The 115,343-nt window shown below is 60.7% G+C and carries 84 protein-coding genes and 3 pseudogenes (2 of these 87 only partly in view); 50 read left to right on the forward strand and 37 right to left on the reverse strand.

All coding sequences use genetic code 11. The annotated features are described in order from the left end of the window. From AC3IUA_RS16625 to AC3IUA_RS16685, 13 genes and pseudogenes are all read left to right on the forward strand, one after another. Positions 1–149, forward strand: partial view of an alpha/beta fold hydrolase gene (locus AC3IUA_RS16625; protein ID WP_489355463.1) — the 3' end only. The gene continues 871 nt to the left of window position 1, outside the view; only the last 149 of its 1,020 coding nucleotides appear in the window; its start codon lies off the left edge, out of view; its stop codon occupies positions 147–149. A gap of 13 nt (positions 150–162) precedes the next feature. Beyond that, positions 163–264 (forward strand): annotated as a pseudogene (locus tag AC3IUA_RS16630) (D-2-hydroxyacid dehydrogenase family protein); the annotation flags it as partial. A 528-nt stretch (positions 265–792) separates the two neighbouring features. Next, the gene (gene glgA, locus AC3IUA_RS16635; RefSeq protein ID WP_489355464.1) at positions 793–2,361 is read left to right on the forward strand and encodes a glycogen synthase GlgA; all 1,569 of its coding nucleotides are present in this window, start codon (positions 793–795) and stop codon (positions 2,359–2,361) included. Between the two features lie 11 nt (positions 2,362–2,372). Then, on the forward strand, positions 2,373–4,166 hold the full coding sequence (gene treZ, locus AC3IUA_RS16640) for a malto-oligosyltrehalose trehalohydrolase (RefSeq protein ID WP_489355466.1): 1,794 nt from the start codon (positions 2,373–2,375) through the stop codon (positions 4,164–4,166). Then, positions 4,163–6,244 (forward strand): 4-alpha-glucanotransferase, encoded by a 2,082-nt coding sequence (gene malQ, locus AC3IUA_RS16645; protein WP_489355468.1) that lies wholly within the window; start codon positions 4,163–4,165, stop codon positions 6,242–6,244. Before treZ ends, malQ begins: the two co-directional genes overlap by 4 nt. Next, positions 6,241–9,024 carry a malto-oligosyltrehalose synthase gene (locus AC3IUA_RS16650; RefSeq protein WP_489355470.1) on the forward strand — a complete coding sequence of 928 codons (2,784 nt, stop codon included), beginning with the start codon at positions 6,241–6,243 and terminating at the stop codon, positions 9,022–9,024. The genes malQ and AC3IUA_RS16650 overlap by 4 nt, the downstream gene beginning before the upstream one ends. A gap of 21 nt (positions 9,025–9,045) precedes the next feature. Continuing rightward, positions 9,046–9,327, forward strand: coding sequence for a DUF2934 domain-containing protein (locus AC3IUA_RS16655; RefSeq protein WP_489355472.1), 282 nt, complete (start codon positions 9,046–9,048; stop codon positions 9,325–9,327). Positions 9,328–9,613: 286 nt separating this feature from the next. Then, complete coding sequence (gene glgX / locus AC3IUA_RS16660) at positions 9,614–11,773, forward strand: glycogen debranching protein GlgX (protein ID WP_489355474.1); 2,160 nt, start codon at positions 9,614–9,616, stop codon at positions 11,771–11,773. A 212-nt stretch (positions 11,774–11,985) separates the two neighbouring features. Then, on the forward strand, positions 11,986–12,744 hold the full coding sequence (locus AC3IUA_RS16665) for a PIG-L deacetylase family protein (RefSeq protein WP_489355475.1): 759 nt from the start codon (positions 11,986–11,988) through the stop codon (positions 12,742–12,744). A gap of 91 nt (positions 12,745–12,835) precedes the next feature. After that, positions 12,836–13,636 carry an endonuclease/exonuclease/phosphatase family protein gene (locus AC3IUA_RS16670; protein WP_489355476.1) on the forward strand — a complete coding sequence of 267 codons (801 nt, stop codon included), beginning with the start codon at positions 12,836–12,838 and terminating at the stop codon, positions 13,634–13,636. A gap of 246 nt (positions 13,637–13,882) precedes the next feature. After that, a complete protein-coding gene (locus AC3IUA_RS16675; RefSeq protein ID WP_489355477.1) occupies positions 13,883–16,432 on the forward strand; it encodes an autotransporter family protein in 2,550 nt (849 codons plus the stop codon). Between the two features lie 257 nt (positions 16,433–16,689). Next, positions 16,690–19,239 (forward strand): autotransporter family protein, encoded by a 2,550-nt coding sequence (locus AC3IUA_RS16680; protein WP_489355478.1) that lies wholly within the window; start codon positions 16,690–16,692, stop codon positions 19,237–19,239. A gap of 322 nt (positions 19,240–19,561) precedes the next feature. Continuing rightward, the gene (locus tag AC3IUA_RS16685) at positions 19,562–20,620 is read left to right on the forward strand and encodes an autotransporter domain-containing protein (protein ID WP_489355479.1); all 1,059 of its coding nucleotides are present in this window, start codon (positions 19,562–19,564) and stop codon (positions 20,618–20,620) included. 64 nt (positions 20,621–20,684) lie between these two features. On the opposite strand, the gene glgB is transcribed toward AC3IUA_RS16685, so the two are convergent. The 3 genes from glgB to AC3IUA_RS16700 form a co-directional block, all read right to left on the reverse strand. Continuing rightward, positions 20,685–22,916, reverse strand: a complete 2,232-nt coding sequence (gene glgB, locus AC3IUA_RS16690) for a 1,4-alpha-glucan branching protein GlgB (RefSeq protein ID WP_489355480.1) — start codon at positions 22,914–22,916, stop codon at positions 20,685–20,687. A gap of 2 nt (positions 22,917–22,918) precedes the next feature. Next, positions 22,919–26,275, reverse strand: a complete 3,357-nt coding sequence (treS, locus tag AC3IUA_RS16695; RefSeq protein WP_489355482.1) for a maltose alpha-D-glucosyltransferase — start codon at positions 26,273–26,275, stop codon at positions 22,919–22,921. A 74-nt stretch (positions 26,276–26,349) separates the two neighbouring features. Continuing rightward, entirely contained in the window at positions 26,350–28,347 is a 1,998-nt protein-coding gene (locus AC3IUA_RS16700; protein ID WP_489355484.1) for an alpha-1,4-glucan--maltose-1-phosphate maltosyltransferase, read from the reverse strand. A gap of 225 nt (positions 28,348–28,572) precedes the next feature. Here AC3IUA_RS16700 and AC3IUA_RS16705 point away from each other — a divergent pair, with 225 nt between their 5' ends. After that, a complete protein-coding gene (locus AC3IUA_RS16705; RefSeq protein ID WP_489355486.1) occupies positions 28,573–28,746 on the forward strand; it encodes a hypothetical protein in 174 nt (57 codons plus the stop codon). Between the two features lie 91 nt (positions 28,747–28,837). On the opposite strand, the gene AC3IUA_RS16710 is transcribed toward AC3IUA_RS16705, so the two are convergent. Further along, the gene (locus tag AC3IUA_RS16710) at positions 28,838–29,335 is read right to left on the reverse strand and encodes an MgtC/SapB family protein (protein ID WP_489355488.1); all 498 of its coding nucleotides are present in this window, start codon (positions 29,333–29,335) and stop codon (positions 28,838–28,840) included. Between the two features lie 148 nt (positions 29,336–29,483). Here AC3IUA_RS16710 and AC3IUA_RS16715 point away from each other — a divergent pair, with 148 nt between their 5' ends. The 3 genes from AC3IUA_RS16715 to mapR all read left to right on the forward strand — a co-directional run bounded on the left by AC3IUA_RS16715 (position 29,484) and on the right by mapR (position 32,960). After that, complete coding sequence (locus AC3IUA_RS16715) at positions 29,484–29,717, forward strand: DUF3203 family protein (RefSeq protein ID WP_489355490.1); 234 nt, start codon at positions 29,484–29,486, stop codon at positions 29,715–29,717. A 207-nt stretch (positions 29,718–29,924) separates the two neighbouring features. After that, the gene (gene ccoG / locus AC3IUA_RS16720; RefSeq protein ID WP_489355492.1) at positions 29,925–31,337 is read left to right on the forward strand and encodes a cytochrome c oxidase accessory protein CcoG; all 1,413 of its coding nucleotides are present in this window, start codon (positions 29,925–29,927) and stop codon (positions 31,335–31,337) included. 213 nt (positions 31,338–31,550) lie between these two features. Then, positions 31,551–32,960 carry a GntR family transcriptional regulator MpaR gene (mapR, locus tag AC3IUA_RS16725; RefSeq protein WP_489355494.1) on the forward strand — a complete coding sequence of 470 codons (1,410 nt, stop codon included), beginning with the start codon at positions 31,551–31,553 and terminating at the stop codon, positions 32,958–32,960. Positions 32,961–33,055: 95 nt separating this feature from the next. On the opposite strand, the gene AC3IUA_RS16730 is transcribed toward mapR, so the two are convergent. From AC3IUA_RS16730 to tpx, 7 genes are all read right to left on the reverse strand, one after another. Then, positions 33,056–33,802 (reverse strand): SDR family oxidoreductase, encoded by a 747-nt coding sequence (locus tag AC3IUA_RS16730; protein ID WP_489355495.1) that lies wholly within the window; start codon positions 33,800–33,802, stop codon positions 33,056–33,058. Between the two features lie 255 nt (positions 33,803–34,057). Next, positions 34,058–36,139, reverse strand: a complete 2,082-nt coding sequence (locus tag AC3IUA_RS16735) for a putative bifunctional diguanylate cyclase/phosphodiesterase (RefSeq protein WP_489355497.1) — start codon at positions 36,137–36,139, stop codon at positions 34,058–34,060. A gap of 284 nt (positions 36,140–36,423) precedes the next feature. Then, positions 36,424–37,893, reverse strand: coding sequence for an efflux transporter outer membrane subunit (locus AC3IUA_RS16740; RefSeq protein ID WP_489355499.1), 1,470 nt, complete (start codon positions 37,891–37,893; stop codon positions 36,424–36,426). Next, positions 37,890–40,997, reverse strand: a complete 3,108-nt coding sequence (locus AC3IUA_RS16745; RefSeq protein WP_489355501.1) for an efflux RND transporter permease subunit — start codon at positions 40,995–40,997, stop codon at positions 37,890–37,892. The genes AC3IUA_RS16740 and AC3IUA_RS16745 overlap by 4 nt, the downstream gene beginning before the upstream one ends. Then, positions 40,994–44,098: an MdtB/MuxB family multidrug efflux RND transporter permease subunit gene (locus AC3IUA_RS16750; protein WP_489355503.1), complete on the reverse strand. Its 3,105-nt coding sequence runs from the start codon at positions 44,096–44,098 to the stop codon at positions 40,994–40,996. The genes AC3IUA_RS16745 and AC3IUA_RS16750 overlap by 4 nt, the downstream gene beginning before the upstream one ends. Continuing rightward, a complete protein-coding gene (locus AC3IUA_RS16755; RefSeq protein ID WP_489355505.1) occupies positions 44,095–45,411 on the reverse strand; it encodes an MdtA/MuxA family multidrug efflux RND transporter periplasmic adaptor subunit in 1,317 nt (438 codons plus the stop codon). Before AC3IUA_RS16755 ends, AC3IUA_RS16750 begins: the two co-directional genes overlap by 4 nt. A gap of 174 nt (positions 45,412–45,585) precedes the next feature. Further along, positions 45,586–46,086 (reverse strand): thiol peroxidase, encoded by a 501-nt coding sequence (gene tpx / locus AC3IUA_RS16760; RefSeq protein WP_489355506.1) that lies wholly within the window; start codon positions 46,084–46,086, stop codon positions 45,586–45,588. Between the two features lie 580 nt (positions 46,087–46,666). Here tpx and AC3IUA_RS16765 point away from each other — a divergent pair. The 11 genes from AC3IUA_RS16765 (at position 46,667) to AC3IUA_RS16815 (ending at position 59,708) form a co-directional block, all read left to right on the forward strand. Further along, the gene (locus tag AC3IUA_RS16765; RefSeq protein ID WP_489355508.1) at positions 46,667–47,458 is read left to right on the forward strand and encodes a hypothetical protein; all 792 of its coding nucleotides are present in this window, start codon (positions 46,667–46,669) and stop codon (positions 47,456–47,458) included. Between the two features lie 9 nt (positions 47,459–47,467). Further along, positions 47,468–47,596, forward strand: coding sequence for a hypothetical protein (locus AC3IUA_RS16770; RefSeq protein ID WP_489355510.1), 129 nt, complete (start codon positions 47,468–47,470; stop codon positions 47,594–47,596). 168 nt (positions 47,597–47,764) lie between these two features. Next, the gene (locus tag AC3IUA_RS16775) at positions 47,765–48,748 is read left to right on the forward strand and encodes an AAA family ATPase (RefSeq protein ID WP_489355512.1); all 984 of its coding nucleotides are present in this window, start codon (positions 47,765–47,767) and stop codon (positions 48,746–48,748) included. 11 nt (positions 48,749–48,759) lie between these two features. Then, entirely contained in the window at positions 48,760–49,704 is a 945-nt protein-coding gene (locus tag AC3IUA_RS16780) for a DUF58 domain-containing protein (protein WP_489355513.1), read from the forward strand. After that, the gene (locus AC3IUA_RS16785) at positions 49,701–50,291 is read left to right on the forward strand and encodes a DUF4381 domain-containing protein (RefSeq protein ID WP_489355515.1); all 591 of its coding nucleotides are present in this window, start codon (positions 49,701–49,703) and stop codon (positions 50,289–50,291) included. The genes AC3IUA_RS16780 and AC3IUA_RS16785 overlap by 4 nt, the downstream gene beginning before the upstream one ends. Beyond that, on the forward strand, positions 50,278–51,270 hold the full coding sequence (locus AC3IUA_RS16790; protein ID WP_489355516.1) for a vWA domain-containing protein: 993 nt from the start codon (positions 50,278–50,280) through the stop codon (positions 51,268–51,270). The genes AC3IUA_RS16785 and AC3IUA_RS16790 overlap by 14 nt, the downstream gene beginning before the upstream one ends. A gap of 1 nt (position 51,271) precedes the next feature. Further along, the gene (locus AC3IUA_RS16795) at positions 51,272–52,846 is read left to right on the forward strand and encodes a VWA domain-containing protein (RefSeq protein WP_489355518.1); all 1,575 of its coding nucleotides are present in this window, start codon (positions 51,272–51,274) and stop codon (positions 52,844–52,846) included. Next, a complete protein-coding gene (locus tag AC3IUA_RS16800; RefSeq protein ID WP_489355520.1) occupies positions 52,843–54,261 on the forward strand; it encodes a BatD family protein in 1,419 nt (472 codons plus the stop codon). Before AC3IUA_RS16795 ends, AC3IUA_RS16800 begins: the two co-directional genes overlap by 4 nt. Next, on the forward strand, positions 54,258–55,286 hold the full coding sequence (locus AC3IUA_RS16805) for an HAD family hydrolase (RefSeq protein ID WP_489355522.1): 1,029 nt from the start codon (positions 54,258–54,260) through the stop codon (positions 55,284–55,286). Before AC3IUA_RS16800 ends, AC3IUA_RS16805 begins: the two co-directional genes overlap by 4 nt. Before the next feature lie 75 nt (positions 55,287–55,361). Next, on the forward strand, positions 55,362–56,948 hold the full coding sequence (locus AC3IUA_RS16810) for an arylsulfatase (protein WP_489355524.1): 1,587 nt from the start codon (positions 55,362–55,364) through the stop codon (positions 56,946–56,948). Between the two features lie 243 nt (positions 56,949–57,191). Next, entirely contained in the window at positions 57,192–59,708 is a 2,517-nt protein-coding gene (locus AC3IUA_RS16815; RefSeq protein ID WP_489355526.1) for a spermidine synthase, read from the forward strand. A 163-nt stretch (positions 59,709–59,871) separates the two neighbouring features. Here AC3IUA_RS16815 and AC3IUA_RS16820 read toward each other — a convergent pair whose 3' ends face one another. Beyond that, positions 59,872–60,543: a DUF3313 domain-containing protein gene (locus AC3IUA_RS16820; RefSeq protein WP_489355528.1), complete on the reverse strand. Its 672-nt coding sequence runs from the start codon at positions 60,541–60,543 to the stop codon at positions 59,872–59,874. 217 nt (positions 60,544–60,760) lie between these two features. On the opposite strand from AC3IUA_RS16820, the gene AC3IUA_RS16825 reads away from it, so the two are divergent. Beyond that, positions 60,761–63,115 (forward strand): tetratricopeptide repeat protein, encoded by a 2,355-nt coding sequence (locus tag AC3IUA_RS16825; protein WP_489355530.1) that lies wholly within the window; start codon positions 60,761–60,763, stop codon positions 63,113–63,115. 308 nt (positions 63,116–63,423) lie between these two features. Here AC3IUA_RS16825 and AC3IUA_RS16830 read toward each other — a convergent pair whose 3' ends face one another. From AC3IUA_RS16830 to AC3IUA_RS16850, 5 genes are all read right to left on the reverse strand, one after another. Further along, positions 63,424–63,606 carry a hypothetical protein gene (locus AC3IUA_RS16830; RefSeq protein ID WP_489355532.1) on the reverse strand — a complete coding sequence of 61 codons (183 nt, stop codon included), beginning with the start codon at positions 63,604–63,606 and terminating at the stop codon, positions 63,424–63,426. Next, positions 63,591–64,202, reverse strand: a complete 612-nt coding sequence (locus AC3IUA_RS16835; protein WP_489355534.1) for a hypothetical protein — start codon at positions 64,200–64,202, stop codon at positions 63,591–63,593. The genes AC3IUA_RS16830 and AC3IUA_RS16835 overlap by 16 nt, the downstream gene beginning before the upstream one ends. Beyond that, positions 64,199–65,665 carry a PAAR domain-containing protein gene (locus AC3IUA_RS16840; RefSeq protein WP_489355536.1) on the reverse strand — a complete coding sequence of 489 codons (1,467 nt, stop codon included), beginning with the start codon at positions 65,663–65,665 and terminating at the stop codon, positions 64,199–64,201. Before AC3IUA_RS16840 ends, AC3IUA_RS16835 begins: the two co-directional genes overlap by 4 nt. 209 nt (positions 65,666–65,874) lie before the next feature. Then, positions 65,875–66,369, reverse strand: a complete 495-nt coding sequence (locus AC3IUA_RS16845; protein ID WP_489355538.1) for a DUF934 domain-containing protein — start codon at positions 66,367–66,369, stop codon at positions 65,875–65,877. Next, positions 66,366–68,039, reverse strand: coding sequence for a nitrite/sulfite reductase (locus tag AC3IUA_RS16850; protein ID WP_489355539.1), 1,674 nt, complete (start codon positions 68,037–68,039; stop codon positions 66,366–66,368). The genes AC3IUA_RS16845 and AC3IUA_RS16850 overlap by 4 nt, the downstream gene beginning before the upstream one ends. Positions 68,040–68,308: 269 nt before the next feature. On the opposite strand from AC3IUA_RS16850, the gene ccoN reads away from it, so the two are divergent. Then, on the forward strand, positions 68,309–69,736 hold the full coding sequence (gene ccoN, locus AC3IUA_RS16855; RefSeq protein ID WP_489355541.1) for a cytochrome-c oxidase, cbb3-type subunit I: 1,428 nt from the start codon (positions 68,309–68,311) through the stop codon (positions 69,734–69,736). 59 nt (positions 69,737–69,795) lie between these two features. Next, entirely contained in the window at positions 69,796–70,017 is a 222-nt protein-coding gene (locus AC3IUA_RS16860) for a cbb3-type cytochrome c oxidase subunit 3 (RefSeq protein ID WP_489355543.1), read from the forward strand. 165 nt (positions 70,018–70,182) lie between these two features. Here the strand turns inward: AC3IUA_RS16860 and AC3IUA_RS16865 are convergent, their stop codons facing one another. Beyond that, positions 70,183–70,677, reverse strand: coding sequence for a hypothetical protein (locus AC3IUA_RS16865; protein ID WP_489355545.1), 495 nt, complete (start codon positions 70,675–70,677; stop codon positions 70,183–70,185). Between the two features lie 131 nt (positions 70,678–70,808). Here AC3IUA_RS16865 and AC3IUA_RS16870 point away from each other — a divergent pair. After that, a pseudogene (locus AC3IUA_RS16870) lies at positions 70,809–70,989 on the forward strand (hypothetical protein); the annotation flags it as partial. A gap of 1 nt (position 70,990) precedes the next feature. On the opposite strand, the gene AC3IUA_RS16875 reads toward AC3IUA_RS16870, so the two are convergent. Continuing rightward, the gene (locus tag AC3IUA_RS16875) at positions 70,991–71,512 is read right to left on the reverse strand and encodes a GNAT family N-acetyltransferase (protein ID WP_489355547.1); all 522 of its coding nucleotides are present in this window, start codon (positions 71,510–71,512) and stop codon (positions 70,991–70,993) included. 143 nt (positions 71,513–71,655) lie between these two features. Further along, positions 71,656–72,096 carry a carboxymuconolactone decarboxylase family protein gene (locus tag AC3IUA_RS16880; RefSeq protein WP_489355549.1) on the reverse strand — a complete coding sequence of 147 codons (441 nt, stop codon included), beginning with the start codon at positions 72,094–72,096 and terminating at the stop codon, positions 71,656–71,658. A 169-nt stretch (positions 72,097–72,265) separates the two neighbouring features. Here AC3IUA_RS16880 and pdxR point away from each other — a divergent pair, with 169 nt between their 5' ends. The 3 genes from pdxR to AC3IUA_RS16895 all read left to right on the forward strand — a co-directional run bounded on the left by pdxR (position 72,266) and on the right by AC3IUA_RS16895 (position 74,559). Beyond that, on the forward strand, positions 72,266–73,699 hold the full coding sequence (gene pdxR / locus AC3IUA_RS16885) for a MocR-like pyridoxine biosynthesis transcription factor PdxR (protein ID WP_489355551.1): 1,434 nt from the start codon (positions 72,266–72,268) through the stop codon (positions 73,697–73,699). 102 nt (positions 73,700–73,801) lie between these two features. Continuing rightward, on the forward strand, positions 73,802–74,083 hold the full coding sequence (locus AC3IUA_RS16890; RefSeq protein ID WP_489355553.1) for a putative quinol monooxygenase: 282 nt from the start codon (positions 73,802–73,804) through the stop codon (positions 74,081–74,083). A gap of 62 nt (positions 74,084–74,145) precedes the next feature. Next, positions 74,146–74,559 carry a cupin domain-containing protein gene (locus tag AC3IUA_RS16895; RefSeq protein ID WP_489355555.1) on the forward strand — a complete coding sequence of 138 codons (414 nt, stop codon included), beginning with the start codon at positions 74,146–74,148 and terminating at the stop codon, positions 74,557–74,559. Positions 74,560–74,664: 105 nt separating this feature from the next. Here AC3IUA_RS16895 and AC3IUA_RS16900 read toward each other — a convergent pair whose 3' ends face one another. Further along, positions 74,665–79,581, reverse strand: coding sequence for an NAD-glutamate dehydrogenase (locus AC3IUA_RS16900; protein WP_489355557.1), 4,917 nt, complete (start codon positions 79,579–79,581; stop codon positions 74,665–74,667). 502 nt (positions 79,582–80,083) lie between these two features. Here AC3IUA_RS16900 and AC3IUA_RS16905 point away from each other — a divergent pair. The 14 genes and pseudogenes from AC3IUA_RS16905 to AC3IUA_RS16970 all read left to right on the forward strand — a co-directional run bounded on the left by AC3IUA_RS16905 (position 80,084) and on the right by AC3IUA_RS16970 (position 97,894). Next, positions 80,084–80,440 (forward strand): hypothetical protein, encoded by a 357-nt coding sequence (locus tag AC3IUA_RS16905; RefSeq protein ID WP_489355559.1) that lies wholly within the window; start codon positions 80,084–80,086, stop codon positions 80,438–80,440. Positions 80,441–80,463: 23 nt separating this feature from the next. Next, a complete protein-coding gene (locus AC3IUA_RS16910) occupies positions 80,464–81,219 on the forward strand; it encodes an amidohydrolase family protein (RefSeq protein WP_489355561.1) in 756 nt (251 codons plus the stop codon). Positions 81,220–81,833: 614 nt separating this feature from the next. Continuing rightward, on the forward strand, positions 81,834–83,033 hold the full coding sequence (locus AC3IUA_RS16915) for a YcaO-like family protein (protein ID WP_489355563.1): 1,200 nt from the start codon (positions 81,834–81,836) through the stop codon (positions 83,031–83,033). 31 nt (positions 83,034–83,064) lie between these two features. After that, positions 83,065–84,771: an ATP-binding cassette domain-containing protein gene (locus AC3IUA_RS16920; protein WP_489355564.1), complete on the forward strand. Its 1,707-nt coding sequence runs from the start codon at positions 83,065–83,067 to the stop codon at positions 84,769–84,771. Then, positions 84,750–84,941, forward strand: a pseudogene (locus AC3IUA_RS16925) (amidohydrolase family protein); the annotation flags it as partial. The gene AC3IUA_RS16920 and the pseudogene AC3IUA_RS16925, both read left to right, overlap by 22 nt. Positions 84,942–85,299: 358 nt before the next feature. Further along, on the forward strand, positions 85,300–86,259 hold the full coding sequence (locus AC3IUA_RS16930; protein WP_150640839.1) for an AAA family ATPase: 960 nt from the start codon (positions 85,300–85,302) through the stop codon (positions 86,257–86,259). A gap of 5 nt (positions 86,260–86,264) precedes the next feature. Continuing rightward, complete coding sequence (locus AC3IUA_RS16935; protein WP_489355566.1) at positions 86,265–87,209, forward strand: DUF58 domain-containing protein; 945 nt, start codon at positions 86,265–86,267, stop codon at positions 87,207–87,209. Next, positions 87,206–87,700 carry a DUF4381 domain-containing protein gene (locus AC3IUA_RS16940; RefSeq protein WP_489355568.1) on the forward strand — a complete coding sequence of 165 codons (495 nt, stop codon included), beginning with the start codon at positions 87,206–87,208 and terminating at the stop codon, positions 87,698–87,700. The genes AC3IUA_RS16935 and AC3IUA_RS16940 overlap by 4 nt, the downstream gene beginning before the upstream one ends. Then, positions 87,693–88,766, forward strand: a complete 1,074-nt coding sequence (locus tag AC3IUA_RS16945) for a vWA domain-containing protein (protein ID WP_489355570.1) — start codon at positions 87,693–87,695, stop codon at positions 88,764–88,766. Before AC3IUA_RS16940 ends, AC3IUA_RS16945 begins: the two co-directional genes overlap by 8 nt. After that, entirely contained in the window at positions 88,763–90,502 is a 1,740-nt protein-coding gene (locus AC3IUA_RS16950; RefSeq protein ID WP_489355572.1) for a vWA domain-containing protein, read from the forward strand. The genes AC3IUA_RS16945 and AC3IUA_RS16950 overlap by 4 nt, the downstream gene beginning before the upstream one ends. Continuing rightward, entirely contained in the window at positions 90,499–92,136 is a 1,638-nt protein-coding gene (locus tag AC3IUA_RS16955) for a BatD family protein (protein WP_489355574.1), read from the forward strand. Before AC3IUA_RS16950 ends, AC3IUA_RS16955 begins: the two co-directional genes overlap by 4 nt. Positions 92,137–92,412: 276 nt before the next feature. Then, positions 92,413–93,657: an exonuclease SbcCD subunit D C-terminal domain-containing protein gene (locus AC3IUA_RS16960; RefSeq protein ID WP_489355576.1), complete on the forward strand. Its 1,245-nt coding sequence runs from the start codon at positions 92,413–92,415 to the stop codon at positions 93,655–93,657. Then, a complete protein-coding gene (locus tag AC3IUA_RS16965) occupies positions 93,654–97,295 on the forward strand; it encodes an AAA family ATPase (RefSeq protein WP_489355578.1) in 3,642 nt (1,213 codons plus the stop codon). Before AC3IUA_RS16960 ends, AC3IUA_RS16965 begins: the two co-directional genes overlap by 4 nt. Further along, positions 97,292–97,894 carry a glutathione S-transferase gene (locus AC3IUA_RS16970; RefSeq protein WP_489355580.1) on the forward strand — a complete coding sequence of 201 codons (603 nt, stop codon included), beginning with the start codon at positions 97,292–97,294 and terminating at the stop codon, positions 97,892–97,894. The genes AC3IUA_RS16965 and AC3IUA_RS16970 overlap by 4 nt, the downstream gene beginning before the upstream one ends. A 75-nt stretch (positions 97,895–97,969) precedes the next feature. Here the strand turns inward: AC3IUA_RS16970 and AC3IUA_RS16975 are convergent, their stop codons facing one another. The 14 genes from AC3IUA_RS16975 to AC3IUA_RS17040 form a co-directional block, all read right to left on the reverse strand. Continuing rightward, positions 97,970–98,242, reverse strand: a complete 273-nt coding sequence (locus AC3IUA_RS16975; RefSeq protein WP_489355582.1) for a hypothetical protein — start codon at positions 98,240–98,242, stop codon at positions 97,970–97,972. Next, a complete protein-coding gene (locus AC3IUA_RS16980) occupies positions 98,239–98,451 on the reverse strand; it encodes a hypothetical protein (protein ID WP_489355583.1) in 213 nt (70 codons plus the stop codon). Before AC3IUA_RS16980 ends, AC3IUA_RS16975 begins: the two co-directional genes overlap by 4 nt. A gap of 115 nt (positions 98,452–98,566) precedes the next feature. Next, positions 98,567–98,692 (reverse strand): hypothetical protein, encoded by a 126-nt coding sequence (locus AC3IUA_RS16985; protein WP_489355585.1) that lies wholly within the window; start codon positions 98,690–98,692, stop codon positions 98,567–98,569. Positions 98,693–98,901: 209 nt separating this feature from the next. Beyond that, positions 98,902–99,081 (reverse strand): hypothetical protein, encoded by a 180-nt coding sequence (locus AC3IUA_RS16990; RefSeq protein WP_489355586.1) that lies wholly within the window; start codon positions 99,079–99,081, stop codon positions 98,902–98,904. A gap of 157 nt (positions 99,082–99,238) precedes the next feature. Then, complete coding sequence (locus AC3IUA_RS16995; RefSeq protein ID WP_489355588.1) at positions 99,239–100,414, reverse strand: lactonase family protein; 1,176 nt, start codon at positions 100,412–100,414, stop codon at positions 99,239–99,241. Then, positions 100,401–100,697, reverse strand: a complete 297-nt coding sequence (locus AC3IUA_RS17000; protein WP_489355590.1) for a DUF5629 family protein — start codon at positions 100,695–100,697, stop codon at positions 100,401–100,403. The genes AC3IUA_RS16995 and AC3IUA_RS17000 overlap by 14 nt, the downstream gene beginning before the upstream one ends. Positions 100,698–100,972: 275 nt before the next feature. Next, positions 100,973–103,348: an efflux RND transporter permease subunit gene (locus AC3IUA_RS17005; RefSeq protein WP_489355592.1), complete on the reverse strand. Its 2,376-nt coding sequence runs from the start codon at positions 103,346–103,348 to the stop codon at positions 100,973–100,975. 17 nt (positions 103,349–103,365) lie between these two features. Then, on the reverse strand, positions 103,366–104,421 hold the full coding sequence (locus AC3IUA_RS17010) for a WD40/YVTN/BNR-like repeat-containing protein (RefSeq protein WP_489355594.1): 1,056 nt from the start codon (positions 104,419–104,421) through the stop codon (positions 103,366–103,368). Positions 104,422–105,807: 1,386 nt separating this feature from the next. After that, the gene (pepN, locus tag AC3IUA_RS17015) at positions 105,808–108,465 is read right to left on the reverse strand and encodes an aminopeptidase N (protein ID WP_489355596.1); all 2,658 of its coding nucleotides are present in this window, start codon (positions 108,463–108,465) and stop codon (positions 105,808–105,810) included. Between the two features lie 12 nt (positions 108,466–108,477). Next, positions 108,478–109,308 carry a DUF2797 domain-containing protein gene (locus tag AC3IUA_RS17020; RefSeq protein ID WP_489362375.1) on the reverse strand — a complete coding sequence of 277 codons (831 nt, stop codon included), beginning with the start codon at positions 109,306–109,308 and terminating at the stop codon, positions 108,478–108,480. Further along, on the reverse strand, positions 109,305–109,565 hold the full coding sequence (locus AC3IUA_RS17025) for a YeaC family protein (protein ID WP_489355598.1): 261 nt from the start codon (positions 109,563–109,565) through the stop codon (positions 109,305–109,307). Before AC3IUA_RS17025 ends, AC3IUA_RS17020 begins: the two co-directional genes overlap by 4 nt. Before the next feature lie 34 nt (positions 109,566–109,599). Continuing rightward, positions 109,600–110,472: a rhomboid family intramembrane serine protease gene (locus tag AC3IUA_RS17030; RefSeq protein ID WP_489355600.1), complete on the reverse strand. Its 873-nt coding sequence runs from the start codon at positions 110,470–110,472 to the stop codon at positions 109,600–109,602. Next, complete coding sequence (locus AC3IUA_RS17035; protein ID WP_489362377.1) at positions 110,469–111,443, reverse strand: metallophosphoesterase; 975 nt, start codon at positions 111,441–111,443, stop codon at positions 110,469–110,471. The genes AC3IUA_RS17030 and AC3IUA_RS17035 overlap by 4 nt, the downstream gene beginning before the upstream one ends. Then, a complete protein-coding gene (locus AC3IUA_RS17040; RefSeq protein ID WP_489355602.1) occupies positions 111,440–112,330 on the reverse strand; it encodes an NAD(+) kinase in 891 nt (296 codons plus the stop codon). Before AC3IUA_RS17040 ends, AC3IUA_RS17035 begins: the two co-directional genes overlap by 4 nt. Positions 112,331–112,485: 155 nt before the next feature. Between AC3IUA_RS17040 and AC3IUA_RS17045 the strand changes: the two genes are divergently transcribed. Then, on the forward strand, positions 112,486–113,436 hold the full coding sequence (locus tag AC3IUA_RS17045) for a DUF1853 family protein (RefSeq protein ID WP_489355604.1): 951 nt from the start codon (positions 112,486–112,488) through the stop codon (positions 113,434–113,436). A 242-nt stretch (positions 113,437–113,678) separates the two neighbouring features. Here the strand turns inward: AC3IUA_RS17045 and AC3IUA_RS17050 are convergent, their stop codons facing one another. Together AC3IUA_RS17050 and AC3IUA_RS17055 are read right to left on the reverse strand one after the other, a co-directional pair. Continuing rightward, positions 113,679–114,971, reverse strand: a complete 1,293-nt coding sequence (locus tag AC3IUA_RS17050) for an arsenic transporter (RefSeq protein ID WP_489355606.1) — start codon at positions 114,969–114,971, stop codon at positions 113,679–113,681. 309 nt (positions 114,972–115,280) lie between these two features. Continuing rightward, a protein-coding gene (locus tag AC3IUA_RS17055) for an NADPH-dependent FMN reductase (protein ID WP_489355608.1) crosses the window boundary here: on the reverse strand, positions 115,281–115,343 show its 3' portion. It continues 495 nt past the right edge of the window; 63 of the gene's 558 nt are visible here — the last part of the coding sequence; the start codon falls outside the window, past its right edge; it ends in the stop codon at positions 115,281–115,283.

The raw sequence follows: 115,343 nt of genomic DNA on the forward strand, positions 1-115,343 counted from the left end.
ATCATCTGCTTGGCAAAGAAGCAGCCAAACTCATCCCGCACTCGACGCTGGTGGAATTCCCAGGCCTGGGCCATGCGCCGCAGATGGAAGAACCGGCGCAATTCCACAAGGCACTGCTCGGCTGGCTCAACACTCAATCCATCCGTTAACGAGGTAGCGTCCATGGCTGTGCAGATTGCGGTTATCGATGACTGGCAGAACGTGGCCAGCCGCGTGGTGGGCTGGTCCGCCGTGGCGCCTATCGGCGAAGTCAGCTTCCTGCATTGCCGAACCTGAAATCCCTGAACTGACCAGCTTGGGGTACGCCCCCTCGCCACAGTAAGCCCCAGGCAGCTCGCACCATCATGGTGCGAAGCGGGTTTTTTCCGCGCACCTCCATCTGGCAAACCCCTCGCCTTTTCCGTACATCCACAGCAAAAAATATGCCCTGCGTCCGTGCGCCTGTAACACGGCCATGGTAGACAATCGCTGCATTGCGCACTTTGTCGGACAATTTTGCCAAACAGACCTCTCCCGCTCTAACTTCTGGCCTAGACTCAGTTTCTCGAGCAAAAACCGATCGGCCAGTTGCATAAAAAAGTCGAAACTTTCTGTCCGAGCGAAAGGTCAGGTTAAAGATAGGCCGTAATGTTTGGTGCAATCCTTGCAACGGCCAGTCCACTCTTTATTGCTTGTGCGTACTCGGAGCCAATTGCCCGGTTACGTAGCGCTTATGCGCGTGGCCACGGGAGTTGGCCAACCCTATCTCTGGTGATTCGCCAGGAACAGCTTAATAAAAAAGGGGAAAGACAGATGATCAGTGCCGCTGTAGATACCCAGGGAGAACTTTCTCATCAGCAGGTCGATGATCCGGCGCAAATTCCGGTTCTGGCCACGGGTGGCAGGACGCTGCAGCCAGCGCTCAAGCACAATCCCAATAGAAAAAAAGTTCTGTTCGTCACTTCGGAAATTGCCGACCTGGTGAAAACCGGCGGCCTGGGCGACGTCTCTGCGGCACTGCCCAGGGCCATGGCTCAACTGCATGATGTGCGCGTACTGATTCCCGGCTACCCACAGGTACTCAACAGCGAAAACCCGATCCATATCATCGGCGAGCTGGGCGGTCACGCGGCGCTGCCACCCTGCAAGATCGGACGCATGGACATGCCGGACGGCCTGGTCATCTATGTGTTGATCTGCCCTGAATTGTACGAGCGCGAAGGTACTCCCTACGGCGCCAACAACGGTCGCGACTGGCCGGACAACCACATCCGCTTCGCCCGCCTGGGCCTGGCCGCCGCCGACATCGCCGCCAACCTGGCGCAAATCCATTGGTGCCCCGACCTGGTGCATGCCCACGACTGGCCGGCCGGCCTGGCACCGGCTTATATGCACTGGCGCGGCCAGCGCACACCGACGCTGTTTACCATCCATAACCTGGCCTACCAGGGTGTGGTCAGCCTCGGCTCTTGCCCCGAGCTGGGCATTCCGACCCATGCCCTGCAACAGGACGGCATGGAGTTCTACGGTAAGATGTCATTCCTCAAGGCTGGCATGGCCTACTCGAGCCACATCACGACCGTCAGCGCGACCTACGCGCAGGAAATCACCACGCCGGCTTTCGGCTGCGGTCTCGATGGCTTCCTGGCCAGCAAGACCCAGCAAGGCCTGCTCAGCGGCATCCCCAACGGCATCGATGATAGCTGGGAATCCGCCACCGACCCGCACCTGGTCTGCCCGTTCAGCATCGGCGACTGGGAAGGCAAGGCGATCAATGCTGCCCATGTTCGTGAACTGTTCGGACTGGACGACAGCGAAGGCCCCTTGTTTGCAGTGGTCTCACGCCTGGTGTACCAAAAAGGCCTGGACCTGACCGAAGGCGTGGCCGAGTTCATCGTCGCCTCGGGTGGCCAGATCGCGATCATTGGCCGTGGCGAGCCAGAAGAAGAACAAGCCATGCGTGCCCTCGCCCTGCGCTTCCCCGGGCAAATCGGTGTGCGTATCGGCTTCAACGAAACCGACGCCCGACGCATGTTCGCCGGCAGCGATTTCCTGCTGATGCCTTCGCGATACGAGCCGTGCGGCCTGAGCCAGATGTATGCCCAGCGCTTCGGCTCATTGCCGGTGGCGCGTAACACCGGTGGCCTGGCCGACACCATCGAAAACGGCGTGACCGGTTTTCTGTTCGACGAATCCACGGTACCCAGCTATCAAGAGGCGCTGCAGCGCGCGTTCAAGGTATTTGCTTACCCCGAACTGCTCAACGCCATGCGCTGCCGGGCCATGGCCGCGCCGTTCAACTGGTGCAAGGCAGTCGAACCCTACGCCGATCTCTACGAACAATTGGTGGCTAAAGCGCTGGGTAAAACGGGCAAACAGTGAGGTCTTCATAGATGCCGTTACGGACTCTGGAAACCTGGCCCCACGGCGCAATCATGCTGGATGCAGAGCACACCCGCTTTGCCTTGTGGGCGCCAGATGCGTTTTATGTCAGTGTCGAACTGGAAGGCGGCGAATCGCTGCCGCTGTTACCCCAAGCCGACGGCTGGTTCGTCATACAGACCCGTTGCCCCGCCGGTACCCGTTACCGTTTCAATATCGATGGCGAACTGGAAGTGCCTGACCCCGCCACCCGGGCTCAGGCCGGCGACGTGAATTCCCCCTGCGTGGTGGTCGACCCTCTCGCTTACCGCTGGCAGCACAGTGCATGGCAAGGCCGTCCGTGGCATGAGGCGGTGATCTATGAGTTGCATGTCGGCGTGCTGGGGGGTTACAGCGAAGTCGAGAAACACTTGCCGCGTCTCGCCGCGCTGGGCATCACCGCGATCGAGTTGATGCCTCTCGCGCAATTCCCCGGTGACCGCAACTGGGGCTATGACGGGGTTTTCCCCTATGCGCCACAAGCCTCCTACGGTACGCCCGAACAGCTCAAGCAACTGATCGACTGCGCCCACGGCCTGGGCCTGGCAGTGATTCTCGACGTGGTCTACAACCACTTCGGCCCGGACGGCAACTACCTGCATCGCTACGCCAAGAGCTTTTTTCGCGAAGACAAGCACACCCCGTGGGGAGCGGCGATAGACTTTCGCCGCCGCGAAGTGCGGGACTTTTTCATCGACAACGCCTTGATGTGGGTTCTCGAATACCGCTTCGACGGCCTGCGCCTGGACGCGGTGCATGCCATCGATGACCCGGAATTCCTGCTGGAACTGGCACAGCGTGTGCGGCAACAGATCGACCCGTCTCGACATGTCTGGCTGACCCTGGAAAACGAGTTCAATCAGGCCAGCCTGCTGGAGCAAGGCTTCGACGCCCAATGGAACGATGACGGGCATAACGCGTTGCATGTGCTATTGACCGGCGAAACCGATGCCTACTACGCCGACTACGCCGAGCAACCCACCGAAAAGCTTGCCCGCTGCCTGAGCCAGGGCTTTGTCTACCAGGGTCATATCACCCGCCACGGCACCGCGCGCGGCGAACCCAGCGGGCACTTGCCACCCAGCGCCTTTGTGCTGTTCCTGCAGAATCACGACCAGATCGGCAACCGTGCATTGGGTGAGCGGCTGAACCACCTGGCGCCGCCGCAAGCGCTGCATGTCGCCACCGTGTTGTTGCTGCTGGCGCCGATGATCCCCTTGATGTTCATGGGCGATGAGAACGCGGTCAGCGAGCCGTTCCTGTTTTTCACCAGCCACCACGGTGAGCTGGCCGAGGCGGTTCGACAGGGCCGTCGCAATGAGTTCGCTGCCTTCAGCGCCTTCGCCGATCCGCATAAACGCGAGCAGATTCCCGACCCGAATGCTCCTGAGACGTTTCACGCTTCCCGCCCGGATCCCGCTCAAGCGACTGCCGATACCCAACGTGCGACCCAAACGCTGTACCGGCAACTGCTGGAAATCCGCCATCGGGAAATCATCCCGCGCCTGCCCGGTGCCCGGGCATTGGGCGCCAACGTCCTGGCCGAGGGTGCCCTCAACGCGCGCTGGCGGATGGGCGACGGCAGCCTGCTGCGCATTGACTTGAACCTCGGCGCACAACCGCTGGCCCATTCAGCACCGGACCTGGCACAGGTCCTTTTCGAATACCCGCAACAGGCATTCCGTCTGCTGCAGCAGGGCACCCTCGCCCCGTACAGCGCGCTCGTCACTCTGACAGCGCCGACCCTGACTGGAGAGCGCCCATGAGCGATACGCAACTGGAAATACTCGCCAGCCACGCGGGCCTGGCAGTCGACTGGATCGATGCCAATGGCCGAGCACAAAAAGTTTCTCCCGCCGTACTGCGTGCAGTCCTCATCGGGCTCGGCCACCCTGCCTCGACGTCACAGGAAATCGATGCCAGCCTGCTCGAGCTGCAACAGGTCCAACAGACCAAGCGACTGCCACCGTTGTTGACCGCGGACTTCGGCAAGGGCCTGGATCTGGCACACTACTTTGCCCCTGAAACACCTTGCGAGATTCAGCTGGAAGACGGCGCCGTTCTCAGCCTGAAACTGGATGCCGAGGCGGTCCTGCCGGGTCTGGTTCCGGTGGGTTATCAAAGCGTCAACATCGCCGGGCAACATTTCACCCTGGCCGTCGCGCCCAGCCATTGCTACAGCGTCGGCGATGCCGTCGACAGTCCGACGCCGCGGGCCTGGGGGCTGAGCGTGCAGCTGTATTCGCTCAGACGTCCGGGTGATGGCGGCTTCGGCGACACTCAGGCGCTGGAAAACCTTGCCCGGGTCGCCGGCGAACGCGGCGCCGATGCCTTGGCCATCAGCCCCTTGCACGCCATGTTCAGCAGTGATCATCAGCGTTACAGCCCCTACTCCCCCTCCAGCCGGCTGTTTCTCAACAGCCTGTATGCCGCACCCGGAGCGATACTCGGTGAGCGGGCGTTGCGCACCGCGATTGATGCCACTGGCCTGGCCGAAGAGTTGCACCACCTGGAGCGTCAGCCCCTGATCGACTGGCCGGCCGCGGCCGACGCCAAACAACGGCTGCTGCGGGCACTGTATGACGGTTTCTGCCAGGGCGAGCATCCATTGCATGAAGACTTCAGCAGCTTTCGTCACAGCGCGGGCGAAGCGCTGGAAAACCATTGCCGATTCGAGGCGCTGCAAGCCGAGCGCGCGGCCCGCGGCGAAAGCCTGGACTGGCGCGAGTGGCCAGAACAGTGGCGTGATCCACGCAGTGCGACACTGGCCGAGTTCGCCGAACAAAATGCCGGGGACATCGGTTTCTTCGCCTTCTGCCAATGGCTGATCGCCCGCTGCCTGGAACGCGCGCAAACCGCGGCGCGCAGTAGCGGCATGGGCATCGGCTTGATCGCCGATCTGGCGGTGGGCGCCGACGGCGCCGGCAGCCAGGCCTGGAGTCGCCAGGACGAATTGCTTGCGGAGCTGACTGTCGGCGCCCCCCCGGACATCCTCAACCGTACTGGCCAGGGCTGGGGCATTTCGGCGTTTAGTCCTGAAGGGCTGGTGCGCAACGGCTTTCGCGCGTTCATCGAAATGCTCCGGGCCAACTTCGCTCATGCCGGCGGGCTGCGAATCGACCATGTCATGGGCCTGCAGCGCCTTTGGGTGATCCCCCGGGGCGCACCACCGAGTGACGGCGCCTACCTGTATTACCCGGTTGACGACCTGCTGCGGCTGCTGGCGCTGGAATCATTCCGGCATCAGGCCATTGTCCTCGGCGAAGACCTCGGCACCGTGCCGGAGGGTCTGCAGGAAAAGCTCATCGCCCGCTCAATGCTCGGCATGCGCGTGCTGCTCTTCGAGCAAGACCACAACGTGCGCTTCAAATCGATTCTGGAGTGGTCGGATAACGCGCTGGCCACCACCAGCACCCATGACCTGCCAACGCTCAACGGCTGGTGGCACGGCCGCGATATCGAATGGAACGTACGCCTGGGGCACACCGATGCCCCCGCCGAAGCCCATTGGCGAGCACATCGACAACGCGAGCGTGATGGTTTGCGCCGGGTCTTGAGCCAGGATCCTCAGAATTTTCGCGAAGAGTCCCACGAAACCGACCAGATCCTCGACGCCAGCACTCGCTTCCTTGGCCACACGCGTGCGCCACTGGTGTTACTGCCACTGGAAGATGCCCTGGGCATCGACGAACAGGCCAACCTGCCCGGCACCACCGACAGCCATCCCAATTGGCGTCGACGCTTTGCCGGCGATAGCGAAACATTGCTGGATGACCCGGATGCCGCACGGCGCCTGGAAATGCTCGCCTGCGCTCGCCGGCAAGCTTTCGAGCGTGATCGATGAACGACCAGGCGCATCCGTTGCGGGCAACCGTGCGCCTGCAATTTCATCGGGGGTTCACCCTGGATGACGCGGTGCCGTTACTGCCCTATTTCGCTCGCCTGGGCATCAGCCATCTCTATGCTTCGCCGCTGCTCAGTGCCCGCAGCGGCTCCATGCACGGCTACGACGTGGTCGACCCGACCACGGTCAATCCCGAGCTCGGTGGCGAAGCGGCCTTGCGGCGCCTGGTCGACGCCCTGCGTCAACAGCACATGGGCCTGATCCTCGACGTCGTCTCCAACCACATGGCGGTGGGCGGCGCTGACAACCCCTGGTGGCTGGACTTGCTGGAGTGGGGGCGGCGCAGCCCCTACGGCGAGTTCTTCGATATTCAGTGGCATTCCCCCGACCCGTTGCTTGAAGGCCAGTTACTCCTGCCCTTTCTGGGCAGTGACTACGGCGTCGCGCTACAGGACGGGACTATCCCCCTGCGCTTCGATCCGGGAGGCGGGAGCTTTTATGTCGAGCACTACGACCACCGCTTCCCGATCTGCCCCACCGACTACGGTGAACTGCTCAAGCCCGGCGATCAGCTCGATCCCGAATCCGCACAACTGCTCAAGTCTCTGGCTGACCGTTTCAGCGCCCTTCACTACCTGTCCGACGCTCACTCCCTGGCGGTGCCGCTGCACCGGGAACTGCTCGAACTGGCCCGCCAGCCAGTGATCCAACAAGCCATCGAACACAGCCTGAGCCGTTACGATTCCCGCCAATCCGAAGGTCTCGAACGCCTGCACAACCTGCTGGAGCGGCAAAGTTATCGGCTGGCCAGCTGGCGCACCGCGGCCGACGATATCAATTGGCGGCGCTTCTTCGACATCAACGAACTCGGCGGCCTGCGGGTCGAGCGCCCGGTGGTGTTCGAAGCCACCCACGCGAAGATTTTCCAGCTGATCAGCGAAGGTCTGGTGGACGGTTTGCGCATCGACCATATCGACGGACTCGCCGATCCGCGAGGTTACTGCCGCAAATTGCGCCGACGGGTCGATGCCTTGTCGCCTTCGCGGCACTTCCCGATCTACGTCGAGAAGATCCTCGGCCTGGGTGAAACCCTGCACACCGACTGGCAGGTGGACGGCAGCACCGGCTACGAGTTCATGAACCAGGTGTCGTTGTTACAACACGATCCGCAAGGCGCCGACACCCTCGCCGAGCTATGGAGCCGACACAGCGAACGCCCTGCCGGATTCCTCCAGGAAGCGCTGCTGGCCCGTCAGCAGATCCTCAACGGCTCCCTGGCCGGGGATTTCGAAAGCGTCGCCCAGGCGTTGCTGCAGATTGCCCGCGATGACCTGATGAGTCGCGACCTGACCCTGGGGGCGATCCGCCGGGCCCTGCAGGAGTTGATCGTGCACTTCCCGGTGTACCGGACCTACGTCAGTGCGCGTGGACGGGCAGCAGAAGATAACGTGTTCTTTCAACAGGCCATGGCCGGTGCCCGCAGTACCCTGGGCGAAGCCGATTGGCCGGTGCTCGACTATCTCGAACGCTGGCTCGGCGGCCAGCCCTGGAGCGAACGTCCCGTGGGCAGGCAACGCAAGATCCTCAAGCATGCCTCGGTGCGCTTTCAGCAGTTGACGTCGCCTGCCGCCGCCAAGGCGGTGGAAGACACTGCCTTCTATCGTTCGGCGGTGCTGCTGTCGCGCAACGATGTCGGCTTCAGCAGCGAGCAGTTCAGTGCCCCGGTTGCGGACTTTCACCAGGCCTGCAGCCAGCGCTTGGCAACCTTCCCGGATAACCTGCTGGCCACGGCCACCCATGATCACAAGCGCGGTGAAGATAGCCGCGCCAGGCTGGCCGTGCTCAGCGAACGCAGCGCCTGGTATGCCGATCAGGTCGAGCAGTGGCGAGCACTGGCCGCTCCCCTGCGCAGCGATCCCATCGCGCCGTCGGCGGGCGATGAACTGATCCTCTATCAGGCCCTGCTCGGCAGTTGGCCGCTGGCGCTGCGCAGTGACGATACCCAGGCCCTGCAGGACTATGCCCAACGCCTCTGGCAATGGCAGCAAAAAGCCCTGCGCGAAGCCAAGCTGCAGAGCAGCTGGAGCGCGCCGAACGATGCTTATGAGCAGGCGACTCAGGCCTTCCTCGAGCGCGTGTTGTTGTCACCCGAAGGGCTTGAGCTACGCTCTGCCATTGGCAACGCCGCGCAATTGATTGCTCCGGCCGGCGCCTTGAACGGTTTGGCTCAAACCTTGCTGCGGCTCACGGTGCCAGGTGTCCCTGATCTGTATCAAGGCAACGAGTTCTGGGACTTCAGCCTGGTGGATCCGGACAACCGCCGTCCGGTGGATTTCAACAGTCGGCAACAGGCATTGCAGAGTGCCGCCGAGGTTTCGCAGTGGCTGGTGAACTGGCGTGACGGGCGTGTCAAACAAGCGCTGATTGCCAAGGCGCTGGCCCGCCGCGCCGAACATCCGGAGCTGTTTCGTCGGGGCCGCTACCAGGCCCTGGAAGTGCTCGGCAACCAGGCTGAACGGGTGCTGGCGTTCAGCCGCGAAATCGAAGGTCGATGGGCTGTGGTGATTGTTCCACGCCTGATATCCGGTCTGCTGAAACCTGGCGCGCCACCACGGGTGTGCGCATCGGATTGGGGCGATACCCGGGTAAAACTGCCATTTACAGCCTCCGGGCAACATTTGAAGGGACTTTTTTCAGCCTGCGCAGTCACAAACCACAAGGAGCTAATGATCAGCGCCGCGCTGGGGGACTTCCCGGTCAATCTCTTTATCCAAACTTGAGTTCAGTTCAGGAGCATAGCGATGAGTACCGACGACAAACGCGTCCGTGAGTTTGCCTATCAAATCTGGGAATCCGAAGGTAAGCCCGAAGGCCAGGAAGCCCGCCATTGGGAGATGGCGCGCAAGCTCGCCGAGGCTGAAGCCCTGGTCCCTAACAAACCACCTAAAGCCAGTACCACCAAGGCCAAATCCACAGCCAAGGCCAAAGCGCCCGCGGCTGCACCCGTAGTAACGCCGCCAGGCGAGAAAAAAGCCGCTGCCGCGAAAAAACCACGAGCACCGCGTAAGCCATCGGCGGGCTGACCTGTGTAACCCCTCGCAACAGGTGGATTGAACACACCCTGTGGCGAGGGAGCTTGCTCCCGCTCGGCTGCGAAGCAGTCGTAAACCGGTTGATGCGTTACATCTGACAGAACGCGTTTGCAGATTTTGGGGCCACTTCGCGACCCAGCGCGAGCTTGCTCCCTCGCCACAAGTGACCGCTCGACATCCGATTGTTGCCCGCCCCCCGATCGCACTCTCGCTCACTAAGGAAAAAAAGCATCGCTGATTGACCGAACGAACACGTTACTCATTTGCAGGAGCATCTATGGCCACGCCAAAAAAAGTCGCGCCAGAACCTCAGGTCGAGGTTTCGCGCATCCGTGAAGGTTTGCCCTTTCCATTGGGCGCGACATGGGATGGTCTGGGGGTCAACTTCGCTCTGTTCTCGGCCAATGCCACCAAGGTCGAACTGTGCCTGTTCGATGACGTCGGCGAAGTAGAACTCGAGCGCATCGAACTGCCTGAGTACACCGACGAAATCTTTCATGGCTACCTGCCTGACGCCCATCCCGGGCTGATTTACGGCTACCGGGTCTACGGCCCTTACGACCCGGAAAATGGCCATCGTTTCAATCACCACAAGCTGCTGATCGACCCCTACGCCAAGCAACTGGTGGGCGAGTTGAAATGGTCCGAGGCGCTGTTCGGTTTCACCATCGGCCACCCTGATGCCGACCTCAGTTTCGATGAACGGGACAGCGCGCCGTTCGTGCCCAAATGCAAGGTGATCGACCCGGCCCACACCTGGGGTCACGATCACCGCGTCAGTGTGCCGTGGGACCAGACGATCATTTATGAGACTCACGTGCGCGGCCTCACCATGCGCCATCCCTCCGTCCCCGAGGCTGTGCGCGGCACCTTCGCCGGGTTGATGGTCGATGACGTGCTGGAACATATTCGCAAGCTCGGCGTGTCGTCGGTCGAACTGTTGCCGATCCACGCCTTCGTCAATGACCAGCACCTGCTGCACAAGGGCATGACCAATTACTGGGGTTACAACAGCATCGCCTTCTTCGCCCCGGACCCGCGCTACCTGGCCAGCGGCAAGATCGCCGAGTTCAAGGAGATGGTCGCGCACCTGCACGAAGCCAATCTGGAAGTGATTCTCGACGTGGTCTACAACCACACCGCCGAAGGCAATGAACAGGGGCCGACGCTGTCCATGCGCGGCATCGACAACGCCTCCTACTATCGCCTGATGCCCGGCGACAAGCGCTTCTACATCAACGATTCCGGGACCGGCAACACCCTGGACCTGAGCCACCCCTGTGTGCTGCAAATGGTCACCGACTCGTTGCGTTACTGGGCTTCGGAAATGCACGTCGATGGTTTCCGTTTCGATCTGGCGACCATCCTCGGGCGCTACCATGAGGGTTTCGACGAACGCCACAGTTTCCTCGTTGCCTGTCGCCAGGATCCCGTGCTGCGCCAGGTGAAGATGATCGCCGAGGCATGGGACTGCGGCCCCGGAGGTTATCAGGTGGGTAACTTCCCGCCGGGCTGGGTCGAGTGGAATGATCGTTTTCGCGACACCGCACGAGCCTTCTGGAAGGGTGACGACGGCCAACTGGCAGACTTTGCCGGGCGCATGACCGCCTCTGGCGAGATGTTCAACCAGCGCGGTCGCCGCCCCTACGCCTCACTCAACTTCATCACCGCCCACGATGGCTTTACGCTGAACGATCTGGTCTCTTACAACGACAAGCACAACGAAGCCAACGACGAGAACAATGAGGACGGCACCAACAACAACCTGTCCTGGAACCACGGCGTCGAAGGCCCGACCGACGACCCGCAGATCAATGCGTTGCGCCAGCGCCAGATGCGCAACTTCTTCGCCACCCTGCTGTTTGCCCAGGGCACACCGATGCTGGTGGCCGGTGACGAGTTCGCCCGCACCCAGCACGGCAACAACAACGCGTATTGCCAGGACAGCGACACCGGCTGGGTCGACTGGGACCTTAGCGACGATGGCAAGGCCCTGCTCAAATTCGTCAAACGCCTGATCAAGTTGCGTCTGGCCTATCCGATCCTGCGGCGCGGACGTTTCCTGGTGGGCAATTACAACGAGGACATCGGCGTCAAGGACGTCACCTGGCTCACGCCCGACGCCAGCGAGATGACCACCGAACAATGGGAGGAAGGCCATGGTCGCTGCCTGGGTATGCTGCTCGACGGCCGCGCCCAGGAAACCGGGATCCGCCGCAAAGGCGCCGACGCGACCTTGCTGCTGGTGGTCAACGCCCATCACGACGTCGTCAATTTCACCTTGCCGCAAGTACCCGACGGCAGTTTCTGGACCTGTCTGGTCGACACCAACCAACCCTCGATCCGTGGCCAGGAACGTTTCGATTTCGATGACCAGTACTCAGTGACCGGACGCTCGCTGCTGTTGTTCGAACTGCAGCGTGAAGAAGAGGATTAACCACCAGCCCCAGGCCACTCTCCAAGGAAAATTTTACCGATTATTCAGTGAAAGGCGACGTAACCCGAAGTATGGGCAATACTCAGCTCGCGGCAATCCAGGGTCCGGAAAGCCGGCAAACTTCTATCTGCACCTCGTCATCGACATGCAGAGGTTGACTTCAAGCCATCATCCATATCTGGCGGCACTACCAAAACAAGGATGTGACATCGATGAAATCCGTCTCGCTCCCCGATAGCAGCTTCCCGGCACAGGTGTGGAACAGCGCACTGCAGCTGGAGAATATCCCGGTCATCAATACCAGCACGCTGGTCCCGCCAGGCGCTCGCGTCGTGGTGATCGCCCCGCATCCCGGGGACGAAGTCGTGTCCTGCGGCGGTCTGCTGCAGTTATTGACCAGCCTTGGGCATCCCCTGCAACTGATCTCGATCACCGATGGCAGTGCCAGCCACCCGGGCTCGAACCTGTGGTCGGCCAAGCGTCTGAGCGTGTTCCGCCCTCAGGAAAGTGTCGAAGCCCTGAGGCGCCTGGGATTGCCCATGCACAGCCTGAAGTGGATCCGCGGCGGCTTCACCGACAACGCGCTGGCCGAGCAGGAGCAGCAACTGACCCGGTTCATTGCGCGTTATCTACGCCCCGGCGACGTGGTTTTCAGCATCTGGCGCGAGGACGGCCATGTCGACCATGATGCGGTCGGTCGGGCCGCCGCCAGAGCGGCCGCAATGGTCGACGCGCACCTTCGGGAAATACCCCTCGGGGCCTGGCACTGGCCGGCTCGCGAGCAAGGACTGATTCCCTGGCAACGGGCGCGCAAGATACGCCTGGACAGCTGGACAGTGGCCCGCAAAAGCCATGCGACCCATGCCTATGCCAGCCAACTGGACGGCGAGCCGGCCATCGGAATTGCGCCGATGCTCTCACGGCCGGTGCTCGAGCGCTTGCGCCTGCCCTACGAGATCGTGTTCTTGTAAGCGCGGGAGGTTGATCAACGGTCCGAAACTCTGAACTGCCGGGAAAAGTATCAGTCGCATAGGTAACCGGCCTTGATTCAGAGGAGCGACCGTGACCAGCGATTCAGACAGATTCTCTGTCAGCTCGGCAGCGTTGAACACTTCCCCGGCGATTCATCGCCTGAGAGTCCTGACAGTCAATACCCACAAGGGGTTCACCGCCCTCAATCGGCGCTTTATCCTTCCGGAATTACGCGAAGCCGTTCGCAGCACCTCGGCGGATCTGGTGTTTTTGCAAGAGGTGCTGGGCGAGCACGACCGCCATGCCTCGCGCTTTGACAACTGGCCGCAACAGTCCCAGTACGAGTTCCTCGCGGACAGCATGTGGAGCGACTTCGCCTATGGCCGCAATGCGGTCTATCCGAACGGCCACCACGGCAACGCGCTATTGTCGAAATACCCGATCCGCCATCATCGCAATCTCGACGTGTCGATCACCGGCCCCGAACGTCGCGGACTGCTGCATTGTGTGCTGGAGGTGCCGGGGCATGCCGAAGTGCACGCGATCTGCGTGCATTTGAGTCTGCTGGAAAGCCACCGCCAATTGCAGCTGGCCCTGCTCGGCCAACTGTTGGAATCATTGCCCGAGAAAGCACCGGTGATCATTGCCGGCGACTTCAACGATTGGCAGCTGCAGGGCAACGCCACCCTCGCCCGGCATAACTATCTGCACGAAGCTTTCGAACGCTACCATGGGCGTCCGGCCAAGACCTATCCCGCGCGCTGGCCACTGCTGCGCCTGGACCGTATCTACCTGCGCAATGCCAGTAGCCACCAGCCGAAAATCCTCAGCCACAAACCCTGGCCCCATCTCTCCGATCACTTGCCATTGGCGGTGGAAGTGCACCTCTGAACGCTTGAATTTGGCCTGCGCTATCACGATTACAGGCTCACCACAACTGTCAGATCTGACAGTACCGTTTGTCAGTTCCCTATTCATCGGCCACTAAAAGCGACTAGTACTGAAGTTGTCTGAAGGATCAGACATTTTTCAGTCCATTAGTGCAGAACCTTCAAGTCACTCATGAGCTTTTTTGATTGTCTGCGCCATGAATTCACGCCAGGAAGCCTCAATAAAAACCAAGGATCCGGACCTATCATGAATCGTCAAAACCCGCTATTTAAGTCATTACCGACAGCTTTTGCGATCACCAGCTCATTGCTGATTCTCTACCCTGAACCGGCTCAAGCGGCCTGCACGCTCACGCCCGGAGTCGGCAATGACACCTTCACCTGTGACAGTGGCAACAGCGGCCCACTCACCGATCTGTCCGGCGACAACAGCCTGACGTTTCCCGCCACTGGAACGGGCAGCATCATCGGTAATGTCAGCTTCGGCGCCGGCAACGACCGGGTAGTGATGGATTCGGGCACGATCACCGGCACCCTCAATCAGGGTGATGGCCAGGACACCCTGCAGATCAACGCCGGGCAAATCGCCGGTGCTGTCCGCCAGGGCAGTGGCATCGATGATTTCATCATGAGCGGCGGGCGCATCCAGTCCCTGGCCCAGGGCGATGGCCTGGACACCTTCCTGATGACCGGTGGGACAATCGTCGGCGCCTTCGAGGACGGCGACATCGCGAAGATGACTGGCGGCACCATCGGCCGGGTGGATATGAAGCTCGACGACAACACCTTCGATCTGTCCGGAGGAGAGATCATTGGCAATCTGGTCACCGGCTTCGGCACCGACACGATCATCGTCTCCGGCGGCAGGATTGGCGGCAATGTCAGCGTCAGCGGTGGCGACGACAGCATCACCGTCACCGGCGGTGTCATTGACGGGGAGATTCGTGCCAGCAACGGCAACGACCGCCTGCTCTGGGAGGGCGGCGGCCTGATCAACTCGGCGATATTGATGGGCGATGGCAATGACAGCACTGTGCTGCGCAATCTCGCCGAGGCAATACTCTCCTCCACCCCCAATCTGGATGGCGGGCCAGGCAATGACACCTTGACGTTCGATAGCAGTACCTCGGGCAACCCTGCACGCTATATCCATTGGGAGACGGTCAATCTGGGTAAGGACTCGATCTTCAACCTGGCCGGGAACTTTGTCCTGGGTGACAGCGTTACCGGTGCCGGCGTTTTCAACATCGATGCCAGCAGCGCCCTGGAGGTCTCAGAAGGGAGCATCAGCCCTTTCACCAGCGGCCGACTCACCACCCTGAACAATGCCGGGGTCATCGACATGAGATCCGGCAACAGCCGTACGAGTGACAGCCTGACCGTACAGGGCAACTACGTCGGCAACAAAGGCCAACTGCGCCTGCAAAGCGTGCTCGGCGATGACCTCTCGGCCAGCGATAAACTGGTGGTCAACAACGGTAACTTGAGCGGCAACACCCGAATCAGCGTCAGCAACCTTGGCGGCCTCGGCGCACTTACCCGGCAGAACGGCATCCAGCTGGTCGAGGCTCAAGGCACCGCCGTCAGCGACGCCCAGGCATTCTCCCTCAAGGGTACGGTCACGGCCGGCGCCTATGACTACCACCTGTATAAAGGCGGGGTGACCCCCGGCACCGAGAACAGTTGGTACCTGCGCTCGGCGGTGGTGGCCCCGGCCGTGGTGACCGTGGCCAATCCGGACCCGAGCCTGCCGCCCATCAGCGTTCCCGTGGTGGCAGTGCCGGTTGCGGCCGCCGGAACCCCGGCATTGCCGGCGGCGGTTCCCGGCGCGGCGCCGATTCCCCTGTACCGCCAGGAAGTACCCGTCTGGTCGGCGCTCGTTCCGGCGGCGGCGACCCTCACTCTGACCGCGCTCGGTACCTTCCATGAGCGTCAGGGCGAGCAGCGTCTGTTGACCGAGACCGGGGCATTGGGCGCAGGCTGGGGCCGGGCCTATGGCAAGAGTCTGGACCGGACCTGGGCGGGTACGGTAACCCCGAGCCTGAAGGGTTCACTCAGCGGATTTCAGATTGGCCATGATGTGTACGGCTCACACACCTCCGGAGGACAAACCCAGCGCAGCGGTTTTTTTCTCGGACAGACCCGCCTGCGGGGTGACATCGATGGTTTCAACCAGGGCTATGAGGGACGCCGCGCGGGCAAGCTGAAGTACGAAAACTACAGCCTGGGCTTGTACTGGACCCTCACCGACCCACAAGGCCGGTACCTCGATATGGTCGCCATGGGCACTCGTCTGGACGGTCACAGCAGCTCCGAACGCGGTCTCAAAATCCGCAACCGCGGGCATGCGCTCAGCCTGTCGGCGGAAGCCGGTTACCCGATTGCGCTGCCTGGCAACTGGGTGTTCGAACCGCAGGTACAAGCCATCTATCAACAGATCTCGCTGGACAGTCAGGACGATGGCATTTCCCGGGTCTCCTTCGACTCGGACAGCGCCTGGACAGGCCGTCTGGGTGTGCGCCTCAAAGGTGCCTACGAGGTCAACGGCATGCCGGTGGAACCCTACCTGCGCAGCAACCTGTGGCAGACCTTCGACGGTACCGACACTGTCACCTTCGACAATGCCACCCGGATCACCACCGAGCAGAAAGCTTCCTCGGCGGACATCGGCATCGGCCTGGTGGTGAGTCTAACCTCCTCCGTCAGCCTGTATTCCAGCGTCGATTACAGCACCCACCTCGACAGCAATGACCTTGAAGGCTTCGCCGGCAACCTGGGTATCCGGGTCAGTTGGTAGTCCGTAGTCTGCCATGACGGCCTCAGCCTCGAAGGGAGGCTGGGTGTGCGGATGCGTTGGTGTTAGATGTGACAGCACCGTTCGTCGGCCATTTCATTCGCGAAAGATAATTTACAACTACACCTTTGAATAACTGAGGGAACAGAAATTTAACAATTCGTTAATGCAGAACGCTCAATTCGAGCGGGAGCTTTTCTGGATGTCTGCAGGGCGAACCCCTACTTCGGTCAGGCTAAAAAGCCAAGGACCCGGACACCATGAAACGCCATTTCTGCTTCCTGAAATCGATGCCGAGCGCATTCGCTGTTACCTCCTCCCTGATCATTTTTTCTCCCCTGACTGTTCACGCTGCCTGCACGTTGACGCCCGGCAGCGGTAACAATGATTTCAGCTGTGACAGTGGCAGCAGCGGCTCGCTGACCGATCTGCAAGGCAACAACAGTCTGACGTTTCCCACCAATGGTACTGGCAGCATCAATGGCGATGTGCGCTTCGGCGCCGGTACCGATCGGGTGGTGATGGACTCCGGTTCGATCAATGGTGCGCTCGATCAGGGCGATGGCCGCAACACCTTGCAGATCAGCGCCGGGCAGATTACCGGGGCCGTGCGACAGGGTAATGGCGTCGACGATTTCATCATGTCCGGTGGGCTTGTTCAGTCACTGACTCAAGGCGAAAGCCGGGATAACTTCCTGATGACCGGCGGTACGATAGTCGGCGCCTTCGAAGACGGTGATGTGGCAAAGATGACAGCAGGAACTATCGGCCGGGTCGACATGAAACTCGACAACAATTTTTTTGATCTGTCTGGCGGGCAGATCTTCGGCCATCTGGTCACCGGTCTGGGTACCGACACCCTCATCGTTTCGGGCGGCAGGATTGGCGGTAATCTCAGCGTCAGCGGTGGCGACGACCGCATCACCGTCAGCGGTGGCGAGATCGTCGGGGAGATTCGTGCGAGCGCCGGCAACGACCGTCTGGTCTGGGACAGCGGCGGCCTGATCAGGTCAGCGATATCGATGGGCGATGGCAATGACCTCGCCAGCCTGCGCAACCTCAATGAGACAACGCTCTCCTCTACCCCCAGGGTCGATGGCGGATCCGGCAACGACGCACTGACCTTTGAGCAAAGCACCTCGGCAGGCGCGGCGCGCTACATCAATTGGGAGTCGGTCAATCTGCGTAAAGACTCGATCTTCAACCTGGCCGGGAACTTTGTCCTGGGTGACAGCGTTACCGGTGCCGGCGTGTTCAATATCGACCCCAGCAGCGCCCTGGAGGTCTCTGAAGGGAGCATCAGCCCTTTCACCAGCGGCCGACTCACCACCCTGAACAATGCCGGGGTCATCGACATGCGCACTGGCAGCACCCGGGCCAACGATATCCTTACCGTACAGGGCAACTACGTGGGTGACAGCGGGCGGTTGCGCCTGCAAAGCGTGCTCGGCGATGACCTCTCGGCCAGCGATAAACTGGTGGTCAATGACGGTTCCTTGAGTGGCAGCACCCGGATCTCCATCGAAAACCTCGGCGGCACCGGTGGCCTGACTCTGCAAAACGGCATCCAGCTGGTCCAGGCCCAAGGCACCGCCGTCAGCGACAATCAGGCGTTCTACCTCAGACGTCCGGTCGCGGCCGGCGCCTATGACTACTACCTGTACAAAGGCGGGGTGACCCCCGGCACCGAGAACAGTTGGTACCTGCGCTCGGCAGTGGTGGCCCCGGCCGTGGTGACCGTGGCCAATCCGGACCCGAGCCTGCCGCCTATCAGCGTTCCCGTGGTGGCAGTGCCGGTTGCGGCCGCCGGAACCCCGGCACTGCCGACCGCGGTTCCCGGCGCGGCGCCGATTCCCTTGTACCGCCAGGAAGTACCCGTCTGGTCGGTGCTCGTTCCGGCGGCGGCGACCCTCACTCTGACCGCGCTCGGTACCTTCCATGAGCGTCAGGGCGAGCAGCGTCTGTTGACCGAGACCGGGGCATTGGGCGCAGGCTGGGGCCGGGCCTATGGCAAGAGTCTGGACCGGACCTGGGCGGGTACGGTAACCCCGAGCCTGAAGGGTTCACTCAGCGGATTTCAGGTTGGCCATGATGTGTACGGCTCACACACCTCCGGTGGACAAACCCAGCGCAGCGGTTTTTTTCTCGGACAGACCCGCCTGCGGGGTGATATCGAGGGTTTCAACCAAGGCTATGAGGGGCGTCGTGCCGGCAAGCTGGAATTCGAAAACTACAGCCTGGGCCTGTACTGGACCCTCACCGACCCACAAGGCTGGTACCTCGACACGGTCGCCATGGGCACTCACCTGGACGGTCACAGCAGCTCCGAACGCGGCCTCGAAATCCGCAACCGTGGGCACGCCTTCAGCCTGTCGGCGGAAGCCGGCTACCCGATTGCGCTGCCAGGCAACTGGGTGGTCGAACCCCAGGTGCAAGTCATCCACCAACGGATCTCGCTGGACGATCAAGACGATGGCGTTTCCCGACTGTCCTTCGATTCGGACAGTGCCTGGATCGGACGTCTGGGTGTGCGCCTCAAAGGTGCCTACGAGGTCAACGGCATGCCGGTGGAACCCTACCTGCGCAGCAACCTGTGGCAGACCTTCGACGGTACCGACACTGTCACCTTCGACAATGCCACCCGGATCACCACCGAGCAGAAAGCTTCCTCGGCGGACATCGGCATCGGCCTGGTGGTGAGTCTAACCTCCTCCGTCAGCCTGTATTCCAGCGTCGATTACAGCACCCACCTCGACAGCAATGACCTTGAAGGTCTTGCCGGCAGCCTCGGTATCCGGGTCAGCTGGTAGTCCCGTAGCCTGCTAACGAAAGCCTCTAAACCGGGGCTTGGCGGATGATCTTGCGTGCAAACAAGAACTTAGAGAAACCTTAAATATCAAATATTTGACGCTCATAAAATAACGCTACCGCCCATCATTCAATTTCTTGACGCAAGGTCTGGGGTCTTCTTAGCTTCACTTTACTACCCCCGGAAATACCATCCGGGGCAAGCCTCGAAACACCTGCGCAAGCGGGCCGGCGGGCTTCGCCTCATTGAATTCGGTCGCCCCTCACTCGGGGTAGGAGAGACGCCATAGCGTGATAAGGCATGCCATTGCAAGGTAGACCTCCATGAAAACTTCAATCACCCCACAAGAGATCAAAATCACCATTTGTGCCGTTTCGACTACGTTGTTGCTCTGTTCCTCCATGGAGGTTCAGGCAGGTAATGCCGAAGAGGAGTCGACGCCCTGGTATCGCCAGGACATTCCAGTGTTTACCTTGCCGACACCGGATTCGACGTTCATCGGACCTTACAGCTCCAACCCGCGCCTCGACACTCAGCCGCTGACCCTCAATGAAGCCGCCCCTGCCGCCTGGGAGCGGGTGTATGGTCAGGCCTCCAGGCAGGCTGAAAGCGACTTCCTCGTTTCGCAGTACTCCGACCACCTTTCCAGGGGGCCGGCGCTCTACACCCTGAAAAATGACAGCGGGCACACCCAGCGTGTCGGCCTGGTCGCAGGACAGAGCCAGTTCCAGAGCAACAGCAATGGCATGTTGACCTCACGCACCATCGCCGACCCGCGACATGACAGCCTGAACCTCGAAGGCCAGAGCCTGGGTGCCTACTGGAGCCTGACCGGCCCGCAAGGCTGGCATGTGGATTTGACCGCGAGCGGCGGCCGCGTCAATGGCTTCAGTCGCTCCGAACAAGGCGCCCGACAGGCAGCCGAGGGTAGTGCGGTGACGCTGTCGGTCGAAGGTGGATTCCCCATCGACATCAGCGAAAACTGGGTCGTTGAACCCCAGGCGCAGTTCATCAATCAACGGATCAGCCTGGACTCCCCGAATGGCGGCAATGGCAACGCCTCGTCCAGCGATTTGACGTCCTGGAGTGGTCGGGTCGGTGCGCGGTTGAAAGGTAGCTACGAAATTCGCGGGCTGCCGGTCGAACCCTATGTGCGGACCAACTTGTGGCATACGGTGCATAGCGGCGACACACTAAGCCTCGGCCAGGTCGACAAGATCAGCAGCAGCCACAAATCCTCCACTGTCGATTTGGGTCTGGGCCTGGTGGCCAGTGTCTCGCCCACAGTGAGCCTGTATGTCAGCGCCGACTACAGCAGCAGTGTCGACGACAACGATCTCAATGGTTTGATTGGCAGTCTGGGTGTGCGGATGCGTTGGTAAGGCTTTGCCACAACAAGTGGCAACCTGTGGTGAGGGGGCAACTTCCCTCACCACAATGCCGGCGTTAACCCTCGGGCCGCAGCATCAATACCCCCAACGGCGGCAGGTTCAACACCAGCGACAATTCCTCGCCATGGCTCGGCTGGTCCTCGGCCACGACACCGCCGCCATTCCCATAATTGGAACCGGCATAGGTGTCGGCATCGCTGTTGAACACTTCACTCCAGCGCCCGGCGAACGGCACACCGATCCGATAGGCCTGACGCGGCACTGGCGTGAAGTTGGCCACCACCAGCACCGGCCGCCCTTCCTTGCTCCAGCGCAACCAGGCATACACGCTGTTGATTGCATCATCACCGATCAGCCACTGGAACCCCTGCGGCGCATGGTCCTGATCGTGCAGCGCCGGCTCTTCGCGGTACAGCCGGTTCAGATCCGCCACCAGCTTCTGCACTCCCCGGTGCTCGGGATACTGCATCAGGTACCAATCCAGCTGCTGATCGTGGTTCCACTCGCGCCACTGGCCGAACTCGCAGCCCATGAACAGCAGCTTCTTGCCCGGATGCGCCCACATGAAGCTCAGGTAGGCGCGCAGGTTGGCGAATTTCTGCCAGCGATCGCCGGGCATTTTATCGATCAGCGAATGTTTGCCGTGGACCACTTCATCATGGGAGATCGGCAGGATGAACCGCTCGGACCAGGCGTACACCAGGCCGAAGCTCAACTCGTTGTGATGGTGAGCGCGATACACCGGATCCTGCTGAATGTAATGCAACGAGTCGTGCATCCAGCCCATGTTCCATTTGTAATTGAAGCCCAGGCCACCCTGCTGGGTACCCTGACTGACGCCCGGCCAGGCCGTCGACTCTTCGGCAATCATCAGCGCCCCCGGAGCCTCCAGCGCGACCACGTCGTTCAGGTGCCGGACAAAATCGATGGCTTCGAGGTTCTCGCGACCGCCGTGGCGATTGGGTACCCACTCGCCGGCTTTACGTGAATAGTCGCGGTAGAGCATCGAAGCCACTGCATCCACCCGCAGGCCATCGACATGGAAATGCTTGAGCCAGTGCAGCGCCGAGGCCAGCATGAAGCCGTGAACTTCAGTGCGTCCCAGGTTGTAGATCAAGGTATCCCAGTCCTGATGGAAACCTTCCTGAGGGTTGCCGTACTCATACAGCGCGGTCCCGTCGAATTGCGCCAGGCCATGGGTATCGGTGGGGAAATGCGCCGGGACCCAATCGAGGATCACCCCGATGTTCGCCTGGTGGCAGGCGTTGACGAAGGCGCCGAAATCCTCCGGCGAGCCGTAGCGGGCGCTCGGGGCGAATTGCGACAGTGGCTGATAACCCCAGGACCCCCCGAACGGATGCTCCATGATCGGCATCAGCTCGATATGGGTGAAGCCCAGTTCCTGTACGTAGGGGATCAAGCGCTCGGCCAGTTCATGCCAATTGTATTGACGTGAGACCTCACCGAGATCATCGACTTCGCACTGCCAGGAACCGGCATGCAATTCATAGATCGATAGCGGTGCATCCGGGCCGTGGCGCTCGCCACGAGTCTGCATCCACTCCTGGTCCTGCCAGTCGATCCGCAGTGGCGATGCGACTTTCGATGCGGTATCCGGTGGCAGCGAAGTGGCCAGCGCCACAGGGTCGGATTTGAGTGGCAGAATCCCGTTCGCGCCTAGAATTTCGTACTTGTAGGCCTCTCCTGCCTGCAGGCGCGGGATGAACAACTCCCACACCCCGGACGGATGACGCAGGCGCATCGGATGTCGACGGCCGTCCCAGACGTTGAAGTCACCGACCACCGAGACCCTTCGGGCATTCGGTGCCCACACGGCAAAACGCACGCCATCGACGCCGTCCACGGTCTTCAATTGCGCACCAAGGCACGCGCTCAGGTCGCGATGATTACCTTCGGCAAACAGATAAAGGTCCATCTCGCCGAGCAGCGGGCCGAAGCTGTAAGGGTCTTCGCTGGTCTGCTCGCCGCCCGCCCAGTTGATGCGCAATTGATAGGGCTGTGCGCGGTCGAAATGCCCGACAAACAAACCCGGCACGTCAGTCGCATCGAGGTTCCCGAGTATTTCACCGCTATCGCGGGCCAGCACCTGAACACTCAGGGCACCGGGCAGGAACCCTCGAATAAACTGCCCGCCGGCACCATCGCCATGGGGCCCCAGGATCGCAAACGGATCGCGATGCTCGGCGCGCACCAACCCATCGATATCCTTGGCGCCAGGCAGCAATGCCTCTTTCGAATGACCCTGTTCCCTGTTTGAGAAACTCATGACTACTCTCCACTGGTCTCTGTGTCGGAAAAGGGTTTGAGCCCACTCAATAACCCGTATAAACCGTGCAATGGCACCGGCAGCCAGGTGGGACGATTCTCGGCTTCATAGACGACCTCATAAGCCGCTTTCTCCAGGCCAAACAACGCCAGCGCGGCGTCCTCACCTTCGGCGTCCTGCCATGCCTGAGCAAGACTAGACGTTGCCAGCCGATATGCCTGAACAAAAGCCTCTCGCGCTTCAATGACATAGCGCTCGGTCACGCGTAGACGTGCGGCGTGGGCATGAGCCGATACGTCGACGCTCTGCGCATTCAACGCCATCGCCGCCGCGTAGTCGAACGAGCGCAACACACCACTGACATCCTTGTACGGGCTGTGCTTGCCCCGACGTTCATGCAATGCCCGCGCCGGTTCGCCTTCGAAGTCGATCAGATAGGCATCTCCCTTGATCACCAGCACCTGGCCCAGATGCAGGTCACCGTGTACACGAATGCGCAAACCGCCAATGGCCCGCTTCGCCAGCGCTTGAATGTGGCTGAGCAAAGCTTTCTTGTGTTGCAGCAAACGGCTGACCAGCAACTGATCCTCGGGCCGTAGCTCGACCTGATGCTGCTTGAGCAGCTGCAAGGCGCGCTCCAGTTGCGCGCCGATGTGCCGGGTCCACGCCTGTGCATCCTTGAGGGTACTCTGTTGCGGGCTGAAATCGGGGTTGTCGGTGGGCGCCGCCAATACCTGATGCATCTCGCCCAGACGTTGCCCCAGCATGCCGGCGAAATCCTTCAATTCGCCAAGGGCGTTGTAATGCTGTTCCTGCTCGGACATCGCTTCGGCCAATTCGTCGCGAACCGCTCGTTCAAGGTTGTTCTGCGTCCACTCCCAGGCGTCGCCCTGATTGCTCAGGTAACCCTGGGCGATCATCAGCAAGTTGTCCTCACCCTGCTCATCACGGCGGATCACCGAGCCGAGCAGCGGTGAAATATGGCTGAAACCTGCCGCGGTCAGATACGCGCCCATCTCCAGTTCCGGATGGACACCGGCACTGACTTTGCGGATCAATTTCAATACCAGGCTGTTGCCAATCACCACCGAACTGTTGGACTGCTCGGCCGACAGATAACGTACTTCAGATTCGTCGTTCAAGCCCAGCTTCGCCAGCTCGGCGGTCGGTTCGAAACGGATCTCGCCGGCGCTGGTCGGTAACACCGAATACGCCTGGATGCCCTGCAAAACCGCCCGTACAAAGCTATCGAGGCTGAAGGCATCGGTAATCAGGCCGACTTGCCGTCCGCGCCGGACCCGGGCTAATGCCAGTTGCTGCGGCAAGGCCGCACTGTACTGATCCTCGGCCAGCAAACCGAAGGGCAGTTGATAGCGGCTGGTATGGCCGTCGCTGGTGACCTCTATCTCGCTGAACAACACCGGATGCTGCGGGTCGCCAAAACGCACGCCGTAGACGATATGCACCTGCCCGATGGTCGTGTCCTTGTTGGCGAACCAACGACGCTTGGGCAACCAGGCCGGCAGCGAAGTCTGCTCCAGGGTGGTGCGCGACGGCGCTTCGAGCAATTCTTCGAGGCGCTTTTTCAGCACCAGGGTGGTGAAGTCCGGCATGCTCTGCGCCGGTTCCACATGCCAGCTGGGCATCTGGTTTTCCGCTGCCAGCACAAACCAGTAGAACCCATAGGGCGCCAGGGTCAGCAGGAAATTCAACTGGCCGATCGGAGGGAAAGCATTACCGCCGAGCATCTCTACCGGCACCATTCCAGCATACGTCGACAAGTCGAGTTCGGCGGCCTGGGCGCTGCGCGACACGTTGGCCACGCAGAGAATGATTTCATGCTTGCCGTCGGGCCCGGTGTATTCGCGGGTATACGCCAGGATCCGCCGGTTGCTCGGCGAGAGCATCCGCAACGTACCGCGACCGAAGGCTTTCGACTGCTTACGCACCGCCAGCATCCGCCGGTTCCAGTTCAGCAGCGAATGGGGATCGCCGGCCTGGGTCTCGACGTTCACCGACTGATAACCGTAGAGCGGGTCCATGATCGGCGGCAACACCAGGCTGGCCGGGTCGGCGCGGGAGAAGCCGCCGTTGCGGTCGATCGACCATTGCATCGGCGTGCGCACCCCGTCGCGGTCACCGAGGTAGATGTTATCGCCCATGCCGATTTCATCGCCGTAATACAGGGTCGGGGTGCCCGGCATCGACAGCAGCAGACTGTTGAGCAACTCGACCCGACGACGGTCGCGCTCCATCAAGGGCGCCAGGCGTCGGCGAATCCCCAGGTTGATCCGCGCCCGACGGTCGGCCGCGTAGTAATTCCACAGGTAATCACGCTCTTTGTCGGTGACCATTTCCAGGGTCAGTTCATCGTGGTTACGCAGGAAAATCGCCCACTGGCAGTTGGCCGGAATCTCCGGGGTCTGGCGCAGGATGTCGGTGATTGGAAAGCGGTCTTCCTGGGCCAGTGCCATGTACATGCGCGGCATCAAGGGAAAGTGAAAGGCCATGTGGCACTCGTCACCACTCTCCCCCTTGGAAGCACCCCCCTTGCAATCACCAAAGTACAGTTGAGTGTCTTCCGGCCATTGGTTGGCTTCGGCCAGCAGCATGCGGTCCGGGTAATTGGCATCGATCTCGGCACGGATCTGCTTGAGCACCTGATGGGTCTCGGGCAGGTTCTCGTTGTTGGTGCCGTCGCGCTCGATCAGGTAGGGAATCGCGTCCAGCCGCAAGCCGTCGATGCCCATGTCCAGCCAGTAGCGCATCACCGAGAGCACGGCTTTCATGACTTGTGGGTTATCGAAATTCAGGTCCGGCTGGTGGGAATAGAACCGGTGCCAGAAGTACTGGCCGGCCACCGGATCCCAGGTCCAGTTGGATTTTTCGGTGTCGAGAAAGATGATCCGGGTACCGTCATACTTCTGATCGTTATCGGACCAGACATAGAAGTCCCGAGCCGCCGAACCAGGCTTTGCCTTGCGTGCCCGCTGGAACCAGGGGTGCTGGTCCGAGGTATGGTTGATGACCAGCTCGGTGATGACCCGCAGCCCGCGCTTGTGGGCCTCTGCGATAAAGCGCTTGGCGTCGGCCATGGTCCCGTAATCGGCATGCACGCCACGGTATTCGGCAATGTCGTAACCATCGTCACGACGCGGTGAAGGGTAGAACGGCAGTACCCAGATGGTGTTCACACCGAGATCTGCAATGTAATCGAGTTTGGCGATCAAGCCAGGAAAGTCGCCGATCCCGTCATTGTTCGAGTCGAAAAAAGACTTGACGTGTACTTGGTAAATCACCGCATCCTTGTACCAGAGCGGATCCTTGATAAAGGCGGCTGACCTGGGTTTCTTCGCCATCTGTGACTCCTGTTGAATTCATAAAAGCGGGCGTGCCGTATGAGTTTGGGAGCCTCCGGGCAAAGCCATGTTTCTCAAGCTGCCGTTATCCGCCAGATCCCGAACGGCTGATGCCAGGGTTCGATCCGCATCCACTGGGTCTTGCCATACCAGGTCCAGCGATGGCCGCTCATCAGGTCTTCACCGCTGGTTTGTGCATCGTCAGGCAAGTCCATCTCCCACAGCGGCAATTCGAAACTCGCCTCCTGGGCGTTGAACGGATCGAGGCTGATCGCCACCAGAATGAAATTGCTGCCGTCGACGCTGCGCTTGCCGAAATACAGAATGTTGTCGTTCCACGCGTTGTAGACCTTCAGCCCCAGATGACTGTGCAACGCCGGGTTCTGCCGGCGAATGCGATTGAGCTGGGCGATCTCGGCAATGATGTTGCCCGGCGCAGTGAAGTCCCGCGGGCGGATCTGGTATTTCTCCGAATCCAGATACTCTTCCTTGCCCGGTACCGGCGCCGACTCACACAACTCGAAGCCTGAGTACATGCCCCACAGCCCCGAACCCATGGTCGCCAATGCAGCGCGGATGAGGAAACCGGCGCGCCCCGATTCATGCAGGAACCCGGGATTGATGTCCGGCGTATTGACGAAAAAATTCGGCCGGAAGCACTCACGCCATGGCGACTCGTTCAGCTCGGTGAAATAAGTCGCCAGTTCGGCCTTGGTGTTGCGCCAGGTGAAGTAGGTATAGCTCTGGGAATAACCGACCTTGCCCAATCGCGCCATCATCGCCGGCTTGGTAAAGGCCTCGGCGAGGAAGATCACCTCGGGGTACAACGCCCGCACATCGGCGATCATCCACTGCCAGAACGGGAGGGGCTTGGTGTGCGGATTGTCGACGCGGAAAATCTTCACGCCCTCCTCGATCCATCCGATGACGATATCGCGCAGTGCGAGCCAGAGACTGGGGATCGCATCGACCGCATAAAAATCGACGTTGACGATATCCTGATACTTCTTCGGCGGGTTCTCGGCGTATTTGATGCTGCCATCCGGCCGCCAGCTGAACCAGCCCGGATGCTCTTTGAGCCAAGGGTGATCCTGGGAACACTGAATGGCGAAATCCAGGGCGATTTCCAGCCCGTGGTCAGCAGCGGCGGCCACCAGCCGGCGGAAGTCTTCACGAGTGCCCAGTTCGGAGTGAATGGCTTCGTGCCCTCCCTCGGCACCGCCGATGGCATAAGGACTGCCCGGATCGTCGGGGCCGGCCGTCAGGGAGTTGTTCGGGCCCTTGCGATAGCTGCGGCCGATCGGGTGGATCGGCGGGAAATACAACACGTCGAAGCCCATATCGTGGATCATCGACAAGCGCGAGTGCACATCATTGAAGGTGCCATGACGCATTGGGTCATCGGTGATCGAGCGCGGAAACAGCTCATACCAACTGGCAAACTGCGCCAGTTCGCGCTCGACGTCCACCGCATACTCAGGGCTGATACTGAGGAACGCTCGATGATCGGCCTGGGCCATCAACTCAGCGCTGCGCTCATGCAAAAACAGTGCAACCTGCTCGGCTTCCAGCAAACCGGACAGATCATGGTGCAACGCGTGCAGTTGCTCGCTCAATGTCCCTTCAGTGCGTGAAGCCGCCTGCAGCACGTGGCTGCGCCCTTCCTGCAATTCCAGGCTGACCGGCACCCCGGCCATATGTTTCTTGCTCAACTCATAACAGAAACTGGCGAACTGATCGATCCAGGCTTCAATACGAAACCCATAAAGACCCTGTTCGGTCACCATGAACTGCCCTTCCCAGCTGTTATTGCCCAGATCGGTCATGGTCAGGCTATGCCACTGCGAATCAGCCGATCCACGCCAGCACAGCTTCACCGCCAGCTGGTCGTGGCCATCGGCGAACACCTTGCTGGTGACTACCACTGGCTGGCCCACCACCGCCTTGACGGCAAACTGGCCACCATCGATCACCGGCGCGGTGCTCTCGATCGCAATCCGTGGCAACAGCAACGCCTGCGGCAAGGGTAATTGCGGGTTGTGCTCAAGCTCTGTCGGTTGTTCAGCAATCATCGAGCATCTCTCCTTACGCCCCATGGACGCTCTTGTGCCTGGTCGAATCTCACCTGCGCTGGTGTTCTATGAATGAACACACTTAGGTTCCGAGCCAAAAGCAGGGGCAAAAGTTCATATGGATTTGCCTGCGGCATGCCTTGGGAAAAAACCGGGAGTCAAAGTCACCCCTCAACGTTCAATCGCTTTACTCCTGTCACAACAAGCAGAAACGAGGCCACATCCATGGGCATTCCTATTCCGGCTGAGACTCCTGATCCGAACATCGACGACCCGACCCTGCCACCGCCTGACCCCACACCCGACCCGACACCCGTGCCGGAGAAAGATCCAACTCCGCCGGGCACTCAGACTCCCGTGGGCGACCCGCAGAGCGAGGAGCCGCCGGTGAAGGCGTGATGCAAGCGTAGTCACGGTTCATGGCAGGCGTGCGTGAGCAAGCCACCGATTTGTGTCATCTGACTCTGATAGTCAATAACACTTGCCTGACCTATGGCTCATCCTTCTCCAGCAACTTGACCACCATTGGCATCACACCCAGTATCAGCAGCGCCAACAAGGTACTGAGTACCGCCGTCGCCTCTCGGCCCAGGCCGGCCGAGACGCCGATGGCGGCGGTCATCCACAGGCCGGCGGCGGTGGTCAGGCCTTTGACCTGGCCCTCGTCGCCTTCGGTGTTTTTCAGGATGGTCCCGGCACCGAGGAAGCCGATCCCGGCGACCACGCCCTGGATCACCCGGCTCATCGCGTCGGCCTGGGCGCCGGACATCTGTGGCACCAGCACGAACAAGGCCGCGCCCAGCGCTACCAGCATGTGGGTGCGAACGCCCGCGGCCTTGCCCTTTTGTTCGCGCTCGAAGCCGAGAATGCCGCCGAGGATGGCGGCCATCAGCAGGCGCACAGTGATTTTCGTCAGTTGTCCGGCATCGCCGATATCGGCGAACTCGGCTTGTAGCGTTACCCAAACCTCATGCCACCAGGCGTTCATGGCGCTGTCCTTCTTATTGGTCAATATGCGATGGACAGCAGCCGTGAGCAGTCGTGCGGCAAGGGACCAGTGACCATCAATCGGCTGCCCAGAACGATGGCCAGCCGCTGAAACCTAATACTCAAACCCCCGACAAAAGGACAACGCCATGACTGTGCGCATCGAAAACCAGATCTGCTTCTTCGAAACTGACGAGGTTCAGGAGCAACGCCCCGCCGCCGAGGTGACGGTCATCACCGATCCGGAAGTGGCCATGTCGGCGGTCGAGCTCAACGGCGGGCGCGTATACATCACCGAAGCAGAAGCCGACGCATTGACCGTAGCAGGTGCCGTCGACGGGCGCCGGCATTTGAAGGCCAGCGAGCGTGGTTCGGTGATTTGACTGACGTGGATCACAGACATTCGCCGGCACCCGTGCCAGACGCTGGCGCCTTGTAAGCAAAGGGTCGCCGAGGGGTGCAGCAAGTTGTCGCAGGCAGGTCCCTGGCGCGCATCTGATCCGCTTTTTATTCCAATACCTGAGTCTGTTATGCAAACAGATCGCTGGTCATAGTGTATCGGCCTGATGGAGGCTGATGAGCGAACGACCATGAGCGATAAAATCCCCGTCCGATTAGTAGAAACATTCGAGCCTTCACGTCCAAAGATGAAGGCCAAGTCCAGCGACAACCTGATCCACACCCGCAGCTTCAGCGGTTTGTTCCGCACCCTGCGGTTGGGCGGCGCAGGCTTTTTGTTCCTGGCGTTTTTCGGCACCGTGTGGCTGAACTGGGGCGGCCGTCAGGCGGTGCTCTGGGACTTGTCGGAGAGCAAGTTCCACATCTTCGGCGCGACGTTCTGGCCGCAGGATTTCATTCTGCTCTCGGCGCTGCTGATCATCTGCGCGTTCGGCCTGTTCGCCATTACCGTATTCGCAGGCCGGGTCTGGTGCGGCTACACCTGCCCTCAGAGTTCCTTCACCTGGCTATTCATGTGGTGCGAAAAAGTCACCGAAGGCGAGCGCAACCAGCGAATCAAGCTGCAAGCAGCGCCCTGGGGGCCGAACAAGCTGATGCGCCGCTCGGCCAAGCACACTCTGTGGCTGGCCATCAGCCTGCTCACCGGTTTGACCTTTGTCGGCTACTTCACGCCGATCCGGCCCCTGGCCAGCGAACTGCTGACCTTGCAGATGGGTGGCGTCAGTCTGTTCTGGGTGCTGTTCTTCACCGGCGCCACCTACATCAACGCCGGCTGGTTGCGCGAAGCGGTGTGCATGCACATGTGTCCCTATGCACGCTTTCAAAGCGTGATGTTCGACAAGGACACCCTGACCATCTCCTACGACGTGGCGCGCGGCGAAAGCCGGGGCCCGCGTAAACGCGGCGTCACCTCGGCCGAATCCGGCCTGGGCGACTGCATCGACTGTCAGTTGTGCGTGCAGGTGTGCCCGACCGGCATCGATATCCGCGACGGCTTGCAGATGGAATGCATCGGTTGCGCGGCCTGTATCGATGCCTGCGACTCGATCATGGACAAAATGGGCTATGCCCGCGGACTGGTCAGTTATACCTCGGAGCATGAACTCCAGGGAGGCAAGACCCATTGGCTGCGGCCACGGCTGATCGGCTACACGGCAGTGCTGGTGCTGATGATCGGCGCCCTGGCCCTGGCGCTGGTAGAGCGGCCGATGGTGTCCCTGGATGTGAGCAAGGACCGCGGCCTGTTCCGCGAGAACAGTCAGGGCCAGATCGAAAACATCTACAGTCTGAAGGTGATCAACAAGACCCAGCAGCGCCAGCAGTACGGCCTGGAACTGGTGGATGGCGATGGCTTCCAGTTGCAGGGCAAGACCGACCTGAGCCTGGCGCCGGGTGAGATTGTCGACGTGCCGGTGTCGGTGGCGATGACCACCGAACGGCCGAGCAGCAGCTCGCAGAGCATCAGCTTCAAGGTTGTCGACAGCGACGAGCCGGAGATCTATAGCGTGGCGAAGAGCCGGTTTGTTGCACCGATGAATCGTTGAGGCTTTAAGATTGCGAGCGCTCTTGGGGCTGTTACGTGCAAGTCAGTCAATGGTGGTGACCCGACAAAGATCGCAGCCTGCGGCAGCTCCTACGGATTTGTGTACGACCTGCGATCAATGGGGCATCGATTCGGCGTAGGAGCTGCCGCAGGCTGCGATCTTTTGGCTGCTTCGACCGCGCAAAAAACTTGAATGAACCAAACCGGGCATTAGATGAAACGCTACGAAAAATTCGCCGATGACATCGCTGAACTGATCCGCTCCGGGGTCCTCGGCCCCGGCCAGCGCGTGCCGTCGGTGCGCTACGCCAGTCAGACTTACGGGGTCAGCCCGTCCACGGTGTTCCAGGCCTACTACCTGCTGGAACGTCGCGGCCTGATCCGCGCCCGGCCGCGTTCCGGCTACTTCGTCAACACCCACGCACCGAGCCCCTTCTCGGAGCCGGTGATCAGCAGCCAGGTCAACGAGTCCACCGAAGTCGACGTCAGCGAACTGGTGTTCTCGGTCCTCGACTCGATCAAGGACCCGAGCACCGTGCCGTTCGGCTCGGCCTTCCCCAGCCCGACCCTGTTCCCGCTGCAACGTCTGGCCCGCTCTTTGGCCAGCGCCAGCCGCGAAATGGACCCGCGCATGGTGGTCACCGACATGTCGCCGGGCAACCCGCAATTGCGTCGGCAAATCGCCCTGCGCTACATGGTCGGCGGCCTGATGCTGCCGATGGAAGAGCTGCTGATCACCAATGGTGCCCTCGAGGCCCTGAACCTGTGCCTGCAAGCGGTGACCGAACCCGGTGACCTGGTGGCCATCGAAGCCCCGGCGTTCTATGCCTGCCTGCAAGTGTTGGAGCGACTGAAGCTCAAGGCCGTGGAAATCCCCGTGCACCCCAGGGACGGCATCGACCTTGGAGTCCTCGCACAAACCCTGGAACGATACCCGATCAAAGCCTGCTGGTGCATGACCAGCTTCCAGAACCCGATGGGCGCGACCATGCCCGAAGCCAAGAAGCAGGAACTGGTGGAGTTGTTGCGCAGTCATCAAGTGCCGCTGATCGAGGACGACGTCTACGCCGAACTCTATTACGGCCAACAGGCGCCGAAACCGGCCAAGGCGTTCGACACCGAAGGCCTGGTGATGCACTGTGGCTCCTTCGCCAAAAGCCTGGCTCCCGGCTACCGCATCGGCTGGGTTGCCGCCGGGCGCTATGCGCAAAAAATCGAACGGCTGAAGCTCATGACCTCACTCTGCGCCTCGATGCCGGCCCAGGCCGCTATCGCCGACTACCTGCAACACGGCGGTTACGACCGTCACCTGCGCAAACTGCGCTACGCCCTGGAAGAACAGCAAAGCGCCATGCTTGCGGCCATTGCCCGCTACTTCCCGGCCCAGACCCGCGTCAGCCAACCGGCCGGCGGCTACTTCCTGTGGCTGGAACTGCCAGAGCAGATGGACTCCTTGAAGTTGTTCCAGATGGCCCTGGCCCAAGGCATCAGCATTGCTCCAGGACCGATTTTCTCACCGACCCGACGCTTCAGGAATTGCATTCGATTGAATTACGGCAGCCCATGGAACGAGGCGGCGGAAAAGGCCATGGAGACCTTGGGGCGGATTGTGCGGTCGTTCTGAACAGCAAAAAGATCGCAGCCTGCGGCAGCTCCTGCGCCGACCGGGTAATCCCCCCGTAGGAGCTGCCGAAGGCTGCGATCCTTTGATCTTGAACCTTACCGCCCACCCCCAAGATCCACAAAAGTCCCGGTCGCATACGAGGCCTTGTCCGACAGCAGCCAGACAATCGCCTCCGCCACTTCTTCCGGGCGGCCACCACGGGCCATGGGAATGGCGGATTCAAGTTTGCTGACCCGCTCCGGGTCCCCGCTCAGTGCGTGGAAATCGGTGAAAATGAAGCCCGGACGCACCGCGTTGACACGAATGCCCTCACCCGCCACTTCTTTGGACAGGCCTATGGTGAAGCTGTCCAGCGCGCCTTTGGAGGCGGCATAGTCGACATATTCATTGGGTGAACCCAGGCGCGAGGCAACCGAGGACACGTTGACGATGCTGCCGCCCTGGCCACCGTGTTTGGGCGACATGCGCAGCAGTGCGTGCTTGGCGCAGAGAATCGGCCCCAGCACGTTGGTCCGGATGGTCTTGAGAATGCGGAATTCGGACATTTCATCGACCCGGGACTTCTGCCCGACGGTGCCCGCGTTGTTGACCAGCGCCGTGACCCGTCCCAACTCGATATCGACCCGGTGGAACAGCGCAATGACTTCGTCTTCGATACTGACATCGGCGCGCACCGCAATCGCCTGGGCGCCCAGTCCACGGACTTGCTCGAGTACCTGCTGGGCGGCCTGCTCGTCCGCCTGGTAATTGATGCAGATCCGATAACCTTGCTGCGCTGCCAGCAGTGCGGTGGCTGCGCCAATGCCGCGGCTACCACCGGTGATGACCAGGACTTTATCCATGCTTGCTTTCTCCCGTTATTAAGCATAAGCGGTCGGGGTAAAGAATAACCGCCATCGTTGGCTTTTGCATGGAGTCACATCAAGTGTTACGACCAACACAACTCCCGTAGCAGCTGCCGAAGGCTGCGTTCGGCTGCGAAGCGGCCGTGTATTCAGACGCTGCGGTGTTTCAGGGTGACCGTGCATACAGGGTTTACGACTGCTTCGCAGCCGAACGCAGCCTTCGGCAGCTGCTACAAGTTCGCATTCGGTCTATCAGCCCACCGCCAATTGCTCCGCCCGATGGATATCGGCCATGAAACGCGCCGCCGGCAGCGGGTGCCCGAGCAGGTAACCTTGCAGCGAATCACAGCCCAACTGAGTCAGGAAGTTCTGCTGCACATTGGTCTCCACGCCTTCGGCGACGATCCGCAGCCCCAGCGCCTGACCGAGGGCGACGATGGCCGAGACGATGGCGGCGTCGTCGCTGTCATGCTCCAGGTCGCGGACAAACCCGCGGTCGATCTTCAACTCGTTGGCGGGTAGCCGCTTGAGGTACATCAGGCTTGAATAGCCGGTGCCGAAATCATCGATGGACAGATCGACACCCATTGCCGAGAGCTCCCGAAGCACCATCATGCTCGCATCTGCGTCGCTCATGGCCGTGGTTTCGGTGATTTCCAGCGTCAGGTTGTTGGCCGGCAACTGGTGGCGAGCCAACGCTGTGGCAACACTTTGTACCAGCCCGACATGACAAAATTGCAACGCTGACAGGTTCACCGCGATACGCCAGTCGGTGTAACCCTGCACATACCACTCACGCATCTGACGGCAGGCTTCGTTCAATACCCACTCGCCGATCGGGATGATCAGCCCGGTCTTTTCCGCCAGATCGATGAATTTGTCCGGCAGCAGCATCCCCTGCTGCGGATGCTCCCAACGCAGCAAGGCCTCGGCGCCCACCGGCAGGCCATTGCCGGCACTGAACTTGGGTTGGTAATACAGACTGAATTGTTGCTGCTCGACCGCCGCGCGCAGGTCCTGCAGCATTTGCAGCTGCCTGCGGGCGTTGGTGTTCATCGAGGCATCGAAGAAGCGATAGCCGTTTTTGCCGGTGCCTTTGGCGTGATACATCGCCGCGTCGGCGTTCATCAGCAATTCTTGCGCGGTCTGGCCGTTACCCGGGTACAGCGCGATGCCGATGCTGGCGGAGATTTGCAAGTCATGCTCGGCCACCCTGAACGTGCGGGAAATCAGCCCGACCTGGCGAGCGGCCAGTCTGAGGGCATCATCCGCACCGCCAAGCTGCACCAGCAATACGAATTCGTCGCCACCGATCCGCGCCAGGGTGTCCTGGCTGCGCAACTCCTCACGCAGGCGCTGACCGACCTCACGCAGCAACTGGTCGCCCATGTGATGGCCAAAAGCGTCGTTGACCGGCTTGAAGCCATCCAGATCGATGAACATCAGCGCAAAACAACCACCCTGCTCCTGCACCAGATGCATGGCCTGATCGATGCGATCGGCCAGCAACACCCGGTTTGGCAAACCGGTCAGGGTGTCATGCAGCGCAAGCTGGGTGAGTTCCTGGTTGGCCAGGGTCAAGGAATCGGCCAGGTCAGCGGTGCGGGCTTCCAGGCGGGCATCGAGGATCGAGGTCAGCAAGGCGATGCACAGCACCGCCAGGGTGGTAACCAGCACCAGGTTGTCCAGCCCTTTGCCGCTCAGGCCATTGATTGCCGCGCCGCAGAAGCTGCCGTCGGCGAAACGCGCGGCGGCCATGCCGGTGTAATGCATGCCGACGATGGCGAGGCCCATGACCACCGCCGCCCCGCCACGGGCCAATCTGACGTAGGGGGTGTTCTGCCGCAGGCGGAAGGCAATCCACAGTGCTGCGGCCGAAGCCCCGACCGCAATCAACAGCGAGGCGCTGAACAAGGCTGGATCGTAATCGATGCCTGGCTGCATGCGCATCGCGGCCATGCCGGTGTAGTGCATGGCGCTGATCCCCGCGCCCATGATCAGGGCGCCGAACGCCAACTGCCAGGCCGGCAAGCGCGGCTGACTGACCAGCCACAGGGCGAACCCGCAGGACAGGATACCGATCAGCAGCGATAACAGGGTGATCGTGAGGTCATAGCCGAGGTCAATCGGCAATTTGAAGGCCAGCATGCCGATAAAGTGCATCGACCAGACACCCACGCCCATGGCCAACGCCCCGCCAGCGGTCCACAGATGAACCGCCCGACCTTTGGCCGTGGCGATACGTCCGGTGAGATCGAGTGCGGTATAAGACGCAAGAATCGCCACACAGAGGGAGATCAACACCAGGACGGGGGAATAACTACCGATGAGCATGGGACTTCTCGTGGCCGGTGAGCCGAACGGCGTCCATGCTCGGGGGCAAAGCCGGCGATTGTACCGATTGCGCTAGAGAACGCACTGAGAAAAATTATCAGTTGGCCACTGGTCTGATAAATTGATCGTCGGGTACTCATTCGCGACACGCACCATTTTCACGCGAACATGAAATCCCGTAGAAGCTGCCGCCAGGCTGCGATCTTTTGATCTTCGTTTTTGATCCGGAAAATGGATTGCCTGAGCAGAGGTCAAGATCAAAAGATCGCAGCCTTCGGCAGCTCCTACCCGCCCCAGCCACCGCCCAGCGCGGCGATCAGCTGCACGCTGGTGATCAGGCGGCTTTGCAGCAGGGTCAGCACGCTGCGTTCGTTATTCAGGGCAGTGGCCTGGACCACCACCACATCCAGGTAGGCAATCAAGCCGGCCCGGTACTGGTTCTCCGTCAGGCGCAGGGATTCACGGGCTGCTTCCAGGGCCTCCTGACGCACCGCCGCTTCGTCTTCCAGTACTTTCAACTGCACCAGGAAGTCTTCCACCTCGCGGAAACCGTCGAGCACAGTTTGCCGGTACCTGGCCACGGTCTGATCGTAGGCGGCTTCGCTGCGGTCGACTTCCGCCGAGCGCTGGCCGCCATCGAACAGGGTCATGGCCAGTTGCGGCCCCACCGACCAGAAACGGTTCGGCAGGCTGATCCAGTCGTTAAAGCTACTGCTGCTGTAACCACCACTCAGGCTCAGGGTCAGGTCCGGGTAGTAAGCCGCTTCAGCCAGGCCAATTTCGGCATTGGCGGCGATCACCGAACGTTCGGCCGAGGCGATATCCGGACGCCGTTCAAGCAGCTGCGACGGCAGGCTCAAGGGAATTTGCGGCAATGCCGGGATGTCCTGGGTTTCCACCAGGCTGAATTGCGCCGGTGGCACCCCGGTCAGCACGGCGATGGCGTTTTCCAGCTGCGCGCGCTGCCAGATCAGGTCGATGAGATCGGCCTGAGTGCTTTTGAGCTGAGTTCGCGCCTGGGCGACCGCATCTTTGCCGGAGACACCGGCGCGGTACTGGTTTTCGGTCATGGTCAGCGAGCGCTGATAGGCCGCGACTGTCGCTTCCAGCAAGCGCTTCTGCTGGTCGATCACCCGCAGTTGCAGGTAATTCTGCACCAGTTCCGACTGCTGGCTCAGGCGCATCGCCGCCAGGTCGGCAAAGCTCGCCTCGGCGCTGGCCGTGTCGGCTTCCAGGCCACGACGCAACTTGCCCCAGATATCCGCCTCCCAACTGACACCCAACTCAGTGTTGTAGGTGTCGCGAATACCACTGCTGGAGCTGGTCAGGCTCGAACTGCTGCTACCGGTGCCCTGGCTGGAACGGGTTTTCCCGGCGCTCAGGTCGACACTGGGGTAGAACGCCCCCCGAGCGCTGCGCACCAGCGCCTGGGCCTGGCGGTACTGGGCTTCGGACTGGGCGACGGTCTGGTTGGCGCTGTTGAGCGTTTCGATCAGGCCATTGAGTTGCCGATCACCGTACAGTTCCCACCAGGCGCCACGGGCCAGGGAATCGCTGGGACTGGCCTGGCGCCAGCCCTGGGCTTGTTTGTACTGGACTGGCGTGCTCAATTGCGGGCGCTGGTAGTCCGGACCGATGGCGCAGGCGCTGAGCAACAGTGCACAGAGCCCGAGGCCGAGCACTCGCGAACCGCGGGCCAGGCCCGGTTGGCGGGCAAACAGCACGGTTGTTTTTGGGAGCGAGCGGTCAGTCATAGCGGAGTTTCCAGAGCAGCATCGGTACGTACCCCACGCCAGTGGTTGAAGCGATGGCGCAGTCGGTCGAGATAGAGGTAAACCACCGGAGTGGTGTAAAGGGTCAACACCTGACTGAAGATCAGCCCGCCAATGATCGTCAGGCCCAGCGGCTGACGCATTTCTGCGCCTTCGGCGGTGCTCAGCAGCAACGGCAAGGCCCCGAGGATCGCCGCCAGGGTGGTCATCAGAATCGGCCGCAGACGTAACAGGCAGGCACTGCGGATCGACTCCAGCGGCTCGAGGCCCTGGTGGCGTTCCAGCTGCAGCGCCAGGTCGATCATCAAAATGGCGTTTTTCTTCACCACGCCGATCAGCAGGAACAGCCCCAGCAGCGAGATCAGGCTGAACTCGCCACCCAGCACGTAGATCGACAGCAGTGCCCCGACCCCGGCCGACGGCAGGGTCGAAAGAATCGTCAGCGGATGGATATAGCTTTCATAGAGCACCCCAAGCACCAGGTACACCGCCACCAGCGCGCCGAGAATCATCCATGGCTGACTCTTTTGCGTGGCGGCGAAGGCGTCCGTGGTACCGGCCATTTTGGCGATCACCTCTTCCGGCAGACCGACCTTGGCAATGGCTCGCTCGATGGCGGCGCCGCCCTGTTCAACGGTGACGCCCTCGGCCATGTCGAAGGAAATGCTTTCAGAAGCGAACTGCCCTTCATGGCTGACCCGGTCGTCTTCCAGGCTGCTTTCGTAATGGGCGATGCCCGACAGCGGGATGCGCTGGCCGTCCGCGGTGATCACCTGCACCTGATTGAGGGTGATCGGATCCTGGGCGTACTTCGGATTGACCTCCATCACCACCTGATACTGGTTGAGGCTGTCGTAGATGGTGGAAATCTGCCGCTGGCTGTAGGCGTTGTTCAACACCGAGGTGACCATACCCATGTCGACGCCCAGGCGCTTGGCCTGATCGCGGTCGACCACCAGCGTCACCTGCTGCGCGCCGCGCCCTTCCCGGGCATCGATGGCAGTCAGCTCGGGCAAGGCCTTGAGCGCGCTGACCACTTTCGGGTACCACTCGCGCAAGGCACCCAGATCACCGCTTTGCAGAATGTAGGAGTATTGCGAGGTGCTCTGTTCCCGGCCGCCGCCAAATTGCAGGTCCTGGTCGGCCATCAGCATCAATTGCCCGCCGGGCACCTTGGGCATGTCCTTGCGCAGGCGCTCGATGACTTTCTGCGCGGAAATCCGCCGCTCCTTGATCGGTTTCAAACGCACCAGCATGAACGCATTGTTGATGCCGTTGCTGCCGCCAATGAAGCCGGCCACGCTTTCCACCGCCGGATCGCGCAATACCGCGCGGCGGAAGGTTTCCATCTTCGGCTGCATCACGTTGAACGACAGGCCGTCATCTCCACGCACGAAGCCGATCAACTGACCGGTGTCCTGCTGCGGCAGGAAAGTTTTCGGCACCACCACATACAGTGCGACATTGACCCCGATGGTCACCAGCAAACTGAGCAACGTCAGCCGCCGATGGCGCAACACCCAGTCCAGGCTGCGCGCATACCCGCTGACCATCCATTCATTGGCCCGCTGGCTCCAGCGTTGCAGACGGTTTTCCTGGCCTGGCGTATGCGGCTTCAGCCAGCGCGCGCAGAGCATCGGCGTGAGGGTCAGCGAAACCACCAGCGACACGATGATCGCCGCGGCCAGCGTGATGGAAAACTCGCGGAACAAGCTGGCAACGATCCCGCCCATGAACAGGATCGAGAGGAACACCGCGACCAGCGAAACGTTCATCGACAGCAGGGTGAAACCGACTTCCTGCGCCCCGAGATAGGCGGCCTTCATCGGCGGCACGCCTTTGTCGATGTGGCGACTGATGTTCTCCAGCACGACGATGGCGTCATCCACCACCAGCCCGGTGGCGAGAATCAACGCCATCAGCGACAAGTTGTTCAAGGAAAAGCCGTAGAGGTACATGATCGCGAACGTACCGACCAGTGACACCGGCACCGCCAGGGTCGGGATCAACGAAGCGCGCAAGTTACCGAGGAACAGGAACACCACCAGAATCACCAGCGCCACGGCAATCAGCAGGGTCATTTCCGCTTCGTGCAAGGTCGCCTTGATCACCGGCGAGCGGTCCATGGCCAGGTTCAGCTTGACGCTGGCCGGCAACACCGCCTGCAACGCCGGCAGCTGGGCCTTGATCTCGTTGACCGTCTCGATGATGTTGGCCCCGGCCTGGCGGTTGATCACCAGCAGCACCGCCGAGTCATCGTTGAAGAAGCCGCTGTTGTAGCGGTCCTCGACGCCGTCGCTGACCTTCGCCACGTCGCTCAGGCGCAATGCCGAACCGTTCTGGTAGCGAATGATCAGCGGTTCGTAATCCTTGGCTTTTTCCAGTTGATCATTGGCCTGCACCTGCCACATGCGCTGGTCGTCTTCCACCGAGCCTTTGGGCCGGCGCACGTTGGCATTGGCGATGGTATTGCGCACATCGTCCAGGGCCACGCCGTACTGGTTGAGCAACTGTGGCTCCAGCTCGATGCGCACCGCCGGCAGCGAACTGCCGCCGATCTGCACTTCGCCGACGCCCGGCACCTGGGACAGGCTTTGGGAAAGAATGGTCGAAGCCAGGTCATACAGCTGGCCTTTTTGCAGCACCTCCGAGGTCAGCGACAGCACCATGACCGGTGCCTGGGACGGGTTGACCTTCTTGTAGGTCGGCATGCTGCGCATGCCGCTGGGCAACAGGTTGCGCGAGGCGTTGATCGCCGCCTGCACTTCCCGCGCCGCGCCGTTGATGTCGCGATCGAGGTCGAATTGCAGGATCACCCGGGTCGAGCCCTGGCTGGATCGGCTGCTCATGGTGTTGACCCCGGCAATGGTGCCGAAGGAGCGCTCCAGCGGCGTGGCCACGGTCGAGGCCATGACCTCCGGGCTGGCACCCGGCAGGCTGGCCTGCACCACGATCACCGGGAAATCCATCTGCGGCAGCGGCGCCACTGGCAGCAACCCAAAACTCATGCCGCCGAGCAACACGATCGCCAGGCTCAGGAGCATGGTCGCCACCGGGCGTTTGATGAACGGTCCGGAGAGGTTCATGGCTGTTCTACCGGCTCCGCGCGCTCGGGCGCCGGCCGCCAGCGTCGACCGAGACGGTCGAAGTACAGATAGATCACCGGGGTGGTGAACAAGGTCAGTACCTGACTCAACAGCAAGCCACCGACCATCACCAGACCCAAGGGTTGGCGCAGTTCCGCGCCGGAGCCGGTGGCGAGCATCAGCGGCACCGCGCCGAACAACGCCGCCAGGGTGGTCATCAGAATCGGCCGGAACCGCAGCAATGCCGCCTGATAGATCGCCGTCTGCGGGTCCAGCCCCTGGTTGCGCTCGGCGTCGAGGGCGAAGTCGATCATCATGATCGCGTTTTTCTTGACGATACCGATCAGCAAAATGATCCCGATGATGGCGATCATCCCCAGGTCATTGCCGCTGAGCAACAGCGCCAGCAAGGCGCCGACTGCCGCTGACGGCAAGGTCGAGAGAATGGTGATCGGGTGGATATAGCTCTCGTAGAGCACGCCAAGGACGATGTACATGGTCACCACCGCGGCCAGAATCAGCAGCAAGGTGCTCGACAACGACGCCTCGAAAGCCTGGGCGGCGCCCTGGAACTGTGTCTGCACACCCAATGGCATGCCGATGTCCCGCTGTACCTGGTTGATCAGCTCGACCGCCTGCCCCAGCGCCACACCGGGTGCCAGGTTGAACGACATCATCACCGCCGGAAACTGGCCGATATGGGTGATCGCCAGTTGTGCCTGGCGCTCCTCGATATGCGCCAGGCTGGACAAGCGCACCTGGCCGCCGTCGGTGGTCTTGACGTGGATCTGCTCCAGCGCCTGCGGACCGATCTTCTCGCCGGACTGTGCCTGCAGCACCACGCGGTACTGGCTGGCCTGGGTGTAAATGGTGGAAATCTGCCGCTGGCCGAAGGCGTCATACAGCGCATCGGTGATGTTCGACACCGAGACCCCGATCCGCGACGCGGCATCGCGGTCGATCACCAGATAGACCTGCAAGCCCTTGTCCTGCAGATCGCTGGCAACGTCGGTCAGCTCCGGCTGACTGGCCAGGGCCTCGACCAGCCTGCCGCTCCACAGGGCGAGCATATCGGCGTCCGGCGAGGACATACTGAATTGGTACTGGGTACGACTGACCCGGTCTTCGATGGTCAGGTCCTGCACCGGCTGCATGAACAAGCGGATACCGGCCAGTTGGTTCAACTCTGGCTGCAAACGCGCAATCACCTCGGTGGCGCTCAGGTCGCGCTCGCCGTGAGGCTTGAGGTTGATCAGCAGGCGGCCGCTGTTCAGCGTGGCATTGTCGCCATCGACGCCGATGTAGGACGACAGGCTCTCCACCGCCGGGTCTTGCAGAATGATTTTCGCCAGTTCCTGCTGACGCTCGCTCATGGCCGCGAACGAGATCGACTGCGGCGCTTCGGAAATGCCCTGGATCACCCCGGTATCCTGCACCGGAAAGAAGCCCTTGGGCACCACCATGTAGAGGAACACCGTCAGGCCCAGGGTGGCGACGGCCACCAGCAGGGTCAGTGGCTGGTGCTTGAGCACCCACTGCAACTTGCGCCCGTAGGCAGCAATCATCCAGTCGATCCAGGCGCCGCTGGCGCGGTAGAAACGCCCCTGGTCTTGTTCTTTGGGTTCGCGCTTGAGCAACCGCGCGCACATCATCGGCGTCAGTGTCAGGGAGACCACCAGGGAAATCAGGATCGCCACCGCCAGGGTGATGGCGAACTCGCGGAACAACCGTCCGACCACGTCGGCCATGAACAGCAGCGGGATCAGCACGGCAATCAGCGACAGGGTCAGAGAAACCAGCGTGAAGCCGATTTGCTTGGCGCCCTTGAGCGCCGCCACCATGGGGCTGTCGCCCTCCTCGATGAAACGCGAAATGTTCTCGAGCATGACGATCGCGTCATCCACCACAAACCCGGTGGCGATGGTCAGGGCCATCAGGGTCAGGTTGTTGACCGAGAACCCGGCCAGGTACATCACGCCAAAGGTCCCGATCAACGACAGTGGCACCGCCACCGACGGAATGATGGTCGCACTGGCACGGCGCAAAAACAGGAAGGTCACCATGACCACCAGGGCAATGGCGATCAGCAGCTCATGCTGCACGTCGGTGACCGAGGCGCGGATAGTCTGGGTGCGGTCGGTCAGCACTATCACGTCGAGGCCGGCCGGCAGGTTGTCGGTGATGCTCGGCAGCAATGCCTTGATCCGGTCGACCACCTCGATCACGTTCGCCCCGGGCTGGCGCTGGATGTTCAGCAATACCGCCTGGTTTTCATTGGCCCAGGCGGCGAGACGCTCGTTCTCGGCGCCGTCGACGATCTGCGCCACATCCTTGAGCCGCAACGGCGCGCCATTGTTGTAGGCGAGGATCAGCTCGGCGTAGTCCTTGGGCGAGGTCAACTGGTCGTTGGCATCGAGCATCGACACCCGGGTCGGGCCATCGAAGTTGCCCTTGGGCTGGTTGACGTTGGAGGCGCCGATCAGGGCCCGCACGTCCGAGAGGTTCAGGCCATTGGCCGCCAGGGCCTCGGGATTGACCTTGATCCGTACCGCCTGACGCTGGCCGCCGGCGATGCTGACCATGCCGACGCCGCTGATCTGGGCGATTTTCTGCGCCATGCGGGTATCGACCAGATCATTGAGCTTGGGCAACAGCATGGTCCTGGAGGTGATCGCCAGGGTCAGCACCGGGGTGTCCGCCGGGTTGACCTTGTTGTACACCGGCGGCGCCGGCAGATCCTTGGGCAACAGGTTGGTCGCGGCGTTGATCGCCGCCTGCACCTGCTGCTCGGCGACATCCATATTGATATCGAGGTTGAAGCGCAAGGTCAGCACCGAGGCGCCGCCGGAACTGGTCGAGGCCATCTGGGTCAGACCGGGCATTTGCCCGAACTGCCGCTCCAGCGGCGCGGTCACGGCACTGGTCATGACATCCGGGCTGGCGCCGGGATAGAGGGTCATGACCCGGATGGTCGGGTAATCGACCTGGGGCAATGCCGAGACCGGCAACAGCCGATAGGCGATCACGCCGGCCAGAATAATCGCCAGCATGCTCAGGGTAGTGGCTACCGGGCGAAGGATGAACAGCCGCGAGATGTTCATGCGCCGCCCTTTTTCGCCTTGTCGGTGGCTTCCGGTTCAACCCCGGCATTCGCCGACTTGCCTTGCAGGTGCTCGGCCGGCGTGGCCGGAACGTCCTGGCTGTCGTTGACCACTTCCACTTCAGTGCCCTCTTTCAGGCGGTCGGTGCCTTCGAGGACCACTCGATCGCCGGGGGCCAGGCCTTCGTTGACGACCGTCAGGTTGCCGTCGCTGGCGCCGACTTTCAGGGGGTGAATCTTGACCTTCTTGTCGCCATCCATTGCATAGACGAAGGTGCCATTATTGCCGAACTGGATCGCCGCCGTCGGCGCCAGCACCACGCCTTTCAAGGTGTCGGCGAGCAAACGCACATTGACGAACTGGTTGGGGAACAGGCTTTGATCGCGGTTCTCGTAGCGTGCCTTGAACTTCAGGGTGCCGGTGGTGACGTCGATCTGGTTGTCCAGGCTCTGCAACACGCCGGTAGCCTGCAACTTCAGGTCGCCGCGATCCCAGGCTTCCACCGGCAGTTTCGCGCCGCTGCGATAACGCTCCAGCACCGTCGTCAGACTGTTTTCCGGCAAGGTGAAGGCGACGCTGATCGGTTGGGTCTGGGTAATGATCACCAACGCCGTGGTGTCATTGGCCGCCACCAGGTTGCCGACGTCGAGCTGACGCAGGCCCAGGCGCCCGGCGATCGGTGCGCGGATTTTGGTGAACTCCAGGTTCAGCCTGGCGTCATTGACCGCCGCCTGGTTGGTCTTGACCGTGCCCTGATACTGGCCCACCAGCGCTGCCGCGGTGTCCAGGGTCTGCTTGGCGATGCTGTCTTCAGCGTACAGGCCGCGGTAACGTTCCAGATCGACCAGGGCGTTTTTCAGTTGTGCCTGGTTCTGCAACAAGGTGCCTTCGGCCTGCAGCAAGGCGTTTTGATAAGGACGCGGGTCGATCTCGGCCAACAAGTCCCCGGCCTTGACCATCTGCCCTTCCTCGAACGCGATCTTCACCAGTTCACCGGCCACCCGGCTGCGCACATTGATGGTGTTCAAGGCCGTGACCGTGCCCAGGGCCTTGTAATACAGCGGGAAATCTCCGCGGGTCGCCGGTGCGACTCGTACCGGCACCGGCCCGGCCGCCCCACCGAATCCCGGACGCATCCCACCGGACCTGCCGGTATGGCCGTTGGCGGCTTTTTGCCCTGCGGGGTCTTTTTGGGCAACATCGGCCGGCCAGAATTTCCAGCACAGGCCGACAATGGCCAACAGGACTAGCAGGCCGAACAGCCAGCGACGGGGATTGCGGGAAGCGGAGGATTGCATGGAGTGATCAACCATTGGGCGCGAGAGCATCTTCTTCGAAAGGCTGAAAGATAAGCACTGGAGGGGATTTAGCAAAGCGCCTTTACCGGCAATTTACCTTGGGCTTACGTTTGTCAGGGCCAGCTAAGCCACTGAGGCACAAATAAAAACGGCCTGGACAGAGCCAGGCCGTTGATAGTGTAAAGCCTGTTACTTCAAAACGGCCAACGCCGCTTCGTAGTTCGGCTCTTCAGCGATTTCCTTGACCAGTTCGCTGTGCAGGACGTTATCGTTTTCGTCCAGTACCACAACGGCACGGGCAGCCAGGCCTTTGAGTGGGCCGTCAGCAATGGCCACACCGTAGTTTTCGATGAACTCGGCGCCACGCAGGGTCGACAGGTTCTGGACGTTTTCCAGGCCTTCGGCGCCGCAGAAGCGTGCCTGGGCGAACGGCAGGTCAGCCGAGATGCACAGCACCACGGTGTTGCTCACGTCATTGGCCTGGGCGTTGAACTTGCGCACGGAGGTGGCGCAGGTCGGGGTGTCGATGCTTGGGAAAATGTTCAGCACTTTGCGCTTGCCGGCAAGGCTCGCCAGGGTAACGTCGGACAGATTGCCCGCCACCAGGGAAAAGGCTGGCGCCTTGGAACCGACTTGCGGCAGTTCGCCGCTGACTTGAACCGGGTTGCCTTTAAGAGTCACTTGAGCCATGAACGGAGTCCTTTTAAGCGGAGTGGTTGTAGGGTGTTGCGAGGAGCCAAAGTTAAACACGAAAGTGCCGTTGAGCCTATCCCGGAATGCTGACAGACAACTCCGAATCCGTGACCTGAAATGTCCTGCAATGCACACCGGTCAGCAGGTGCAGGTTCCTTGTTGAATGACAGACCGTCTTCAGCCGGGGAATGTGCGGGGCCAGAAATTCCTTAACTGACCGGCATTGGGGCACGGGCCCCGCTGGCCGGTCCGCGCTCGGGCGCAGCAGTCGTAGAATGCGTTCGACCTGACATACGGTGGATACAGGTTTGGGGAGCGCTTCGCACTCCAGCGCGAGCAAGCTCCCTCGCCACAGGGATGTGCCCGGCGCTTATCTTTTTTTTATTACCCTTGATGGCGTCCTGGCAGGCGTCAGGGATCGTCGCCCTCGCCCTTCATGGTCTCGCTCACAAAAATCAATGAGTTAACCCCTACCGACTGGCTAAGCCGTCGTTCCCTGCTAGCTTAATCTGAAGCGTCCTTCAATCGGTTACCTAGTGCCAAATCGTCCACTGAGCCAGGAAGGAACCGGGGAATCATGTCGAGAAAATACTACGCGCCCGCCATGCTATTGGCCGCAACCTTGTTGCCTGCGCCATATGCAATGGCCGACAACGCCGACACCGCCAACAAAAGCAACAACCCGCTGAACCTCGCTCCCGGGATGAACCTGCAGGACTACTACACGCCGAGATTCTACGACAGCAACATCCATACCAACGACCTGCTGGTGCGCGGCACTCTGCCGATTGCGCCCAACAACTACATCGGGGTCCCGCAGTTGCTGCGCGCCACCGCGCCGATCAGCACCCGTCCCGATCCCCATGGGGGCTACAGCACCGGCGAAGGTGATCTGAACCTGTTCGATATTTTCCTGCTCAAGACCGATGGCGTGCAACTGGGCATCGGCCCGCAGGTTACCCTGCCGATCGCCGATCAGGACGAACTCGGGACCGGTAAATGGCAGGCCGGCCTGGCCGCCATCGCCATTGACGCCTCCCCCCGCGGCCTGCTCGGTGCGCTGGTGCAGTACCAAAGCTCGTTTGCCGGCGACAGCGACCGCCCGCATGTTGAAACGGCGACCCTGCAGCCGTTCATCATTCACAACCTGGCCAAGGGTTGGTACCTGCGCTCCACCGGTATCTGGACCTTCGACCTGAAAAACGATACCCACAACATCCCCTTGGGATTCGGTGCCGGCAAGGTCTGGAAGGACCGCGACAATATTCTCAACGCCTTTATCGAGCCGCAATGGACAGTGGAACGCAAAGGCGATGGTCAGCCGCAATTCACCCTGTTTGCCGGACTTAACGTCACCTTCGGAAAATAAGGAAGTCTTATGAATAGTTTGCTACGTACCGCCGGTTTCAGCCTGTTTGTGCTGTTCGCCAGTTGTGGTGTTGGTGCTCAGACCCAAGCCCAGTCTCTGGAAACGCATGCAGACCCACTGGCGTCCTGCGCCCAATAACAGGTTGAGTTCCACGGCAAACCCGATGCGCTGAGCGACGGCGACTTCAGCCTGACGAGCAGCCCGGAGTGCTACCCCCGCAACAATGCGTTCGACAGCAAAAACCGCCCGGAGGGCAATGGCGTCAGCATCAACCTGACGCTGGCGTTTTTCCAGGAGAGACCCGCGATGACCATAGCGCGCAATGACCTCAACGCCCTGCAAGCCAGCATCGCCGAAGCGGTGCTCGGTCAGGATCAGGTGATCCGGCAGATCATCCTCGGCCTGCTGGCAAACGGTCACCTGTTGCTCGAAAGCTTGCCGGGGCTGGCCAAGACCCGCACGGTCAAGGCGCTGGCCAGGCATCTGGATGCAAAGATGAGCCGGATCCAGTTCACTCCGGACCTGCTGCCCTCGGACATCACGGGTGCCGAGGTGCTGCATCAGGTCGACGGGCAGAACCAGATCCGCTTCCAGCCCGGCCCCTTGTTCGGCAACCTGATCCTCGCCGACGAAATCAACCGCGCTCCGGCCAAGGTCCAGGCAGCGTTACTGGAAGCCATGGAAGAACGGCAGATCACCGTCGCCGGCAACAGCCATCCGTTGCCCGAGCTGTTTATCGTGGTCGCCACGCAGAACCCGATCGAGCAGGAAGGCACCTACCCGCTGCCGGAAGCGCAAATGGACCGGTTCCTGATGAAAGTGCTGCTGGACTACCCTAGCGCCGAGAACGAAAGTCAGGTGCTGCGCCTGCTGCGCGATGAAGAACAGGCCCTCGGTGCCCAGACCACCGCAGTGAAAGGCTTCGCCCTCGCTCAAGAGGTGATTTTCGCCGCCCGCAGGGAAGTCAGTGCAGTCCATGTGTCGCCGGCGATTGACCGTTACCTGATCGACCTGATCAACGCCACCCGGCACCCCGCCGATTACGACGCCGACCTCGCTCGCTGGGTCGCCCTCGGCGCCAGCCCGCGCGGCGGTATCGGCCTGGACCGTTGCGCGCGGGCCGATGCCTGGTTGCAGGGGCAGGACTTCGTCTCGCCGGACAACGTTCGCGCGGTGGTCCATCCCGTGCTGCGCCATCGCCTGCAATTGAGCTACGACGCGGTGGCCGATGGGGTAACCGCCGATCAGGTGCTTGACCGCTTGCTCGACAAAGTCGCGATACCGGCCTGAGGTGATTGATCATGAACGCTCAGGATGCCGACGGTCTGGTCTACGTTTCTCTGGCGCAGTTGATGGCGCTGGAATTCAAGGCCCGCGACCTGAGTTTTCTCGCCCGCCAGCCCCACGGCAGCGTCCTCGCGGGCAACCATGCCTCGCGGTTGCGCGGGCGCGGGCTGAATTTCGATGAGCTGCGCCGCTACCAACCCGGCGACGACCTGCGTCACCTGGACTGGCGCGCCTCATTGCGCACCGGCAAGCCGGTGGTGCGCACCTTCACCGAAGAGCGCGACCGTCCGGCGTTGATTCTGGTGGATCAGCGCATGTCGATGTTCTTCGGCTCAAGTCGCAGCTTCAAATCCGCCATCGCCGCCGAACTCGGGGCACTGGCGGCGTGGATGGTTTTCAATGCCGGTGACCGGGTGGGAGGGCTGGTATTCAACGACCAGCGCGTCGACAGCATTGCCCCGCTGCGCAGCCGCAAGCGGGTCGAAGCGCTGTGCAGCCGCATCGCCCGGCAGAACCGTGAATTAAACGCCAGCAACCCTGACAGCGAAGGCGCAGATCAGCTCGACAAGGTGCTGCAGCAATGCCTGGCGCTGGCCGGGCATGATCATCTGATCTGCATCGTCAGCGACTTCGCCGGTGCCGGCCCACGGACCCTGCAACTGATGCGCCAGCTGGCCGCGCACAACGACGTGATCGCCATGCAGGTCTACGACCCGCTGGCCCTGAATCTGCCAAAAAATGGCCGCGTGCTGATCACCCAGGGCCAGTTGCAAGTGGAGTTGGCGGTTGAGCGCCATCAGGTGCATCAACCCCTGGGAGATTTTCTCAGCGGACGGCTCAAGGACGTTGCGACCTTGCTACGGCGTAGCCAGGTGCCCTTGATGATGTTCAGCACGGCCGAGGATGCCCGGCAACAACTGCGCGCGGAACTGGGCAAGCTCAGCAGTGGACGCCGGTGACGACGCAGATTCCGGCAATCGAACAGCTCAAGGAGTTGGGCTTGCCGGCACCCGTCAGTTATGCGCCGCAGACGTGGGGTTGGTGGGTGCTGTTGGCAGTGGTGGTCGGTGTGGCGCTGCTGGTCGGAGCGCGGAGATATTGGCAGTGGCGGCGGGACCGTTATCGACGCGAGGCATTGGTTCGGCTGGTGGAGTTGCAATGCAACGACGATCAACTCAACGCCCTGCGCGAACTCCCGGAACTGCTCAAGCGCGTGGCCCTGTCGATGCCGGATGCTCACCGTCAATGTAGGAGCTGGCGAATCCTGCGATCTTTTGGTTGCTTCAAGATCGCTGAAAATCAAGATCAAAAGATCGCAGCCTTCGGCAGCTCCTACAGTTGGGCTGCGGCGCCCTTGAGTGGCGAGGCCTGGCAGGCGTTTTTGGTGCAGCATAGCCCCAGCCCCTTGCCCGCCGACTTCAGCCAGCAGTTGGCCCGCCTCGCCTATGCCCCCGATGCAACCTTGCTGGCACTGCCGAGCGCTCAGCGTCAGCAGCTGTTCGAGACCTGCAGACACTGGGTGGAGCATCACCATGTGGCAGCTTGATTACCCCTGGCTGTTAGTGCTGCTGCCGCTGGCGTGGTTGGGTTACCGCTTCCTGCCCGACTACCGCGAAGCCCGCAGCGCCGTGCGTGTGCCGTTTTTCAACGCCATGAGCCGCGCTGTCGGCCAGGCGCCGAGCCAGGCCGGCACGCGCACGGACCGCTGGCAATTGCTGCTCAACCTGCTGGTCTGGGTGCTGGTGGTAGTGGCGGTTTCCCGACCGGTGTGGGTCGAAAAGCCGATCGAGCGCCAGCAGCCGGTGCGTGATCTGATGCTCGCCATCGATATTTCCCAGTCCATGGAAACCACCGATTTCACCGATGCCGGCGGACTAAAGATCAACCGTTTAGCCGCGGTAAAGGATGTAGTGCATGGCTTTATCGAACGCCGCAAGGACGATCGCCTGGGCCTGATCGTCTTCGGCAGTGCTGCGTACCCGCAGGCGCCACTGACCCTGGATCACGCCAGCCTGTCGATCCTGCTGGACGACACCGGGATCAGCATGGCCGGCCCCAACACCGCTATCGGCGATGCCATCGGCCTTAGCCTCAAGCTGCTGGACCAGGCCCGTGAACGGGAAAAAGTAGTGATCCTGCTCACCGACGGCAATGACACCAGCAGCGCGATCACTCCTGACCACGCTGCCTCCATGGCCGCAGCCAAGGGCGTGGTGATTCATACCATCGGCATTGGCGACCCTGACGCCGCCGGCGAAGCCAAGGTCAATCTGCAAGGGCTGCAGCAGATTGCGCAGGCCACTGGCGGGCGTTTCTTCCGCGCCGAAGACCGCAACGCGCTGGACCAGGTCTACTCGACCCTCGACCGGATCACCCCGCATCAAGTGGAAACCCTCAGTCACCAGCCCAAGCGTGACCTGTTCTGGTTGCCGCTGGGCGCGGCGCTTGGCCTGCTGGCGCTGTACCACCTGATCGCCCTGTTGCGTCCACGGCTGACCTGGGCCCGCCAGCGGCAGGAGGCCTGAAATGGAGATCAACCTCAGCGATTTGCACTTCTTGCGTCCGCTCTGGCTGCTGCTGGGGCTGTTCGGTGCCCTGCTGCCGTTGCTCTGGCGGCGCAACCATGAGCTGCAACGGCGCAAGCGCGGCAACATCGCCCCGCACCTGTTGCCGCACTTGCTGATCACCCCACAGGATCAGCATCGCCTGCGCCCGGTGCATCTGCTCTGCGCCGCGCTGATCATCGGTGGCGTTGCCGCCGCGGGCCCCACCTGGGAACAGGACCGTCCGGACTTCCTGGAAAACCGCGCGCCGCTGATCATCGCCGTCGACCTGTCGCCGTCAATGGACGCCAGCGATGTACAACCCACTCGCCTCGAAGCAGCCAAACACAAACTGCATGACCTGATCCAGCGCCGCAGTGGCGCGCGCACCGGCTTGATCGCCTATGCCGGCAGTGCCCATCTGGTATTGCCTGCGACTGACGATCCGGCATTACTCGACTCCTTCATACAAGCCCTCGGTACTGACCTGATCAGCACACCGGGGAAAAACGTCGAGGCGGTGATCGAACAAGCCAAGCGCCTGCTGGCTGCCGAGAAATCCCCTGGCACCCTGGTCTTAATCACCGACGGCGCTGATACCGCGCAACGCTCCCGGCTGGACAAGCAACTGAACGACAGCGTGCTGCAAGTGCTGATTCTCGCGGTGGGCAGCGTGGATGGCGGGATCATTCGCGACGCCAACGGCCAGCCGCGCACCGACAGCAATGGTCGGCCGCAATTGGGCAGCTTCGATCCGGCCGCGCTCAAGCAGTTGGCTTGGGCCACCGATGCCCCGCTGGGCAGCCTGACGCTCAATGACGACGATCTGGACTGGATCGAGCTGCATGCTCAGCGGCACTTTCAAATCGCCAGCGACGAGCAACGCGAGCTGCACTGGAAAGACGCCGGTTATTGGCTGACCTGGCCGCTGATATTGATCGCCTTCTTCAGCGTGCGCAAAGGCTGGAGCCTGAACTGGATGGCGGCGTTGGTCATGACCCTGGGCCTGCAACCGGCGCCGGCTCAAGCCAATGCCTTGACCGACGCCTTCTTCACGGCGGATCAACAGGGTCGCTGGGCCTTCGAGCATCAGCACTACCCCGCTGCGGCCGACCTTTTTGTCGACCCGTACTGGAAAGGCATCGCCGCCTACAATGCCGCCGACTACGACCTGGCACTGGCCAGCTTTGCCCGGTTGCAAACGCCCCAGGCCTACTTCTATCTGGGCAATATCTACACCCGCCGCTTCAAGTTCGACCAGGCCATTGCCGCCTTTACCCAGGCGCTGAAGTTGCAGCCGCAGTTCCCGGAGGCCAGCGCCAATCTGGCCCTGGCCATCGCCTTGCAGAAAGACACCGAAAGCGCCGAGCAGAACGCCCCCGAAGTCAAACCCGACGAAGTGAAGTTCGACAAACCCGCAGGCAAGGGCCAAAGCAAGCCGGTAGAGGCCCGGCAAGCCACCTCGGATGAACTCTGGTTGCAAAACCTCACGACCTCGCCAGCCAGATTTCTGCGCCAGAAATTCAGCCTGCAGGATCAACGCGAGGCCAGGCCATGAACCTCTCCATTGGCTGCAACGCAGCCCTCTGTGGGAGCAACGGTGCGGCGATCCGACTTGTTCGCGATGACGGCCTGCCAGTCAGTAAAGATCGTGAATCGATCCGCCCGTGGGTCCTGCTGACCCTCTGCTGCCTCGTCAGCACCCAGCTTTTCGCAGCCGAACCGGAACTCCGGGTCCAGACCCACCTGCAACCCGCCGACTCGATCGTGGTCGGCGCCACCCTGCAGCTGCAAGTCGATGTATTGACCGACACCTGGTTCACCAGCGCAGCCCGGCTCCCCGAGCTGAAACTGCCCGGCGCCCTGGTCCTGCCGCCCAGCGGCGAAGCCCGGCATTTGACCCGGACGCTGGACGGCAAACCCTTCTACGGTATGCGCTACACCTACCTGATCAGCCCGAACCAGGCGCAAGCATTCGAGATCCCGGCCCTGACAATACGCGCCACACCAGGCCAGGCCAGCCACGAACTGAGTGCCCGCAGCCAAACGCTGCAGTTCACCGCCCGACAACCGCCAGGCTTCACACCGGGCGAACCGCTGCTGGTGGCGCAAGGTTTGCGCTTCAGCCAGACCATCAGCCACTCTGCAACACCACTCAAGGTGGGTGACAGCGTTACGCGCCAGCTGACCCTTCAAGCCGACGCCGCACTGGCGATGTCATTACCAGCCCCTGCGCTCGACGCGATCAACGGCCTGCGTCGGTATCCGAAAACCCCGCGGATCAGCAACCTCGACGACGGTCGCGGCAACCTCAACGGTGGCCAGCGCATCGACACCGCGACCTATCAGATCCAGACCCCGGGACGCCATGAGCTGCCTGCGGTGCAACTGAAATGGTGGGATTCGAGCAGCCAGCAGACGCGCATTGCCCAGGTGCCCGAAGTGAGCTTCGAAGCGGCAGCCAACCGCAATTACCGCCCAGTGTTCTCCATCAGCGAAGACTTGCAAAGCCTCGGCCAGCAAAGTCGCCTGCACCTGTCCCGGCATTGGCTGGGGCTGTTGGCGCTGTTGTTGGCAATCGCAATTCTGCTGATTGTCAGCCGTCCCTGGTGGCAACGGGCCTACGCGGCCTGGCAAGAACGGCGACGCCTGCGCCACGCAGCCTGGCTTGATTCCGCGGACTATGCCTGGCGACAGATCCCGGCCCAACTCGATGAAAAACCCGGGCAACTGAGCGCGCTGTACCTGTGGGCCAGACGCAGCCGTCTCGGGCTGAAACTGGCCGGCCTCGACCCACGCCTGCAGGACCTGTTACGTGGCTGTTACAGCCGTGAATACGCCGGGACCCAGGCGCGCCAGCAACTCAAGCATTCATTGACTACGCTGCATCGTCAGACACCACGCCCGGATCAGCACCGCCGACAAACAGCTTTGCAACCACTCAATCCCGGTCACGAGAAGGACTTCCCATGACGAACCTGAAATCGATTCGCCAACGCCACGGGCTCACACTGCTACTGGCCCTGGTCCTGCACCTACCGTTGCTGGCGCAGGCCACCGAACCCCTGCCCTCATGGAACGACGGCCCGGCGAAAAAAAGCATCGTCGAGTTCGTCCAGGCCGTGACCACCCCGGGCACCAGGGACTACGTGAAACCGGCCGAGCGCATCGCCGTGTTCGATAACGACGGGACTCTCTGGACCGAGCAACCCGCCTACTTCCAGGTGCTGTTCGCTTTCGACGAAGTCAAACGCCTGGCCCCGCAGCACCCTGAGTGGAAGACCGAGCAACCGTTCAAGGCGGTACTGGAAAACGATCAGCAAACCCTGGCGGCCAGTGGCATGGACGGCTTGCTGAAGATTGTCGGCGCGACCCACACCGGGATCACCACCGAAGCCTTCATGGACAACGCGAAAACCTGGCTGAGCCAGGCTCGCCACCCGAGAACCGGAAAGCCTTATACCGAGATGATCTACCAGCCGATGCTGGAGATGCTCGACTTCCTGCGCAGCCAGGACTTCAAGACCTACATCGTCAGCGGTGGCGATACCACTTTCATGCGCGCCTTTGCCGAAGTGGTCTATGGCGTGCCGCCGGAACAGGTGATCGGCACCCGCTTCGTTACGCAGTTCCAGATCAAGGACGGCGAACCGTCGATCCTGCGCACCGCCAAGCTGGCCCACAACGATGACGGCCCGGGCAAACCGGAAAGCATCGACGCGATCATCGGCCGGCGCCCGCTGCTGGCCTTCGGCAACTCCGACGGTGACTTGCAAATGCTGCAGTGGACAGCCGCGGCGCCGGGCAAACGATTCATGGGGCTGGTGCATCACACCGACGCCAAGCGCGAGTGGGCCTACGACCGCCAGTCGAGTATCGGTCGTCTGGACAAGGCCCTGGATGAGGCAAAAAGCCGTGGCTGGACTATCGTCGATATGGCGTCCGAATGGCGCAGGGTCTACCCCTTCGAGCCCGCCCCGCCTGTACAGGTGCAATAACCGCAACGTATTGCAGGACCGCAATACACGTTGGTCGCTTCGAGGCGACTCAAGCCGGCAAAAGGAGCAAGTCAGATGACTCGCATACGCAAGTGGCTACCGAAACTCGCCCTGGTGGCGGCCTCGGTCATGGCGATCTCGGCAACCGTCGGAGCCGCCGAAAAACCCAATATCCTGGTGATCTTCGGCGATGACATCGGCCAGACCAACATCAGTACCTATTCCATGGGCGTGGTCGGTTACAAGACGCCGAACATCGACCGGATTGCCAAGGAAGGCATGATTTTCACCGACTATTACGCGGAGAACAGCTGCACCGCCGGACGCTCGTCGTTCGTCACCGGGCAGACGCCGCTGCGTACCGGCCTGTCGAAAGTCGGTGTTCCGGGCGCCCCGGTGGGCATTCAAAAGCGTGATATCACCATCGCCCAGGCACTCAAGTCACAAGGCTATGCGACAGGCCAGTTCGGCAAGAATCACCTGGGCGACCGGGATGAATACCTACCGACCAACCATGGTTTTGACGAGTTCTTCGGCAACCTGTACCACCTCAACGCCGAAGAAGAGCCGCAGCGGCCGTATTGGCCCAAGGATGACCCCGACTGGGTCAAGGCCAACTCCCCTCGCGGCGTGATCCACAGCTTCGCCGACGGCAAGATCGAAGACACCGGCGCGTTGACCACCAAGCGTATGGAAACCATCGACGACGAAACCACCGCCGCCGCGCAAGCGTTCATCGAAAAGCAAGCCAAGGCGGATAAACCGTTCTTCGTCTGGATGAACACCACGCGCATGCACGCCTTCACTCACGTCCGCGAATCGATGGCAGGCCAGAGCGGCATGCCAGGCAATGAGTACGCCGACGGCATGCTCGAGCACGACGGGGATGTCGGCAAACTGCTCAAGACCCTCGACGACCTGAAAATCGCCGACAACACCATCGTCGTCTACACCACTGACAACGGCCCGAACCAATGGTCCTGGCCGGACGCGGCAACCACGCCGTTCCGTAACGAGAAGAACTCCAACTGGGAAGGCGCCTATCGCGTTCCGGCGATGGTTCGCTGGCCCGGCAAGATCAAACCCGGCGAAGTGTCCAACGAGATGTTCTCGGGCCTGGACTGGTTCCCGACGCTGCTGGCGGCTGCCGGCGACACTGGGGTCAAGGACAAGCTGCTCAAGGGCTGGGCGCCGACGTCGGGCGGCAGCAACTACAAGGTGCACCTGGACGGCTACAACCAACTGCCGTACCTGACCGGCCAAACGCCTAAGAGTGAGCGCAATCAGTTCTTCTACTTCAACGATGATGGCGTGCTGGTGTCGATGCGCTCCGGTAACTGGAAAGCGGTGTTCTGTGAACAGCGCAGGCCCGGTGGTTTCGAGGTCTGGGCCGAACCGTTTGTCTGCCTGCGCGTGCCGAAAATCTTCAATTTGCGGATGGACCCGTATGAACGTGCCGACGTGGTTTCCGACCAGTATTACGACTGGACGGCCAAGAATGCATACCTCGTATCGCTAGCGTCGTTCCAGGCCGCAAAATTCCTGGAAACCTTCGTCGATTATCCGCCGAGCCAGAAACCGGCCAGCTTCAGCATCGATCAGATCCGCGCTGAGGTCGACGCGAAGATCGAGGAGAAAATGAAAGCTGCACCTGCCAGGTAAAACCGCGAGACCGCCGCTCACCCGGAAAAGGTGAGCGGCCTTTTTCCTGGTGAATGCGGCTTTCAGGGACCCGCTTACGGATACAACACAATCGGCGTAGGAGCTGGCGCAGCCTGCGATCTTTTCTGCGGGCAACACTGCCCGGAGGCATCTTAAGGCACCCGAAGATCAAAAGATCGCAGCCTGCGGCAGCTCCTGCAATGCCCCGTTAGAACCTTCAAAACTGGCACAAGGCAATCAGCAATGTCCTCACCCGCCACCTCCAGGCACCCCCGCACATCTGCCACTGCCGCGCCAACCACCCCGGCGATTCTGATCCCCGCCCTGCTGCTGTTCGTCTCCGGCGCTGCGGCGCTGGTGTATCAAGTGTTGTGGATCAAACAGCTGTCACTGGTGGTAGGCGTGGAGGTCTACGCCATCACCACCGGGATCAGCGCGTTTTTCGCCGGCCTGGCCTTGGGCGGATGGTGGTTCGGGCGGCTGGCGGATCGGCTGAGCCGGCCGATTCTGCTGTACGCCGCCCTGGAGGTGTTGGTCGCGCTGCTGGGCGTCGGTGCAACAGTCGGCTTGAGCCAGGCCGCCGGTCCGTTTGCCTGGCTGGAGCAATATCTCGGGCTGCTGGCCTGGGTGCTGCCCTTCGCCCTGGTCGGCCTTCCGGCACTGCTGATGGGCGGCACCCTGCCGGTGCTGGTTCGTTCCCTGGCCGCCGACCCGCGGCAACTGGGTCAGGCTGGCGGGCAGCTCTATGCGGCCAACACTGCCGGAGCGATCGTCGGGACCTTGCTGACCGCGTTCGTGTTGATTGCGACCTTCGGCGTGCGTGGCAGCGCCATTGCCGCTGCCTTGCTGAACCTGCTGGCCGCAGGAGGGGCGTTAGGGTTCCAGCGTCACAGACGGGTTCAAGCTGCAGTGTCGGTGAAGGTCGTACCCAGTGCCCCACCGGCCCGACTGGCTCTGTGGCTGTACTCGATTGCCGGTGGCGTGGCCCTGGGCTACGAAGTGGTCTGGTCGCAGTCCATCGTGCAATTCATGAGCACCCGCACCTATGCCTTTGCCGTAGTGCTGGCGACCTACCTGACCGGTTTGTTTCTCGGCAGCACGCTGATGGCCCGTCGCGCCGACCGGATTCGTGATCCGTGGGGGCTGTTCGGCCTGCTGATCGCTGCGGCCGGGCTGGTGGCCTTGCTGGAGATCGCCCTGCTCGGACGCTGGCTGGTCCTGCTGCAAACCCAGGCCGAGGCCGTGGTACTGGCCTTGGGTGGCAGTGAACTGCTGGGCATGAGCGCGCGTTTTGCGGTAGCCGCCCTGAGCATCGTATTCATTCCAACCTTGTTGCTCGGTGCCGCGTTTCCATTGGCATTGCGCTTGAGCGTCGGCCGCGAACGGGTCGGCCAGGATGTCGGAGCGGTGGTGGCGTGCAACACCCTCGGCGGGATTTTCGGGGTAATGCTCTGCGGTTTTGGGCTGATCCCGTGGTTGGGGCTGGTTCATACCCTGGGACTGCTGGCGATTGTCGCGTCTGTGGTCGGCTATGTGGCGGTCAGCCGTGGCCAGTCGGTGCGCAAAGGCACCCGCCAAGGCGTGGTCTTCGTCGGCTTGCTGGCGGTGGCCGTGGCGCTGCTGACACCGGTCGACAAGCTGGCAAGCCTGTTGCCGGGTGCACGCAATGCCCAGTTGGCCTTCTATGAGGAAGGTCGCGGCGGCACGGTCGCGGTGGTGACTCAGGGCCAGGGTCAACGGGCATTCCAGCGCCTGTATATCCAGGGCGTTTCCAACACCGGCGATGCCATGCCGTCGTTGCGCTACATGCGCATCCAGGCCTTGCTGCCGTTGCTGATTCACAATGGCGAGCCGCGCTCGACACTGGTAATCGGCTTCGGCACCGGCATCACCGCCGGAGCCCTGCTGCGCTATCCAGCGCTGGAACATCGGGTGGTCGCCGAATTGCTGCCGGCGGTGGTCCAGGCCGCGCCGTTGTTCAAAGGCAACTTCAACGCCGCCGCCGATCCTGGAATCGATGTGCGTCTGCGCGACGGTCGTCAGGAACTGCTGCGCAGTGAACAGCGCTACGACCTGATCACCCTCGAACCGCCACCGCCGTCCGCCGCCGGGGTGGTCAATCTGTACTCGCGCGACTTCTACCAGCTGGCTGCCAAACGCCTGGAGAAACACGGCCTGGTCGCCCAATGGCTGCCACTGCCCACGCAAAACATCGACGACTCGCGCTCACTGGTGCGCAGCTTCCTCGAAGTCTTCCCTTACGCCACGTTATGGACCAGCGAGTTCCATGAAATGCTGCTGGTGGGCTCCCTTGAGCCGATCGAACTGGACGCTGCGCGCATCAACGCGCGCTTCCAGCAACAGACTGTGCGCAGCACCCTGCAGGATGTCGGTATCGGCTCGGCCGCGGCCTTGCTCGCAACCTGGGTCACCGACCGCAGCGGGCTGGACCGCTTCGCCGGGGATGCCCTGCCAGTGACCGACGATCAACCGCGCATCGAGTACGCAGCGTGGGTCCGCTCCAGGGAAATCAGCCGGGTGCTCCCGGCGCTGCTCGACCTGCACCAACCGCCGCTGATACTCAACGCCGACACCGCCTTCATCGAGCGCATGAACACCCACCAGCAACGCCTGATGCAGTTCTACCGCGCCAGCCTGCACGCCTACGACGGCGACCGCGCGGCCTGGGGCCGGGACATTCGCGAAGTGATGCGCGGGGATGGGGGTAATCCGTATTACCGGTGGTTTGTCGGGGAGTAAGGTTGAATCAGTCAGTTTTTTGTTGACCGATAGATCGCCATCATCGCGAGCAGGCTCCCACCGTTGATCCTGGTCAGCCTCTGGATTGAGGCTGACACAGAACCCTGTGGGGAGCGAGCCTGCTCGCGATGGGGGTTTCCAATTCAGCGAGTGTCTAACGGCCCTACTTCGCCTTCAGCTTCAAGTACGACTGATGCATATCCGATGCCCAGCCATCGATAACGTTTTTCACATCGTCGGCCTTCATCACCTGTGATTCATTTGCCAGCGGCTTGCCAGTGCCTTTGCGCACTACCTGGGCCAGAATCTTGTTATTCCTGCCATCAAGAAACACCGCTTCGGTGGCCAGATCGGTTTCCTGGTCACGAATACCGGTGGCCGTGCTGACCGCGGCGGCCACCAGGGCAATCGGGATCACTTCATAGGGCTTCAAGCCTTCGGTCTTGCTGCTGACGGCAGTGATGGCCGCGCGCACCACAATCACACCAGGGCCAGGACCGGTGGCCAGGGGCAACGATTTACTGATCTCACGCTTGAGCGCCTGATCGTAATAGTTGGTAATCCCGGACAAGGTGCTTTGCGGGATTTTCACGGTCGGCTGTGGCTTGGGATAGAGCTGGGTTGGCTCGACATAGACGCTGGTGTATTGGTTGATATTGAGTTTTGGATCGACCCAGCGCATCACTTCGACCCCCGAAGGAGACTTTGCCTCTCTGAGTTGACTGTAGTCCTTGAGAAACCCCGAATACTCGTCAGGCTGGGGCACTTTGCTGGAACAGCCCACTACCCCGATAGAGGCAATGCACAGCGTGCTCATCATTAGCGCAAGCTTCATTGTGTAACTCCTGTCGGATGGCCGACAACGGTATTGGGTTCGAGAGTTGTAGGTATAGCCAAACCTGAGGGAATTGTTATTACAAAGGCCGATTATTCATCTATCGCTGTAGGCAATTTCACAAAGGTCATTTGACAGGCACCTACCATGGGGTAAAGCTTCACGGAGCTTAAACGCGGCCCTTAGCGGTCACCGCATCTGGACTACGGAAGTCGCAATGCCCAAGCATAAAAATAAAACTGCACCCCCCCAGCCTGATTCACCCTCGTCGCTCACTTCGCGTTATCTGTTCCCCGCAGTCGCCGCCGTGTTGCTCTTGATCAGCCTGGGGCTGTGGTTTTTTCTGCACAACAGCACACCGATGCCGCTGGCCTATGCCCCTGTCAACGCGCCGGTAGTGCAGCCAACAAAGCCAAAAGTCGCACCTGCGCCACCGGCAAGCATGGTCGACGAACAGCAATGCCAGGGCTGCCACAGCGCTCAGGTAAAAGACTGGCAAGGCTCTCATCATCAACTGGCGATGCAGACCGCAAATGCAGACACCGTACTGGCCAATTTCAACGGCGTGACCTTCAAGCACGAGAAAGAGACCAGCCGTTTCTTCCGTAAAGACGCTGGTTTTTGGGTCAATACCGCCGGCAGCGATGGCCAGAATGCCGACTTTAAAGTCGCCTACACCTTCGGCATCGCGCCGTTGCAGCAATACCTGATCGACGTTGGCGATGGTCGCTTGCAAGCCTTGGGCGTGGCCTGGGATACCGAAAAACATCGCTGGTTTCACCTGTATCCGGGTCAGGGGGTGAACTTCAAGAACCCGCTGCACTGGAGCAAGCCCAGCCAGAACGCCAATTTCATGTGCGTCGAGTGCCATACCACCGGTTACCAGCGCAACTTTGACGCCGCCAGCAACAGCTTCGCCAGCCAATGGAACAGCCTCGGTGTCGGCTGTCAGGCCTGCCACGGCCCGGCCTCCAATCACCTGGAATGGACCGCGAAAAAAGGCGACCTGATCCACGCCGGTTTTGCCGTCGACCTCAAAGACAAAGACGCCACCAGCGAGATTGAAACCTGTGCGCGCTGCCATGCCCGACGCGCGCCCCTGGCTGATGGATATACCGCCGGCAAACGCTTGATGGATGATTACCTGCCCAGCGTGCTGACCCGCGAGCTATATGCACTGGACGGCAAGATCAAGGACGAAGTGTTCGAACACGGCTCCTTCGTTCAGAGCAAAATGTTCGACAAGGGCGTGCGTTGCAGCAACTGCCACAACCCTCACAGCACCGAACTGAAAGCCCCGGGCAACGGCGTTTGCCTGCAATGCCACAATACCGCCGGCAAGACCGCCGTCGAAGGTGTCGACGGTAAAGGCCTGCAAGCGAAGAACTACGATTCCGTCGAGCACCATCGGCATCAGGCCGGCCAACCGGGCTCCCAGTGCGTGGATTGCCATATGCCGGGCAAGTTCTACATGGGCAATGACTTCAGGCATGACCACAGTTTCAGCATTCCCAACCCCGAGCGGGCGAAAAAACTCGGCACCCCGGACGCCTGCCTGACCTGCCACCAAGGCAAGGCCGGCGACAGCGTCACCGAGCAATTCAAACGCTGGAACAGTAGCCCGATCGCCCAGGCGCCGCGCTACGACGAAAACCTGGGGCTGATTCGCGGGGGGCAGGCCGGAGCGGCGCAAGCCTTGTACGAGCAGTTGCAGCGCAACAACCTGCCGGCCATCCAGCGCGCGACCTTACTCGCCGAACTGCCGCTGTACCCCAGCGAACAGGCGTTGAAGCTGGCCAGCAAGGATTTGAGCAACCCGGCACCCCAGGTACGCGACAGTGCAATACGCGCCGTCAGTGCTTTCCTTTCACCCGCAGAACGCGTGCCGCTGCTGGCGCCGCTGCTCAATGACCCGGTCCGCGCCGTGCGCATCGCCGCCGCCCGCGACCTGCTGAGCGCCGCCAACAGCGGTTTGGGCACCGCGCAGCCCAGCTGGGACGCGGCCATCGCTGAATACGAAGCAGTGCAGTTGAACCTGCTCGAACGGGCCGAAGCCAACCTCAATCTGGCGATGCTCTATCAAGCCAGCGGTCGCGGTGCCAAGGTCGAAGCGCAATTACGCGCGGCGCTGTTGCGCGATCCGGACTTCTTCCCGGCACTGGTGACGCTGGTGCAATGGTTGGAGGCCAATGGTCGCGGCAAGGAAGCTCAGGACCTGCTGGCCAAAGCGCTGCGTGAACACCCTGATGCGGCGCTGCTGCAACACACCCAAGGTCTGGCACTGATCCGCGCGGGTAAAGCTGCCCAAGCCATGCCCGCCTTGCGCACCGCCGCCCGCCTTGAACCGCAGAACGCCCAGTATGGTTATGTACTGGCGGTAGCCCTGCACGACAGCGGGCAGATCGACGAAGCCTGCGAACTGCTGGAAAAAATGCTCAAGCTGCAACCAGCCAACCGCAATGCGCGCTTGTCGCTGATCCAGTACTACCTGGACAACGGCCAAGAGCCGAAAGCGCAGATATTGCTGCAAGGCTGGAAGCAACTGAACCCCGGGGACCCGGCATTGAAGTGACACCGAAACGCTCGCTACCTGCGTACACCTCCCCCTGTAGGAGCTGCCGCAGGCTGCGATCTTTTGATCTTCGCCACACCCCGGAATCTGTGCCGCCTGCAGAAAAAATCGCAGCCTACCGGCAGCTCCTACGCCGACCGAGGACATCCGCGATGCACATGCAATCCCCTTGTAGAAGCTGCCGCAGGCTGCGATCTTTTGATCTTCGCCGCACCCCGGAATCTACGCGCTGTACCGAACAGATCGCAGCCTGGCGGCAGCTCCTACGCGCCGACCGGGTACACCCGCAATGGGGTGGGTGTCCGCAATCACCCGGTAGGAGCTGCCGCAGGCTGCGATCTTTTGATCTTCGCCACACCTCGGGATCGGTGCGCTGCGCCGAACAGATCACAGCCTGTCGGCAGATAGATATCGGCCAGGTCGGCAAAGGAGTTATCGCCGAAGCCAATGGCGCGTCTGCCATCAACGCGCAGGGTCAAGGCTTCACCCATGGCGTGGCCAGGGCCAGCGTGATGAGGTAACGCTCCTCTGTAGGGCGCTTTTCGTCCTTGAAGCGATTAACCACCAACATCGCTTGATACTGATTGCCCGCTTGCCAATAAGACGTTCCGCCTTTGTTCACGTCGCGCAATCGGGCACGCCATTGCGGCGTGTCGGCGAACGGTGGATCGTCCTGGATGCGGATTGGCGTCCAGCCCCCTTGGCGCCATTGCTCCTGCAAGTCCAGCACGATTCTGAGCGTATCGTCGAGCAACAGTGGCTCGATTTGCGGGGACATCCGGACACTGTAAATCAGCTCATTACGGTAAATAACCGTGAAGAAGCGGGCCAGTGGGGTCACGAACCCGTATTGAGGGTCAGTGAAACGCAGACGGGCATCAGACTTGGGAATGTTGAACGAAACTTCCCCGGGAATGGCTGGACCAATGACCGCACTGGAGCGCTGGCGCATGGACTCGTAAGGTTCGCCAATCACCAGCGCGATTTCCGGTTCACTGGCGCAAAGACGTACCGCCGCCAACACCAGTACGACAACGGCCAGCCCGATCCCGCCACGTCGCCAGCCGAGATAAGCGAGCCACCTCATCGGACGCCCCGGCCTGCGGCGACATCCCGAATCGCCTGTTCGATCTGGTGGCGATTGTCGTGATGCAACAGCTCGTCAAACTGCGCCGCGGCCTTGAGCACGAAGGCCATGCGCTGCTCGATGTCGGACAGGTCGGCCATGGGGTTATTGCTGAAACCAATGGTGCGTCCATCATCGACAGGACGGCACTGGCTGGCCAGCGTCAGTTCGATGGCTTGAGCGACGCCTGACGGGATGTCTGTGACGTAGGAGACGTGGTTGCCGCGCAGCAGAGCTACCAATTTCGAGTTGCTGTACATCGCCGGTTGCAAGATGTTGACCTGTTCGTGCGTAGCAAGAAACTTAACACTTTCGGCGATGTTGCCTGCCTCCATGGCCTCAAAAGCTGGCAGGACTTCCTTGTGGTTAGTACCGAACTTCAGCGTCTCCTGCGCGACCGGCCACAGCACCGGGTACTGGTCATGCCCATAAATGTTTTTGCGTGAAGGTAGACAAGTTTCAAGCGCCTCCAACCCACGTTCCTGGTAAAAAACATGCAGCGGAAACACGTCCAGAAACAGCGTGGTATTGCCCATGGCCAGCATCTCGTACACGAACTGGTACAGCCGCTGCGCATACGACAGCGATCCGTCATCGCGCCCGAGGTCGATGCTCGGCAGCGGGTTGTTGCGGCGGGCCTGCTCGTAGTCGCGTTGCGTTTGCTCAAACTCCCGCAGTTTCGCCTGCCTGTCTCGCTCACTGCGGCTGAACAAGCCAAATAACCCTTTCCTGGCACTATGCTTCAGGCCCTGTCCCGCCTCATATTCGGCCTGAATCTTCTCGATCGAATCGGCGGCGTGCAGCAGGCCACAACCGACCTGCTTGGAGGCGAAGGCCGCGAGGCCGGCCCACTGGAAGCGCTGATCGTGCAGCCATAACTGGGCGTAGGCGGCATTGATCGCGCGATTGCGCGCCTTGGGGTCGGCGATCAGGATGCCGCCCGGCGCCACGATGGCTTCGGCTCGTTGCTGGTACCCGCGCCAGAGGTTCTCGCAGACCCGTCCCGGCAGTTCAGCGAAGGTCGGCGTGGGACGGCTCGCTGCCGGCGCGAAACCGGAGGGACGCGGCACGGCTGGCGCGGGGGGCGCCGCCGCAGCGGGTTGAACGGCGGCTCTGGCCCGCGGCGCGACGTCGCCACCGTCGATCACTTGACACTTGAGGGTCTGGTTGGCAATCAGCCGCGGTGGCGGATCGCACTGGCAACGGCAGAGGTCGCCGTCGAGGGCGGCGTGGCGTCCATCCAGCCGTTCGACCAGGCGCGGGCCGTCGCAGACAATCATCCCGATGCTGTTGCATGCAGGGCAAACGACCTCATCGCCTTCGCGGGCCATGGCCAGGCCATGGATCGTGCTGCACTCCCAGCCGGTGCGCACGGTGCCGTCGACGGTGGTTTTAGCTCCGACGGTGATGTTATAACGCCTCATGCGGTCTGTGTCCTTGTTTTATCTGCAGGGACAAACACGCTAGGTAAGGCGATGCGGGAGGTATGTCAGGCGTTTCTTTGTATGGTGTAGGGCGATTCTGCGATCGGACGGCCGATGGCTTGTGATTGGCGGGTTTGGTTTGTTGGAACGGGGGGGCTTTGGGACGGTTTCGCCGTCCAGCGGGAGCAAGCTCCCTCGCCACGGGCCTCCTAACGTCGGCGAAACAACGGCCGCGGCTCAATCACCGAGCGGCCGTACAGCACGCTCATCCCGGCCAGCCCCTTGAGCGCGTCTTCGGCGGATTTGTCTTCACGCACCGCAAAAGCATCGAAACCGCATTGGCGCATGTGGCTGAGTTGATCGCGCAGCACATCGCCAATCGCCCGTAACTCGCCCTGCCAGCCGAAGCGCGTGCGCAGCAGATAGGCCTGACTGTAGGCGCGTCCGTCGCGAAAGCTCGGAAAATCCAGGGCAATCAGCGGCAACAGATTCAACCACGGCTTGAGGCATTCAACTTCATCGTCCGGACCCAGCCAGACGGCGTCCAGGGCTGGATTGTGGTCGATTCGGCGGCTTAGCCATAGCGCCAGCGGCAGGATCAGCGGCCCCTCGGGCAGATCGGCATCCACTTCCCTGATCAAGGTCCAGCGATCATCGTGGACCACCCGCGGCACGCCCTCTTGTAAACGCAGCAGGTTGTTCATGCCGACGCCTCCAGAACCTTCGGATAGACCCGTTCCTTGAAGGGCTCCAGGCCAATGCGCTGCAAGGTGTCGACAAACAACTCTTCGCTTTCGCGATAACAGACGAAAGTGGCAATGATGCGCTCGATAATCTCCGGTACTTCGGCTGCGCTGAAGGACGGGCCGATGACCTTGCCCAAGGCACTGTCCTTGCCCTGAGCGCCACCCAGGGTGATCTGGTACCACTCGCTGCCGTTCTTGTCGACGCCAAGGATACCGATATTGCCAATGTGGTGATGGCCGCAGGCGTTCATGCAACCGGAGATGTTCAGGCTGATCTCCCCCAGATCATGCAGGTAATCCAGATCGTCGAAGCGCGCCTGAATCGCCTGGGCGATGGGGATCGACTTGGCATTGGCCAGGGCGCAGAAGTCACCGCCGGGACAGGCGATGATGTCGGTCAGCAAGCCGATGTTGGAGCAGCCCAGGCCCTGATCACAGGCCAGGCACCAGAGGGTATAAAGATCGGCCTTGGGGACATCCGGCAGGACGATGTTCTGTTCATGGGCAATGCGTATCTCGCCAAAGCCGAACTGCTCGGACCAGTCGGCAACGGCGTCCATTTGTTCTGCAGTGACGTCACCCGGAGGTGAGGCGATGCCAGGTTTGGTCGAGAGCACCACGCTGCTGTAGCCGGGTATTTTGTGCGGCTGTACGTTGCGCGAGACCCAGCGGGCGAAGGCCGGGTTTTCGCTCAGGCGGGTACCGAAATCCAGATTGGCATCCGCCAGTACCCGATAAGCCGGCGACACAAAGGCGCTGGCCACGCGTTCGTACTCGACGTCGGTCAACTGCGCCGGGCCGTCCTTGAGGTGCTGCCACTCTTCTTCCACTTCCTTGGCAAAGACTTCAATCCCCAGGGCCTTGACCAGAATCTTGATCCGCGCCTTGTACTTGTTGTCGCGTCGGCCATGGCGATTGTAGACCCGCAACACGGCCTCGACATAAGACAGCAGGTGCTGCCAGGGCAAGCCTTCACGTATCTGTAAACCGAGTATCGGCGTACGTCCCAGCCCACCACCGACTATCACGCGCAAAAGCATTTGTTCGTCAGCGCCGCGATAAAGATACAGGCCGATATCATGCATCATAATCGCCGCCCGATCCTGCTCCGCCGAGCAGATGGCGATCTTGAATTTACGCGGCAGAAACAGGAATTCCGGGTTGATGGTCGACCACTGGCGCAGGATCTCCGCCAGGGGCCGCGGGTCGAGCAACTCGTCGGCGGCGACCCCGGCAAAGGCTTCAGTGGTGATATTACGTACGCAGTTGCCAGAGGTCTGGATCGCGTGCATCTCCACCCCTGCCAGGCGTTCGAGGATTTCCGGCACCTGGGCCAATTCGATCCAGTTGAACTGCATGTTCTGCCGCGTGGTGAAGTGACCGTAGCCGCGATCGTAATCCCGGGCGATGCTCGCCAGGGTACGCATCTGCCGGGCGCCCAGGGTGCCGTAAGGGATCGCGACCCGCAGCATGTAGGCGTGTTTTTGCATGTACAGACCGTTTTGCAAACGCAGCGGCAGGAATTCTTCCTCGCTCAACTCACCGCCCATGAATCGTTCGACCTGATCGCGAAACTGCGCGACCCGCTCAAAGACCAGGGCACGGTCATAGTCATCGTAATGGTACATGTCGCTACCTCATCATCAGGGGCTGACCGCGCTCTATCGGCTGGTTCCGGGGAAACGACTATGCACCTGCAGCTCAGCACGTTACAGATTCAGGTAAACGCTAAAAAACCATATCAGTGCCCTGCTGAACACAGCTGGCAGGCCATTTCATCTGATCCGCATTAATGCAGTTTTTCTGAGTCTGTTTTGTTTACCCCATGCTTTCTACAGTTCACGGCATGCCAGACCGGGTGGCCTGGCAAGACTTTGCAACCGTGGAAGATTTGACCATGAGCACAGCAGCAACCGGACAAGCCTATAACTACAAGGTCGTCCGCCAATTCGTCGTGGCAACAGTGGTATGGGGCATTATCGGGATGGCGATGGGCGTATGGATCGCCTCGCAGCTGGTCTGGCCGCAATTGAACCTGGACCTGCCGTGGACCACCTTTGGCCGCTTGCGCCCGCTGCATACCAGCCTGGTGATTTTCGGCTTTGCCGGCAGCGCACAATTCGCCGCCAGCTATTACGCGGTACAGCGCACCTGCCAGGTGCGGTTGTACTCCGACAAACTGGCGGCCTTCACCTTCTGGGGCTGGCAGTCAGTGATCACGATCATGCTGATCACCCTGCCGCTGGGCTACACCACCACCAAGGAATACGCCGAGATCGAATTCTCCGGAGCGGTGTGGATGACCGTGGTCTGGGTTGCCTACGCGATTGTGTTCTTCACCACCGTGGTGCAACGCAAGACCAAACACATCTATGTGGGCAACTGGTTTTTCGGTGCGTTTATCGTGGTGATCGCCATGTTGCACGTGGTCAATCACCTGTCGATCCCGGTGGACTGGTTCAAATCTTACCCGGTGTACTCCGGAGCCACTGATGCCATGGTCCAGTGGTGGTACGGGCACAACGCGGTGGGCTTCTTCCTGACCACCGGTTTCCTCGGGATGATGTATTACTTCGTGCCCAAACAGGCCAACCGGCCGGTATATTCCTACCGCTTGTCGATCGTGCACTTCTGGGCGCTGATCACCCTGTACATCTGGGCCGGCCCGCACCACTTGCACTACACCGCGCTGCCGGACTGGGCGCAATCGCTGGGCATGGCGATGTCGTTGATCCTGCTGGCGCCGAGCTGGGGCGGGATGATCAACGGTATGATGACCCTGTCCGGTGCCTGGCATAAATTGCGCACCGACCCGATCCTGCGCTTTCTGGTGCTGTCGCTGGCGTTCTACGGCATGTCGACCTTCGAAGGGCCGATGATGGCGATCAAGACGGTCAACGCCCTCTCCCACTACACCGACTGGACCATCGGCCACGTACACGCCGGCGCCCTCGGCTGGGTGGCGATGATTACCTTCGGTTCGCTGTACCACATGATCCCGAAAATTTTCGGCCGCGAGCAGATGCACAGCATCGCGCTGATCAACCTGCACTTCTGGCTGGCGACCATCGGCACCGTGCTGTACATCGCCGCATTGTGGGTCAACGGCATCACCCAGGGCCTGATGTGGCGGGCAATCAACGATGACGGCACCCTCACCTACTCCTTCGTCGAGGCCCTGGAGGCCAGCCATCCGGGGTTTGTGGTGCGCTTTGTCGGCGGCGTGTTCTTCCTCGGCGGCATGCTGTTGATGGCCTACAACACCTGGCGCACGGTGCGGGTCGCTGACCTCAAAATGGCTGAAAGTGAAGCGCAGATTGCTTGATTCCAATACTGACGCAAGTCTTCATGGCTTGCGTCCTTCCTGTCAGGGAGAAGTTTGTCATGATCGAAATCGGCCTGAACCTGCTGGCGGTAGCGTGCCTGTATTTCTCGGTGGAATACTGCTTGAGAAACCAGTCGTCAGAAACCCTGGACGACGCCAGCCTGATCCCCTTTGCCGACGACCCGGAAGTGGCGCGCCGGGTGGAGTTGGCGACGGGCAAGACCATCAACGCCGTGGCGCCTGAGGTGGCGAAGAAAGGTTGGGGGAATGTGGAAATCTGAAGTAATACCCCCCCTGTGGCGAGGGAGCTTGCTCCCGTTCGACAGCGTCGTAAATTCTGCAACCGAGTTTAGTCAGATAGAACTCGGTTTTCAGGCTTTAGGACCGCTTCGCGCTCCAGCGGGAGCAAGCTCCCTCGCCACAAAAAGCCCGCGCCCATGGGTGACTCAACTCCGCTCCCGCGGAATCAGACTCTGCAACTGCTGCGCCAGGAAATCTGCATCAAAGACAAAGGTATCCGGGTCTTTAAGTCCGTTGGTCTTGCGCCACTGCCAGTCGCTCGACGGTGGTTGGCACACCAGCGAGACACTGCCATAACGCGCGGCCGTCAGGCCCATTACCGCCAGCGAGATCAAACCGCCAGTCCCCATCACGTCCGGCACGAATTCCACCGGCTTGCCGGTAATCTGAATCGTCAGTTTTTCCGTTTTGAAGGGTGAGGTTTCGACGGCAACGCTCGGGCCGGAGGCGACATAGGCTTCGCGGCTCACTTCAAGCAGGCCGGGACTTTTCACCGGTTCAAGCCACTGCTCGATCTGATCGAAGAGTTTGCCGATGCGCACCGCCCAATCGGCCGATTGGGTCTCGAATACCTGCTTCTTGTGCGCTTCGCTTTCTGCGTAGTGGCGAAGCATCTCGCCCAGTTGCTTTACGTCGTTCATCGCGATGCTCCTTGGGTGAAGCATGACTGCAAGGTATTGATCATGGCAGATGCCGGCCAACCACGTATGACTAAAACCCGTTGGGTCTATGACTCCCCAGTACAGGGCAGCAACCGAGGATGGAATTGATCGGCATGCGCGCCATCGGTCTGCTCGGCACCGCGTTTACCATGGAACAGGACTTCCTCAAGCTGCGTCTCGCCGCGCAAGGGTTGAACGTGTTAGTTCCCGAAGCCCGAACACAGCCGGCTGCCACTGCTCGACACCACCGAGCTGCATGCCCGGGCTGCAGTGGCGTATGCCCTCGACTGACTCAGGAAATCGAGCGCGTACGGCGCAGGCGCGCCATGCTCAGCGCGTCGACCAAGCCACCGTCGCGAACCGCATAGTCACGCAGCAGGCCTTCGGTTTCGAAGCCGAACTTGCGGTAGAGCCCGATGGCAGCTTCGTTGTCGGCGTAGACCGAAAGCTCGACCCGCTGCAGGTTCATCCAGTTGTCGGCGATATCCAGCGCCGCTGCCAGAAGTTTCGAGCCAACGCCCTGGCCCTGCCAGGCCACCGCTACCCCCATGCCGATATTGGCGCAATGGCTGCGGCGGATCCGCGAAAATTGCTCCAGGCCGCAATTGCCGATCACCGTACCTTGATGCACGGCCACCAGCTGCAACAGCCGCTCGTTCTCCGGGGCAATGCGTTGGCGCCAGACTTCGCTGGTCTGAAACGGCATTTGCAGCACCTGGCGGGCGACCGCCGGGGCGTTGTAGAGCGAAGTGATACCGTCGATATGGGTTTCGCTGAAGCGTTCGATGGTAATCGTGGGATCGGTGGCGGGCATGCTGGTTCGTCCTTGAAACGTCGAATGGACCGTCGAGTGTAGAGCTGGATGCAGGGTATGGCGAGGGAACTCAAAAGATCGCAGCCTGCGCCAGCTCCTACAGGGATTGCGCAAGACCTGTGGGAGCGTCGGATCAGTCGCCATCAATCCCTGGGCTGTTGCCGAAACCCCACCGCCAACCGATTCCAGCAATTGATGGTGGCAACCGCCATGGTCAGGTCGACCATCTCGCGCTCGCTGAACTCGGCCCGCAGCGCCGAGTACAGCTCGTCCGGCACATTGGACGTCGGCAATAAGGTCACCGACTCACTCCAGGCCAGCGCGGCTTTTTCCCGCGCATTGAAAAACGGCGAGTCGCGCCACACGCTGATGGCATACAACCGGCGTTCGGTTTCGCCCTGACGACGGGCTTCGACGGAATGCATGTCGGTGCAGAACGAGCATTGATTGAGTTGCGAGACGCGAATCTTGATCAGCTCCAGCAACGGCTTTTCAATCGACAGGCCAAAGGTCGCCGCCTCGAGCATGAGCATCCCCTTGAGGGCTTGCGGCGAGGCCGTGTAGTAATCCAGGCGGGGTTCCATGGGCATGACCTTTGACTGACATTCGATGACTCAAAGCCTACGACCCGAGACCCCGACACCCTATAGCCAATTGCCGTTTTTTTGCCGAGACCACCCGAACGCGGTGATTTACACCAAAAGCCTTGTTGCGAGTAATCTTGCACACGACCGACCGCCTTCAGGACTCTCCATGGAACTTCATGTCGTCATCAAAGGCCGCAAGGACCTGGCCGAGCAGCTGTACCGGCAACTGCGCGGAGCGATCGAATCCGGGCGACTGGCCGCCGGTGCCCAGCTGCCGCCCAGCCGCTTGCTCGCCGAGCAACTGGGCGTCTCGCGCAAGACGGTCTCCGACACCTATGCGCTGCTGACCTATGAAAACCTGCTGATCGGCAAGATCGGTCGTGGCACCTTCGTCAACGCGCGCGCCGCCAAGGCCGAGCGCAAACAAAGCGCAGCGGACCTGGCCTGTGCGCAGAGCCTGGAGAAGTGGCAGAACCTGCCGGCGAACTTGCGCCATCCGACCCTGGAAGGCACCTTGCGCTGCGAATTTATCGGCGGCGCGACCACCCGCAATCAGTTCCCCCAGGAAGAATGGCGGCGCTGCACCCAGGACGCGTTGCGCCGGATCGCCCTGAGCGCTGGGTTCTACAGCCAACCGGAAGGCCTGCCAGCGCTACGCAGTGCCATCGCCGGGCATGTCGCGTTTTCCCGTGGAGTGGCCTGTCATGACGACGACATCGTGGTCTGCAACGGTGCCCAGCAAGCCCTCGACCTGATCGCCCGGGTAGTACTCGAGCCGGGCAGCCTGGTCGCCATGGAAGACCCCGGCTACACCCCGGCGCGGCTGTTGTTCACCGCCCAGGGCGCGACGGTGATCGGGGTGTCGGTGGACGCCGAAGGCATCCAGGTCGAGCTGATTCCCGACGGCACGCGGTTGATTTACGTCACTCCGTCGCACCAGTTTCCCCTCGGCATGCCGATGAGCCCGGCGCGCCGTGAAGCCCTGCTGGAACGTGCCCGAGTGCTGGGGGCGATCGTGATCGAGGACGACTACGACAGCGAATTCCGCTATGAGGGCCGCCCCACCGATTCCCTGCAAAGCATGGACACCCGCGGCGTCGTCGCCTACGTCGGGACCTTCTCGAAAACCATGCTGCCGGAGTTGCGGCTCGGTTATGCGGTGTTGCCACCGGCAATCCGCAGCGCGGTGATCAAGGCCAAGCAATTGACCGACTGCCACACCTCGACCCTCCCGCAATGGGCGCTAGCCAAGTTCATTTCCGAGGGCTACCTGCTCAAGCACATCCGCCGCTGCCATACGGTCTACGCCAATCGCCGGGAGCGCATTCTCAAGCGCCTGCACGGCGATCTGGCGCCCTGGTTCGAAGTCGTGCCGTCGATTGCCGGCTTCCACATGGCTGCGCTGTGCAAGGTGGCCGTGGATATCCCGTTGCTGATCGAGCTGGCGAAGAAAGTCGAAGTCGGGCTTTACCCGCTGGACAGCTTCTTCCACGACACGCCGGTGAAAAGCGGGCTGTTCATCGGTTTCGGGGCGATCGAGACCCTGGACATCGACCCGGCACTGGACAAGGTCCGGGATATTCTCAAACAGATCGCCTGATTGGCTCAGTGGTTTTCCCGCGGATTGGATATTGGTGTTGAAAGAGCGCAGCCCTACTCTTCTCCTCACGAACTCCCAAGCCAGCAACAGGAGAACCCCGCCATGCACAGCAGCGCGATTAACACCGTCCGGATCCAGGCCGTCCACGGCCGTTCAGATGAGCTCGGCCTGCACCTGGCGCGGATTGCCGAAGCAGTCCGTGCAGCCCCGGGCTGCCTCGACTACAGGGTGCAACCGTGCCCGGTCATCCCCGACCGGTGGATCGTCAGCGGCCACTGGCAAAACCGCCAATCCATGGAATCGCACTTCGCACTGCCGGCGCTGCAAGGGTTTATCGAGCTGATCGACAACCGCGTGGCCAGCAGTCTGGACTTCAATCACTGAACCCATTGGCCTCCTGTCCTGTTCCGAGAATCACGCCCCAACCACGCAATAGGAAACCCATCATGAAAGCCTTTACCTTCGCGACCTCGATCTTCGCCGGCCTCGCCATGCTGGCCTCCCTCAATGCCTTCGCCCATGACCCGGTCTACGGCAAGGAAAAACTCAATATCCTGCAGGAACATGAACTGACCAACGCGCCGGGCCAGAAGGCAATGATGCTCACCGTCGACTACGCCCCGGGCCAGGCCAGCGTGCCGCATATGCACCAGGGCTCGGCCATGGCCTATGTGCTGGAGGGTGAGGTCACCTCCCAGGTCAACGATGAAAAGGCGATCACCTACAAGGCCGGCGAATCCTGGTACGAAGCGGCCGGTTCCCGGCATCCGGTATCGGCCAACGCCAGCAACACCAAACCGGCGAAGTTGCTGGTGTTCATATTGATGGGTGAGAAGGATGAAGTGCTGACGCCGTTGTAGGAACTGCCGCAGGCTGCGATCTTTCCGGCCCCCACCCAATCCAAACCATCGCAATAAAAAAAACCCCGCATCTTTCGATGCGGGGTTTTTTCATTCAGCACTCAATCAGGCAGTCGCAGCAACCGCCGTTTGACCGCTCTTCGCCAGTTCCGGCGTGGCAGCAACCACCGCTTGACCGCTCAACGCCAAGTCGAGCAGCTCGCGGTTGGCCACCGCGTACATGGCGTAGTCGGTGCCGCTCGCGGCACGGATTTCCACCAGCATGGCGCGCCAGCGTTCGATCATGCCGTCGTGCAGCTCCATCCACAGCGCCAGGCGTGTTTCCACATCCTGGGTGCCGTCGCCCATTTGCAGAACCGAGATGGTGATCGCCCGTTGTTGCCAGTCGACGTCATCACGGAAGGCTTCACGAGCCAGCGCCTGCCAGTTGTTTTCCACCGGCAGCGCACTGATCTGTTGCAGGTACCAGGTAATGTCCAGCGCACTGCCCACGGCGAAGTAGGCCTTGGCCACGTCTGCCGGGTTCTGACCGGTAACGTCCGAGGCTTCGATGACCGGCAGCAAGGTGTACAGGTGGGTCGTGCCCGCAACCATGCGCGCCAGCAACTCCGGCACACCGGCGGCGACATACGCCTGATAACGGGTCTGCCAGCGTTCGCGGGTCGGGCCTTCGAGCAGTTCGTCGAGTTTGAGACCCAACGCCGCCAGATGCGGACCGAAGTGTGCGACGTCACGAGCAGCGTTTTGCTCGTTGCGACGACTGCGCAGGAACCAGCGGGTAGCCCGACGGCCCAGACGCATCAGCTCATCCATCAGCTCCAGTTGTACGTCCGCCGAAACCTGGTGATCCAGGGCTTCTATCTGCCGGAACCAGTGCGGGAGGTGGAAGATGTCACGCACGATCACGTAGGCGCCAGCGACGTTCGCCGGGCTCATGCCGGTGGACTCTTTCAAGCGCTGAACGAAGGTGATACCCATGTGGTTGACCAGATCGTTGGCGATCTGGGTGCTGACGATCTCGCGCTTCAGACGGTGACGACGCATGGCTTCGGCGAACTTGCTGACCAGGGTCGGCGGGAACGCAGTTTCCATGTCGCGGGTCAGGTAGGCGTCATCCGGCACCAGGGAGTTGAGCAGTGCTTCCTTGAGGTCGATCTTGCTGTAGGAGATCAACACCGACAGCTCGGCACGGGTCAGGCCATGGCCAGCCGCTACGCGTTCGTCGAGTTGCTCTTCCGACGGCAGGAACTCGATGGCACGGTCCAGCTTGCCGCGGCCTTCAAGGTCGTTCATCAGGCGTTTGTACTCGGCGATCCGTACGTAGGCACGACGGGCCGCCAGGGACAGCGCCTGGGTCTGCTTGTAGTTGTTGCCAAGCACCAGGTTGCCGACTTCATCGGTCATGCTGCCGAGCAACTGGTTACGTTGCTTCTCGGTCATATCGCCAGCCTGCACAACTTCGTTGAGCAAGATCTTGATATTCACTTCGTGGTCGGAGCAGTCCACACCACCGGCGTTGTCGATGAAGTCGGTGTTGGAACCGCCGCCATTGAGGCCGAATTCCACACGACCCAGTTGGGTCATGCCGAGGTTACCGCCCTCGCCCACCACTTTGCAGCGCAGTTCGTTGCCGTTTACGCGCAGTGCGTCGTTGGCCTTGTCGCCGACATCGGCGTGGCTTTCGGTGCTGGCCTTGACGTACGTGCCGATACCGCCGTTCCACAACAGGTCTACCGGTGCCTTGAGCAAGGCATTCAGCAGTTCGGTCGGGGTCAGCTTGTCAGCCTGAATGTCGAAGCGCTCTTTCATCTGCGGGGAAATCGCGATGCTTTTCGCGCTACGGGAGAAGATCCCGCCGCCTTCGGACATGATGCTGGTGTCGTAATCCGACCATGCCGAACGCGGCAGATCGAACAGGCGCTGACGCTCGGCGAAGCTGTTGGCAGGCGCAGGATTCGGGTCGATGAAGATGTGCAGGTGGTTGAAGGCCGCGACCAGTTGCAACTTGTCGGACATCAGCAAGCCGTTACCGAACACGTCGCCGGCCATGTCGCCGACGCCGACCACAGTGATGCTGTCTTCCTGAACGTTGATCCCGCGCTCACGGAAGTGGCGCTGTACGCCGACCCAGGCGCCCTTGGCGGTGATGCCCATTTTCTTGTGGTCATAACCAGCCGAGCCACCGGAGGCGAACGCGTCACCGAGCCAGAAGCCGTAGTCGATGGCAATACCGTTGGCAATGTCGGAGAAGGTCGCAGTGCCTTTGTCCGCCGCCACTACCAGGTACGGGTCATCGCCGTCGTGACGAACCACGTTGGCCGGAGGCACCAGGCCGCCATCTTTCAGGTTGTCGGTGATGTCCAGCAGGCCGGAGATGAAGATGCGGTAGCAGGCGATGCCTTCTGCCGCGATCTCGTCGCGACCGCCGCCCAGAGGCAGGCGACGCGGCAGGAAACCACCCTTGGCGCCAACCGGCACGATCACCGAGTTCTTCACTTGCTGGGCTTTTACCAGGCCCAACACTTCAGTGCGGTAGTCTTCTTCACGATCGGACCAGCGCAGGCCGCCGCGTGCGACGTTGCCAAAGCGCAGGTGCACGCCTTCAACCCGTGGCGAGTAAACGAAGATTTCGAATTTCGGAACCGGTTTAGGCAGCTCCGGAATCAGGTGCGGGTTGAACTTGAAGCTGAAGTAGGACTTGTTATGGCCGTTGGCATCGGTCTGGTAGAAGTTGGTCCGCAGGGTGGCCTTGATCAGGTCCAGGTAGCGACGCAGGATGCGGTCTTCGTTCAGCACCTGAACGTCGTCCAGCGCGGTGAGGATCGCGTGCTCCAGGCGCAGTTGCTTGTCGTCGAGGTCGCCGCTGGTCAGCTTGCGGGCCAGGTAGAAACGGGTCTTGAACAGCCGGGTCAGCTCGCGAGCGATATCGGTGTGGTTGCTCAGGGTGCTGGCGATGTAGCCAAGGTCGAAGCCCAGGCGGATCTGCTTCAGGTAACGGGCGTAAGCACGCAGCAGCGCCACGTCGCGCCATGGCAGGCCGGCAGTCAGTACCAGACGGTTGAACCCGTCGTTCTCGGCATCGCCACGAACGATATGGACAAAAGCGTCCTGCAGCGTGTCATTCAGCTGCTGGATGTCGAGGTTCAAGCCTTCAGCGGCGGTGAACGCAAAGTCATGAATCCAGAACTCGCGACCGGTGCTGTGGCGCAGGCGATACGGGAACTCGCCGAGCACACGCAGACCGAGGTTTTCCAGGATCGGCAACACGTCGGACAGTGCCAGCGGGGTATCGGCGTGATACAGCTTGCAGTGCAGCTGTTGCTGACCGGCGGTTTGCCCCAGCAGCGGCTGGTAGAAGCTCATGACCAGCGGGTTGGCTTCGTTCAGGCTGAGCAGGTGTTGCATGTCGACCACGGCCGAGTGCGCAGCGAAACGCTCGCGGTAGCCGGCCGGGAAACCTTTCGGGAAGTCGGACAGCACGTTGGTGCCGTGGGCTTCGCCGAAGCTTTCGATCACCAGGCTTGCGTAGTCGTCCTGCCAGCTGCGGCAGGCCTGCACCACTTCTTTTTCCAGCAACAGCGGATCGATGTCGAGACGGTTCTTCGGGTCGACTCGCAGAATCAGTTGCACACGGGCCAGCACGGACTCGGAGAAGAAGGTCCAGAACTCGCAATCCGAGGCTTTCAGGCGATCCATCAGCACTTGCTGGATCTTCTGACGCACTTCGGTGGAATAGATGTCGCGCGGCACGTAGGCCAGGCAGTAGCAGAAACGGCCGTACGGGTCTTTGCGCAGGAACACGCGGATCTTGTTGCGCTCCTGGATCTGCACGATCGACATCACGGTGCTGAACAGCTCATCGACCGGAGTCTGGAACAGATCATCACGAGGCAGTACTTCGAGCACCTGAGCCAGTTCCTTGCCCAGGTGAGCCTTGGCCTGGAAGCCCGAACGACGTTCGATTTCCTCGACCTTGCGGCGGATGTAAGGAATCACGCGCACGCTCTCGCCATACACCGAAGAGGTGTACAGGCCCATGAAGCGGCATTCCTTGATGACCTTGCCATCGGCATCGATCTGGCGGATCGACACGAAATCCGGGTAGGCCGGACGATGTACACGGCTTGGGTGTGCAGCCTTGGCGAACGACAGCGGCGTCGGTTCGCGCAAATAGTTGACGGCGTAGTCTTCGATGCGCAGATCATCGGCGGTCAGGCCGGCGCGCAGCAGTTTGGTCAGGCCGAGGAACGAGTTCTGGTCATATTCGATGTGTCCACCGTTCTGACCCTCGCCCACCACGAACTCTTCGTAGCCCAGGAAGGTAAAGTGGTTGCCCACCAGCCATTCCAGGAAGCTCTTGATTTCGGATTTTTCGTCGGCATCGATGATGAACTGGCTGTTGTCGATGCCTTCGATCAGTTCCTGGACTTTGGTTTTCATCGGCTCGAAATCGGCGACCGCAACGCGGACTTCACCGAGAACCTGCTCCAGCTCTTTGCTCAATACATTGAGCTCGGCGGTATGAGCGCAGCGATCGATCTCCAGGTACATCAGAGATTCTTGCAGGATGCCTTCGCCCTGGGTGCCCTTGGGCAGGATTTCCAGCAGTTCGTTCTTGCTGCCGCGACGAACGCTCAGCACGGTGGTCTGCAGGGTGTGAATGCTGTAGCCGCGACGGTTCAGCTCGGTGCGTACCGAGTCCACCAGGAACGGCAGGTCATGGTGCAGCACTTCGACCGCGGTATGGGTCGACTGCCAGCCGTGACGTTCGTAATCGGGGTTGTAGACGCGCACTTGCGGTTGCGCGTGATCGAAGCGCTCAAGTAGGCGCCACGCAGAAAGCGTACAGCCGGCGAGGTCGGACAACCGACGCTGGGTCAGCTCGTCCAGGGAAATGATGCCGAAGAATTGTTCAGCGAACAGCGCCACTTGTGGCAGTGCCTGTTCACTAATGTGCTGCGCCAGTGCCGCTTGCAATTGGTGATGGAAGTCGGCTTTGCTGGCTGCGGTGAAGAACGACATCTGTGGTACTCCGCTTGGGCTTGTTATTGATGGAAGCGTCGCGTGCAAACCCCTATCGGGGCAATCCGTCACCCTGTTCCTGATTCTCGGGCAGAGGAAACAGGGTGACAGGTGGGTGAAGCTGGACGAGACACTCGGGTCACATTCACCTTCTTCGATGGGCATCTGCAAAAACGACTGTCGAACACATTGACAATGCCTTTACAGGTATCCATCAGTTGCGCAGCTTAACGAGTGCGGCAAGGCCCGTGCTTGCGATGCTGCGACATATTCGGTCATCGGTACGTAACTCGCGTGCTGCGCATCGAACAACACTAGCAGTCACGGGGGAAAATGGCGCTTTTAAGCGCTTATTTGCGGTACTGGCGTACCAGAAATGACCGATAAGGTTGATTCCGTTCCCCGTACTTTTTCCAGGACACAAGTCAGCAAAAAACCTTTCGGGCTGGCAGAATTGCATTTTGTTTGCCTTCAACGCGCCCCAGGCGCCAGGAATTGCCCCATGCAACTGACCACCGCCCATTTGATTGCCAACCCTTGCGATGACGAAGAAGACAACATGGCCATGCTCTGCTGCCACAGTGACAAGGGCGAAATGTTCCTCATGACCCGCTACCCGGACGAGGATGAAGTCGAAATCACCCTCGACGGCGAGCCATCAACCCTGGATGGCTTGAAAGTCACCTTCAGCGCCGACCGCCTGCTGATCGAAATCGGTGCAGCCGATGCCGATGCCCTGAATGGCGACGACCACCTGGAAATCCACCACAGCACCGCGGCCTCGGACCTGCCCGAAGTTGAAGAGACCCTGCAAAACATCCTCAAAGGCACCGGCATCTATATCAGCCAGCTTGCCTGATACATCGACCGACGGAGCCCGCCATGCCCTCGCGCATTTTCGACGCCCATTGCCACATCATCGACCCCGACTATCCGCTGATCCCCAACAACGGCTACCTGCCCGAGGCGTTCAGCGTCGATGACTACCTGGCGCAGACCACGCCGCTGGGAATCGTGGGCGGCGCGGTGGTCTCCGGGTCATTCCAGGGCTTCGACCAGAGCTATCTGATTGCCGCCCTCAAGCGACTGGGCAAGGGCTTTGTCGGCGTGACCCAATTGCCAGCTAGCGTCACCGATGACCAGCTGTACGAGTTGAACGCTCATGGCGTGCGAGCGCTGCGCTTCAACCTCAAGCGCGGCGGCTCGGAGCAGCTCGACCAGCTGGAAGCCCTGGCCAGGCGCGTACATGAACAGGTCGGCTGGCATTCGGAGCTGTACATCGACTCTCGTGAACTGCCGGAACTGGAAGCGCGATTACTGCGACTCCCGGCGGTGAGCATTGATCATCTGGGGTTGAGCAAAGAGGGATTGCCCGGCGTCCTGCGACTGGCTGAGCGCGGCGTCCGGGTCAAGGACTGCGGCTTTGGCCGGGTGGACTTTGCGGTGAGTCCGGTCTTGAAGCAGATTCACAGCGCCAACCCGCAGGCGTTGATGTTTGGCACTGACCTGCCGTCGACACGAGCGCCCAGGGCGTTTGAGGTGGCGGACATTCAGTTGCTGATTGAGGCGCTGGGTGAAACCGGAGCCGAAATGGCGCTCTGGAATAATGCGCAAGAATTCTACGGTTTCGGTGTCTGATAAACCGCGATGGCGCCCGCAAGAGCACTGCCGCCTTGCTGCCATATAAAAAAGTCGCAATTACTCCAACCACTTTCCACAAATCCCGCCCCCCTTTCGCCCTCGGAATTTTTCATGCCGAGCGGCTGATTTCGTGCCCAAATAAAAAACTCACCTATGCATCAATCATCGTTAAACATGCTAACGGACTGACCCAGCAATAAAAATTGCAAACCCATACACACTTAATCAACAAATTCGACTTTGATCCTACCTCTCAGCCGGACTTTACCTACGCCCATATAGGACGAATTCGCACCCCACCGAATTGAACATGACAAGTCGTACTGCTATCAATACATAACTTGCGCTCAACTGACGCAAGCAAGGCGCAAACCCCAACAATGCGCCTTTTAAAAGCCAAAAAACTGGAGTTACTGAAATGGGATCAAAACGCTCAGAAATAAATACGTTTGACGCTCTTCAACAACTGGTAGATTTCTCCACTAGCTTCTTAGCGGCAGAAATCAAGTTCTTCAACTCGCTAACCAATGAACAAATCAACACCATTTAAGAAAAACCCGGAAGAGGCAAAAGTCTCTTCCGGCCCATATCGCGACGTGAGAGGACAAATCATGTCAGAACGCGAACTCAGCACCTTTGATGCAAAAAACCGGATCATGTCAATCATCAAAAATCTCGACTTAAGAGCGTCTACTCGCTACACACATAAGGGGAACCTCGTCGCCACCGCCGACCTCTTTGATAACCGTAACACTCTCGTCGCGTCGGGAGCGGGCAAAGGTCCTGACTGCCTCGTTGGCGCGCTAGCCGAAAGCATTGAACACTACGCGACGCTCCACCCCTCTTCCCCATCCATGATTTTGCAATCTTGCCAAGCTATCGCATCCCAGAAACAGACCGAGTCTGACGGCCTGTTCACCAGCCTTCCTCTAACAACTGACCCCATTGAATGCTTCAAGCTCAAAACGCTATGCAATACAAAACAAATCTTCGTGCCGAGCGTGATTCTTTGCCCCCAGAAGAAATTAGTGCGGGACACCCATAACAATCAAAGCATACGCCACCTTGCCCGCTACTCATCCAACTCAGGGATAGCGTTTGGCTGCACCCAAGCAGAAGCCCTTCTTCATGGCATAAACGAAGCCATAGAGAGGCATATTCTTTCGACTCTGTTCATGAGCGTCTGTGAGCTGCGTACGAATATAGACTTGTACAGGCCGTCTGAACACTTACTCAAGGTGGCTCTTAAAAACAACCCTCACGCCCTTGAGACCGCAAATGACTTGCAGATACTTATTATTAAAGATTTCTTCGGCGTTTATTTCTCCGCTGCCTTTCCAAAAGTGGCGTCTCACGATTTTTTTCTATCACCCTTAGGTTCAGGGTGCTCCATGAATGTGTGCATTGCCATAGAACGGGCAGTCACAGAGCAGCTTCAAACCAGCACCCTCTATGGCGAAACGGAAAGGGACCAAGATAGAAAAACTTATGAATTCTTGTCCAGCTCTGAGAGACTCACCCATCTTATACATCTTGATCCTATCAGAAATATAAATCCCCCCTTCCTGAACAACACAGAAAACAAAACCCGCCTGAGTGTTTCCGAGCAGATAAATCACATTCATGGAAACCTGCTGGATAACGGCAAAGACATCTATCGAAGGACAGTGGAAAGTTATGCTGATCATGGAGCCGTTGAACAGGTCTACATTCCGGGACTGGAGCGATTCAACATTATAAGAAACGGCTCCCCTGTGGTCCCCCAGCATGTACTTCGCGGTAACTCAGCAAGCATTGCCACAGCCACCTGAAAAAACTCACTTGCTAGCGAAGTAATCGGCCATGAGAAAATTTCTGACGAAAGCATGCGTTCAACACAAGCCACTTTTAGCCACAACGATTACATCGGTTATTGCGTTAAAAATCTTAACGATGGGGCCTCCCCTGATACTGGGCAAAATTGTCGATAACCTCACTTCCAGCAACACCATCGGACTCACGTCATTAACAATGCTGATTGGAGGATTCATTATCGTCAGCTGTATCCAGGCAACCATCACTCCCCTTCAGATATTTTGTTTATCCAGGCTAGTACAAAGGGTCATCCTGGATGCGTCCATCGAGTGGACCGGGGAACTCATGCGCAAGGAGTTCCAACACTTCAGCTCACTACGAATCGGACAGTTCATAAAATCAGTGGAACGAGGTATTACCGCGCACGAGCAATTATTGAGCTTTTTTGTAACGGTAGGTCTTCCAGTCTGCCTTGAGTTCATTGTAATCGGCGGGGTGTTTTTTTATATGGGCGGCGCTGAAGTGTTCGTCGCTATGGTATTGCTCGGGAGCCTGTATCTGCTTGCTACTCATCGAATCATCAAATGGCGCAGAAAACACATAGACACAGTCAACGAGCAAGAGGATGAGCTAAGCGCCGTTTTATTCAGCACGCTACAGGCCGGAAAGTCGATAAAACTGGAAAGCGCTCAGGAAAGTGCAATTAGACCGCTGAATCAGGCCTTCACACGTTACGCCAATGCGGCTATCACGGTAGCAAGCTCGGCAGGAATGTTGAATGCGGCAAAAATCCTGTTCATCAGCCTTTCTACCGGCGCATTGTTGAGCTGGGGAGTCATGGACCAGCTGTCCGGCCGGCCCAGCATCAGCGTCGGTGAATTGGTCGCCATCTTCTCTATTGCGGGTAGCTTCCTGTTAAACATATCTGGATTGTCGGAGGCATACCGGGTACTGGACCAGTTTTTAGCCGACCAACGCAGGCTGCAACAACTCCTTTCACTGCCTGATTTTGATGCCCCTCAACGGCAAACGAACCTCTCCTCTGATAGCAAATCGACACTTACGCTAACGCCTTGCTCGATCACAGACAATCAGTTGGAACGCGTTTCCATAAAGCAGGATCTGATCATCCACCAAGGCGAATCCATAGCCATCACAGGCCCAAGTGGCGCAGGAAAGTCGACCCTGCTGGAAGCCCTCGCCGGAGTTTACGATTGCGTACGCGGCCAGTTGAAACTCGACGGAGTCGAGGTTTCCCGGCTGAGCGCCGAAACGCATCTTGGCGCGTTGCGTTACTGCCCTCAAATGCCGGTATTCCTTGAAGGCAGCTTCAATCAGTCCGTTCTGTTTGGTCAGCCACCTGCGCAGAACCTCCAAGAGTCGATACGACTCCTGCAGTTGGGTGATGTCGTAAGAAATCGAATCATTGCCGAAGGCGCATCCAATATTTCTGGCGGCGAAGCCAAACGCTTGTCTCTGCTACGCCTGATCAACAAACCGGGGGTCTTTAATTTTTTTGACGAGCCCAGTTCCTCCATAGACCCCAAACTTGCTACCCCTGTCTGGGATTTGCTGTTTACCCATTTCGCCGGGCGCGGCCTGATCTGCGTAACCCACGATATCGAACACCTTTCGCGCTTTGATCGGGTGATCGTCATGCATAATGGTGCGATCGTAGATCAAGGCACATGGGCCGATTTGACCACTAGACCCTCCCTCACACCGCTCATAAAAGAAATGCAAGAGATCCGATAATACGGTGCTACACCAAGGCGTTGATGTTTGGCACTGACCTGCCATCGACGTGAGCGCCGAGGGCGTTTGGGGTGGCGGACATTCAGTTGCTGATTGAGGCGCTGGGTGATACCGGAGCCGAAATGGCGCTCTGGGACAATGCGCAAGAATTCTATGGTTTCAGTGCCTGACACACTGATTCGCGAGCAAGCTCGCTCCGAGGGGAATGCGTACACCCAATCAATCACGGTGACACACGGTCGGCGTAGGAGCTGGCGCAGCCTGCGATCTTTTGGCGGTTTCGGGGATGCCGAAGAGCAAGATCAAAAGATCGCAGCCTGCGGCAGCTCACAGCGATGGCGCCCGCAAGAGCACCAATGCCCCTCCCCCCATGCAAAAAAACCTTCAATTTCACAAAACACCCCGCACAAATGCCGAAAAACCCCTGATCGCCGTTAGTCGTCACCCCCTGCTATGGATTAAAGTAACGCCCCCAGGCCCTGGCGTTATTCGAACGTCTTTGCTCACCCTTTCCAGGAACAGTCATCGATGGAACATCGTGAAGCGCTGCTTGCGCTGCGAACCTTTCTTTCAACGCAGATTCTCGGCCAGGAAAAACTCATCGAGCGCTTGCTCATTGCTCTGCTCGCCGACGGTCACATGCTGGTTGAAGGTGCTCCCGGCCTGGCCAAGACCAAGGCCATCAAAGAGCTCGCCGAGGGCATCGAAGCGCAGTTCCATCGAATTCAGTTCACCCCCGACCTGCTCCCCGCCGACATCACCGGCACCGAGATCTATCGCCCGGAAACCGGCAGCTTCGTGTTCCAGCAAGGGCCGATTTTCCACAATCTGGTGTTGGCCGACGAAATCAACCGCGCCCCGGCCAAGGTCCAGTCGGCCCTGCTCGAGGCCATGGGCGAGAGGCAGGTCAGCGTCGGTCGCAGCACGTACGAGCTGTCGCCATTGTTTCTGGTGATGGCGACCCAGAACCCCATCGAGCAGGAAGGCACCTATCCACTGCCAGAAGCCCAGCTCGACCGTTTCCTGATGCACGTCAAGATCGGCTTCCCGGATGCCGCTGTCGAGCGGCGCATTCTGCAACAGGCGCGCGGCGAAGCCCTGCATGGCGAAACCAAGCCCGAACGCCGGGTCAGCCAGCAGGCGATCTTCGCCGCGCGCAAGGAAATCCTCGGCTTGTACATGGCCGATGCCGTGGAGGAATACCTGGTGCAACTGGTCATGGCCACCCGCACCCCGGCCAAGTTCGACCCGGAGATGGCCGAGTGGATCGCCTACGGCGCCAGCCCGCGTGGCTCGATTGCCCTCGATCGCTGCGCCCGGGCCCACGCCTGGCTGGCCGGTCGGGATTTCGTCAGCCCGGAGGACATCCAGGCAGTGCTGTTCGACGTATTGCGCCACCGCATTATTCTGTCCTTTGAAGCCGAAGCCGCTGGTATCGACCAGGACCGGGTGGTCCAGCGGATTCTCGACGTCGTAGCCGTCGCTTGACCCCGATGACACCCCCCTTGATCGCCGAACCCGGCATCCGCGTCAGCCTCGCCGAGCTGATCGAAATGCGTCATCGCGTGCGCGAAGTGCAGCTGTTCTCCACGCCGAGCCAGCGCAGCCCGCTGATCGGCCTGCACCACTCGAAATTGCGCGGTCGCGGGGTGGACTTCGATCAGGTGCGGGTCTACCAGGCCGGCGACGACGTGCGGACCATCGACTGGCGCGTCACTGCGCGGACCCAGGAGCCACACACCAAGCTGTTCCATGAAGAGCGCGAACGGCCGATTTTCATTATGGTCGAGCAGAGCCGCCGGCTGTTTTTCAGCTCCGGCCTGATGTTCAAATCGGTGCTCGCTGCCCAGGCCGCGGCCCTGATCGGCTGGGCCGCGCTGGGTCATAACGACCGGGTCGGCGGACTGGTGTTCGGCGACAACGAACACTACGAAATCAAGCCACGACGCAGCAAACAAAGCCTGCTGCAACTGCTCAACCGCCTGGTGCGGGTCAACCAGTCGTTGCACAGTGAAATCGAGCCGAACCGCGATGCCTTCGGAATCGCCCTGCGCCGCGCCCGGGAAGTGTTGCGGCCAGGCAGTCTGGTAATCGTGATCTGCGATGAGCGGGCCCTGGCCGATGGCGTCGAGCAACAACTGAGCCTGCTGTCACGGCATTGCGACCTGCTGTTGCTGCCATTGTCCGACCCGCTGGACCATGCCCTGCCCGCCGCCGGCCTGCTGCGGTTCGCCGAGCGTGGCGCGCAGCTGGAACTGGACACGCTGAACTACGAGTTGCGCCAGGCCTATCGTGCCCAGGGCGAAGCCCGCATTGCTCACTGGGAGTTGCTCGCGCAAAAACTGCGGGTGCCATTGATGCCCTTGAGTACCCAGAGCGAAATGGTCGACCAGTTGCGTGATTACCTCAATCCGCAGCGTCCGGGGAAAAGCCGATGAGCAGCCTCGACCAACTGCAACCCTTGATCTCCCCGCCGCCGATTGGCTTCTGGCCGCCCGCGCCGGGATGGTGGCTGCTGTTGATTCTGTTACCGCTGTTGGGTTTCGCGGTTTGGCAACTGCGGCGCTATTTACCGGGCAAGCGTCCGCCGGCCCGTGCCGAGCAACCACTTGATCCTTTGCGCGTGGCGGCTCTGGCTGAGTTGGCCCGGATGCCTAAACCCTATGACGGCGCGCCCGCCGGTGCCTGGCTGCAACAACTCAACGGGCTGCTCAAGCGCCTGTGCCGCAACGATTACCCCTACAGTCAGAGCCACACCCTCAATGGCCGCAAATGGCTGGCCTTTCTCGACAACCGTTGCCCGGCTGCCGGCCTGACCCGCTGGATGGTGTTGGTCGAGGGAGCCTACAAACCCGAATGCAAACTCGATGACAAGGCCATCGCCGGCCTGACCCAAGCGGTCGACACCTGGATACGCAAGCATGTTTGAGTTCGCCTGGCCATGGATCTTCGCCCTGCTGCCACTGCCCTGGTTGTTGCGGGTACTGCTGCCGGTAGCCGACAGTGGCGAGCCGGCACTGAAAGTCAGCTTTCTCGCCGACCTTGAGGGCCTGGCCCGGCGTCGCGCCCGGGCCAATCTGCCGGCCTGGCGCCAGCAAGCGCCGTTTCTGCTGCTCTGGCTGCTGCTGTTGATCGCCGCCGCACGCCCACAGTGGCTGGGCGAGCCCTTGCCGGTTGCCGCCAGCGGCCGCGACCTGTTGGTGGCGGTGGATGTGTCCGGTTCCATGGATTTTCCCGACATGCAATTGCAAGACGAGGACGTAAGCCGCCTGACGCTGGTCAAGCACCTGCTGGGGGACTTTCTCGAAGGCCGCGAAGGCGACCGCGTTGGCTTGATCCTCTTCGGCAGCCAGGCTTATCTTCAGGCACCGCTGACCTTTGACCGCCGCACCGTGCGCATCTGGCTCGATGAAGCGCGGATCGGGATCGCCGGCAAAAACACCGCCATCGGCGACGCCATCGGCCTGGCCCTTAAACGCTTGCGCCAGCGCCCGGCACAAAGCCGAGTGCTGATTCTAGTCACCGACGGCGCGAACAATGGCGGCCAAATCGACCCGATCACCGCTGCACGGTTGGCCGCCGAAGAAGGCGTGACCATCTACCCGATCGGCATCGGTGCCGACCCGGAGAGCGGCACGCTGGGTTTTCTCGGAATGAACCCGAGCCTGGACCTCGACGAACCGGCCCTGAAGGAAATTGCCGAAGTGACTGGCGGACGCTACTTCCGCGCCCGCAATGGCGAAGAACTGCAAGCGATCAAGGAAACCCTCGACCAGCTTGAACCGGTTACCCAACAACCCACCCAGGCCCGCCCTGCCCAGGCGCTGTACCACTGGCCGCTGGCTGGGGCGTTGCTGCTGAGCATGCTGTTGGTGGTTCGCGAGCGCTGGCCGGACAACCTGCTGCAGCGTTTCTTCACCAGGGGGCACTTCCTGCAACAACACCCTGACTGGCGCCAGCGACTCAAACGCCTGCGTCTGCGGAGGCGCCGATGATCGCCCTCTGGCCGCACTGGTTTCGTCCCTGGTGGTTGCTGCTGTTACCGCTGCTGGGTTGGTTGCTCTGGCAACTCTGGCATCGGCAAAAGCGCGCCGGCCGCTGGCAGATGATCCTGCCCCCGGCCTTTCACGCCGCCTTGCTCCGCGGTGGCAGCGGTCGCGAAAGCAAGTTGCCCTGGGTCGCCCTCGGCCTCGCTTGGGTCCTGGCCGTTCTGGCCCTGCTCGGCCCGAGCTGGCAGCAGGTTGAACAGACCAGCCAGAAGCCCGCCGATCCGCTGGTGGTACTGCTGGAACTGACCCCGGAAATGCTCGCCACCGATGTTGCACCGGACCGCCTGGAGCAAGCCCGGCGCAAGCTGTTGGACCTGTTGCGCAACCGCAGCGATGCGCAGACTGCGATTATCGTCTATGCCGGCAGCGCTCATACCCTGGTGCCGCTGTCGGATGACCTGGCCACCAGCCATAACCTGCTGGAAGCGCTGAAACCCTCGATCATGCCCGAGGGGGGCCATCGTGCCGACCTGGCAGTGAAGAAAGCCCTGACCCTGCTGGAACGCGGCGCCCTCGGCCAGGGCCGGATACTGCTGATCGGTTCGTCGCTTACCGAGCAGGAGCGCCAAGGAATTCGTCAGGCCCTCAGCGGCCAGGCACCCCGGCTATTGATGCTCGGCATCGGTAGCCGCGAAGGTGCACCGGTGACGGAGGAAGATGGCAGTTTCCTCAAAGATGCCCAAGGCGCAATTCTCGTCTCGCGCCTGGACGGGCCGGGCCTTAAAGCCTTTGCCAATGAGCTGGGCGGGCGCTACCGCCAGGCACGCCTGGACGATAGCGATCTGCGCGGCCTTGGCCTGCTCGACGGCCCGCGCAGCGTGCGCGATGACGGCCAGACCCTGCGCCTGGAAACCTGGGCCGACCAGGGCTATTGGCTGTTGCTGCCATTGCTGCTGCTCGCCGCCTGTGCCGGGCGCCGGGGCTGGCTGTTTTGCCTGCCATTACTGTTCATGCTGCCGCAACCGGGCTACGCCTTCGAGTTCACCGATCTGTGGCTGCGCCCGGATCAACAGGGCCTGCATCTGCTCAAGCAAAAACGCCCCGCCGAAGCCGCCAGGCACTTCGAAGACCCGCAATGGCAAGGCGTTGCGCTATATGAAGCCGGCAATTACAGCGCTGCCGCTCAGCGATTCGCCCAAGGCAGTGATGCCCACGCCCACTACAATCGTGGCAATGCCCTGGCCAAAAGCGCTGAACTGGAGGCCGCGCTGGACGCCTACGAACAGGCACTGGAGCTGCAACCGGATTTACGCCCCGCGCTGATCAACAAGGCCCTGGTGGAAAGCCTGCTGAAACAGCAACAGACAACGGCGCAAAGCGAGCCGGAAAAGACCGAGGACGGGGACGCCGAAGCAGCCAGCCAACCCCCGCCACTGGACGCTGCAACTCAACCCTCGAGCGCTGAGGAACAGAAAAACGGCAAGCAGAACCCCTCGGCGGATAGCGATCTTCAGGAACACGGCACCCCACAACCGGGCAATAATGAAATACCGGGCAGCGAACTGGCGGATGAACAGACCACCACGCCGCCCCTCAGGCCCGCCGACGGCCGCATCGACAGCGAGCATCGGCAGGCACTTGAACAATGGCTGCGGCAGATTCCGGATGACCCGGGTGAACTGCTCAGGCGAAAATTCTGGTACGAACAGCAACAACATCAGGATCAGGGAAAAACTCGATGACCCGCTTCACCGCCCTCTTGCTCGCACTCCTGCTCTGGACCTGCCAGGCCCAGGCTGCAGGTCTGGTTGCCAGCGTGGATCGCAGCCGCCTGAACTCCGGCGAAACGGTCGAACTGACCCTCGAAACCGACGACGTCACGCTATTTGGCAAACCGGACCTGAGCCCGCTGGACACGCTGTTCGAAGTACGCGGCACCCGTCAGATCAACCAACTCAACACCTTGAACGGTGACAGCCGCGCCACGACTCGCTGGATCATCACCCTGCTGCCCAGACACAGCGGCACAGTGGAGATCCCGGCGTTGCAACTGGGCGACATCAAAAGCCAGCCGATCAGCCTGCAAGTGCTCGAAAGCCAAAGCCAGGACAGCGTGACCAAGCTGGCCCCGGTGTTCATCGATGCCAGCCTCGACCAGGAAAGCGTCTACGTGCAGGCGCAAGCGGTCCTGACCGTGCGCATCTACCACTCGGTTTCGCTGTATGACGACAGCAGCCTGACGCCCTTGCAGATTCCCGATGCGCGTATCGAGCAGCTGGGTGAGTCGCGCACCTACGAAAAAGTCATCAACGGCCTGCGCCATGGCGTGATCGAACTGCGTTACGCCATCTATGCGCAGCACAGCGGCGAACTGAAAATCCCGTCGCAGATGTTTAGCGCCACCCTGGTCGACTCCCAACCGCTGCAGAACCCGGCACCTTTCAGCCCGAAACAGGGCAAGCTGATGCGCGTCAGCTCCGCGGAGATCCCGCTGACAGTCAAGGCCAAACCCGCCGACTACCCCGCCGACATCCCCTGGTTGCCGGCACGCAGCCTGAGCCTGAGTGAAAGCTGGAGCCCGGAGCCGGATCACAGCCAGATCGGCGACTCCCTGACTCGCAGCCTGACCCTCAAGGCCGAAGGTCTGTCCAGCTCACAACTGCCCCCCCTGCCCGCCACCGACGTCAACGGTTTGCGCCGTTACCCGGACCAACCGGTACTGAGCAACCAGACCAGCGACCGCGGACTGATCGGCAGTCGCGAAGATCGCGAAGCCCTGGTGCCGAACCGTAGCGGGCCGATCGAGCTGCCGGCGGTCGAGGTGGTCTGGTGGAACACCTTCGAGGATCACCTGGAACGCAGCAGCCTGCCGGCCCGGACCCTGCACGTCGCGAACAACCCTAGCCTGGCGGTCGACACCCCCGCCGGCACCTCGGCGACTTCAGCGGCTGGCAACGCCACGCTCTGGCCGTGGCAGCTCAGCACGCTGATTCTGGCCTGCACCACCCTGCTCGGCTTCGGCCTGTGGTGGCGCGCCCGTTGGCAGCCGGCGATCCTGCGTGCCGCACAGACCGGCCCCAGCCCGCGCACCCTGCTCGACGACCTCAAGCGCGCGAGCCTGGCCAACGACCCGCAAGCGACCCGCCAGGCCCTGGATGCCTGGGCTCGCCAGCAACCGGAAACCCTGGCCGACATGGCCGCGCACTATGTGCCGCTGTCCGATGCGCTGGACGGGCTTAACGGCGCGCTCTACAGCGAAACCGGTCAACATTGGCAAGGCGAGGAACTGTGGCGGGTGATCCGCTCCATCCCGACTACCGAGCGAGTTCAGGACCCGGTTGGCGACAGCAGCCTGCCGCCGCTTTATCCGAAGTAGTGGAAAGAACTTCTGGCTCCCCCGTAGCAGCTGCCGAGCCTGCGAGGCTGCGTTCGGCTGCGAAGCAGTCGTAAATCCTGTGTCCACGGTCAACCTATAAAACCGTAGCGCCTGACTTTACGACCGCTTCGCGCTCGAACGCAGCCTTCGGCAGCTGCTACGGCTCGTGCGGATCCACATCAACCACCCTCTCTCGATTTTTTGCCAGTAAACTCTCTGCCCTTTCGCCGTTATCATTTCCCCCACGGTCATACCTTATTTTTAGCGGAGTACGTCTTGCGTCTGTTTCACACCTCCGACTGGCACCTTGGGCAGAACCTGCACGGCCAGGAACGCGATTTCGAACATGCCTGCTTCCTCGACTGGCTGCTGCGGCAACTGGCCCAGCACACGCCGGACGTGCTGCTGATCGCCGGCGATATCTTCGACACGGTCAACCCGTCGGTCAAAGCCCAGGAACGCCTTTACGACTTCATCGTCAGCGCCCACGAGCAGCAACCATTGCTGACCATCGTGATGATCGCCGGCAACCATGATTCCGGCTCGCGGATCGAGCTGCCTGCGCCCTTGATGCGACGTTTGCGCACCCACGCGCTCGGCCGTGTGCTCTGGCTCGATGACGGCCAGCTGGATGCCGAACGCTTGCTGATTCCGCTGCCCGACGCCAGTGGCGAAATCGCCGGCTGGTGCCTGGCGCTGCCGTTCCTGCGACCGGCCGAGGTCACTGGCGCGCAGTTGGGCGACGACTACCTGCGCGGTATCGGCCAGGTCCATGAATGGCTGATCGCCGCGGCCAACGCCAAGCGCCAGCCGGGTCAGGCGCTGATCGCCATCAGCCACGCGCACATGGCCGGCGGTTCGGTCTCGGAAGATTCCGAGCGCAGCCTGATCATCGGCAACGCCGAGGCGCTGCCCGCCAGCCTGTTCGGCCCGAGCATCAGTTATGTCGCCCTCGGCCATTTGCACAAGCCGCAGAAGGTCAACGGCGAGGAACGCATTCGCTACAGCGGCTCGCCGATTCCATTGTCGTTTTCCGAGATCGGTTACCAGCACCAGATTCTCGATATCGAACTCGATGGCGAAACCCTGCTCAGCGTCGAACCGCGGCTGGTCCCCCGCGCCGTCAACCTGCAACGCCTGGGCCCTGCACCGTTGGCTGAAGTCTTGAGCCAATTGGCCGACCTGCCGAATATCGACCTGCTGGCCGATATCCAGCGCCAACCCTGGCTGGAAGTCCGGGTGCGCCTCGACGAGCCACAACCGGACCTGCGCCAGCAAGTTGAGACCGCGCTGCACGGCAAAGCCGTGCGCCTGGTACGGATCGCTGCCGAATATGCTGGCAACGGCAGCCGCGAGGGTAGCGATGATGGCAAGCAGTTGATCGAACTGGACCAGCTGACTCCTCAGGAGCTGTTCAGCCGCGCCTGGCTGGAGAACTATGGCAGCGAGGTCGATGAACAGACCCTCAAGGACTTTGCCGTGCTGCTGCAAGACGTCCAGCTGGAGAGCGAACAGCCATGAAAATTCTCGCGATCCGCTTGAAAAATCTCGCATCCCTGGCCGGTCCGTTTGAACTCGACTTCACTGCCGAACCGCTGGCCAGTGCCGGCCTGTTCGCCATTACCGGGCCAACCGGTGCCGGTAAAAGTACCTTGCTCGATGCCTTGTGCCTGGCCTTGTTCGGCGCTGTGCCGCGACTGAACAACACCGGGCGCGATGCCAAGGTTCCGGACGCCGATGGCGAAATCGGCACCGGCGACCCCCGCACCCTGCTGCGTCGCGGCACCGGTGAAGGTTATGCGGAAGTGGATTTCGTCGGCATCGACGGCCGCCGCTATCGTGCCCGCTGGGAAGCCAATCGCGCCCGGGACAAGGCCGGCGGAAAACTGCAAGCCAGTCGCCAGAGCCTGCGAGACATCGATCAGGACCAACTGCTGGCCAGTCAGAAAGGCGAGTACAAGACCCAGCTCGAAGCGGCACTGGGCCTGAACTTCGAACAGTTCACCCGCGCCGTGATGCTGGCCCAGAGCGAGTTCAGCGCGTTCCTCAAGGCTGACGACAACGACCGCAGCGAACTGTTGGAAAAGCTCACCGACACGGCGCTCTACACCCGTCTCGGCCGCCGGGCCTTCGACAAGACCAAGGAAGCCCGGGAAGCCCACAAGCTGTTACAGGACCAGGCCACCGGCGTTACGCCGTTGTCAGCCGAATCCCGGGCCGAACTTGATGAGCGCTTCAACGAGGCCCAGCAGCAACTCAAGACCCAGCAGGCACAACTCAAACAGCTTGAGTTGCAGCACACCTGGCTCAAGGATTTGCGGCAGTTGCAGGAAGCGCAACAGAGCGCCGCCGAGCAACTGCACAGCGCACAACACCATTGGGACAGCCTGGCTGGCGAACGGTTGAAGCTGACCCGCCTGGAACAACTGGCTCCGCAACGGCACCAGTTCGCACGCAAAAGCGAGCTGACCGCCCAGCTCACGCCGCTGGAGGTGCATATTCAGCAGCACACTCAGCAACAACAGGAACAGCATGAGCGCCAGGCTCAACTCGAACAAATCCTGAGCAGCGCCAACACCTCGCTGACCGTGGCCCTGGGACAACACACCACCAGCGCCCCGCTGCTGCGGCAGGCCTTTGAAGAGCAAAGCGCCCTCGCTCGCCTGGTCAAGGACGCCAGCCTCAGTGCCGATCTCAAACAACAAGCGGAACTGGCCTGCACCCAAGGCCAGAACACGATTCAAGGCTTGCAAGACCTGCAAAGGCGGGTCGCTACAAATCTGGAGCGGATCGCCACGCAGCTTTCGCAAAGCACTCATCTGGCGCCCCTAAGCGATGCCTGGAACGCCTACCGTGATCGCCTGCAGCAGCTGGTACTGGTGGGTAACTGCTTGAACAAGGGCCAGGCCGAGTTGGCCACCCTGGAACAGAGCGCCAGCCGTGCCGCCGAGGAACTGGCCGCACAGCGCCAGAGTCTTGAAGTACTGTACAAAGAGGCCGGCGCCGAGCCCGAAGCGGTGACCGAGCAGATCCAGATACTCGGCAGCCTGCTGCAAGACAACCGTAAGCAGCAGCGGGCTTTCGAAGAGCTGACGCGCCTCTGGCTCAGTCAGCAGGAGCTGGACAAGCGCACCGCAGAACTCCAGCAACGGCAACAGGTCGCGCAACAAGAGCGTGATCGTCTGACCCAGGACGGCGTGAAGACCAAGGCCGAACTGGCCATCGCCGAACAGACCCTGACCGTCACCCGCGAACTGCTGGAGCGTCAGCGCCTGGCCCGCAGCGAAACCGTTGAAGAACTGCGCACCCAGTTGCAGGATGACCAACCGTGCCCGGTCTGTGGCAGCCTGGATCACCCTTATCATCAGCCCGAAGCGCTGCTGCAAAGCCTTGGCCGGCATGACGAAAGCGAACAGGCCAACGCACAGAAAGCGGTGGACCTGCTCAAGGAAAAACTCGCAGACCTGCGCGCTGAAGTCGGCGGTTTGATTGCGCAGCAAAAGGAACTGCTGCAACAGCAGGAACAACTTGTCGCCCAGCAACAGAGCCTGGCGCCAAGCCTTGCGGCACACCCGCTGTCGACGCAGCTACTGGCCCAGGACCAGGCCAGACGGGATACCTGGCTCATGCAACAAAGCAGCCAGCTGAACCAGCGCATCACTCAGGACGAACAACGGCAAGTCGCCCTGCTCACCCTGCAACAGGATGTCGCGCGGCTGCAGCAACAACTACGTAGCGCAGAAGCGGCGAGCCAGCAAGCATCCCAGCACCTGGCCCACCAGCAACATGAGTTGAGCCGTGATCGTCAGCATCTGGACCAAGAGCTGACGGCTTTCAGCACACTGCTCCCGGCCGACACGCTGGAGGCATTGCGCAACGAGCCTGCCGCCACCTTTATGCAGCTCGACCAGCAGATTGCCCAGCGTCTGGAACAACTCGACCAGCAGCGCGATGAACTCAACGAACAGCAACAGCGTCAGCAGACGTTGGAGAAAGAACAGGATCGCCAGCTGACCCGCGTCCAGCAATTGGAAGCTGCCCGGCAGCAGTTTACCGCCCTCGCCGAGCAGCAACAGACTTGCCAGCAAAAACTGACGCAGTTGTTGGGCGAGCACAACAGCGCCGAGCAGTGGCAGCAGCAACTGGATCAGGCCGTCGAACAAGCCCGCAACGCCGAAACCGCCGCCAATCAGGAGCTGCAAACCGTCCGCACGAGGCTGGTGCAATTGGCTGCCGAACTCAAGGCCCAGCAAGAACGCTTGCGGGCACTGGAAATCGAAGACCGCGAGCTGACCGGTAAGATCGCCGACTGGCGTGCAGTGCATCCGGAGCTGGACGACGGTGGCCTGGAAGACCTGCTGCGCGTCGAAGACCAGCAAGTCAGCGCACTGCGTCAACAGTTGCAGCAGAGAGAAAAGGCCATTGAACAAGCCAAAGTCTTGTTGCAGGAGCGGGACCAGCGCTTGCTCAATCACCAAGCGCAACACAATGGCAATTTGGACGCCGAGCTGCTCGCAACGCAGCTGGCTGATTTGCAAACACTGTTCACCGCCAATGAACACCGCTGCGCCGAACTGCGAGCCCAACAAGCCGAAGACCAACGCCGGCAGAACGCCAATCAGGCGCTGGCACAACGTATCGCCGAGGCCTATAGCGAATGGCAGCGTTGGGCGCGACTCAATGCCTTGATCGGCTCGGCCACCGGCGATACTTTCCGCAAGATCGCCCAGGCCTACAACCTTGACCTGCTGGTGCATCATGCCAACGCGCAATTGCGACAACTGGTACGTCGCTATCGGCTCAAACGCGGCGGCAGCATGCTGGGTCTCTTGGTGATGGACACGGAAATGGGTGACGAGCTGCGCTCGGTGCATTCGTTGTCCGGTGGCGAGACCTTCCTGGTTTCCCTGGCGCTCGCCCTGGGCCTGGCGTCGATGGCGTCCAGCACGCTGAAAATCGAATCACTGTTTATCGATGAAGGGTTCGGCAGCCTCGATCCGGAGTCGCTGCAACTGGCGATGGACGCCCTCGACGGCCTGCAGGCGCAGGGACGCAAGGTCGCGGTGATTTCCCACGTGCAGGAAATGCACGAGCGAATCCCGGTGCAGATCCAGGTCCGCCGCCTGGGCAATGGCCTGAGTACCCTGGAGGTGAAATGAGTACGGCGACCCTCTACTCCTTTCGCCGCTGCCCGTACGCCATGCGGGCGCGCATGGCCCTGCGCTATTGCGGGGTGGCCGTGAACATCGTCGAGGTCAGCCTGAAAGCCAAGCCGGCGCAAATGCTCGCGCTGTCGAGCAAAGGCACAGTGCCGGTGCTGAGCGTCGATGACCGGGTGATCGAGCAAAGCCTGGAGATCATGCACTGGGCGCTGGAACAGAACGACCCGCAGGACTGGATGCTCAAGGACGACCCGGTGGCTCAACAAGCGAGCGCCGCGTTGATCGAAGAGAACGATCAGCTGTTCAAGGTCTATCTGGATCGTTACAAGTACGCTGATCGTTATCCGCAGCAGCCGATGGAGCATTACCGTGGGCAAGGCGCCGTTTTTTTACAGAAGCTCGATGGCCTGTTGCAGCAACATGAGTATCTGGTGGCTGATCACCTGAGCCTGGCGGACATCGCCCTGGCGCCGTTTGTACGCCAGTTCGCCCATGTCGACCGGGAGTGGTTCGCAGAAACGCCGTATCGGCATCTGCAGGCGTGGTTGCAGCGGTTTCTGGAGTCGGAGTTGTTTATCGGCGTGATGGCCAAGTAGTCAGGATTTGCGGGGTACGCTTAACTGTGGCGAGGGAGCTTGCTCCCTCGCCACAGTTAGCTTCGAACTTCATCCTCAAACCACCCCCCACCCGGCAAACTCTCTGCACATCTGCAACGCCGAGCAATCCACCTTGAACGGCCCCAAAAACGCCGCCGTGGATTTGATCGGCGGAGTACCGACCAGCAACTCCAGGGCCTTGGCGGTCTGGATGTTGTGGGCGATGCTGTGATTGCACTGGATGGCCCGTGCCAGCGAACCCGCCGAGCCCTGCCCCAACCCCAGCAATGAAAAGCCATTGGTCAAGAACGCCATGAAGGCGACAACCCAGAGTTTGCCTCCTTTCATATCACCGCCACCGCCTCGGCTCGCGCCTGTTCAGCGGAGAGGCTCTGCGCGCGATATTCGGACTGAATGCCTGGGTGAGCGACGTGAATCGGCGGTTCGATAGAGTGCTGAATCTGGCCAGACAGCGTGACCACAAGGATCAAAACCGCATACACCGCAAGGGCGATATAAGCGCCGTGCCTGGCAGAAGTAAGAAGTTTGCTGGCCATGGGATTCTCCGTGGGCATGTTTCAGTGCCCACAGGATCAATCAAATAGCGAAGTATGAAAAACGACCTTCATGCATAGTCACTATCACCTTTGTTGATCCTGAATCCGCTGTGTTTCAGTCCTGCAGCAAGCTCATCAAGCGCTCGCGCGCAGCTTCCGGCTCGCCTGGAACAGGTTGTTCAGTCGACAGGATGGGGGTGGAATAAAGGAACAGGAATACCACTGCCAGACGCATGATCATGCTGCCGCTCCCTTGGAGAGATGGAGTCAATAAATTAGCGTCAAATTTAAGCACATGGCCATATGGCATTACCAAGGGAATTTGTCCAGCTGAGTGGATACTGTCGCAAAAGGCTTATGCAGGAGCGACATCACTCTGTCCCCGCCGACGAACATAATCGCCAGTCAGAGCAGTGACTTCGCTCCTGCATAAGTTCTTTTGCGCAGTTTTCAGTGTTGGATCTTGTGATCCAGTGCAGCGTAGAAGTTGGCGCTTTGTTGCAGGTACTTCTGGGTGTAGGTATGAGTGCTGGATCTTTTCTCGCAGATGGATACGTTGGCACTGGCTGGCAGAGCCACGGTTGCCGAGATAGCGGAAGCAGCGATGACGGAGAAGATGTTGAAGTTCATGGCGGTAACCCTCGTGGATTCAGTTGGCTTGCTTGCCCGTGCGGGCCGTGAAGCAAACTTACGCCGGAGGGTTGGCGCGCCGAAATACTTTGTAACAGTAGCGAATATCAGCGTCATTGATAGAACTACACAGGCCCCGGGGTTCGGATCCTGCGGCTTATTGACGCACCAAGAACCTGATATCGCTGGGGGAATCGAATGGCAGTTTTTGTACGGTTTTGCCTAACAAACCGCTCTTGGCATCGCGCTCCAGCACAACGATCTGGTTGCTTTTCTGGTTGCCGATCAACAGGAACCTGCCACTCGGATCAAGGCTGAATTCCCGCGGATGATCGCCTTCCACCGAGCGCCGCTGGATTTCCTTGAGCTCACCGGTCGCAGGATCAATGGCAAACACCAGCAACTGATTGGCGGTGCCACGGTTGCTGACATAGAGGAACTTGCCGTCCGCCGAAGCATGCAGCGCACCAGCGGCCTTCTGTTCCTTGGGTTGGTCGGCGGCCAGTTCGACTATTTGCCGCTGCACCAGCTTGCCGGCCTGGTAAACGAATACCGCGACCTGCGCGCTCATTTCCAGGGTCAGCCAGGCATGCTTGCCATCTGCGCTGAACAGCAGATGTCGCGGCCCGCTGCCCGGTGGCAACTGCACCGAGGCCGGGGTGGCGGCAGTCAATGGTTGCTCTGGATTGGTCTTGGGATCGTAGCGGTAGACAAAGATCCTGTCCGCCCCCAGGTCGCTGGAAAACACATACTGGCCATCCGGCGATGACACCGTGGAATGCACATGCGCCGACATCTGCCGCTCGGGATTGACCCGACTGGACGGATGACTGCTGAGCTGCACCGGCGGCGCCAGCTTGCCATCGGCCGCCACTGGCAATACCGCGAGGCTACCGCCCGGGTCTGGCGCCACCGAGTAGTTACTGACGAACAGGTAGCGACCGTCAGCGCTCAGGCTCGAATGGGTTGGCTCATTGCCAAGGGACTGGACCTGATTGATCAGGCTCAGCGTCTGGTTCTGCGGATCAATCGTAAAACTGCTGACACGGCCGACCGGGTCAGGCTGGCCGGGACCGTTCTCGTTGACCACGAACAGCTGTCGTTGATCCCTGGACAGGGTCAACCAGGACGGGTTGGCGCTCTTCACCACCTGCAAGGGTTTGCCATCGAGCTGACCGGTGCGGCTGTCGAACTGCAAGCGATAGAGCCCCTGACTCTGCCCCTGGGTATAGGAGCCGACCAGCAGCTCATGGCTATCCACTGCGACGGCCTGCACCGACATCGCACTCACACTGCCGGCCAACAGCAACGGCCAGAAATTACGCATCCTCATGCTCGTCGTCCGCTTCGTCACCGCCACCGAATGCGCTCATGCACACCAGCCGGTGTTCACCGGAATCACCGGTGATGGTCCAGTTTTGCAGCGTCTCATCGAAAGTCGCGGCCTGCACCTGAGCCATGCTGAAAACCCAGCGCTTGGCCGCCCGACCGTCCATGCATTCGATATGCAGTTGATCCTCTTCATCGAGAGAGAAATCAAAGGCGTGCAGCCCGTCGATTTCCAGCATGTCGCAGGTTTCGAGGACGGTGAGCAAGGTGTCGGCAGCGGCAGTCATGGCGTTCAATCATCAAGTGGAAAGTCGCAATGATAGCCCATCATCGAACTTCAGACTCCGCACTAATCGCCGAGCACAAGACCACAAGATCAAAAGATCAAAAGATCAAAAGATCGCAGCCTGCGGCAGCTCCTACGCCGACCGCGTACAGGTGTACACAAATCCCCCTGTAGGAGCTGCCGCAGGCTGCGATCTTTTCGGCGCCCCCCAAGATTCCAGGCGAGCACAAAAAAGCCGCAACCCAAAAGTTGCGGCTTTGTTGTTTCAGCTAACCCTTAGTGGGCAAACAACGAACTACCCTTCTGCCCGGCCAGTTTCTCCGGTTTGATCAGGAACCGCGCCAGCGCCGGCAGCAGCCACAACGCGCCGAACATGTTCCACAGCAGCATGAAGGTCAGCATCAGGCCCATGTCGGCCTGGAACTTGATCGCCGAAAAGATCCAGGTCGCCACGCCGATGGCCAGGCACAGGCCGGTGAACAGCACCGCCTTACCAGTGGATTTCAGCGTCTGGTAATAGGCCTCTTGCAGCGGCAGACCGGCACGCAGGAAGCTTTCGAGGCGGCTGTAGATGTAAATGCCATAGTCGACACCGATCCCCACCCCCAGCGCCACCACTGGCAAGGTCGCGACTTTCACGCCGATGCCCATGAAGGCCATCAGGGCGTTGCCGAGCACCGACGTCAGCACCAGCGGCAGGACAATGCACAGGGTTGCCGCCCAGGAACGGAAGGTGATCATGCACATGGTCGCAACGCAGATGTATACCAGGATCAGGATGATCAGCTCCGACTCCCTGATCACTTCGTTGGTGGCCGCTTCGATCCCGGCGTTACCCGCGGCAAGGATGAATTCCAGGCCGTCCTTGTTGTTCTCCCTGGCAAACTCCTGCACCGCATGCACCGCGCGATCAAGGGTTGCGGCCTTGTGGTCATTGAGGAACACCAGCACCGGTGCCAGCGAGCAATTGTTGTTGTACAGGCCATCAGCGCGAGCAATGGAGTTGTTCAGCACATCCGGGTTGCGCGACAGGGTTTCCCATTTCAGATTGCCTTCGTTCATACCCTTGATCATCTGCTTGGAGACGGTCACCAGGGAAATCGCCGACTGCACGCCTTCGGTGTTCTGCATCTTCCACATCAGCTCGTCGATCGGCGCCATCGCGGCATAACGCGAGCAGCCTTCCGAGACGGTCTTGACCATCACCACCAGCACATCGGAGCTGGTGGAATAGTTGCTGATGATGAAGTTGTTGTCCTTGTTGTAGCGCGAGTCGGGACGCAGTTCCGGCGCGCCTTGATCGAGATCGCCGATCTTCAGGTTCTGGCTGTACCAGAGGCCGCCACCAAAGGCCAGCAGCGCCAGGACAATCGACACGGGTGCGACTTTCGGGCTGGCGAAGTTCGACAGCAGGCGCCAGAACGGATGCTCGCGTACCGCATCTTTCTTGCTGCGCTCGATGGCGCGCTTGCTGATGCCGACATAGGAAATCGCTACCGGCAGCAGGATCAGGTTGGTGAACACGATCACAGCCACACCGATGGAAGCACCAATGGCCAGTTCACGGATCACCCCGATGTCGATGATCAGCAAGGTAATGAAGCCCACCGCATCCGCCAGAATCGCGATCATCCCCGGCAGGAACAGCTGCCGGAAGGTTCGACGCGCCGCGGTCAGGGCGTTGTCGGCCGCACCCGACTGCAAGGCGATACCGTTGATTTTCTGCACGCCGTGGGAAATACCGATGGCGAAGATCAGGAACGGCACCAGCATCGAATAGGGGTCCAGGCCGAAACCGATGGCATGCATCAGCCCAAGCTGCCAGACCACCGCTACCAGCGTGGTAATCAACACCGCGATGGTGCTGCGGATACACCAGGTGAACCAGTACAGCAGCACCAGGGTAATGACAAAGGCGATGCCGAAGAACATCACCACCATGATCAGTCCATCGATCAGGTCGCCGACTTTCTTGGCGAAACCGACGATGTGGATCTTGATGTTGGGGTTTTGCGCTTCGAACTTGTTGCGGATCTTGTCTTCAAGCTCGTGGGAAAACTTCTGGTAGTCCAGCGCTAGCAACTTGCCCTGGTCTTCAGGGTCCGGGTAGGACTCCAGCAACGGGATATCGACGATGCTCGACTTGAAGTCGTTGGCCACCAGCCGGCCGACCTGGCCGGATTTGAGCACGTTGTTGCGTAACAGGTCGAGACTGTCGGCCGAGCCGTTGTAGCTCTGGGGAATCACTTCTCCACCGGCGAAGCCTTCCTCGGTCACTTCGGTCCAGCGAACACTGGGGCTCCACAGCGACTTGAGGCCGGAACGGTCAACGCCGGAGATGTAGAACACCTCGTCGTTGATCTGCCGCAGGGTCTCCATGTATTCCTTGGAGAAAATGTCGCCATCGGTGGCTTCCACCGAGATCCGCACGGTGTTGCCGAGGTTGGCCAGGTCATTGCGGTGCTCGAGCATCTTCTCGATGAAGGGGTGCTCGAGCGGGATCATTTTTTCGAAGCTGGTGGACGGTTTGATCAGCGTGGCCTGCCAGAACAGGAACACACTGACCAGCAGGCAGATGACGATCACTGCCGGGCGGTTGTTGAAAATCAGGCGTTCGAGAAACGTCGCCTTGTCTGTTTGATGACTGCTCATGGAAATCCCCCGCCTTCTTATTGTTTGCCCAGCTCAGCGCCGGTTGGCGTGGTAGCGCGAACGCCGCCCTGTCCTACCAGAATCAAGTTGCCATTGCCCGCTGCCGTCACCGCCGATAAGGAAATGCGGTCGGGCCGATTGAATACGCTGAAGGTCAAACCGTTGTCGCTGCTGCGCACCACGCTGCCGCCGTTGCCGACAATGACCAGTGAGCCGTCGTCGAGCAGCGTCGCGCCAGACAGACCGAACTCCAGTGCGCCACGGGCAGCCTTGAGTTCAACCGGCTCCCAGGTAGTGCCGAAATCGGTGGAGCGAAACAGGTTGCCGCGCAAACCATAGGCCAGCAGCGTGCCTGGCTCGGCGGTGCCGATCACCCCGAACAGCGAACCCTGGTACGGGCCTTCGAGGCGTTCCCAGGTTTGCCCCCAATCGGCGGAACGGAACATGCTGCCCTGCTCGCCGACAATGAACAGACCGGAATCCTTGACCGCCGCGATGGCGTTGAGGTGGTACTGGTCTTCGTTGTCCAGGCGCTCGCTGGCGTCTTCCCAGTGCTTGCCGCCGTCGGTGGTTTCCAGGAGCGCGCCATAAGCGCCTACGGCAAAGCCGTTGCTGGCATCCTTGAACCAGACATCGAGCAACGGTGCTTCGCGGGTCAAATCTTCGTATTGCTTGGTCCAGGTGCTGCCGCCGTCTTCACTGGAGAGGATCTGCGCGTCATGCCCGACCGCCCAGCCATGCTTGGCGTCTACAAAAAACACCGCTGTCAGCAGCTGCCGGGTCGGTACTTTGGCCTGGGTCCAGGTCTTGCCCTGGTCATCGGAATAGAGAATATGACCGCGGTCTCCGACGGCCACCAGACGCGCGCCGGCCTTGACGACATCGAGCATCAGGCCTTTGGCGGACTTTGCTGATTCAATCGAATAAACAGTATCGACCACCGCCGTGGCAGCGGCCTGGACGGGCGTCGACAGCACGGCAACGCCCAACAGCGAGAGCGCTGTAGCCAGCAACGCGAATCTGCGTAACACCGGCGGGCGGCAAATACCCACACCCATGACAGGCTCACTCATAGACCTTCCCCCATTATTATTGTTAGGTCATTCAACCTTTCAGGGCGCCGTCCAGGGCAGTTCGTTCTGAATTGCCGTTTCGGATCGTTGTCCTGAAACCTGCAATCTAGAGCCCCTTCGGAAGCTGGCCTATCCTATCCAGCTTTGGAAAGCCCTGACAATCAATACGACGTTATCTTTTGTTAACCCGGGGCTTGAGAGTAGTGCCTGAATGGCCAGGTATTCGGCGACATGATGAATAAAGGCTACTAAATGGCGCCCCCCCCGTAGGAGCTGCCGCAGGCTGCGATCTTTTAATCTTCGCGGTGGTCGTGTCCGCAGAAAAGATCGCAGGCTTCGCCAGCTCCTACGCCAACCGAGTCCACCCGCGATGTCGGGGATATACGCAATCCCCCCCGTAGGAGCTGCCGCAGGCTGCGATCTTTTGATCTTCGCGGTGATCGTGTCCGCAAAAAAGATCGCAGGCTGCGCCAGCTCCTACGCCAACCGAGTCCACCCGCGATGTCGGGGATATACGCAATCCCTCGTAGGAGCTGCCGCAGGCTGCGATCTTTTGATCTTCGCGGTGATCGTGTCCGCAGAAAAGATCGCAGGCTGCGCCAGCTCCTACGCCAACCGAGTCCACCCGCGATGTCGGGGATATACGCAACCCCCTCGTAGGAGCTGCCGCAGGCTGCGATCTTTTGATCTTCGCGGTGGTCGTATCCGCAGAAAAGATCGCAGGCTGCGCCAGCTCCTACGCCAACCGAGTCCACCCGCGATGTCGGGGATATACGCAACCCCCTCGTAGGAGCTGGCGCAGGCTGCGATCTTTTGATCTTCGCGGTGGTCGTGTCCGCAGAAAAGATCGCAGGCTGCGCCAGCTCCTACGCCAACCGAGTCCACCCGCACTATCGTGGGTGTCCGCAATCCCCCGTAGGAGCTGGCGCAGGCTGCGATCTTTTGATCTTCGCGGTAGTCGTATCCGCAGAAAAGATCGCAGGCTGCGCCAGCTCCTACGCCAACCGAGTCCACCCGCGATGTCGGGGATATACGCAATCCCCCCCGTAGGAGCTGCCGCAGGCTGCGATCTTTTGATCTTCGCGGTAGTCGTGTCCGCAGAAAAGATCGCAGGCTGCGCCAGCTCCTACGCCAACCGAGTCCACCCGCGATGTCGGGGATATACGCAACCCCCTCGTAGGAGCTGCCGCAGGCTGCGATCTTTTGATCTTCGCGGTGGTCGTATCCGCAGAAAAGATCGCAGGCTGCGCCAGCTCCTACGCCAACCGAGTCCACCCGCGATGTCGGGGATATACGCAACCCCCTCGTAGGAGCTGCCGCAGGCTGCGATCTTTTAATCTTCGCGGTGATCGTGTCCGCAGAAAAGATCGCAGGCTTCGCCAGCTCCTACGCCAGGCTTTTGCTGACCACTTCGTAGACGTCACTGGACAGTTCGCCTGAAGCACGGATGCGTTCCAGCTCCCCCCTCATCAACGCCTGACGAGCACTGTCGTACTTGCGCCAGCGAGTCAGCGGCGCCAGCTGGCGCGAAGCGATCTGCGGGTTGAAGCCGTTGAGCTGGATCACCAAATCGGCCAGGAAGCGATAACCCGAACCGTCCGCTGCGTGGAAGTTGATCAGGTTCTGCCCGGCGAAAGCACCGACCAGGGCGCGGACCTTGTTCGGGTTCTTGATGTTGAACGCCGGGTGTTCCATCAGCGCCTTCACGCGCTGCAAGCCGCCGGGCAAACCGCTGCCGGCCTGGACACTGAACCACTGGTCCATGACCAGCGGGTTGTCCTTGAAGTTTTCCGCGAAGGTCGCCAGGGCCTTCGCCTTCTCCTCATCGAATGGCGAGTTGACCAATACCGCCAGCGCAGTCAGGCGTTCGGTCATGTTGTCGCAGGCATCGAATTGCTCCAGGGTCGCCGCCAGAACCTCCGGTTTGCCGCTGAGCATCAGGTAGGACAGCACAATGTTCTGCAGGCTGCGCCGGGCAAAGTGTTCGGCTTCGGCGATGTAAGGAGTGTTTTTCGACAGGTCGCGATTGGCCTGATAACGCAGCCACAAGGCTTCGAACAAGCCATCGGCCAACTGCTTGCGAGCAAACTCGCGGGCGGCATGAATCGCCTCCACGTCGGCCACTTCGCTGATTTCGGTGAGGTAGGCTTCGCTTGGCAGCGAAAGCATTTCCGCGACCATCGCCTGATCCAGCGTCTCGTCCGCCAACACCGTGCGCAACGCTGTCACCAGACGTTGATCCATAACCAATGCAGCGCCTTGTTGATGCTGGGCGATCAATTCCTGCAGCACCTGCACCGACAGTTGCTGGCCAGCTTCCCAGCGATTGAAACCGTCGCTGTCGTGTTGCATCAGGAACATCAACTGGTCGCGATCGTAGGGGAAGCTCAGTTTCACTGGCGCCGAGAAACCACGCAGCAGCGATGGCAACGGTTTTTCCGCGATATCGACGAAGGTGAACGTCTGCTCGGCCTCGGTCACCGACAGCACACGGGAGGTACCGTCCGCAGTAGCTTCACCGGTCAGGCGCAGGGCAATGGCACCACCCTCGGCGTCCAGCAGGCCGAGTTCGACCGGGACCACGAAGGGCTGTTTCTCGACCTTGTCCGGGGTCGCCGGGTAGCTCTGGCGGAAAGTCAGGCTGTAGGTTTTCGCCGCACTGTCATACGCCTCGCTGACGGTCAGGCGCGGCGTACCGGCCTGGCTGTACCAGCGCTTGAACTGGGTCAGGTCGACGCCATTGGCATCTTCCATGGCCTTGATGAAATCGTCACAGGTCACGGCCTGGCCGTCATGACGCTCGAAATACAGGTCGCTGCCTTTACGGAAGCCGTCGGCGCCAAGCAAGGTGCGAATCATCCGCACCACTTCCGAGCCCTTCTCATAGACGGTCAGGGTGTAGAAGTTGGAGATTTCGATAAAGCTCTCCGGGCGCACGGCATGAGCCATGGGGCCGGCGTCTTCGGCGAACTGGTGGGTGCGCAGATAAGCCACGTCCTCGATTCGCTTGACCGTGCGCGAGTTCATGTCGGCAGAGAACTCGGCATCGCGGAAAACCGTGAAGCCTTCCTTGAGCGACAGCTGGAACCAGTCGCGGCAGGTCACGCGGTTGCCCGACCAGTTGTGGAAGTACTCATGGGCGACCACGGCTTCGACCCGTTGGTGCGCAGCATCGGTAGCGGTTTCGGCACGGGCCAGCACGCAACTGGAGTTGAAGATGTTGAGGCCCTTGTTCTCCATCGCGCCCATGTTGAAGTCATTGACCGCGACGATCATGAAGATGTCCAGGTCGTACTCGCGACCATAGACCTCTTCGTCCCAGCGCATGGACTTCTTCAGGCTGTTCATCGCGTGCTGGCACTTGTCGATGTTTTCCGGCTCGACATAAATGCGCAGCGCCACCGAACGCTCGGTCATGGTGGTGAAGGAATCTTCGACGCACCACAGGTCACCGGCCACCAGCGCGAACAGGTAGGCCGGTTTCATGAACGGGTCTTCCCAGGTCGCCCAGTGCCGGCCTTCTTCCCCCGGACCGCTGGCAATCGGGTTGCCGTTGGACAGCAGAACCGGATAGCTGTGCTGCTCGGCGACCACCGTGGTGGTGAACTTGCTCATCACGTCCGGACGGTCGAGGTAGTAAGTGATCTTGCGGAAGCCTTCAGCCTCGCACTGGGTGCAGAACATGCCGCTGGATTTGTACAGGCCTTCCAGGGCTGTGTTGGTTTCCGGATGGATCTTGACGCTGGTGTCGACCGTAAAGGCTTCGCTGGTCGGGTGCAGGGTCAGGTGATTTTCAGTGAGCTGGTAGTCAGCGGCGCTCAGCTCGCGGTCGGCCAATTGCACCGACAGTAATTCAAGCTGCTGGCCATCCAGCACCAGCGGCGGCAGACCCGGGCCGCGGGCCGGATTGCGGCGCATCACCAGTTGCGCATGGACCAGGCTGTGGTCCTCGAACAACTCGAAGGTCAGGTGCGTCTCGTCGATCAGGTACTCAGGCGCCTGATAGTCCTTCAGGTAGATCATCTTCGGTTGTTCGGTGCGCATGCTGGAGTCCTTCTACTGATGCACGGCGAGTTGGTAGGCCGTGTACTTGCGAATATTGATAACGCCGGTGTCAAAGATCAGGTACTGCCCCTTGATTCCCATCAGCGTGCCTTCGGCAATCGGATTCTTGTCCAGATTGAAGCTGACGATCTTGGTCGGGTACTGCTCGACCGGATAACGGATGTCGATCGGTTCGACATCGTTAATCACCTGGATGGCCTGCAGGCCAAAGCGTTCCTGCAAACCCAGCAGACCTTCGGCACAGCTGTCGAAAAGCTGCTGACGAACCTGTTTGAGGTCCACCGTCGTGGCATCGCCCTTGAGCAAGGCCCGCCAGTTGGTTTTATCGGCCACCTGGCTGCGAAACAGGTCCTCGACGAAGCCCGATTGCTGGCGAGTCGAAACCCGCATGATCGGCAACGCCTGGCTGGCGCCCTGGTCGAGCCAGCGAGTCGGCAGTTGAGTCGCGCGGGTAATCCCGACTTTGACGCCTGACGAATTGGCCAGATAGACCACGTGATCGGTCATGCAGAACTGCTCGCCCCAGGCCGGATCGCGACAGGTGCCGGCGTCGTAGTGGCAGCGTTCCGGGCTCATGATGCAGATATCGCATTGAGCCAGCTTGGTCATGCACGGGTAGCAGTAACCCTGGCTGAAACTGGTTTTGGTCTTGCGTCCGCAATGGGTGCAGTGAATCGCCCCCAGGTATTCAAGGCGCACCGTGCTGCCGATCATTGGATTGACCGGCACCTCGAGGTCGCCCAGACGGAATGCGTATTGAACTGCCGACGCTTCGAGACGCGCCGACATCTTGCTGATTGCACCACGGCCAATCTCGATCAATGGATGGCGTCCGACTTGAACAGCAGGTTCGGCATCGGTTCCGACTTGGAACCGCACTCCTGCGGGCCCATGTAACCGGTATGCTGATCTTCCGGCAGGTTCTGGATTTCCCAGGCGATCATCGCTTGCAGCGACAGTTCGCGCTGCTCGGCGGTCAGCTTGCCGCCGTCTGGCCATTTGCCGATTTCTACCGCCAGTTTCAGGTTCTGGTAGATATCCGGGGTGATGTTGTTGATCATTTCGTTAAAAGAGGACATCAGGTCTCCGCGCTCTCTATTCATACGGTAATTTTTAGACGGCCAGTTTACGTCGGCTGAACAAGCCACCCAACAAACCGGTAAAGCATCCGACGAGCAACCCGCCGACATGCGCCGCGTTGGCAATTTCACCGAAGCCGATCATCGAGATCAGCCCGGACATACACAGCAGCAGCCACACCAGCATCATCACCAACACCCCGCGAGGCAGACGATAAGCCGGGTTCGGCGACAGCAATTGATAGATCCAGCAATGCCCGAGCAGGCCGTAAAGCACCCCGGACAACCCGCCAAACAAGGTCGGGCCGCTGAACAAATACTGGGCGTAATTGGACACCAGGCTGAACAGCAGCGTCAGGCCCAGCAGGTTGATACTGCCCTGGCGCATTTCGATGCGCCGGCCCAGCTCCCAATACCACATGCCGTTCATGGCCAGGTGCAGGATACCGAAGTGGATCAGCATCGGCGTCACCAGGCGCCACCACTGCCCTGCTTCGAGGCTGTCGGCCAGTGGCGTGAACTGGATGTACTCGCCAGCGATGCGGAACTCGAGAAAGGTCAGCCAGCGTATGACATCGAGGTTGTCACCGAGCATCGTCACGCCGCCAATGATCAGGCTCAGCAGCAGGATCAGCGCGGTAACCGGGCTGTGGCGCAATTGCTCGACAAAGCCCGGACGCTGGACTGCGGCCCCGGTATCGGGAATGTCCAGTTGCTGATCGGGATCACCGGCAGGGAAACGCTCATACAGCGAGCGGACATCCTCACTGATCGCGTCCGGCACCCAGAGCACCTGTTCACCGGCTTCTTCGCTGACCCGATGGGGGACCTGCATGCGCTGCAGCAATTTGACGAAACCGCTCAGATCGACTGCCAGTGGCAGACGCAACACCGCGACGGCACTCATTGCAGCACCTCCGGACGTTCGACATCGACCCAGACGAACTTGCGCGGATCGAGACGGGTTTCCTGGTCCAGACGGTAGGCCACCAGCTTGCCGTAGAGCACTGCGCTGTAGTCCAGGCAGGCCAGGTTCGGCCGGATCGGTGCCGGTTTGCCGCTGCGCCAGTAGTGGCCGACGAACAACAGCGGCTCGTCGATGCCGTAGCGCAGCAAGGTGTTTTTCTCGATGGACGACAGCGGTGTCTGGGCAATCGGCTCAGGTAAGGCGTCAGGCTGGAACACGATGTCTCCGTAGGTCTGCGGGTCATCTTCCCAGAACTTGGTGCGGAAGAACGCCCGGGTCAGGCCATCGCCGCTGGTCATGGTCAAGCCGTGGGGCAAGCGCATGTCGGTACCGCGCAACAGCCGGTCGAACACCGTGCAGGCGAAACTGCCAGGCACGGCGGCGGCCTGGAGGAAGTGTTCGTCGATACAGCCATTGTGAAACTGCGCCCGCAACGGTTCGATCAGCCTGGGATCCCAGCAGGCATGCACCACCCGGAAGCGTCCGGCATCGACGAACAGCGGCATCTGGTAAAACCACTCGAGGAAGTCGTGCCAGTCCGCCGGGTGCTGAGCGAATTGAGTCAGGGTTTCGTCGATCAACCGCGCATGCCGTGGGGTGTGTTCGCGCACGAATTGCTTGCCGCTGCCCGGGGGTGCCGGGGTGCTCCAGCCGAGCGCGTTGAACTCATGGTTGCCCATGATGCACAGCGCCTGCCCGGCATCGGTCATGTCATGGACGATATGCAGCGCCTCGCGAATCCGCGGGCCCCGGTCGATGATATCGCCGAGGAACACCGCCATGCGCGAAGGATGGCGCCAGGTACCGCCCACCTTGTGATACCCGAGCCGGTCGAGCAAATGTTCAAGGGTATGAGCGCAACCATGCACGTCACCGATCAGGTCGTAGCTACGCGCGGGATCAAGCATCAGTCGCCTCCACCACCCAAGCGGCTGCCCCAGCCGAGCTTGGTCCGGCAAACTTCATAATAATTGTGGTCCAGAGGATGGATCAGTCGCAGTTTTTGCGGCTTCTTGCTGATGGTGATGGTGTCCCCCGGCGCGCAGGTGAAATGGTTCTGCCCGTCACAGGAGACTTGCGGATAGATCTGCATATCCTTGGACACGACGATTTTCAGCTCACTGTTGCCATCGACCACAATCGGCCTTCCAGACAAGGTATGGGGGTACATCGGCACGATAACAATGGCATCGAGTTTGGGATGCATGATCGGCCCGCCTGCCGACAGCGCATAGGCGGTCGAGCCGGTGGGCGTCGCAACGATCAGGCCGTCGGCCTTCTGGCTGCAGACGAACTGGCCGTCGATGTACAGCTCGAACTCGATCATCCGCGTCGACTTGCCGGGGTGCAGCACCACGTCGTTCAACGCATCGCCCTGGCCGATGGCCTCGGCGTGGCGGCGGACTTCGGCCTGCAGCAGGAAACGGTTTTCCACCAGGTAATGGCCGTCGAGCACTTCGGCGACCTTCACTTCCAGTTCGTCAGGACGAATATCGGTCAGGAACCCCAGGCTGCCACGGTTGATCCCCAGCACCGGAATGTTGTGGCGAGCCAGCGCCCGGGCGGCACCCAGCAAGCTACCGTCACCGCCGACGACAATGACCATGTCGCAGACTTCACCGAGCATCTTGCGCGATGAGGTTTGCAGGCCGTGGCCGGGCAGGACTTCGGCAATGGTGTCCTCGAGGATCACGTGCATGTGCCGGTCGAGCAGAAACCTTTTCAGTCGGCGAACCGTGTCGAGTACCTGGGAACTGCCCAGGCGACCGATGATGCCGATATTGCGAAATTGCTCCATGGGGTTCCTGCGAAGTTCTGGGACGGGCCGAAAAGGACGATTATGGGCGAAAGCCGGCCGCAGACAAAATCCTTTCAGCTTCAAGGGCGTGTTCTCGATATGACGGAGCGACTGTCATTTATCGAGAACACACCCTTTTAGGCTATGCTCGCAGAATGATCCTGTTTCCTGGCTTGCTCAATTTACCCCGCCAGTTGCGCCACCCAGAGGTGCGCGACCTGGCCTGGGTCATCCTCGCGCCGCCGATGCTCAGTGAAACCCCGTGGCCACAGCGCCATCCGCTGGCCGGCAGTGATTGGGTGGAGGCTCCCGAACAGCTTGCGCAGTGGCTTCAACAGCTGGATCGGGACAGCAGCCCGTTGCGCCACTGGCTGGCTCTGGGCCCGACCCGCCGCCTGGGCCTGTATTACGAGCGTCTGTGGCAATTCGCCGTGCAGCACGCGCCGGGCATCGAATTGATCGCCGCCAATATGCCGATCCGTCGTGCAGGCCACACCCTGGGCGAACTGGACATGCTACTGCGCGATCGCGACGGCGTGCACCACCTGGAACTGGCGATCAAACTCTATCTCGGGCCGCAACAGGGCGATGGCCATGACACGGCGCAGTGGCTCGGCCCCGGCTGCCATGACCGGCTGGACCGCAAACTGGCGCACCTGAGCCAGCATCAGTTACCGATATCTGCCCGCCCCGAGAGCCGCGAAGTCCTGGCTGCACTGGACATCCAGCAGTTCAGCGCGCAGTTGTGGCTCGGCGGATACCTGCTGTTTCCGTGGCCAGGCAAGGCCCGGCCGCCGGCCGGTGCGCACCCGCAGCATTTGAACGGCCGCTGGTTGCACCAGCGCGACTGGTCGAGATTTGTCGTTGAACAGCCACCGGGACGCTGGCAACCCCTGCCCCGCCATGCCTGGCTGGCACCGGCGCATTATCCCGCCGATCAGACCTGGGATGCTGACCAACTGAATGCCTGGCTGGCTGCTCTGGAACCCCAGGCCCCTGCACAGCTGATGGTGCGCCTGACGGAAAACACCGCGGGCGAATGGGAAGAAGCCGAGCGATTGTTCCTGGTGGCGGATCTTTGGCCGAATGTGCCGGGGTCAGGGTGAGTTTTGGTTGTTGATGAGGGTCTCATCGCGAGCAGGCTCGCACAGTGGATCGGTGTATATCGGCGAGAGGCAGGCCGGCTTTCGGGCCGCCTTTATATCGCAAGCAAGCCAGCTCCCACAGGATCAAGATCAAAAGATCGCAGCCTGCGGCAGCTCCTACGGTCGGCCACCTCGCTTTTGCTTTTGAGGTGCACGCCCCCTCGAGAGGCCGAGCGCAGGTTCTACGCAGTGGGCGACCCGGTCTATGGGTTTCCCACCGACAAGCGCACCGCCAACGCCGCCAATGTCACCAGCAATACCGGCACAGTCAGCACTATCCCGACCTTGAAGTAATAGCCCCAGCTGATCCGGATGTTCTTGCGCGACAGTACGTGCAACCAGAGCAAGGTCGCCAGGCTGCCAATCGGAGTGATCTTCGGTCCCAGGTCGCTGCCAATGACGTTGGCATAGATCATCGCCTCCTTTACCACCCCGACGGCCTGGCTGGCATCGATCGACAGCGCGCCGATCAGCACCGTTGGCAGGTTGTTCATGATCGAGGAAAGCAATGCCGTCAGCAGACCGGTGCCCATGGCCGCGCCCCAGATGCCGTAGCCGGCAAACCAGTCCAGCAGACCGGCGATATGCCCGGTCAACCCGGCATTGCGCAAGCCATAGACCACCAGGTACATGCCCAGGGAGAAAATCACTATCTGCCACGGCGCCTCTTTCAGCACCTTGCGGGTGGAAATCTTGTGCCCGTGTGCGGCAATTGCCAACAGCAAGGCCGCGCAAACCGCCGAGATGGCACTGACGGGAATCCCCAACGGCTCCAGGGCGAAGCAACCCGCCAGCAAAATCATCAGCACCCACCAACCGGCGATAAAGGTCGGCTTGTCGTGAATCGCGTGCTCCGGTTGTTCAAGCTGTTGCGGGTCGTAACTGCGAGGAATGTCGCGACGGAAAAACCACATCAGCATACCCAGAGTGGCCGCCACGGCGACCAGGTTGACCGGCACCATCACCGCCGCGTACTGGTTGAAACCGATTTTGAAGAAGTCCGCTGAAACAATGTTTACCAGGTTCGAAACTACCAGCGGCAGGCTCGCGGTATCGGCGATAAACCCGGCGCCCATCACGAACGCCAGGGTTGCCATCGGAGAAAAACGCAGAGCCAGCAACATAGAAATAACGATGGGGGTCAGGATCAGCGCCGCGCCGTCGTTAGCGAACAAGGCCGACACCAGCGCTCCCAGCAACACCATGAAGGCGAACAACCTGCGTCCACTGCCACGCCCCCAGCGGGCGACATGCAAGGCGGCCCAGGCAAAAAAGCCGGCCTCATCCAGCAGCAGACTGATGATGATCAGCGCGACGAAGGTTCCGGTGGCATTCCAGATGATCTGCCACACCAATGGAATATCGCTCAGCTGCACCACGCCGGCCAGCAACGCCAGTACCGCGCCGATCACCGCGCTCCAGCCAACCCCCAGGCCTTTTGGCTGCCAGATCACCAGGGTAATGGTCAGCAGGAAAATCAGCGACGCTATCAGCATGCAAAAACAGCCTTTGTAAATTGGAAAAGTGGTCGTTCGAGTGGATCGACAACGCAGCAGAGGACAGTCGAACTGACAGAGGGCCAGTAGCTCGATGCAGAGAGCGCGGAATATATGGAAATTCGTATATGTAGTAAAGCGGGGATGTAGCAGCTGGCGAAGCCTGCGTTCGGCTGCGAAGCAGTCGTAAACCCTGCTTGCACGGTGTGTCTGGAATACCGCGGCGCTTGATTTTACGGCCGCTGCGCAGCCGAACGCAGGCTGCGCCAGCTGCTACAGGGAGTGCTGGCCAGCCTGGCGCCGCGGGCTTCAGACTTTTTTGTGCTGCTCGACCCAGGCCCCGTAGGCATTGATAAACTTCTGCAGGAACGG

The organism is Pseudomonas sp. KH_050, from assembly GCF_057838875.1.

What these genes read in the sequence shown, in the direction of transcription:
- glgA (WP_489355464.1), top strand. Translation starts at nt 793, where the DNA reads ATGATCAGTGCCGCTGTAGATACCCAGGGAGAACTTTCTCATCAGCAG.
- treZ (WP_489355466.1), top strand. Translation starts at nt 2,373, where the DNA reads ATGCCGTTACGGACTCTGGAAACCTGGCCCCACGGCGCAATCATGCTG.
- malQ (WP_489355468.1), top strand. Translation starts at nt 4,163, where the DNA reads ATGAGCGATACGCAACTGGAAATACTCGCCAGCCACGCGGGCCTGGCA.
- AC3IUA_RS16650 (WP_489355470.1), top strand. Translation starts at nt 6,241, where the DNA reads ATGAACGACCAGGCGCATCCGTTGCGGGCAACCGTGCGCCTGCAATTT.
- AC3IUA_RS16655 (WP_489355472.1), top strand. Translation starts at nt 9,046, where the DNA reads ATGAGTACCGACGACAAACGCGTCCGTGAGTTTGCCTATCAAATCTGG.
- glgX (WP_489355474.1), top strand. Translation starts at nt 9,614, where the DNA reads ATGGCCACGCCAAAAAAAGTCGCGCCAGAACCTCAGGTCGAGGTTTCG.
- AC3IUA_RS16665 (WP_489355475.1), top strand. Translation starts at nt 11,986, where the DNA reads ATGAAATCCGTCTCGCTCCCCGATAGCAGCTTCCCGGCACAGGTGTGG.
- AC3IUA_RS16675 (WP_489355477.1), top strand. Translation starts at nt 13,883, where the DNA reads ATGAATCGTCAAAACCCGCTATTTAAGTCATTACCGACAGCTTTTGCG.
- AC3IUA_RS16680 (WP_489355478.1), top strand. Translation starts at nt 16,690, where the DNA reads ATGAAACGCCATTTCTGCTTCCTGAAATCGATGCCGAGCGCATTCGCT.
- AC3IUA_RS16685 (WP_489355479.1), top strand. Translation starts at nt 19,562, where the DNA reads ATGAAAACTTCAATCACCCCACAAGAGATCAAAATCACCATTTGTGCC.
- glgB (WP_489355480.1), bottom strand. Translation starts at nt 22,916, where the DNA reads ATGAGTTTCTCAAACAGGGAACAGGGTCATTCGAAAGAGGCATTGCTG.
- treS (WP_489355482.1), bottom strand. Translation starts at nt 26,275, where the DNA reads ATGGCGAAGAAACCCAGGTCAGCCGCCTTTATCAAGGATCCGCTCTGG.
- AC3IUA_RS16700 (WP_489355484.1), bottom strand. Translation starts at nt 28,347, where the DNA reads ATGATTGCTGAACAACCGACAGAGCTTGAGCACAACCCGCAATTACCC.
- AC3IUA_RS16705 (WP_489355486.1), top strand. Translation starts at nt 28,573, where the DNA reads ATGGGCATTCCTATTCCGGCTGAGACTCCTGATCCGAACATCGACGAC.
- AC3IUA_RS16710 (WP_489355488.1), bottom strand. Translation starts at nt 29,335, where the DNA reads ATGAACGCCTGGTGGCATGAGGTTTGGGTAACGCTACAAGCCGAGTTC.
- AC3IUA_RS16715 (WP_489355490.1), top strand. Translation starts at nt 29,484, where the DNA reads ATGACTGTGCGCATCGAAAACCAGATCTGCTTCTTCGAAACTGACGAG.
- ccoG (WP_489355492.1), top strand. Translation starts at nt 29,925, where the DNA reads ATGAGCGATAAAATCCCCGTCCGATTAGTAGAAACATTCGAGCCTTCA.
- mapR (WP_489355494.1), top strand. Translation starts at nt 31,551, where the DNA reads ATGAAACGCTACGAAAAATTCGCCGATGACATCGCTGAACTGATCCGC.
- AC3IUA_RS16730 (WP_489355495.1), bottom strand. Translation starts at nt 33,802, where the DNA reads ATGGATAAAGTCCTGGTCATCACCGGTGGTAGCCGCGGCATTGGCGCA.
- AC3IUA_RS16735 (WP_489355497.1), bottom strand. Translation starts at nt 36,139, where the DNA reads ATGCTCATCGGTAGTTATTCCCCCGTCCTGGTGTTGATCTCCCTCTGT.
- AC3IUA_RS16740 (WP_489355499.1), bottom strand. Translation starts at nt 37,893, where the DNA reads ATGACTGACCGCTCGCTCCCAAAAACAACCGTGCTGTTTGCCCGCCAA.
- AC3IUA_RS16745 (WP_489355501.1), bottom strand. Translation starts at nt 40,997, where the DNA reads ATGAACCTCTCCGGACCGTTCATCAAACGCCCGGTGGCGACCATGCTC.
- AC3IUA_RS16750 (WP_489355503.1), bottom strand. Translation starts at nt 44,098, where the DNA reads ATGAACATCTCGCGGCTGTTCATCCTTCGCCCGGTAGCCACTACCCTG.
- AC3IUA_RS16755 (WP_489355505.1), bottom strand. Translation starts at nt 45,411, where the DNA reads ATGGTTGATCACTCCATGCAATCCTCCGCTTCCCGCAATCCCCGTCGC.
- tpx (WP_489355506.1), bottom strand. Translation starts at nt 46,086, where the DNA reads ATGGCTCAAGTGACTCTTAAAGGCAACCCGGTTCAAGTCAGCGGCGAA.
- AC3IUA_RS16765 (WP_489355508.1), top strand. Translation starts at nt 46,667, where the DNA reads ATGTCGAGAAAATACTACGCGCCCGCCATGCTATTGGCCGCAACCTTG.
- AC3IUA_RS16770 (WP_489355510.1), top strand. Translation starts at nt 47,468, where the DNA reads ATGAATAGTTTGCTACGTACCGCCGGTTTCAGCCTGTTTGTGCTGTTC.
- AC3IUA_RS16775 (WP_489355512.1), top strand. Translation starts at nt 47,765, where the DNA reads ATGACCATAGCGCGCAATGACCTCAACGCCCTGCAAGCCAGCATCGCC.
- AC3IUA_RS16780 (WP_489355513.1), top strand. Translation starts at nt 48,760, where the DNA reads ATGAACGCTCAGGATGCCGACGGTCTGGTCTACGTTTCTCTGGCGCAG.
- AC3IUA_RS16790 (WP_489355516.1), top strand. Translation starts at nt 50,278, where the DNA reads ATGTGGCAGCTTGATTACCCCTGGCTGTTAGTGCTGCTGCCGCTGGCG.
- AC3IUA_RS16795 (WP_489355518.1), top strand. Translation starts at nt 51,272, where the DNA reads ATGGAGATCAACCTCAGCGATTTGCACTTCTTGCGTCCGCTCTGGCTG.
- AC3IUA_RS16800 (WP_489355520.1), top strand. Translation starts at nt 52,843, where the DNA reads ATGAACCTCTCCATTGGCTGCAACGCAGCCCTCTGTGGGAGCAACGGT.
- AC3IUA_RS16805 (WP_489355522.1), top strand. Translation starts at nt 54,258, where the DNA reads ATGACGAACCTGAAATCGATTCGCCAACGCCACGGGCTCACACTGCTA.
- AC3IUA_RS16810 (WP_489355524.1), top strand. Translation starts at nt 55,362, where the DNA reads ATGACTCGCATACGCAAGTGGCTACCGAAACTCGCCCTGGTGGCGGCC.
- AC3IUA_RS16815 (WP_489355526.1), top strand. Translation starts at nt 57,192, where the DNA reads ATGTCCTCACCCGCCACCTCCAGGCACCCCCGCACATCTGCCACTGCC.
- AC3IUA_RS16820 (WP_489355528.1), bottom strand. Translation starts at nt 60,543, where the DNA reads ATGAAGCTTGCGCTAATGATGAGCACGCTGTGCATTGCCTCTATCGGG.
- AC3IUA_RS16825 (WP_489355530.1), top strand. Translation starts at nt 60,761, where the DNA reads ATGCCCAAGCATAAAAATAAAACTGCACCCCCCCAGCCTGATTCACCC.
- AC3IUA_RS16830 (WP_489355532.1), bottom strand. Translation starts at nt 63,606, where the DNA reads ATGGGTGAAGCCTTGACCCTGCGCGTTGATGGCAGACGCGCCATTGGC.
- AC3IUA_RS16835 (WP_489355534.1), bottom strand. Translation starts at nt 64,202, where the DNA reads ATGAGGTGGCTCGCTTATCTCGGCTGGCGACGTGGCGGGATCGGGCTG.
- AC3IUA_RS16840 (WP_489355536.1), bottom strand. Translation starts at nt 65,665, where the DNA reads ATGAGGCGTTATAACATCACCGTCGGAGCTAAAACCACCGTCGACGGC.
- AC3IUA_RS16845 (WP_489355538.1), bottom strand. Translation starts at nt 66,369, where the DNA reads ATGAACAACCTGCTGCGTTTACAAGAGGGCGTGCCGCGGGTGGTCCAC.
- AC3IUA_RS16850 (WP_489355539.1), bottom strand. Translation starts at nt 68,039, where the DNA reads ATGTACCATTACGATGACTATGACCGTGCCCTGGTCTTTGAGCGGGTC.
- ccoN (WP_489355541.1), top strand. Translation starts at nt 68,309, where the DNA reads ATGAGCACAGCAGCAACCGGACAAGCCTATAACTACAAGGTCGTCCGC.
- AC3IUA_RS16860 (WP_489355543.1), top strand. Translation starts at nt 69,796, where the DNA reads ATGATCGAAATCGGCCTGAACCTGCTGGCGGTAGCGTGCCTGTATTTC.
- AC3IUA_RS16865 (WP_489355545.1), bottom strand. Translation starts at nt 70,677, where the DNA reads ATGAACGACGTAAAGCAACTGGGCGAGATGCTTCGCCACTACGCAGAA.
- AC3IUA_RS16875 (WP_489355547.1), bottom strand. Translation starts at nt 71,512, where the DNA reads ATGCCCGCCACCGATCCCACGATTACCATCGAACGCTTCAGCGAAACC.
- AC3IUA_RS16880 (WP_489355549.1), bottom strand. Translation starts at nt 72,096, where the DNA reads ATGGAACCCCGCCTGGATTACTACACGGCCTCGCCGCAAGCCCTCAAG.
- pdxR (WP_489355551.1), top strand. Translation starts at nt 72,266, where the DNA reads ATGGAACTTCATGTCGTCATCAAAGGCCGCAAGGACCTGGCCGAGCAG.
- AC3IUA_RS16890 (WP_489355553.1), top strand. Translation starts at nt 73,802, where the DNA reads ATGCACAGCAGCGCGATTAACACCGTCCGGATCCAGGCCGTCCACGGC.
- AC3IUA_RS16895 (WP_489355555.1), top strand. Translation starts at nt 74,146, where the DNA reads ATGAAAGCCTTTACCTTCGCGACCTCGATCTTCGCCGGCCTCGCCATG.
- AC3IUA_RS16900 (WP_489355557.1), bottom strand. Translation starts at nt 79,581, where the DNA reads ATGTCGTTCTTCACCGCAGCCAGCAAAGCCGACTTCCATCACCAATTG.
- AC3IUA_RS16905 (WP_489355559.1), top strand. Translation starts at nt 80,084, where the DNA reads ATGCAACTGACCACCGCCCATTTGATTGCCAACCCTTGCGATGACGAA.
- AC3IUA_RS16910 (WP_489355561.1), top strand. Translation starts at nt 80,464, where the DNA reads ATGCCCTCGCGCATTTTCGACGCCCATTGCCACATCATCGACCCCGAC.
- AC3IUA_RS16915 (WP_489355563.1), top strand. Translation starts at nt 81,834, where the DNA reads ATGTCAGAACGCGAACTCAGCACCTTTGATGCAAAAAACCGGATCATG.
- AC3IUA_RS16920 (WP_489355564.1), top strand. Translation starts at nt 83,065, where the DNA reads ATGAGAAAATTTCTGACGAAAGCATGCGTTCAACACAAGCCACTTTTA.
- AC3IUA_RS16930 (WP_150640839.1), top strand. Translation starts at nt 85,300, where the DNA reads ATGGAACATCGTGAAGCGCTGCTTGCGCTGCGAACCTTTCTTTCAACG.
- AC3IUA_RS16935 (WP_489355566.1), top strand. Translation starts at nt 86,265, where the DNA reads ATGACACCCCCCTTGATCGCCGAACCCGGCATCCGCGTCAGCCTCGCC.
- AC3IUA_RS16940 (WP_489355568.1), top strand. Translation starts at nt 87,206, where the DNA reads ATGAGCAGCCTCGACCAACTGCAACCCTTGATCTCCCCGCCGCCGATT.
- AC3IUA_RS16945 (WP_489355570.1), top strand. Translation starts at nt 87,693, where the DNA reads ATGTTTGAGTTCGCCTGGCCATGGATCTTCGCCCTGCTGCCACTGCCC.
- AC3IUA_RS16950 (WP_489355572.1), top strand. Translation starts at nt 88,763, where the DNA reads ATGATCGCCCTCTGGCCGCACTGGTTTCGTCCCTGGTGGTTGCTGCTG.
- AC3IUA_RS16955 (WP_489355574.1), top strand. Translation starts at nt 90,499, where the DNA reads ATGACCCGCTTCACCGCCCTCTTGCTCGCACTCCTGCTCTGGACCTGC.
- AC3IUA_RS16965 (WP_489355578.1), top strand. Translation starts at nt 93,654, where the DNA reads ATGAAAATTCTCGCGATCCGCTTGAAAAATCTCGCATCCCTGGCCGGT.
- AC3IUA_RS16970 (WP_489355580.1), top strand. Translation starts at nt 97,292, where the DNA reads ATGAGTACGGCGACCCTCTACTCCTTTCGCCGCTGCCCGTACGCCATG.
- AC3IUA_RS16975 (WP_489355582.1), bottom strand. Translation starts at nt 98,242, where the DNA reads ATGAAAGGAGGCAAACTCTGGGTTGTCGCCTTCATGGCGTTCTTGACC.
- AC3IUA_RS16980 (WP_489355583.1), bottom strand. Translation starts at nt 98,451, where the DNA reads ATGGCCAGCAAACTTCTTACTTCTGCCAGGCACGGCGCTTATATCGCC.
- AC3IUA_RS16985 (WP_489355585.1), bottom strand. Translation starts at nt 98,692, where the DNA reads ATGATCATGCGTCTGGCAGTGGTATTCCTGTTCCTTTATTCCACCCCC.
- AC3IUA_RS16990 (WP_489355586.1), bottom strand. Translation starts at nt 99,081, where the DNA reads ATGAACTTCAACATCTTCTCCGTCATCGCTGCTTCCGCTATCTCGGCA.
- AC3IUA_RS16995 (WP_489355588.1), bottom strand. Translation starts at nt 100,414, where the DNA reads ATGAGGATGCGTAATTTCTGGCCGTTGCTGTTGGCCGGCAGTGTGAGT.
- AC3IUA_RS17000 (WP_489355590.1), bottom strand. Translation starts at nt 100,697, where the DNA reads ATGACTGCCGCTGCCGACACCTTGCTCACCGTCCTCGAAACCTGCGAC.
- AC3IUA_RS17005 (WP_489355592.1), bottom strand. Translation starts at nt 103,348, where the DNA reads ATGAGCAGTCATCAAACAGACAAGGCGACGTTTCTCGAACGCCTGATT.
- AC3IUA_RS17010 (WP_489355594.1), bottom strand. Translation starts at nt 104,421, where the DNA reads ATGAGTGAGCCTGTCATGGGTGTGGGTATTTGCCGCCCGCCGGTGTTA.
- pepN (WP_489355596.1), bottom strand. Translation starts at nt 108,465, where the DNA reads ATGCGCACCGAACAACCGAAGATGATCTACCTGAAGGACTATCAGGCG.
- AC3IUA_RS17025 (WP_489355598.1), bottom strand. Translation starts at nt 109,565, where the DNA reads ATGTCCTCTTTTAACGAAATGATCAACAACATCACCCCGGATATCTAC.
- AC3IUA_RS17030 (WP_489355600.1), bottom strand. Translation starts at nt 110,472, where the DNA reads ATGAGTGCCGTCGCGGTGTTGCGTCTGCCACTGGCAGTCGATCTGAGC.
- AC3IUA_RS17040 (WP_489355602.1), bottom strand. Translation starts at nt 112,330, where the DNA reads ATGGAGCAATTTCGCAATATCGGCATCATCGGTCGCCTGGGCAGTTCC.
- AC3IUA_RS17045 (WP_489355604.1), top strand. Translation starts at nt 112,486, where the DNA reads ATGATCCTGTTTCCTGGCTTGCTCAATTTACCCCGCCAGTTGCGCCAC.
- AC3IUA_RS17050 (WP_489355606.1), bottom strand. Translation starts at nt 114,971, where the DNA reads ATGCTGATAGCGTCGCTGATTTTCCTGCTGACCATTACCCTGGTGATC.